The organism is Stenotrophomonas sp. VV52 (assembly GCF_002893095.1).
GTDB classification, from domain to species: Bacteria; Pseudomonadota; Gammaproteobacteria; order Xanthomonadales; family Xanthomonadaceae; genus Stenotrophomonas; species Stenotrophomonas aracearum.
In genome coordinates, this window is the sequence record NZ_PKQQ01000001.1 from 511417 (window position 1) to 626759 (window position 115343).

Consider the following 115343-nt stretch of genomic DNA (forward strand, 5'->3'; position numbering starts at 1 on the left):
CGGTCTGCACCTGCGTCTCCCCCTGGTCCAACCGCGAGGTCAGATACCCCATGCCCACGATCAGCCCCAGCGTCAGCGAGCCCAGCGCGGCGATCGAAATCCGCCGCACCGCTTCGCGCCGCGCCTCGTTCTTGACCCGGCTTTCCACGTCGCCGGGCAGATAAGGCTGCAGCATCGGCCACAGCAGGGTGCCGTCCAGCACCTCCACGCTCTGCTTGTCGGCGGTGGCGCGGCCGTCGCGCTCGATGCGGCCCTCGGTGATCAGGATCCCGCCGCGGGCACCGGCCAGGCGCGCCGCCGCCCCCAGCTCGTTCACCGCCGCCGTGCCGATCCGGTAGGCCCGGCCGTGCTTGCAGGACACCAGGTAACGCTGGTGCTTTTCATCCTGCATCAGGAAATCGCTGCTCGGTTCCAGACTGTGGTCGGGCTCGCCGGTGATGTCCTGCAGCCCGCGCTGCTCGTGCAGGGCGCGCCGGACGATCTCCGAGAAATCGCGCCAGTGCATGCCGGCCAACGCGTTGAGCCCCAGCTTGGTCTCCTTCCGGCGGCGTTTCACCAGCCAGAAATAAGCCGCAGCAAGGGACCAGACGACGACAGCCAGCAGGAGAGCCAGAATCCAGGAGAACATGGGGCCTAGAGATGAACACGGGAGTACAGGCGGACAGTCTATATGCGCCCGTACCTGTCTGTGGGATGTCGTTTTCGCCAAAAAGAGGCAGCGGTCTCAGACCCCGATGACGGAAGTCTCATTTCCGGCCGGACCCAGGCAGGCACGAAAAACCCGCCAGTCCTTATGCCGTGAGGGGAGGGAACAAACGGCGCGGAAGCACTGGCGGGTCGGGTTCGATTGTCAACAAAGGCGTGCTGCTTTGCAACAATCGGGTGTCAGGCGTCCGATCCCGGGGACTGATGCGTGCCCGGCAGCGGGTCCGCATTGGGCGACGCATTTCTCGCTTCGGCCCGGTTGAGGCGGGTGGTCAGGGCGTCGATCCGGGCATTGAGCGCAGCCACGTCCTCGGCGGTGGGGATGTTCAGGCGCTTGAGCACGCCCTGGACCCGGTCGTCGAAGGCCTTCTCGACCTTGTCCCAGGTGCCGGCCGCCTTCTCGCGGGCTTCGCCCAGGTGTTCCTCGACGTTGTCGCGCCAGCGCGGGGCGTCCCCGGCCTGCTCGCGGTTGCGTGCGTCGATGGTCTCGCCTTCGCGGACCAGGTTGTCGAACACCCGGCTGCCCTCGGCCTGTGCGCGTCCAAACGCGCCCAGCCCGGCCAGCCAGATCTGCTGTGCCGAATCGGTCAGCTTGCGCGAAAAGCGCTCGGCCTGGTCCTGCAGCGAGGGCTTCTCGCCGGTGCGGTCATCGTAGTCGTCGTGTGCGTTCATGGGGCGATCCTGTGAGTGGCCACCCCCGGATCCTACCCAGCGCTTCGATTGCGCGGCGTGATGGCGCGGCCGGGCCGCGCCTGCGGTTCAGCCCAGCTTTTCGCGCAGTGCATTCCGGATCTGGTCTTCCACCATGCCTTTCATCATCGACACCGGGAACCCCAGCTCGGCCACGACGTGCACGTTGCCCGGCAGCAGTTCGATCAGGCCCTCGACGCCGGAGCCGTTGAACTTCAGCGCATCGCCGGCCCAGCTGGCGGTCACGCCGTACTTCTCGGTGAGCTTGGCCACCATGCCCTCCACGGCCGTGCGGACTGCCTCGGCGGGCAGGGCGTGGGCGTGGGTGATATCGATCTTGGACATGGCGGGCTCCTGGCAGGCGGTTGCGGCAAACGGGCGTGCATTGTGCACACTTCTATCCTCCCTGACATCCAACCTGCTAGGCTGCGCCGCGTGCAGAACCTGCTTGTTCACTTCACCCATCGCCAACACCCCGACCAGCCCTTGAAGCCGGGGGTGCAGCGCATCGTGCGCCACGCCTCGGGTGGGGTACGCCTCGGCGGTGACGCCGCCGGCACCCTGCTGCTCGCCCAGTTCTGCCTGGACGACCGCGGCCTGTGGCTGCAGGTGGCGTCGGGCATGCGCGGCATCCACGTCAACGGCCGGCCGGTGCGGCGGATGGCGCTGCTGCGCCCCGGCGACGCGGTCTACGCCGACGGCGTGGAAATGGTGGTGCAGGGCGAATGCGAAGTGCTCAACCACGCCCCGTCGCGCAGCGATGACGGCGGCGACGACCAGCGCCTGCTGCGTGGGGTCGGCGGCCAGCACCACGGCCGCAGCTTCACCCTGGACCGTCCGCGCGTGATCGGGCGTGGGCTCGAATCGGACATCGTCATCGACGATCCGGCCTTCGCTGAACAGCACGCACGGATCGAACGGCACGGGGACCGCCTGCTGCTGCGCGACCTGGGCGCCGGCGAATCCACCCGGGTCAATGGCGTCAGCGTGCGCCACTGCTGGCTGCAGCCCGGCGACCAGCTGGTCTTCGACGCGCAGCATCGGTTCGTGCTGGAAGTGCCACACGACGGACGCAAGCGCGTGGCCAGCGTGGAGGAAGACGAACTGCTCGACCTGCCCAGCGCGGTTGAAGCCCCGGCCAAGCCGGCGCGGGTCAGCCGCTGGCCCTGGCTGCTCGGCAGCGCATTGCTGCTGGCCGGCCTGCTCAGCCTGCTGCTGTGGTTCGGCGCGCGCTGAGCCGATAGATTCAAAAGCAACCAATTTCGCCTTGTGCAGCAAGGCCTAAAGGCTGGTGCGCTGCGGCATACTAGGGGTCTTGCCCCATAGGTGTGACATGACGCGCGCGTTCAATTTCAGTGCCGGCCCTGCAACCCTGCCGGAATCGGTCCTGCGCCAGGCGCAGGCGGAAATGTTGGAATGGAACGGCGCTGGCGCCTCCATTGTGGAAATGAGCCACCGCGGCCCGGAGTTCATGGCCGTGGCCGCCGAGGCCGACGCCGACCTGCGCCGCCTGATCGGCATTCCCGACGACTACGCCGTGCTGTTCCTGGCCGGTGGCGCCACCACCCAGCAGGCGCTGCTGGCCCTGAACTTCGCCAACCCCGGCCAGACCGTGGACTACGTGCTCACCGGGCACTGGGGCAAGACCGCGATCAAGCAGGTCAGCCCCTACGTGCGGGTCAACGTGGCCGCCAGCAGCGAGGCCAACGGCTTCCACGACATCCCGCCGCGCGACCAATGGCAGTTGTCCCACGATGCCGCCTACGTGCACATCACCGCCAATGAAACCATCCACGGCGTCGAGTTCCGTGACACCCCGGACGTGGGCAACGTGCCCCTGTTCGCCGATTTCAGTTCCTCCATCGCCAGCGAGCCGCTGGACGTCTCGCGCTATGGCCTGATCTACGCCGGCGCGCAGAAGAACCTCGGCCCGGTCGGCGTCTCGGTGGTGATCGTGCGCCGCGACCTGCTCGAACGCAGCGGCCAGCCGCGCGCGGACATCTTCGACTACCGCTCGCACGTCGACCGCGACTCCATGCTCAACACCCCGCCGACCTGGAACTGGTACCTGGCCGGCCTGGTCTTCAAGTGGATGCTGGCCGAAGGCGGCGTGGAAGAGTTCGCCCGCCGCAACGCCGCCAAATCCGCACTGGTGTACGGCGCCATCGATGCCTCCGGCGGTTTCTATCGCAACGAAGTGGTGCCGGCCACGCGGTCGCGCATGAACATCCCGTTCTTCCTGCCCGACGAAACCCTCACCGCGCGTTTCGTCAGTGAATCCAAGGCAGCCGGCCTGCTGGCGCTGAAGGGTCACAAGGCGGTCGGCGGCATCCGTGCCTCGCTGTACAACGCGCTGCCGGTGGAAGGCGCGCAGGCGCTGGCCGCCTTCATGCGCGATTTCCAACAGCGCAACGGCTGACGCTTTCGACTTACCGGGGCGCCTGCCGCCCCACTGCAACTGGAACCCCTGATGGCCACCAAACCCGCCAAGCCCAAGGCACCCGCCGCCAAGCCGAAGAGCAAACAGGCCGACGCCGTTCCCGCCGTCGCCGCCCCGGTGCTCTCCGACGTGCGCGCCAAGATCGACCACATCGACCGCAGCATCCAGGCGCTGATCGCCGAGCGCGCGCAGTTCGCCCACCAGGTCGGCAAGGCCAAGGGCAAGCTGGCTGCCGCCGTCGACTACTACCGCCCCGAGCGCGAGGCGCAGGTGCTGCGCATGGTGGTCGACCGCAACGAAGGCCCGCTCAGCGACGAAGTGCTGGTGCATGTGTTCCGCGAAATCATGTCGGCCTGCCTGGCCCAGCAGGAGCCGCTGAAGATCGGCTACCTCGGCCCGGAAGGCACCTTCAGCCAGCAGGCCGTGCTCAAGCACTTCGGCCGCTCGGCGCTGGGCCTGCCGCTGGCCAGCATCGAAGAGGTGTTCCAGGAAGTGGAAGCCGGCAACGCCGATTTCGGCGTGGTGCCGGTGGAAAACTCGGGGCAGGGCACCATCCAGATCACCCTGGACATGTTCCTCACCTCCAACCTGAAGATCTGCGGCGAAGTCGAACTGCGCGTGCAGCAGTACCTGATGTCGCGCAGCGGCCGGCTTGAAGATGTCGAGCGCGTGTACGGCCACCCGCAGTCGTTCATGCAGACCTCCTCGTGGCTGCGCGCCAACCTGCCCAAGGCGGAGAAGGTCCCGGTCTCCAGCAACGCCGAAGGCGCGCGCCGTGCGCGCAATGCCGACGACGCGGCCGCCATTGGCGGCGAGAGTGCAGGGCACGTGTACGGCCTGAAGAAGGTGGTCACCAAGCCGATCCAGAACGACGCCGACAACACCACCCGCTTCCTGGTGATCGGCCGCCAGTTCTTCCCGACCTCCGGACACGACCGTACCTCGGTGCTCGTCTTCATCCACGACAAGCCCGGCGCCCTGTTCGACGTGCTCAGCCCGTTCGCGCGCCACGGCATCAGCATGAACCGCATCGAATCGCGGCCCTCGCATAACGCCAAGTGGGAATACGGCTTCTTCATCGACCTGGCCGGCCACATCGACGACGAAGCGATGCAGGCCGCGCTGGCCGAGCTCAAGGCGCACTCGGCACAGATCAAGGTGCTGGGTTCCTACCCGGTCGCCGTGCCCTGATCCCACTGTTCTTCCGCTTTTACAGGATTCACCGATGACCGCTTCCGCTTCCTGGATCGCCCGCAAGGGGCAGCCCCTGCAGGGCACCCTGACCATTCCCGGCGACAAGTCCGTTTCGCACCGCGCGGTGATGTTTGCCGCCCTGGCCGACGGCGTTTCGCACATCGACGGCTTTCTCGAAGGCGAAGACACCCGTGCCACCGCCGCGATCTTCTCGCAGCTGGGCGTGCGCATTGAAACCCCGTCGCCCTCGCAGCGCATCGTGCACGGCGTCGGCGTGGACGGCCTGCAGGCGCCCAGCGCGCCGCTCGACTGCGGCAATGCCGGCACCGGCATGCGCCTGCTCGCCGGCCTGCTGGCCGCGCAGCCGTTCGACTCGGTGTTGGTCGGCGACGAGTCGCTCTCCGGCCGCCCGATGCGCCGCGTCACCGGCCCGCTCGCGCAGATGGGCGCGAAGATCGACACCGAAGCCGATGGCACCCCGCCGCTGCGCGTGCATGGCGGCCAGCCGCTGCACGGCATCGACTTCGTGTCGCCGGTCGCCAGCGCCCAGGTCAAATCGGCCGTACTGCTCGCCGGGCTGTACGCCGAGGGCGAAACCGCCGTGACCGAACCGCACCCGACCCGCGACTACAGCGAACGCATGCTGCGCGCGTTCGGCGTGGAGATCGAATTCTCGCCCGGCAAGGCCCGCCTGCGCGGCGGCCAGCGCCTGCGCGCCACCGACATCGCCGTGCCCGCCGACTTCTCCTCGGCCGCCTTCTTCCTGGTCGCCGCCAGCATCATTCCGGGCTCGGAACTGCGCCTGCGTCAGGTGGGCCTCAACCCGCGCCGCACCGGCCTGCTGGCCGCGCTGCGCCTGATGGGTGCCGACATCCGCGAAGAGAACCACGCCGAGCAGGGCGGGGAGGCGGTCGCCGACCTGGTGGTGCGCCATGCCCCGCTGCACGGCGCGGAGATTCCCGAAGCGCTGGTGCCGGACATGATCGACGAGTTCCCCGCATTGTTCGTCGCTGCCGCAGCGGCGCAAGGCAACACCGTGGTGCGTGGCGCCGCCGAACTGCGGGTCAAGGAATCCGACCGCCTCGCCGCCATGGCCACCGGCCTGCGCAGCCTGGGCGTGCAGGTGGACGAGACCGACGACGGCGCCACCATCCACGGCGGCCAGACCTTGGGCAGCGGCACCATCGAAAGCCACGGCGACCACCGGATTGCGATGGCGTTTTCGATTGCCGGGCAGTTGAGCAGTGGCGAAGTGCGGATCAATGACATTGCCAACGTGGCGACCTCGTTCCCGAATTTCGATGGGATCGCGCGCGGGGCAGGTTTCAATCTGGCTTGAAAAAAATGGGAGCCGACCCTTCGGTCGGCTCCCCGGCTCCCCCGCCGTTTTCGAATCGCTTACCGCTCAGCGGTCTTGAAATCCACCGGCACGCGGACCACGCTCGCCACTGCGCGACCGTCCTGCATCGCCGGCTCGAACTTCCAGTCACGCACGGTGGTCAGCACCGCACGGTCCAGATCGCGGTCACGACCGCCACTACGCTGCACGATATTGGCATCGGTCACCTGGCCACGCGTATCCACGTTGAGGCTGGCAATCACGCTGCCTTCCACACCACTACGCAGCGCCGAACGCGGGTACTCCGGCTTCGCATTGCTGCTCAGCGGACGCGCATCGCGATCGCGCACAGCCGGCGCAGCACGTCGCTGGGTGGTGGCCGGAGCCGCCTGGCGCGTAGCGGGTGCCGGGGTAGCAGCAACCGGCGTCTCGGTAGCCGGCAGCATGCGCTCGCCAACCGGCGCCGTTGCCGTGTCATCCGGGCTGGCGTAACGCAGCCAGACCAACGCCGCAGCGAACATCGCAACAATCAGCGCAATCCACAACACCGGCGAAGTACGCCGACGCTCGGACGCATCAATGACGTCGCGCTGGTGCTGCGGCGAAGCGGGCATCTCATGGGTATGGGTAACACTCATGGTGAACTCCTGGTGTCGATGTGACGACGCCAGTGTTGCCCGGGTCCAGTTGAAGATGTGTCACCGACGCGTCAACGCCGCGACTGCATTCCCGTCGGGGTTCATCATCATGAGTCACGCCTATACGCAGGCGTGACGCGGCCGTGATTACTGCGTTTTGAAATCGAACGGCACTTCGATGCTGCCCTGTACCGGCTGGCCATTGGCCTGCGCCGGCAGGAAGCGCCAGCGGCGCACCGCATCGGTGGCGGCGCGATCCAGATCGCGCGAGCCGCTGCGCTGGATGACGGTCACGTCCATCGGCACCCCGCTGGGGTCCACGTCCACGCGTACCACCACGCTGCCTTCCACGCCATTGCGCAGTGCGGACGGCGGGTAGGTCGGCGGCGGCGACTGCTCGGCAATCGGCTGCGGGCGGTCGCCGGCGGCCATCGCCACCGGCGCGGCCTCCGGCGCGGGAGCCGGCGCAGCGGCGGGCGGCGGGGGCGGGGCGGTTTCGACCAGCTGCGGCCGTTCCTCGTCCACCGGCACCGGCTTGGCATCGGGCATGTCGCTGGACCCGGCCGCGGCCGCCAGCGGCTCGGGCAGGGGCTCCACCTCCGCCACCTCCTGCGGGGTCTGGGCGGGCCCGGCCTTGTAGAAGTCGTTGTTGCGGCTGCTCAGCCATACCACCAGGAACAGCAGCACGCCCACGCCAAAGGCGATGGCGGAGATGAAAAGGCTGCGGCGGGGCAGCTGGAAGGTGATGTTCTTGCCAGACGAGGAACGGGAAGCGGACATGAGCCATACCAAGGTGAACCCCCCGATTCTGCCACGGCGGGAATGAACCGCGCGGCAGAAAAGCCGATTACAGGCGATAATCCCCCTCCAGACCCACCAACAGCCCCCAAACGCCATGCTTGATCCAGCCCTGCTTCGCCAACAGCCCGCCGAACTCGCCGAACGCCTGCGCTCCACGCGCGGTTTCGAGCTGGACGTCTCCGGGCTGGAGTCGCTGGAAGCCGACCGCAAGCGCATCCAGATCCGCACCCAGGAACTGCAGAGCCTGCGCAACAGCCGCTCCAAGGCGATCGGCCAGGCCAAGGCCAAGGGCGAGGACGTCGCCGCGATCATGGCCGAGGTGGCCGGCTTCGCCGACGAACTGAAGGCCTCGGAAGTGGCCTTGGACGAACTGCGCGACAAGATCGAAGCCATTTCGATGGGTATCCCCAACGTCCCGGCCGACGATGTTCCGTTCGGCAAGGACGAATCGGAGAACGTCGAGCAGAAGCGCTGGGGCACCCCGCGAAGCTTCGACTTCCCGGTGCTCGACCATGTCGAACTGGGCGCCCGCAACCACGGCCTGGACGGCGAAGCCGGCGCCAAGCTGTCCGGTTCGCGCTTCACCGTGCTGCGCGGCCCGGTCGCCCGCCTGCACCGCGCCCTGGCCCAGTTCATGCTGGACCTGCACACCAACGAGCACGGCTACGACGAAACCAACGTCCCGGTCCTGGTCAATCCCGAATCGCTGCGCGGCACCGGCCAGCTGCCCAAGTTCGAGGACGACCTGTTCAAGACCGCAGTGGGCGAGTCCACCCGCTACCTGATCCCGACTTCGGAAGTCTCGCTGACCAATATCGTCCGCGACGAGATCATCGACGCCGAGCGCCTGCCGCTGAGCATGACCGCCCACTCCCTGTGCTTCCGCGCCGAAGCCGGCAGCGGCGGCCGCGACGTGCGCGGCATGATCCGCCAGCACCAGTTCGAAAAGGTCGAACTGGTCACCGTGTGCGCCCCGGCCGACAGCGAAGCCGAACACCAGCGCATGACCCGCGCCGCCGAAGTCGTGCTCGAAAAGCTCGGCCTGCCGTACCGCAAGGTGCTGCTGTGCACCGGCGACATGGGCTTCTCCGCCATCAAGACCTACGACCTGGAAGTGTGGCTGCCCTCGCAGGACACCTACCGCGAGATTTCCTCCTGCTCCAACTGCGGCGACTTCCAGGCCCGCCGCATGCAGTCGCGCTGGCGCAACCCGGAAACCGGCAAGCCGGAACTGGTGCACACCCTCAACGGCTCCGGCGTAGCCGTAGGCCGCGCCATGATCGCGGTCATGGAGAACTACCAGAACGCGGATGGCAGCATCACTGTGCCGGACGCGCTCAAGCCCTACATGGGCGGCCTTGAAAAGATCGCGTAAGCGCAGTCACGAAGAACCCGCCGAAAGGCGGGTTTTTCGTAGCGCCGGGCTCTGCCCGGCAAGGGCCACCGACCAATCCATCCGCCACCCGGTAGAGCCACGCCCTGCGTGGCTGCGCGGGTCATCGGATGTCGACAAACAACATCCGGATGCGGTCCTGACGGCACTCCAAGGTGCCGCCGTATGACAGCGTACGCCCGCTGAGCCGCTCGACTGCCAATGCACAGGTTTCCTCCGACAGCCGCTGACCATTCTCCACCAGCTCGACCACTACCAAAATGCCGTCGATTCCACTCCGACGCCCGCAACGCGCCTTGATGCGAAGCACGCTTGTCTCATTCTGCAGCAACAGATAAACGGTCTCGGTCACCGTGCGATACGCGGCCAACTGCATCGCCACCGGCAATCGACAAGGATCCCCGGTCAAATGAGGCGCAGCCAGCCGACCCGTGCTCGCCCAAGGCTCGCTGATCCCGCCCGCCTGCAAAGCAAGATACAAGCCCACATGTTCCAGAACCGCGGGATAGACCATGCTCGACTGCTCGCGGAACTTTCGGGAGTAAAGACCCGCTGTGTTGACGAGGCAGCGCGCAGCATCCGGATGCCCCTGCTGCTTCAGCCAGTCCGCAGTTTCGCTAAGGTACCGATCGATGCCATCTCCAATCCGATTGATGTCCAAGGCCCTCATCCGAAGTTGCGACTCACCAGTCGCTTCCGAGGTTCTGGCCAGCGAGATTGCTTGCCTTCGCTCGATGAGCCGCGTTACCGAACGGTCGTGGTAATGGCTGATGGAGGCGCCAAGGGCAACCAGCGAGACTGCAATCACAGCGAACGACTGTTGAGTAGTGAACATGGCGAGGTCGAAAGATGCGGGGAGCCCCGTGCTGGTGATCGACAGACCGATGGACAAGCTCATGAGCGGCAAGCTGACGGCAGCCCCCCACCAGCCGTGGCGACGCGTCAACGTGATCGCGGGAAGCGCCATCGCGAGATGCATGGCAGATGTGGTCGCGGCGTAATGAGAGGGGATCCGTATGGAACAGAATCCGAGTACGAGAAGTGCCGTCAAGGCCGAATAGGTAGTACTGGAGCGGTTGTGCCACCCCTGGTCAGTGTTTCGTCGCGTCCATAGCAATGCCAGAGGGGTCAGGGTCAGGATGCCCATGAAGTCCCCGAGAACGTAGCGAACGGCCCTCGTGGCAAAAGGAATGCTGGGTGGCGCGGGCCAAAGCAGCTGCGCCGTGGTCAGGTTCAGAAACGTAACGACCACGGCCGCGCAGCTTGCCACTGACAGTAGCCAGATTTCCGGCGCGCGAGTGAGCACCCCTCGATGTGCAGCTGCAATTGCCATCACGGCTGGCATCAGTAGCGCGGAGCCAAGGACAACCCATGGCAACCCATGGCTCTCTATCAGTGGGTAGCGCAGAACTGCAAAGTAGGCGTACTCGCCCAGTAGCAGATAAGGCCAAAGACGGCGTGGGCAGAGCAGCAATGCAGAGACGCGAACGCCAGCGCCGAGATAGAGCTGATCGACCGAGATCTGACGAGTGCCCCAGCAAGCAAGGGCATACAGCGCAGCAACCAATAGTCCATCCGGATGCAGGCGCATGTGCAGCTTCAGCTGCATTCCATGCTTCCACCACTTGAGTAGCAAGTTCCACCTCACATTCAGTGCGCGCCATACCGATGGCTGACCAACCGCTTCGCCGGGAAAGTAGGCGTCGCGCGGGACGCATGCAATTGGCTGGAGGCACTTTAAGAATCGATTGATTTCGAGCTCTTGGCTGCAAACTGGGATGCAGATCACCAGGAATGATGGATGGGTTGCCCTCAAGTGTGGTCTAGGCGACTCACAGTGTTGCTTTCTGCCGCATTGGCGCATGTGGCCATCTGACGGATACGAACCGGCTTGGGAGTGAAGTCATGCGGCCCGCTCGCGTTGCATGAGGGCAAGCGCGTCAACGCAGGGGCGCAGTTCTACTTGAGCCAGAATCCTTGGCAGCGCTGGGGTTGCGCCACGTTGCGGAGCCTTGCTGCATTCAGTATGTGACCTCGGTCCGATACCGGTGGTTCGCATATGGACAATCGCACCCGCTTCACCCACTGACCTAAGGAAAGATGCATTGAACGCAACACACTCGTCGGGCGCCCAGCCCAACACTGCAGGGAAAGCGGCCTGGATTCTCCTGGCCATCGCATGGCTCTGCTTCCTGCTGCCGATTCCCGGTAGCGGCGTCTTCATTGGCTGGCCGGTCAATCTGGTCGCCTTCATCCTCGCCATCGTCGCCATGTCCAAGGGCGGCACCCGCAAGGGCGTGATCCAGCTCCTGCTCTCGCTCGTTGCTTCGCCGGTGGTCTACTTCATTGGCACCATGTTGTTCGTGGGTGCGGTCGCAGCAAGCGCCGAACAGACCGCAGCAAACTCGGAAAGGGCTGCAGCGGGCGCGAATGCTGCGGCCACGGAAGCCGCGATGCAGCAGGCCAAGGCGGAAGCCGCGCCAGTCGAGCGCATCGAAATCACCGCCACCGAGCTGTACAACGACTACAAGGCCAATGAAATCACCGCCAATGCCCGTTACAGGGGCAAGCCGCTGCTGATCACTGGCACCGTCAGCGCCATCCAGTCGGACTTCAGGGACAAACCCCTCATCCAGTTGGCGGCAGGCGACTTCGTCACCGTGAGCATTTCCGGTCTGTCGCTGGAAGAGGCGAGCGAGCTCAGCAAGGGCTCCCGCATCAAGGCCGCCTGTACGGGCAACGGCGAAGTGCTCTCGTTCCCGGCCACCCGCGACTGCAAACTGCAGGACTGACACCGTAGAAAAGAAAGCGGCCCCGCAAAAGCGGGGCCGCTGGATGGGCCGGATGGGGGAGGGGATCTCCGGCCCGGGCAGGGCGTCCGACGAGGACTCAACGCCTGCCCTGGAACACTCAGGCTTCGGCCAGCTCTTCGAACTCGGCCGCCGGCAGGCTGGCCAGCGCGGCCGCAATGGCCTCTTCGCGATAGGTCGGCGAGTAGGCAATACCTTCAGCGCGCACGAACTCCACGTTGTCGATGCCCATGAAGGCGAACACCTGGCGCAGGAACGGCTCCTGGAAGTCGGCCGGCGAATCGGTGTAGATGCCGCCACGCGAGCTGGCGATGATCACGCGCTTGCCACCGGCCAGGCCCACCGGGCCATTCTCGGTGTACTTGAAGGTGCGCCCGGCCACCGCCACGCGGTCGATCCACGCCTTCAGCGTTGAGGGGATGCTGAAGTTGTACATCGGCGCGCCGATCACGATCACGTCCGCCGCCAGGAACTGCTGCATCACGTCTTCGGCTTCGGTCGCCTCGGCCGCATCGGCCTGGGCCAGCGAACCACTACTCAAATGGGGAATGGGATTACGATCAAGATCGCGGTAGGTTACGTCGAGGTGCTCAACGGTCTCATTGAACCGTGCGACGACGGCCGCGGACAGCTGGCGGGAAACCGAGTTGTCGCCCAGCACGCTGGCATCAATGTGAAGAAGCTTCATGGCAATCACCTGTATCCGGGGAAGGGCGGTCAAGGCGCCGCCGACGGAGAGCAGGTTAGGTTGTTGCGTCGCTGGGATAAAGGTGGTTGAATACCACGTATTGTTCTATATCTGGAACTTCGGTATGCACGACCTCAACGACCTTTACTACTTTGCCATGGTGGTGGATCACGGCGGCTTCGCTGCGGCCGAACGCGCCCTGGGCATCCCCAAATCCCGCCTGAGCCGGCGCATCAGCCAGCTTGAAACCGACCTCGGCGTGCGCCTGCTGCAGCGCTCCACGCGCCGCTTCGCGGTCACCGACGTCGGCACCAGCGTGCACCGCCACGCGCAGACCATGCTCGCCGAAGCGCAGGCCGCCCGCGAAGTGGTGGACCGGCTCAGCGCCGAACCGCGTGGCCTGGTCCGCGCCAGCGTGCCGGTCTCCCTGGCCCAGATGCAGCTGCCCAAGCTGCTGCCCAAGTTCCTGGCCCAGTACCCCAAGGTGCGCCTGCAGCTGAACATCAGCAACCGCCGCGTCGACATCATCAATGAAGGCTATGACGTCGCCCTGCGCGTGCGCTCGCGGCTGGACGACGACGGCAGCCTGGTCATGCGCAGCTTCGGCCAGGTGCAGGAACTGCTGGTCGCCAGCCCGAAATACCTGGACCGCGCCGGCCGCCCGAAAGACCCGGACGAACTGGCCAACCACGTCACCCTGAGCATCAGCGAAGACGAAGCCCGCCAGCGCTGGGAACTGCACGGCCCGGAAGGCGCGGTGCGCCGTGTCGACCTGCAGCCGCGCGTGGCCGGATTCGACTTCCCGCTGCTGCAGAGCATGGTCAAGGATGGCTTCGGCATCACCATGCTGCCCGAGACCGTCTGCGCCGACGCCGTGCGCAGCGGCGAGCTGGAAGTAGTGCTGCCGGAATGGTCGCTGCCGCAGGGCATCTGCCACGCCGTGTTCGCCTCCCGCCGCGGCCTGCTGCCGGCGGTGCGGGTGTTCATCGACTTCCTGGCCGAACACCTGCCGCCGCAGCTTGAGGCCTCGCGCCTGGACTGCGGTGGGGCGTGCGAACGGGCCAAGGAGAAGATCCGGGCGAGTGCGCTGGGGGCGTTGGCGGTGGATGCGGGCTGAGGCCCAGTCGTACCCGGCCTTGGGGAAACCCCGTTGGCCATGCGAGAATACGCGCCCGGCTTCGGCCGGCGCACGACACCCGGAGAGATGGCCGAGCGGTTTAAGGCACCGGTCTTGAAAACCGGCGAAGGGTCATTCCTTCCGTGGGTTCGAATCCCACTCTCTCCGCCAGATACGCAAAGCGCCCCGAAAGGGGCGTTTTGCGTTTGAGAAAGGGCAATGTGCGTCGCGCCCTGGTAGAGCCACGACCTGCGTGGCTATCTCCAGCACCTGGCCAAAGCTCAAGCCATCCGCTGTAAGCGACGACGGAGTGCCCCTGCCGCTGCGGCGATAACCATCGCTGGGATGGCCAGCACCAGTGCGTAAACAATTCCGGCCAGCAACAGCGGGCCAATCCCCGACATCACTGCAACTACCGGAACCTGCAGCGCCAAAAGCAGCAGACCCCACAGCCATGCTTTCCTGGGAAAGCAGGCGCCAAGAACTGCGGCGATGCCAAGTGCAATGGGATAGACCACGCTCCAGAACGCAGGCGTGTCCCAAGGCTCGCCTCCCGGCGTCCGCCAAGCCACCAGCACCCAGAACACCACGCCTACCTTCATCGTGACGGCAGTTGCCGCAAGAAAGCTACCCGTTATCCGCATGGCTGGTCTCCCGGACGGACATGGAGCATGTCACTGTTGCATCGTTGGTGTATGACCAGCGGCGGAATCAGCTCACGCAGCAGCGGTCTTTGGCGTGACGCGATTGATCGTGTCGATCGAAAATTGATTTTTAATCAGAACGTTCCTGCGGAGCGATCACGAATTGAGACGTCGGGGTCAGTTTGCCCGGTGCTATCAGGGCAGTCTATCGGGCTGGCTAAGCCGTTAGCCCCTTACATCAGGAGGACGACATGCGCGAAGGCTTTTACGGTATCTAACCGACCAAGTGCTACCCGACTCCTCATCCAAGGATGGGCAGTCTCGTTTCTGGAGGCTGTCAGGCAGGGTCTTTTGTCTGAGTCCTGGCGGGTTCAATCTGCTTCAGCAATTGATTTGCCATCCCCCGATAGATCGGCACCCTGCACACCAGCCCCGACACCCCGCGCGCCAGCAGCACCGTCGCCAGGATCGGCAGCAGCATGTCGCTGCTGTCGGTCAGCTCCAGCGAAATCACTGCCGAGGTGAGTGGCGCCTGCGTCACCCCAGTGAGGTAGGCGCACATGCCCAGAAGCACGAACACCCGTGCATCCACGCCCGGCATCAACGCAGCGAGGTTATGGCCGATACCAGCCCCCACCGCCAATGCAGGCGAGAACAGGCCGCCGGGAATGCCGGCGATGTACGAGACCAGGTTGGCAAGGATCTTCATCACCCCGAACTCATGGCCCACCGTCGGGTTGCCTTGAACCAGACCGCGCGCCTGCTCGTAGCCGGTGCCGAAGGCGCCGTTACCGAAGGCGGCGGCCAGCAGCACCAGTGCCACGCCGCAGCCGGCGGCCAGCAGCACCGGATGGCGCCGCCGCAGGGCGCCCAGCCACGCTGGCTTGCCTTCCATGGTCAGCAGCACGGACTTGGCGAACAACCCGCCCAGCAGTCCGGCAACCGAGCCACACAGGAGGATGGCAAGCCATGCCTGGCCTAGCGGCAGGAACGCGGTGACTTTGCCGAAATAGGTGTAGCTGCCCAGCAGGCCGAGCGAAACAACACCGCCAACAATGACAGCCGTGAGCAACGTTCCGGAAAAGCGATGCTCGAAGCGGCCGCTCAGCTCTTCGATTGCGAACACGATGCCCGCCAGAGGCGTATTGAATGCGGCTGCGATGCCGGCAGCACCACCCGCGAGCAGGAAGTGGGAAAGCTCCTTCGGGTCGCGGAATCCCGCCAGGCGCCCAAACACATACATCAGGCTGGCACCCACATGCACTGTGGGACCTTCGCGCCCGACCGAAGCACCGCCGAGCAGCGACAGCGTGGTCAGCGCAAGCTTGCCAGCAGAGACTTTCAGCGACAGGTTGTCGTTGCGGAACTCCTCAGTGGGCGTATCCAGTGCGGCGATCACCTGCGGAATTCCGCTGCCACGGGTGGGCTTCAGCGCGCCACTGGTCAGCCATGCGAGCAGGCCGAACACGGTAGGCGTAAGCAGCAGGGCCCACCACACCGAGTGGGCGATGACCGACTGGAACACCCGGAAGGCCGCATCGCTGGCCTTGGCAAACAGGATCGCCACCAAGGCGACGGCAACCGCGCCGCCCCAGAGTGCAGCGCGGCGGCGCCACGCGGTCCGCGACAGCAACGGGGCGTCGCCGTGTGAATGGGAGGGGTCGGGGCTCATGCCGCTATTTTCGCAGCGGGGCTGTGAGGATAATTTGCCGTGGGTGCCCGCAGCCTGTGCGCGTCAGGGTCGGCGGGGAGGTGTGATCGGCGCTTCACGGGCGCTTCGTATGCTCTGTAGCTTCCCCTATCTGCCCAGTCTGGCCCCCATGAGCTCCGACTCTCCCCAGCATTTCGACGTCGTCATCGTCGGCGGCAGCTACGCCGGCATGTCCGCCGCGCTGCAGCTCGTGCGCGCCCGGCGCAAGGTGCTGGTGATTGATTCGGGGTTGCCGCGAAACCGCAACTCGCTCGCGGCGCACGGCTTCATCGCCCGTGAGGGCCTGCCTCCGGCCGAGATCGCCGCCAAGGCGCGCGCGGAACTGATGGCCTACCCAACCCTGACTTGGCGCGAGGGCAGGGCAACCCGGGCCAAGGTGCTGGAAGAGGGCGTGTCCTTCGAAGTAGGTTGCGACGACGGCAGTACCTTCATCGGCGACCGGCTGGTCCTCGCCCATGGCGTCACCGACACGCTTCCCGACATCGACGGCCTGGCCGAGCGCTGGGGTCGCAGCGTGTTCCACTGCCCGTACTGCCACGGCTATGAGATCTACGAAGGGAACATTGGCATCATCGGGTGTTCCGAAGACGGTGGCGTCGGCCAGGCGCTGCTTCTGTGCGACTGGGGAACTATCACGTTGTTCTGCTGCAATCCCGATGGCATCGACCCGGATAAGCGCGGGCGGCTGGACGAATGTGGCGCCACCATCGAATCAACAACCCTCCAGCACGTGGAAGACGAAGCCACCGTGGTGCTCAGCGATGGCCGCAAGGTCGTCCTGGACGCCCTGTTCCTGCTCCCCCAGTCACGCCTTTCCTGCGACCTTGCCGAACAGCTCGGCTGCGAGCTGCTGGATCCAGGCTGCATCGTCGCTGATTCCGCCAAGCAGACCACCGTGCCAGGCGTGTTCACCTGCGGCGATGCCGGGCGCATGGCAGGCAGCATCGCGTTGGCGGTGGGCGAGGGCGCGCTGGTCGGCGTGGCCGTGCACCGCTCGCTGCTGGGCCTGCTCGACTAGCGCAACGCAGTGGGGGGCGCAGCCTGCCTTGGCTTGTACTGGCAGCGCGGGAAGCCGGAGCACGACGCGAACTCACCGTACGGCCCACTACGCTGCACGATCACCCCGCCGTCGCAGACCGGGCAGGCCTGCTCGCGGATCGGCTCGCCGGTGGTGGCGGTGATCTCCACCGCGCCGTCGTGCACCAATTCGTTGAGGAACGGCGAACGCTTGCCCTGGACGGTGAACATCGCCACCGAGCGCCGCGCGCGGGTAAGCGCCACGTAGAACAGGCGCCGTTCTTCGCTAAGCGGGAAAGTGTCGGCATGCGGCATCGCCAGGCCCAGCACCGGGTCATCGGCGCGGGCGCTGGGGAAGCTGCGCTCCAGCATGGAAGGCAGGATCACGATGTCGGCCTCTGCACCCTTGGCGCGGTGAGCGGTGAGGAAGCTGAGGGCCAGCTGCGCGCCGAAGCGTTGCGTCCAATGCGCGGGCAGGTAAGCGCGGTCGGCGTTGTAGCGGCCGAGAATGAACACCGAGAGGCGACCGTCGTGGCCGGGCGCAATGGCACCACTTTGCAGCTGCTGTTGCAGGCGCTGCAGGTACTGGTAGATCGCGTCCTGCAGGCGGTCGCGCGAGGCTACCTGGAACGCCTGCAGCACCGGTCCCTGCGCCGGGGTGGCCGAACGGACCTGCTTCGCGATCTGAGCCGGGTTCTTCGAGATGAAGCGGCTGGAGGCATCGCACAGTGCCTGCGGGCAGCGGAAGGTCTGCGAGAGCTGCAGCACCTGCGAGGGACCGAAGGTCTCGGTAAACCCGGTCATCACGCTCACGTCCGCACCGGCGAACCGGTTGATCGACTGCCAGTCGTCGCCCACTGCGAATAGATGCCGCCCGGGTGCCTGCACGAGCGCCTTGCACAGTCGTGCGCGTGCGCGTGAGGCGTCCTGGAATTCATCGGCCATCACCAGCAGGTAGGGCGCCTGATAGCGGCCCTGTTCCAGGTACTCGGCGGCCTGGTTGAGCATGTCTTCGAAATCGATGGCGTTCTCGGCGGCGAGCGCCTCGTCCCAGGCATGCAGGATCGGCGTGGCCAGTTCCAGGAACAGCCGATAGCGGTGCTTGAACCGGTTGTCCGGCAGCTCGCGCAGGCGCTCGGCCAGGTCGGCAGGGGTCAGTCCGTTGCTCTTGGCATGGCTGATGAAGGTGCGCAGCAGGCCGATCAGGTCGCTGTCCGGCATGGGCTTGGCGCCTTCGGCGGGCAGCTCGCGGTCCGGGTTCGGGTCCAGCTCCAGACCGTGCGCGGTGAGCGCTTCGGCCAGTGCGTCGAACAGGTCCCCATTGCGAAGCTGCGCGGAGGTCGTGCGCAGCTGAACCGCATCGCGTGAGCGCGCGTGCAGGGGTGTGCTGTCGCCACTGCCATCGGCATGGTGCACGTGATACAGCGTGGTGCCCGGGTAGAAGAAGTCCGCGCAGCCGGGCTGCCAGGTATCGGTGCCGGTATCCAGCACCGGGTGCGGTTCGTAGGTGTAGTCCACGCCGTTGTAGAACAGCCAGTCGGCGATCACGCACTCTTCGATGTTGCCCACGCGCTCGCCGCGCAGGGTGCGCACGTAGCGGTTGCCGTCGCTGTCCCAGCCGTCGGCCGGCGCGATTTCGCCCTGCGGCGGCAGGTCGCGTGCGAACACCAGCCGGAACATGTCCCACTGGGTGCGGAAATGCAGGGAGCGGTCCTTGAGGCGGTCGATGATGTCGGCCAGCTGGTCGAAGCCCTGCGCCGCATCCACCGCCCACGAGGGCACCTCGGGCATGCGGCCGGTCACCTTGCCGATGATCTGCCGGCCCAGCGCGTGGAAGGTGCAGGCGTTGACCTCGCCTGTTGGAAGCCCCAGCCGCTGGAATGCGGCGGCGGTGCGCTGCTGCAGCTCGGTGGCGGCCTCTTTGTTGAAGGCCAGCATCACGATCTGGTCCGGAGCCATCAGGCCGCGTTGTACGGCGTAGGCGGCCTTGGCCACCATGGTCGAGGTCTTGCCGGAGCCGGCGGCGGCCACCAGCAGCATGCGGCTTTCGAAGCTGAGTACGGCGCGGGTCTGTTCTTCACTCAGCGGCCGACGTTCGACCTGGGCAAGCAGCGGGGCTACGGCGCTGCGTTCCTGTTGAAGGTACGCTTCATTGCGTGACGCCCACTGTGCCTCCCAGTCCTCCGTCCAGCGCTGCAGATCGTCTTCTATCGCTGCGGGTACGCCGTGCAACTGCGGGCGCAGGGTCGGGTCGTCGAATATGGCCCATAGCGCATCGCCGTCCACTGTCAGATGCGGACGAGCATCCAGCAGGGCCTGCTGCTGTTCGAGGGTGAACCAGCGCTGCTGGGCATCCGCGAGTTCCTGCGCGTGGTCGACGTGGTCCAGCCAATCGCGGATCCGCGCGAGCGCATCGTTGGCGTCGCCCAGTTGCTGGTCCTGCTGGTGGGCATGCGCGCTTGCCGCCCACAGTGCCTCCAGTTCGCGCGCCGGGGCAGCGGCAAGGCCGCCCAGCCGCAGGTCGCCGTCCTCGGTGGCGATGCTGAGCGAGGACCACACCGGACCGCGCTGGACGCGCCACGCGTTGGAGGCGCTCACCGCCAGCGAGTAGACCTGCCCATCCACGGTCAGCTCGAACCGGTCATCGACCCGGCGCAGTCGCCAGTCCGGCGAGCGCGAGAGGCGGCGGCCCCAGGGGGAAGGGGACCAGTCGTGCGTCATCTGTACATCCAGGAAAGCGGGGCGGTCGCTGGCGCGGGGCCGGGCGAGCGTTGGAAGGGATTGCCATGATAGGAAAATCCAATCGGAATTGCCGCGTGGTGTGCGAGTAGCCGGGCAGAGCCCGGCTCTACCTGGTTGAAAGGTGCTTTTGTTGCAGTTCCCACCAGAACCATTGCGAGGTGCTGGCGAAGGGGGCCAGGCGCTCGGCCAGGTCCATGTCTACGTCGTGGTCGCCGGCCAGGAAGCATTCGGCCAGGTCCTGGGAGACGCCGATGGCGTGGGCGAAGTCCAGGGTTGAGGCGCCCATGGGGCCGAGGATGTGCTCGCGGACCAGCAGGCCCGGGTGTTCGTAGGGAATGACATATCCCGGCTTGGGTTCGTAGCGGTCGGCGATGTACTTTTCGAACGCGTTGCACTTGCGGATACGCGGTTCCTTGGGTGGATCCATTACATCGAAGATCAGCCTGCCCTTGGTGGCGTTTACGGTTACCCGTGCGCCTGGCTTGAAGCCTGCGTTGTACAACCAGCTGCCATGTGCAGAGATGCAGGGCACGATGCCCCCGTCGAAGGTGCCCATCCAGGCGTAGGTATGCGCGCGTACGGTGTAGTGGCGCGGTTGCTCTGCGGTGGGCAGGCCGAGTTCGGGGAACAGGGGGGTGTGGCGTGATGAGCGCATGGCGATCCTCCAAGGGAAAATCTCCCTTGCCGGTAGGGCAAGGGAGCCGGGAGGGTCGAATCCGTGGTCAATCGAACGGCGGGCGTATTTCCCCGGATGAGGGGTCTTGTATTAGCCTCCCTCCCGACATAGGACGTCCATAATTTTGATTGACCTTGGAGATTCGACTCTCCGTCGCCCACCTTGCTCGCCAGTGCATTGCATGGCTAGTTGATTGTTTCTGTTGAAATTGCGTCTTCGATAGACGTTGCCTAATACGTGTCGCAACGTGCACAGGTTTTCGCGAAAGTGCGACGAAGTTGCAGGAAGAACGGGTTGCACACGTCATGCGTTTCGGCGCGTTGGGGCACGCCATGCGTGTCCGGCGGGGTGTCAGGGGGTGCGATGGCGGTGGGTTTGCGCAGAAATCGGGCGGTGCGTGGGACACGCATGGCGTGTCGCTACGCGGTTCATCGGGCGTAGTGACACGCCACGCGTGTCATCGCGGTGTCGGGGTGCTCAGGAACTCTCGCGAACCAGCCCTATGCACCTGAGCAGGAGGCTCAAATCATTTTCCACCGCTGCCGCGCGTAGGACCGAGTCGAGGTCCAGTCGGCTTGCCAATTCGACTCTGCTCATGGGTTTGCGATAGTCAGGCCAGTCCTGCAACAGCGCGATCTGGGTCGCCCGATTGTCGGGAGGCCGTCGTGCCGTCTGCCCAGGCAGATGACGAAGCAGCAGTGCTTCGAAGCAGGGTTCCTGCCAGACGATCTTGATACCGTTATCGACCGCAAACGCCACTGCTTGCTGGGCACGCGCCGGAGAGAGTGCCAGTTGATCCGTATCCAGCAGCACGAATCTGTCTGGGAACGTACCTCGGGTTCTCCTCAGGTGAGCCAGCTTCCTGACGGCAAGTTCGAGTCGCGCGAGAGGGTCGCCGGCTCGCAGCAGCTCAATATGCAGATGAACGTGTAGTTCCTGCTGGGCGACCAGGTCCTGCAATCGGCCCGCGTACGCCTGCTCGGATTCCCCCTCGCACCCGATGAATATGGGTTTGCGCTGGGGAATGAGCGGGCGTCGCGTCCTCATCCCAGTTGAGGCACGCCGCCGTAGGCGCCGCTCAGGTATTTGCGGTATAGGTTTTCATCGCGACGGACTTTGACGTCCATCAGGCTGTGCGCCGTCGTACGTCCGCTTCGGTCCTTTTCGCAGATCACCACTTCCTCCTTGGTGAGATCGTCCAGCAGCGATGCGGAGTGGCAGGTAAACCACAATTGGGCGTCGTGGGGATTTCGTTCGTTGGTGTCATGGAACCACCCCACCAGCTGCGGAAGGATCAGAGGGTGGATGGCCGCGTCCAACTCGTCAATCAGGCAAATCCCACCCTGCGCGAGCGCGAGCGAGATCAGTGGGAACATCTTGATGAAGGACTGGGTGCCGTGGCTTTCCTGGTGCCAGGGTAGCTCCTGATTCAAGCCGGAATGCTTGAACATGGGCACCAGTCCGTTTGAAGTCTCCTGGAACCGCATGCCTTCAACACCGACATCTATACGGCTGAGCTCCCGGTTGAGCTGCTCAACCATCGTCGGCGTCTGCCCCAGGTAGCTGATGACGGGTACGTCCTGGCTCGCCGGGCTCGGTCCGAGCTGGAACATGAAGCGCTGTGCTTTCTCGACGAAGAGCATCGAGGTCGGATGCTGGAACAGTGCGAACGACGAAAGCACCGACACGTTGGGCCGCAGGGTGTTCAGAAGGTGCTGGAATCCGGACATCGAGAACGAGCGGGAGTCCTTTACCTTCCCTTCCGCGTCCCGCTCAAAAACGCGCTGCCATTTGCCTTGGCCATTGGGCTTCTGCCGCAGGGCTTCCGTGAGGACCCGCTCAGGCCTTCCATCGACAACTTCGATTTCGAGTTCATATCGACAGACGCCGTACTCGACGTTGCTCCCGGCTTCGATTGATTCTACGACCTCCTTGCTGAGGTTCATCGCATCACCGAACTCGACGGCCAGCTTGATCGGACGCGACCTGGACTCGAGGTCGCTGAATCCCTCGCACATAAATCCCGGCGTGGTGCGGTGGTGGCTGTCGCGGGCGAAGGTGATCAGGAATCCGAGGGCGCGCAGCAGTGTCGTCTTGCCGGACGCGTTGGCGCCGTAGATCGACACTACCTTGGGGGCGCGTAGCTCTGAGCCCGGGAAGATCGGCGCATACCGGTCTTCCGGGTCGGACACATTGGGCGCTACCACCAGGTCGATGACCTGATGGTCGCGGATCGAGGAGAAGTTTTCGACTTCGAATCGATAGAGCATGGCGGGCCTCCAGATGGCCCACCTTAGCAGTTTGACGAAATATCGTCAAAAAGGCGATTTAAGGTGTCCGCAACGAACAAGCCCCGCGGAGGCGGGGCTTGTTCAATGGAGCGACCGGCCGTTACGTCAGCGTTCGCAGGCAACCGCTTCGTGGCCGCGCGACTGGCGCTGCACCAGTACCGCCGCGCCCCACAGCAGCAGGCCGCCCACGGCGGTGGCCGCGCCCACATACCCGGTGACCGCCGGGCTGAAGCCGGCGCCGATGGCCATGCCGCCGAACCACGGGCCCAGTGCGTTGGCGGTGTTGAAGGCGGCGTGGTTGGAGGCGGCGGCCAGCGTCTGCGCTTCGCCGGCGACGTCCATCAGGCGGGTCTGCAGCACAGCCGCCAAGGCACCCATGGTGCCGACGGCGATGATCATCGGGAAGATGGTCCATACCGAGTTGGCGGCCAGCGGGTAGGCCAGCAGCACCACGATCGACCACACCAGCACGATGGCGGCGGCGCGGAACTGGAAGCGGTCCACGAGCCAGCCGCCGGCGACGTTGCCGATGATCGCGCCGATGCCGAAGATGCCCACGGCCACCGGCATCCACGACTCGGCCAGGCCGGTCACCTGCACCAGGGTCGGCGCGAGGTAGGTGAACACACAGAACATGCCGGCGAAACCGACCGAGCCGATCGCCAGCGCCAGCCACACCTGCGGCTTGTTGAAGGCGCGCAGTTCGCGCATCGGCGAGGTGCGCACTTCGTCCGGGTCCGGCAGCAGGAAGCGCGCGATCATCACCACGGTGGCGATGGCGAGCACGCTGACCAGTGCAAACGCGGTGCGCCAGCTGAGCTGCTGGCCGAGCCAGGTGGTGAGCGGGTTGCCGACCAGGATTGCCACTGAAAGACCCAGCAGCACCTTGGACACCGCCGCGCCGCGCTGTGCCGGCGGGCTGATCGCTGCCGCCACCAGCATCGCCACGCCGAAGTAGGCGCCGTGCGGCAGGCCGGCCACGAAGCGGGCGATCAGCATGGTGGCGTAGTCCGGTGCCAGCGCGCTGGCCAGGTTGCCCACCGCGTAGAAGCCCATCAGGCCCAGCAGCAGGGTCCGCCGCGCGTAACCCGCACCTGCGAAGGCCAGCACCGGGGCGCCCACGACCACGCCGATGGCGTAGGCACTGATGAGATGGCCGACCTGGGTCTCGCTGATGGAGAGCCCGCGGCTGATTTCCAGCATCAGGCCCATGCTGGCGAATTCGCTGGTGCCGATGGCAAAGCCGCCGAGCGACAGGGCCAGGATGATCAGCGTGCGCTCACGGGCAGACAGCCGCGCGGCCAGGGGTAGGGAGGTGGGGCTCATGGGGCAGGAGAACGAAGAACGTGGCTGTCCATTGTACTGCTGCGGCGCAACATGCGCCCGTCTGACGCAGGGCTGCGGCTGGAATGCTGTGGATCAGAGGATCTTCTGAGACAGGGTGTGAAGGTTGTTCGTCATATTTTCTTCACATTATCTCGACGACGAAAAGAACGTCGCTCGCACGATTTCACATTGAGGCATCAGCGAGTGAAGCATCCAAATTTTCATGCGAGCACATCAAAGGCTCTACACAATCATTAACCACCGTGACGAGTCGCACAGTTTTGATGATTGCATCGCCTTGCTTCGCGCGCGCTTACAGCACCGCAATTCAGTGCTGCGTGAAGAATGCACACGCGCGTTGCGTGCATTGCGTGATGCGTTGTTTACGATCGTGTTCCATTGTCCCGCTGCACGCATCATTGATGCGAATACACCTGTATTTACAGACGTATCCTCAGGAATTTCTGATTGGCAGCGCTGCAAACGTGCATTAGGATGCGCGTCAATGACATTGGTCCGAATGTCGGAAGTTGGATTACGAGCCGCGTGCACCGCGCATCACATTGATGCCAACGCACGTCGTAGCGCCTGGAATGGCGCGTCATGGAGGATCACGTTTGTCCACGCAGAAACCTGTCGTCATCGCTGTTGCAGTCCTGTTGACCGCACTTGTTGGCTACTGTCTTTCCGGATACCTCACGCTGCTGCTGCTGGGTCTGGACACCGGGCTGTTCAAGTGGAACACCTATCTTCAGTACGTGCAGGCGATGGATCAGCCTGCCGTTGCGCCGTACCTGACGAAAATCAAAGCTGCCGGCGTGATCGGTTTCGGTCTGCCGGTGCTGGCGCTGCTGGGCGCGCTGTTCTTCCTGGTCAAGCCGAAGAAGAAGTCGCTGCATGGTGATGCGCGCTTCGCAGAGGCGGGCGACCTGGCGAAGCATGGCCTGTTCAAGAAGACCGACAACGGCATCGTGGTGGGCAGCTTCGGCGGCAAGCTGGTGCGCCTCAGCGGCCAGCAGTTCGTGATCCTCGCCGCACCCACTCGTTCGGGCAAAGGCGTGGGCGTGGTGATTCCGAACCTGCTCGAGTACGGCGAGTCCGTAGTCGTGCTGGACATCAAGCAGGAGAACTTCGACCTCACCAGTGGCTGGCGCGCCAGCCAGGGCCACGAGGTGTTCCTGTTCAATCCGTTCGCCGAAGACCGCCGCACCCATCGCTGGAACCCGCTCAGCTACGTCTCCGATGACCCCGCGTTCCGCGTCTCGGAGCTGATGAGCATTGCCGCGATGCTGTACCCGGACGGCTCGGACGACCAGAAGTTCTGGATCAGCCAGGCACGCAATGCGTTCATGGCCTTCACGCTGTACCTGTTCGAAAACCGCGACGACGAACGCCAGCAGGGGTTCCCGGGTGGGCAGGGCGCGCCGACCCTGGGCGCGGTGTTCCGCCTCGCCACCGGCGATGGCAGCGACCTGCGCAAGTACCTCAAGGCGTTGTCCGAGCAGAAGTTCCTCAGCGGTAATGCCCGTGCGGCCTTCGCCAACCTGCTCTCGCAGGCCGATGAAACCTTCGCGTCGATCATGGGCACCTTCAAGGAACCCTTGAACGCCTGGATCAACCCGGTGCTGGACAAGGCCACCAGCGACAACGACTTCCTGCTTACCGACCTGCGCCGGAAGAAGATGACCATCTACATCGGCATCCAGCCCAACAAGCTGGCCGAGAGCCGCCTGATCATCAACCTGTTCTTCAGCCAGATCATCAACCTCAACACCAAGGAACTGCCCAAGTCCAACCCGGACCTGAAGTACCAGGTGCTGTTGTTGATGGACGAGTTCACCGCGATCGGCAAGGTCGACATCATTGCTTCGGCAGTGTCCTACATGGCCGGTTACAACGTGCGCCTGCTGCCGATCATCCAGAGCATGGCGCAGCTGGATGCCACCTATGGCAGGGACGTCTCGCGGACCATCATCACCAACCACGCGCTGCAGATCCTGTACGCGCCGCGCGAGCAGCAGGACGCCAACGACTATTCGGAGATGCTCGGCTACACCACCGTGCGGAAGAAGAACGTCACCCACGCCCGTGAAAAGACCCACAACTTCACAGAAGAGCGCCGCGCACTGATGTTGCCGCAGGAGCTCAAGGCCATGGGCAACGACCACGAGGTGTTCCTGTACGAAGGCATTCCGCATCCCGTGAAGTGCGACAAGATCAAGTACTACAAGGATCGCTACTTCACGTCGCGTCTGCTGCCGAAGACCGATGTCCCGATGCTGGCGCTGTGAGCGCTGTACGTGAACGCATGTGATGCACGTCAAAGAATGTGCGTGTGAAGGTTAAAAAATTGTCGCAATTGACGTTGATTTGACGCGGAGGTGTGGCATCGTAATTTTGATGGACGTTCCATGCGTCATGAAATCGTCGTTACGCATGCAGTAAGAGGTACATGGATGGCTTTTCACGGATTGGGTATGCAGGCGCAGGGGCCGGACAGGCGTTCGGGGCGAATGCACACCAGGCGGGCTGGGGCCCGGTGTCACCGTTGAAAAGTGTTTCAACTCACATCCGCACGTTGACTGGTTGAGCCCGCCGTGGGCGTCGACACGCTTTAGTTTTGCCGATTTTCAGGCTGAAAACCGCTATTCCGTACGCCATAGGGAAGTTCGTATGAAGCAAGCGTCATTGTTCAAGGGATCCATCGGCGTCGCCATTGCCTCTACCGTACTGCTGCTTGCAGGGTGCGCTACCGCACCGGCGCCGGACTTCGGCGGCCGCTGGAAGCCGGTGAACCGCTTCGCCAGCACCACGATGGAAATCCCGCTGTACACCAGTTACGTGTACCAGGCTTCGCCGATGGACGGCACCTTGAAGACCATGCTTGAACGCTGGGCCAAGGACTCGGGCATGACGCTCGATTACCGCATCAGCTCCGATTACACGCTGTACGGCGCGGTCTCCACGATCGGTACCACCAATCCGCAGCAGGCCATGATCGACCTGAGCGCCGCGTATGCGGGGCAGGGCGTGCTGGTGTCGATCGTCGGCAACCAGATCGTCGTGCAGACCGCGTCGGCGGCTGCGCCGACTGCGGCCACCGGCAGTGCCAGCAGCACCAGCGGCAGCTGATCCCCTTGATGTTCCAGCAGTACGGATGACCCCATGTTCCGAAAGAAGGACGCAGGCAACACTCCCAAGGTCGACCAGGCGGTCGCCAAGGCCGTGAGTTACGAGTTGACCGTCGCCGACATGGCGCGTCGCAGCGAGCGTCGCGCGTGGTGGGTGGCGACCGGCTCGATGGTGATGTCGCTGGCATTGGCCGGCGGCTACTACTACATGCTGCCGCTCAAGGAGAAGGTGCCGTTCCTGGTGATGGCCGATGCGTACACCGGCAACGCCACGGTCGCGCGCCTCAGCGGTACCTTCGGTGCCGGGTCGATCACCGCCAACGAGGCGATCAACCGCAGCAACGTCGCGCAGTACGTGATGGCGCGCGAGTCGTTCGATTCGGCGGTGATGGGCCTGCGCGACTGGGACCTTGTGTTCACGATGTCGTCCGAGCCGGTGGCCGCGACCCAGCGTCAGCGCTATGCGAATAACAACCCGCAGAACCCGGTGTACGTGTACGGCACGAACAAGGCGATCCGGGTCAAGATCCTCAGCATCACGCCGCTGGCGGCGGAGGGCAATGGCAGCTTCCGGGGCGCGTCGGTGCGCATCCAGCGCAGCCTGCTCGACAAGACCACCGGGGTGATGCAGTTCCTGGACAACAAGCTGGTGACGATGCGGTTCGAGTACCGCACCGACCTGGCCCTCTCCGAACAGGACCGCGTGCTCAACCCGCTGGCGTTCCAGGTCACCGAGTACCGCGTCGACAGCGACTACGCGCGCGGCGTGCCGGTGCCGGACGATGCGTCGATGACCAACCAGGCGAACCAGGCTGCGGCAGCACAGGCTGCTGCGCAGGCGGCAGCCGCGGCTGCGGTGCCGGTCTACGACCCGAACAACCCGGCGGCCGCGACCATGATCGATCCGAACACCGGACAGACGGTAGCCGCGCCGGTGGCGGGGCAGGCCATGGCGCCGGGCCAACAGATTCCAGCCCAGCCGGTACCGGGCCAGATGACCGTGCCGGGCCAGCCAATGCCCGCACAGCCGATGCCAGCCCAGCCGATGCAGCAACAGAACCCCGGGCAGGTGATGCCCGGCCAGGCAATACCAGGACAGGTCGCGCCGCGGCAACCGGCCACTGCGCCGGCACGAAACGTTTCCACCGGAACTGCTGAGGGAGCAAGCAACCGATGAGTAGTCGCAACATGGGATGGGCCGCATTGGCCCTGGTGCCGATCATGGCCATGGCCAGCGCCCCGGCGCAGGCCCAGGTGGTGGACCAGTACGAGTACGAGCAGGACCGCATCTACCCGGTGCGCACCGGCCTGGGCCTGACCACCCAGATCGAACTGAGCCCGAACGAGAAGATCCTGGACTACAGCACCGGCTTCAGCAGCGGCTGGGAGCTGACCCGTCGCGAGAACGTGTTCTATCTCAAGCCGAAGAACGTCGACGTGGACACCAACATGATGGTGCGCACCGAGACCCATTCGTACATCTTCGAACTGAAGGTGGTCGCCACCGACTGGCGCCAGCTGGAACAGGCGCGGCGTGCCGGCGTGCAGTACAAGATCGCCTTCCGTTACCCGAGCGATACCGAGTTCGGTACCGCACAGCAGGCGGTGGACGAAGAGGTCAAGCCGCTGCTCAGCTCGGAGCTGGCCAAGGACCGCCAGTACAACTTCGACTACTCGTACTCGACGCGCCGCGCGAAGAAGATGGGTTGGCTGATCCCGGTCAACGCCTATGACGATGGCCGCTTCACCTACCTCAAGCTGCCGGCGTCGCCGGAGTACAAGACCGGGATCTTCCCGGCGGTGTTCGGTCGCGAAAGCGAAGACGGTGAGGACTTCGTGGTCAACACCACGGTGGAAGGCAACGCGCTCATCGTGCATGGCACCTATCCCTACCTGGTGATCCGCCACGGTGACAGCGTCGTCGGCCTGCGAAGGAACGTAAAGAAATGAGCCAGCACACTCCCGGCAACGAGCCGCATGAGCCCACCGGAAACCCGTACTACGGGCAGAACGTGGCCGACAACAATCCCAACCTGGACGCTGCCGCGCCGCAGCTGCGCTCGGCCGAAGAGCAGCGCCTGAACCGCAAGGCCCTGGCCTTCCTCGGTGGCATCCTGGTGCTGGTGATCGCCATGGGCTTCCTGCTGCTGCGCAAGAGCAGCGACGACCAGGACCGCCCGGCCAGGGTCAACGAACAGGCCCGCGTGTCCACGCCGGAGCTGCCAACCGCGCCGCCGGTAGTGGCACCACCGCCGGTGGCCGACGCGCAGCCCATTGAAATGCTGCCGCCGTTGCCGCCGCCGGCACAGGACAACCCGTACCGCACGCCGCCGGCGATTCCGTCGGAGATGGGCATGTCCAATGAACCGCGCCAGCCGTCGCTGCTCGACCGCCGCATGGCGTCCGGCAGTGGCGTAGGCGGCGGTATGGGCGGCGGCGGCGCCGAAGGGCAGGCCGGCGGTCTCGGCGGTCGTCCGGACGACGAGTACACCCGCGCCATGCTGGCGCAGCTGCCCGGCGCGCAGCAGCCGGCACCGGCCAAGGTCCGTCGCGGTCCGGACGTGGAAGACGTGTCCAACGCCAGCTTCATCCGCAGCCCGGATGCACTGCTGGTGCGCGGCACCTACCTGCGCTGCGTGCTGGAGACCCGCATCATCACCGATGTGGCTGGCTTCACCTCGTGCCTGCTCACCGAGCCGGTGTACTCGATCAACGGCCGCAGCCTGCTGCTGCCGAAGGGCTCGAAGATCTACGGTGCCTACGGTGGCGGCCCGCAGGGCAAGCGCGTGGAAGTGGTGTGGGACCGCATCACCACGCCCAATGGCATCGACGTGGCCATGTCCAGTCCGGGCATCGACCAGCTCGGTGGCGCCGGCCATCCGGGCGACTACAGCGCGCACTGGGGCAGCCGCATTGCCTCGGCGCTGATGATCAGCCTGATCGCCGACGCCTTCAAATACGCGGCCGCCGAACACGGTCCGGAGACCACTGAAATCGCCAGCAACGGCTTTGCCGTGCAGTCGCCCTATGAGAGCGCGACCGCACGCAGCATGGAGCGCCTGGCCAACGAAGCGCTGAGCGAGCGTCGCCCGCCCACCGTGACCATCAACCAGGGCACCGTGGTCAGTGTCTACGTGGCCAAGGACGTCGACTTCAGTGACGTGCTGCCGCGCCGCCGCTGACCGACTGGACAGACCATGGACGCCGAAGTGGCCCCTGTAGCCGACGTTTCCAGTGAGTTCCTCAGGTACCAGTACGAGGTCCTGGGCATCCACTCGTACATGACCTCGCCCGACGTGACGGAAATCTGCATCAACCGTCCGGGCGAGGTGTACCTGGAAACGCGCGACGGATGGCAGCGTGTGGAAGTGCCCACGCTGACCTACGAGCGTGCGCGCCAGTTCTGTACCGCCGTGGTCAATGAAAGCAACACCGGCCAGCGCATCACCGACGTGGACCCGGTGGTGTCGCTGACCTTCCCGACCGGCCAGCGCGCCCAGTTCGTGATTCCGCCGGCGTGCGACGCGGGCAAGGTGTCGATCACCATCCGCCTGCCGTCCAAGCACACCAAGACCCTGGAGCAGTACCAGAGCGACGGGTTCTTCAACCAGATCCTGGAGCAGGGCGCTTCGCTGAGCGAGCAGGACCAGGAACTACTGGCCCTGCGCCAGAACCGCGACTACGCCGAGTTCTTCCGCAAGGCGGTGCAGTACCGCAAGAACATCGTGGTCTCCGGCGCCACCGGCAGCGGCAAGACCACTTTCATGAAGTCGCTGGTCAACCATATTCCGGCCAACGAGCGCCTGGTCACCATCGAGGACGCGCGGGAGCTGTTCATCAGCCAGCCGAACGTGGTGCACCTGCTGTATTCCAAGGGCGGCCAGAGCGCGAGCAATGTCACTGCCAAGAGCTGCATGGAAGCCTGCCTGCGCATGAAGCCGGACCGCATCATCCTGGCCGAGCTGCGTGGCGATGAGGCGTTCTACTTCATCCGCAACTGCGCCTCCGGCCACCCCGGGTCGATCACCAGCTGCCATGCCGGCAGCCCGGAGCAGACCTGGGACCAGCTGGGCCTGATGGTGAAGGCCTCGGCGGAAGGGTCGGGTCTGGAGTTCTCGGTGATCAAGCGCCTGCTGATGATGACGATAGATGTAGTGGTGCATATCAAGGCGCACGCCGGCAGCCGCTACATCACCGGTATTGATTTCAGCCCCGAACGGGCGCTGGCCGCCACGGGGAGGGACGCCTGATGCTGCCTGGACTGGAAATGATGGCCTGCCCGGAAATGGCGGTGTCGATGGACGTGATGCAGCACGTGATCAACGTCGAATCCTCGCGCAATCCGTACGCCATTGGCGTGGTCGGTGGCGCGCTGGTGCGCCAGCCCAGGCAGCTGGACGAGGCGCTGGCCACCGTGCGCATGCTGGAAGAGAAGGGCTACAACTTCTCGGTCGGGCTGGCCCAGGTCAACCGCTACAACCTGGTCAAGTACGGGCTCGACTCGTATGAAAAGGCCTTCCAGCAGTGCCCGAACCTGCAGGCTGCCTCGCGCATCCTGGCCGAGTGCTACGGGCGCTCGGGCAAGGACTGGGGCAAGTCGTTCAGTTGCTACTACTCGGGCAACTTCACCACCGGCTTCCGCCACGGCTACGTGCAGAAGGTGTTCGCCTCCATCGCCCGGCAGCGCGGCAGCATGGTGGCCGCCAACGGCGCGGTGCCCATCGACGTGGTCAGCCGCACCGAGCGTCGCGTGGTCGACGTGGCCCGCCACCCGCAGTTCAGCGGGCCGGCGCAGGGCGTGGTCGGCGCGCGCGTGCAGGGCATGCAGGCCGCCGCGCCTGCATACGCGCAGGCCGCCGTGCCGGTCGACCCGGCGCGTGCCTATGAGGCGTATCCCTCCACCGGCGCCATGGTGCGCCGGGACGTGCTCCGCACCGCCGACGCGGCCTTGTCACGGGTGGTGATGGGCGCGGTGGAACGGGCGATGCCGCAACAGTCAGCGCCCCCTGCCGCGCCGGAACCCATCGCGCTCCCTCCCGGGCATGCCCAGCCGCTGCCGCAGAACACCGCCGGCCCGGTGGTGGTGCGCCCGTGGAGCGAGCGAAACGCACCGGTGGCATTGCCGACGCAGGCCCTGCCTGCACAGGCGATGCCGGTACAGAACGTCCCCGCCGGGGATGCCGCCTTCGTGTTCTGAAGGAACGATCCAGTCGTGTCTGACCCTCAACAAGGAAAATCCACAATGAAGCGTACCCACCTCGACATCGTCCAAGCCCAGCGCTCGCTCAAGACCGCCCTGATGGCCGTCGCCTTCGCCACCGCCGTCTTCGTGCCGGACGTGTTCGCCCAGGCCACCAACTTCGGCGGCACCGACACCAAGGTCTGCGGCTTCTTCTCCAACATCAATGGCCTGCTCAACATCGCCTCGATCGCGGTGGTCACCATCGCGGTGATCTTCGCCGGTTACCAGATCGCCTTCGCCCACAAGCGCATCGGCGACGTGGCCCCGATCCTGATCGGCGGCCTGCTGATCGGTGCGGCTGGCCAGATCGCCAAGATGCTGCTGGGCGACGGCAATGCCAGCTCCTGCCAGACCACCGTCACCTCGATCATGAACGTCGTCCAGTACTACCGTGCATAAGAACGTCTTGTTCCGCGGCTGCACCCGACCGGCGATGTTCCTGGGCGTCCCGTACGTCCCGTTCTTCCTGGTCGCGGGCGGCTTGTTGCTGCTGAGCATGTACATCGACATGCGGCTGCTGGTCACCATTCCGATCGCCATCTTCATCCTCCGGCAGATGGCCAAGCGCGATGAAATGATTTTCCGCCTGATCGGTCTGCGCCTGCAGTTCAAGTTCCGCGCACGCAACCTGGAACAGCACGACGGCATGTGGGTGTTCACGCCCAACCATTACCGCGACAAGCCACCGCCGTCGGCCTGACGGCGGTAAGCAGTACCCCGGGCAGGCGGCCCCCGTCGCCTGCCCGGTGCAGGACACGCGTCATCCCCGCAGCATCCATTGGAACCGGTCATGTTCAGTCCCGACACCTCGATCAGCGAATTCATCCCCCTGTCGTCCCATGTGGCGCCGACGGTCGTGAAGACCACGGGCGGAGACTTCCTGCTGACCTGGCACCTGGAGGGCCTGCCGTTCGTCGGGCGCGAGGACTGGGAGCTGGAACACCGGCACAACACCTTCAACCGCCTGCTGCAGACCCTGCGGGCGCCGGACTTCGTCAACGTGGCGTTCTGGGTGCATGACATCCGCCGTCGCCGCCAGCTCAAGGGCAGCAGCACGTTCGGCCAGCGCTTCAACCAGGACGTCTCCGACCAGTACATGGGCATGCTCGGCTCGCAGCGGATCATGCAGAACGAGCTGTACCTGACCATGATCTACCGGCCGGTGGTGGCCGGTAAGCGCTTCATGGACAAGTCCTCCAGCATCACCCAGCTGCAGGCCGAGCAGGACCAGGCGGTGGCCAAGCTTCTGGAGATGGCAGGCAACGTGGAAGCGGTGATCCGCGACTATTCGCCATATCGCATGGGCATGTACGAAGCCAGGAACGGCAGGGTGTTCTCCGAGACCCTCGAGTTCTTCGGCTATCTGCTCAACCGGGTGGACGAGCCGGTGCCGGTGTTGTCGGCCCCGGTCAAGGATTACCTGCCGATCAGCCGGCACATGTTCTCGGCCAAGACAGGCGACTTCGTGATCAACACGCCCAACGGCGTGAACCACTTCGGCGCCATCCTCAACATCAAGGAGTACGCCGAAGGCACCTATCCCGGCGTGTTGAACGGGCTGAAATACCTGGACTTCGAGTACGTCATCACCCATTCCTTCAGCCCCATGGGCCGCCAGGACGCGCTGAAGGTCCTGGACCGCACCAAGGGCATGATGATCTCTTCCGGCGACAAGGCCGTCAGCCAGATCGTCGAACTCGACCAGGCCATGGACCAGCTCTCCTCGGGCAATTTCGTGCTGGGCGAGTATCACTTCATCATGGCCGTCTACGCCGACAGCCAGGAAAAGCTGTCGCAGAACATCGCCACCACCCGCGCCGAGCTCTCCAACGCCGGGTTCGTGTCGACCAAGGAGGACCTGGCGGTCACCGCCTCGTTCTACTCGCAGTTCCCGGCCAACTGGCGCTACCGCACCCGCCTGGCCAATATCAGTTCGCTGAACTTCCTCGGCCTGTCGCCGCTGCACAACTTCGCCACCGGCAAGCAGCACAACAATCCGTGGGGCGACTGCGTGACCACGCTGCAGACCACCAACGGGCAGCCGTACTACTTCAATTTCCACGCCACCCACCCATCGGAGAACTCGCTGGGTGAGAAGGCCATCGCCAACACCATGGTGATCGGCAAGTCCGGTACCGGCAAGACGGCGCTGATCAACTTCCTGCTCAGCCAGGTGCAGAAGTACGACCCGTCGCCGACCATCTTCTTCTTCGACAAGGACCGCGGCGCGGAGATTTTCGTGCGCGCCTGCGGCGGCAACTACCTGGCGCTGGAGAACGGCCAGGCCACCGGCTTCAACCCGTTCCAGTGCGAGAACAACGAAGCCAACGTGCAGTTCCTGGCCGACCTGGTCAAGGTACTGGCCAACAAGCACGAATACAGCGCCCGCGAGGAAGAGGACATCTTCCGCGCCGTCGAGAACATGCTCGATACCCCCATGCACCTGCGCAGCATGACCAACTTCCAGAAGAGCCTGCCCAACATGGGCGACGACGGCCTGTATGCGCGCCTGCGCAAGTGGACCTCGGGCAACTCGCTGGGCTGGGTGTTCGACAATCCGGTGGACACGGTGGACCTGAGCCGGGCCAACATCATCGGCTTCGACTACACCGACATCATCGACAACCCCGAAGTGCGCGTGCCGGTCATCAATTACCTGCTGCACCGCTTGGAATCGCTGATCGACGGCCGCCCGCTGATCTACGTGATGGACGAGTTCTGGAAGATCCTGGACGGCGAGGGCGGGCTGAAGGAATTCGCCAAGAACAAGCAGAAGACCATCCGTAAGCAGAACGGCATGGGCATCTTCGCGACCCAGAGCCCGGAAGATGCGCTGAAGAGCGACATTGCCGCCGCCTTGATCGAGCAGACCGCCACCCTGATCCTGCTGCCCAACCCCAATGCCAGCCGCTCGGACTATATCGACGGCCTGAAGCTGACCGAGAGCGAGTTCAAGGTGGTCACCGCCCTGGACGAGCGGTCGCGCTGCTTCCTGGTCAAGCAGGGCCACGCGGCCAGCGTATGCCAGCTCAACCTGCGCGGCATGGACGACATCCTGTCGGTGATTTCGGCCTCCACCGACAATATCGACGTGATGCATCGCGTCCTGCTCGACGCCGCCCGGCGCGAGAAGGTCGCGCAGGCCGACCTCACCCCGGACCAGTGGCTCACTGAGTTCTACAGCAAGCGCAAGGGCTCCGGAAAGCCCGCCGGAACCCGCCAGGACGCTGTTGCCTGATTCGATGGAGACCCTTATGGACAACGCCGTGAACGAGAACAAGACCCGTCGCCGCAGTTTCAGCTTCCGGCTGGCAGCCCTTCCGCTGGTGGCCGCGCTGATGTGCAACGTATCTGCGCCTGCCTACGGCATTACGGTGGTGGAAGTTGGTCCGAGCGCGCTCCAGCAGCTGCTGAACCAGATCAACACCTACAAGGCCGAGATCACCGCAGCCGAATCCAAGATGCAGGACGCCGCCGAGTATATCGAGCAGCGCATGCGGTGGATCCGAACGCTCGAGCAGTATGCGCAGGCGCTGGTGGAGGTGCAGGCCGTGCTGAACGATTTCGGCATGCCGAAGGGCCTGAACCTGACCCCGGTCGGCGAGGACTACCTGGTTCGGCAGACCTGTGGCGGCCAGTCGGACTTCAGCCCCATGGGCCTGTTCAAGACCTTTGTGTTCAACCCCCAGGCGGATTTCAAGGAACAGCAGACCCAGATCTGCGTGAACATCCGCATGATGCAGAACCGCAAGTACAACGAAGCGGTGATGTTCATGACCTACTCCGTACCGAAGATGGAGTCGTCACTGAACCGGATCTTCAAGCTGCGCATCCTGAACAACAAGCAGGGCAACGTGCAGGGCACGGACAGCGAGTCGCTGCGCATGGCCAATGACCTGGCCGTGCAATCGCAGATCTGGCAGTCGCGGATGCGCTCCTACGATGCCTACATCGAGGTGATGGAGGCGAACCAGAAGGTCGTGGCGCAGAACGCGCTCAAGGGCGACACGACCAAGAACATCATCGGCGATCTGGTCAAGACAGCGGCCCTGAAGGGCGCGCTCAGCGTCAAGTAATCACGGCCGAATGCAGTAGCAGCATCATCAAGGGATTGTGGAAATGTCGATCAGGTCGATTTTCAATTTTGATTTCTCAGGAAGCTTGCAGGATCTGCTGGGTTACGCGGTGCGTGTCCAGTCGATCGGCGACTTCGTCTTCTTCAAGCTGATCCTGGATTACCTGCGCGTACGCATCAACGACTTCGGTATCGACATGATGGGCCGGATGATGGCCTGGGTGGGCGGGATCGCGCTGGTCCTGATGACGCTGTGGGTGCTGGTCCAGGGCTACCGGATCGTGACCGGACAGAGTCGCGATTCGATGATGGTACTGGTGACCAACATGGCCCGCGCCGCGCTCATCATCAGCGTGGCCACCTCGATGGCCATGTTCGGAAGCAGCGTCAGCAATTTCCTGACCAAGGACGTAGGCGGGCTGATTACCCGCGTGGTCACCGGCGAGAGTGGTACGGCGGAGGACCAGATCGACAAAAGCCTGGCCTGGATGCAGGTGGCGCTGTCCAGCGTCGATGCGATCAAGGTCCTGGACGACGGCGGCCTGCGCGAGGAGAAGACCCGCGCCATGTGGTTCATCGGCCTCGGCACCGGCGGCCCTGCTGTAACGGCCGGTTCGATGCTGCTGCTTTATCAGGTCGCCATTTCGTTGTTCATCGGCTTCGGGCCGTTGTTCATCCTGTGTCTGTTGTTCGACCAGACCAAGCAGTTCTTCCAGAAGTGGCTGTTCTACGGCATAGGCACCATGTTCTCGATGGCGGTGCTGTCGGCGATGGTGTCCATTGCGCTCGACATGGTCATACGTGTATCGGCCGCGTTCTGGACGTCGTCGCTGATCAACAAGTTCCTGCTGACCGACGCCATGTCCGACGGCCTGACCAGCCAGGCCATGCAGCAAGGCGGCATGGGCTTGATCCTCACCACGCTGATCCTGACCGCTCCCCCAATGGCCGCCATGTTCTTCCAGGGAACTCTGGGAAGCTTCATGGCATATTCCCAGATAGGCGGCTCGCCGCTGGCGCAACCTGGTCCGCAGGGCCAACCGCCGGGGTCGTATACGCCGCCCGCGCCGCAGCAGGTCAACACCAGCAATGAAGCTGTCAATACCAGCGTCAACCGGTTCGGCTCTGATGCAACTCCTCCTCCTGCGCAGACTGGCCAGCGCGGACTTGCTGGTTGATCAACTGATTGTCGAGGGCTTCATGAAAAGCACCAAACTGCGCTGGTCCAATCAAATCCGTGGTGAGTGGATACTGGCGCTGATCGCGTCGGTACTACTGTTGTCCATGTCATTTCAAGGAGCGGCAGAAGGACGATGCCCGCCTGGCCAGTATCCGATTGGTGGACAGGGTGTGGGAGGGTGCGCGCCAATTGGTGGTGGCAGTGGTGGCAGTGGTGGCAGTGGTGGAAGCAGTGACCCGGTGCCTACCGGGCGCTGGCATAAGACGTGGGGAGCTGTTGCTTTCTCCAGGTCCGGCGATGCAGGTGCTGTCGTAGGGAAGATGTCGAAGGACGAAGCAGTGGCCGGTGCCATTGAAAAGTGCGCGCAGTGGGGCGCTACCGATTGCAAGGCAGGTCTCACTTTCAAGAATCAGTGCGCGGCGGTGATCCAGGCGGACAAATCGCTTGGTACGAAGCTGGATACTGGCGCGACGAAGGAAATCGCTCTCCAACGCGCCACCGAGTCGTGCAAGAAGGCTGGAAGCTCGAGTTGCACGCAGGTCTACTCTGATTGCAGCATGCCGGCGTTCGAGAAGTTCTAGCGTAGTGACACACCATGCGTGTCAGTGCGATGCCGGACAGGCGATGGGTAGCGCCGGGCTCTGCCCGGCGCGTATCGCACTACTTCATGCATTCATTCATGACGACAGGGCACACCTTCGCGCCTGACGTGATGCATGCGGTCACGGCCAGCTCTTCCGCCTCTTCCTTGGTCTTGCCGCGCCCGCCAAAGCTGGCGACCGGTCCGCCGGTCTTGCCGACTCGGACGGCAGCAGCACATTCGCCGTATGGAACAGCTACAAGCACCTTGCAGTCGCCGCCGCCGCATTTGCTCACCGCCGTGTCGCTGGCGTCCTGCTCGTTGAGTCCCCAGTGGACCGCATAGGCATTGCTGCCCGTACCCGCGGCGATGGCAGTCCACGGCTTCGCCATTCGAGTCATGCCTTCGGCGGCTTCATCCTTTATCCAGGCGCGGGTGGAATCCTGGGACGCGGCAGGTGCGACTGCCTTCATGGCGGTGGATTTCCCACGCCGCTCCGGCGGCTTCGCGATGTATTCGCGGGCGCCGGGGAAGTCGATCAGCTTGGCCGCCGCGACGTCGCCGCGTGCGGTCATGTCGGCCCGGTGCAGGAAGCGGTCTACCGCCCGGTATGCATACTTCCACCCGGAACAGAAAGACTCTTTTGGCGGGCTCTGGCAACTCGAACCGCCCGCCGCAGTGCATGCGTTGACGGCGGTGGTCGCCGCGAGCTCCCGGGTCTCGCCGGGGCCCCAGTACAGGCCCCCCTGCTGGCTGTAGGCGGGTGCCATGCACGAGTTGGCGAACGACAGAACCGGTGAGCAGGTGCCCTTGCATGCCTTCATGGCGGTGAGCATGGTGTCGGACTGGTCCTGGCCATTGAGCTGCACATTCCACGAGCCGTCGTCAGTGCTGACGACAATCACCCCCCACCAGTCGCGGATGGCGTCCTTGCGGATCTTGTCCTTCTCCGCAGCGCGGAAATTGGCCCTGATCTGGGCGGCCGCCGCAGCCTCGGCCTGGTCCACGTACGTCCCTGCCGCCTGATTGCGCATCCAGCCTTCGTAGTTGTTCACGGCCTGGGCATGTCGCCGCTGCTCGGCCTGCGCGCTGTCCTGCGCCATGGCTGGCGAAACAGACAGCAGCAACAGGGCGGAAGCAAGCAAAGTGCGCTTAGAAACAGTAATCAACTTGAGCCTCGCACTGGGTTCCACCGCCGGCTTTGCACTCGGCCAGAGACGCACTTGCCAGTGCGCCAGGCTTGGACGTTCCGGCTTCGGCAACGTTGACGAACAGGGCTCGGACATTGGGCTTCGGCTTCTTGTTCACTGCGATGCCCATGCAATGATTGCGGATCGGAAACGTGACCAGTTCCACACAATCTTTCTGCTTCTGGCTGCATTCCTGCAACGAGCGAATGCGTGCCTCGGCTGCACTCACGCCCAGGTTCTGGCTCACGTCCTGGGCGGCATCGCTGATCGCCATGCTGAAGTACATTTCAACGCCTTTCGGCAGCTGGGCGCTCATCGTGCCCGGCGGAGGAAGGCCGCCCTGTGCTTCCTGCGCCCCTGCCGTTCCGGTAGAAAGGAGAGCTGCTGCGAGTACCAGGCAGAGTCTGCTTCGGTGGATCGAAGTCATCGTCAACAGTAATCCATTTGTGATTGCGAGAACGATAACTGCTGGCGCTGTGAAATGCGTATAGGGGATTACCTACAGCGGTCATCAGACGATAGGGGCGAACCTCGGCTGGGTCACGCCATCCACTTCCACCGTCGCGCAGAACATCTCGTACGGCCTCACCCACAAGCCGTGCTCGCCGTACAACGCGCGGTACAGGACCATCGGTTCCAGCGTCTCGCTGCTGCGGACCACGCCGATCACCTCGTACTCGCCGCCCTTGAAATGGCGGTAGTGGCCGGGGGCGATCTGGGGCAGGGGGGAGAGGTCGGACATCGGGTGCACCACGCTGGGGAAAACCGGATTATCGCAGGATGCCGCTCACGACCGGTCCGCTAGTCGGCATCCGGCTCAAGCGGCGGCCCTGCACGATGCGCCAACACCAGCTGCGTGACTGCCTCGGCGCTCATCGGCCGCGCCAGATAGTACCCCTGCGCCTCGTTGCAGCCCCACAGCCGCAGCAACGACAGCTCGCCCTCATGCTCCACGCCTTCCGCCACCGTTCGGTAGCCGAGCTGATGGGCCAGCTTGATGATCGCCTCCACTTTCAACCGCGCGGTGCGCGAGCGCGCCAGGCCGGTGACCAGGCTCTGGTCTACCTTGATATGACTGATCGGCACTTCGCTCAGGTAGCCGAAATTGCTGTAGCCACTTCCGAAGTCATCGATTGCGATGCGCACGCCGGCCGCCGCCATCGCGCGCAGCTGGGGCAGGGCGGCCGGGTGGCTGTGCAGCCACTGGCCTTCGGTAATCTCCACTTCAATCTGCGTCGGCGCCAGTCCATGCATGCGCAGCCGCTCGGCCATCCCGGTCCACAGCTGCTCGTTGTCGAAATCGCGCGGCGACAGGTTGATCGACATGGCGAAACCCGGCAGCTGCTGCTGCCAGCGCGCTGCCTGCGCGAAGGCGTGTTCGATCACCCACTGGCTCAGCTGCGGCATCAATGCGGTGCATTCAAGTACCGGGATGAACTCGCCCGGGCTGATCGGCCCCAGCATCGGATGGGTCCAGCGCAGCAGCGCCTCTGCCGAAACCGGCTGGTCGTCGTAAAGGTCGTAGCGGGGTTGGTACACCAGGCTGAACTGCTCCTGGGCCAGGCCGCGCGCCGCGTCCGACGCCAGCCGGTAGCGGCGTCGCAGGTGCGCGTCGCGGTCGGCCGAATACCAGCACAGGCATGCGTCGGTGTGCAGCGCATGGTTCAACGCCACCATGCATTTGCGCAGCAGGTCGTTGGCCTCGTCCGGATCGGCATGGAAATCGCACAGGCCGGCATGGAACTGCGGCGACATCGGGATGCTGCCCACCATCAAGGGGCGGCGCATGCGTTCGCGCAGCCGACCCATCAGCGACTCGGTCTGGTCGTGGGTATGGTCGCGCAGCACGAGGGCAAATCGGGTCGAGGCCACGTGGTAGACCTGCACGTCGCCGGCGACGACTTCCTGCACGCGCAGCGCCGCCTGGCGCAACAACGATTCCACCGGTTTCAGGCCCAGCGCCTGGCCGGCGTCGTTGGCGCTCTGCAGGTCGAACGCGTCCAGCAGCACGCCGGTGAAGCGGCTGGCGCCGTCGCGTCGGCTCAGCACGCTCAGATCGGCCTGGAACTGCTGGCGGTTGGGCAGGCCGCTGATCGGCTCGCGTCGCCCGACCGACATGGTCAGCTCCATCTGGTTGACCACGATCCGCGCCAGGGTCTGCAGTTGCCGTTGCTCGTTGACCGACAGTTCGCGCGGCTCGCGGTCCATCAGGCACAACGTGCCCAGTGCGATGCCATTGCGGGTCACCAGCGGGGCGCCGGCATAGAAGCGCATGCGCTCGGGACCGGTCACGATGGGGTTGTCGCGGAACCGCGGATCTTCGCGCAGGTCGCTGATCTGCAGGATGCAGCTGGATTCGATGGCACACGAACAGATCGAGTGGTGGCGGTCGGTGCGCTCCAGTGCGAGCCCGACCCGTGAGATGAACTGCTGCGAGTCGGCGTCCACGATCGAGATCAGCGCGATCGGCGTACCAAACGTAAACGCCGCCAGTTCGGTGATCGGGTCCAACGAACGGCCCAAGGCTGGATCCATCACATTGAGCGCTTCGATCAACGCAATGCGTTCGAGATCCTGGCTGCGGTCGAGCATCCGGTGCGTCCTGTCATACGGAGTACACCGGTACTATCACGCTGCGCTTGCAGAGCCTGTGTGAACGAAACCGTTCAGGTATGAAGCGTTCACTCGGGTGAGCGGATCAATTTGATCAGATGCGGCAACCGATACGGCTTGGCCAGGAACTCGACATTATCCGGGAGGGCAGGCAGCTGGGACCGGGCATATCCCGACGAAAGAATCATCCGCGCGTTGGGCAGGACCGCAGCTACGTGCTCACTGAGCTCAAGACCGGTCATGTTGTTGGGCATGTTGACGTCGCTGAACACGATGTCGAAGTCCGCGAATTCCGCAATCTTCTTTACTGCGTCGTGGCCGTCCTCGGCCGTCTGCACGTCGATGCCGAAATCGCGCAGCGCCGTACCGATCAACTCGCGCAGGTCCGCCTGGTCTTCAACCATCAGTACACGAAGCGGCTCAGACATGGGCGGTTTCCTCCAGGGCGGGTAACAACAAACGGACAGTGGTACCGCGTCCGGGGGCGGTCTGCACATCGACGAATCCATCGCACTGGGACACGAAGCCAAACACCTGGCTGAGCCCAAGCCCGCTGCCCTTGCCAACTTCCTTGGTGGTGAAGAACGGCTCGCTGGCGCGCTCTGCCACGTCCGGCGGCATGCCGCTGCCCAGGTCGGTGACCGAGATGGCCACGTAGCGACGCTGGGTGGGAGTAGCAAGGTCCGGCGCGAGGCGTTGCTCGACCCGGGCGCTGAGGGTGATGGTTCCGCCTTGTGGCATGGCCTCGCAGCTGTTCAGCAGCAGGTTCAGCAGGGCAGTGTGCAACTGTACGCCATCGGTGACGATTCGAGGTAGGTCGAAAGGCACTTCCGTACGCAGTTGAATGTCGGGTGGGCAGGCGCGCTGCAGCGACGAAAGCTGGTCCTGCAGCAGCTGCGCCACCTGCAGCGGCTCGCGGATGAGCGTCTGATCGGCAGAAAACGCAAGCAGCTGGCGGGTCAGCAGTGAACCGCGGTCGGCGGCGGCCTGGGCCAGGTCGGCCAGTTCGCGGGTCCGCGTGTTGGCGGCCGGCTGCGCCGCGATCAGGTCGAGCGCGGTCCCGATGGTGGTCAGCAGGTTGTTGAATTCGTGCGCCAGGCCGCGGGTGAGCCGGCCCACGCCCTCGAACTGCTGGAGCTGTTCACGTGCGCGCTGGGCATCCTGCAGCAGGCGCTGGGCCTGGTAGCGCTCGGTAATGTCCTGGGTGACCTTGACGAAGCCCAGCAGCACGCCGTCCTGGCGCACGGCTTCGATCACCTCGCTGGCGCGGAAGCGTTCGCCGCTGCGGCGCACGCGCCAGCCTTCGCCGACGAAGCGGCCCTGTGCTTCGGCCTGGGCCAGGGTCTGCTGCGGAACCCCCTGGGCGCGGTCATCGGCGCCGTAGAACAATCCGACATGCTGGCCGAGCGCTTCTTCGCCGGTGTAGCCCTTGACCCGTTCGCAGCCACGGTTCCAGCTGCGGATGCGGCCCTGCGCGTCCAGCATGTAGATCGCATGGTCGGACACATGGTCGATCAACAACTGCAGCTGCAGGCGATCATCAGCAGATGGCGCGATGTCGGTGACGGCCTGGACCACGGCGACGGTTCTACTCCCCCGGTAAGGGTCCGAACCGTAGAAGCGATCATGTGAAGATAGTGTCAAGAATGGATCTGAACACGACGCCATCTGTCGCATAACGCACGCATTCACTGTTCGGTTAACATCGAACCCCTTTTCACGCTGGAAGTGTCTGGATGAATGCTGCGCCGACTGCTCGCGACCGCTGGATCTGGCTGGCATCCGCCGGCCTGATGGGCCTGACCATCGGCCTGGAACTGGTGGTGCCGCTGGGCTACGCGGTGTGGCTGACCTACTTCATGGCGGTGGGGATCACGCTGTTCCAGCGCCGCCTGGAGGTACCCGTGCTGGTGGCGGTGGGATCCTGCGTGCTGCTCGTGGTGGGCTACAACCTGGCGCCGGCCAGCACCAATTCGGCGTTCTCCTTCGTCAATCGCACCATTGGGGGCATTTCGTTCCTGTTGATGGCACTGACCGTGGTCAAGGCGATCCAGGCGCGCCGCACCGCCGCCGATGCGCTGTGGCTGCAGGAAGGCGAGAACGATGTGACCGTGAGCCTGCGCGGCGATCCCGAACCGCGCACGCTGGCTGACGCGGCGATGCGTTCGCTGTGCGCTCGCCTCAACGCCGACGTGGGCGCGCTGTACCGGCTGCAGGGTGAGCGCCTGGTGCTGGTGGGCGGGGCCGCACTGCCTGCGCACCTTCCCGAGTCGCTGCCGACCTCGGCCGGGCAGTGGGGCGAGGTGCTGCGCGCCGGCACGCCACGCCGGTTGGAAGAGGGCGAAAGCCCGCTGGAAATCGAAACCGCGCTGGGCCGCACCGTCGTGCACCAGCGCCTGCTCGGTCCTATCACCGCCGACGGCGTGGTGATCGGCCTGATCGAGCTGGGCCGTGCCGGGGCATCCCCGGCACGTTCGCTGGAACTGGACCTGCTGCTGCAGTGCGCCGAACCGGTGGGCATGGCCATGCGCACCGCCCTGCTGCGTGCGCAGCTGGTGGAACTGCTGGAAGAAACCCAGCGCCAGAGCGAAGAACTGCAGACCCAGCAGGAAGAACTGCGGGTGGCCAACGAAGAGCTGGAGGAACAGAGCCGCAGCCTGCTGCATTCGCAGGCCAGCCTGGAACAGCAGCAGGCCGAGCTGGAACAGACCAACGTGCAGCTGGAAGAGCGCACCCACGAACTGGAAGCGCGCCAGCAGGCGCTGCTGATCGCGCAGGGCCAGCTGGTGCAGAACAGCCGCGAACTGGAAGCCAGCTCGCGCTACAAGTCCGAGTTCCTGGCCAACATGTCGCACGAGCTGCGCACGCCGCTCAACAGCGCGCTGATCCTGGCCAAGCTGCTGGCCGACAACAAGGACGGCACGCTGACCGCCGAGCAGGTGAAGTACGCCCAGGCCATCCATTCGTCCAACAACGACCTGCTGGCGCTGATCAACGACATCCTCGACCTGTCGCGGATCGAAGCCGGCCATGTGGAACTGGCCGAAGAGAACCTGGCCGTGCCCAGCGTGCTGCAGCGCCTGAAGGACACCTTCGAGCCGCTGGCCGCGCAGAAGGGCTTGACGCTGGATATCCGCGCCGACGCTGACGCGCCGACCCAGCTGGTGGCCGACGGCCAGCGCCTGCAGCAGATCCTGAAGAACCTGCTGGCCAATGCGATCAAGTTCACCGAGCACGGCAGCGTCTCGCTGGTGGTGCGTGGCAACGGGGCAGGGCGGATCCAGTTCGCAGTGAGCGATACCGGCATCGGCATCGCCCAGGCCCAGACCGAGGTGATCTTCGAAGCGTTCCGCCAGGCCGATGGCAGTACCCGCCGTCGCTACGGCGGCACCGGCCTGGGCCTGTCGATCTCGCGCGACCTGGCCACGCGGATGGGCGGCGATATTTCCGTGTCGAGCGAGCCGGGGCGCGGCAGCTGCTTCACCCTGGAACTGCCGCTGGCCGCTGGCGCCAGCCCCGCACCGCTGGCCGCCGCGCCGGACGTGCGCATGGCGCCGACGCCCAAGCCCGCCGCTGCCGCGCCGCTGTTTGGCACGGGTCACGACGCACCGGTGGCGCCGCCGGGCCCGCGCGTGGTCGACGACCGTGGCCGTCGCAGCCGCGCCGGGCGCATGATCCTGGTGGTGGAGGACGATGTGGCCTTCGCCGAGGCGCTGGTCGGCATGGCGCATGAGCTGGACTTCGATTGCGTGGTCGCGCAGACCGCCGAAGAGGCCCTTTCGCTGGCCGCCGAGCTGCGCCCGAACGGCATCCTGCTGGATATCGGCCTGCCGGACGTGTCCGGCCTGAGCGTGCTGGAGCGCCTCAAGCGCGACCCGGCCACGCGCCACATCCCGGTGCACGTGGTGTCCGGGCTGGAGCGTTCGCAGGTCGCGCTGGAGCTCGGCGCCATCGGCTACGTCATCAAGCCGGCCACGCGCGAGCGCCTGGTCGAGGCGATCCAGCAGCTGGAAGCCACCAACGAGCGCGACGTGCGCCGCCTGCTGATCGTCGAGGACGACAGCGCGCTGCGCTCCAACCTGCAGCTGCTGCTGGGCCGCGACCAGTTGGAGATCACCGCGGTGGGCACGCTCGCCGAGGCGATTGCCGAGCTGTCCGGTTCCACCTTCGACTGCATGGTGACCGACCTGGCGCTGCCCGACGGCACTGGTTACGACCTGCTTGAACACATGGCCGGCAACGAGGCGCTGGGCTTCCCGCCGGTGATCGTCTACACCGGGCGTGCGCTGACCCGCGACGAAGAGCAGCGCCTGCGCCGCTATTCCAAGAGCATCATCATCAAGGGTGCGCGCTCGCCCGAGCGCCTGCTCGACGAGGTGACCCTGTTCCTGCATAGCGTGGAAGCCTCGCTGCCCAGCGACCAGCAGCGCCTGCTGCGCGAAGCGCGCCGCCGCGACGCGGTGCTGGACGGCCGCACCGTGCTGCTGGCCGAGGACGACGTGCGCAACATCTTTGCGTTGTCCAGCGTGCTCGAGCCGCTGGGGGTGAAGCTGGAGATCGCCCGCAACGGCCGCGAAGCGCTGGAGCGGCTCGGCCCGGACATCGACCTGGTGCTGATGGACATCATGATGCCGGAGATGGACGGCCTGACCGCGATGCGCGAGATCCGCCGCGACAACCGCTGGCGCGACCTGCCGATCATCGCGCTGACCGCCAAGGCCATGCCGGATGACCGCGAGCACTGCCTGCAGGCCGGTGCCAACGATTACATCGCCAAGCCCATCGATGTGGACAAGCTGGTCTCGCTGTGCCGCGTGTGGTGCTCGCGTCGATGAACGAGGCCGAGTTGTACGACCTGGAGCTGAAGCTGCTGCTGGAGGCGGTGTACCAGCGCTACCACTACGACTTCCGCGACTACGCGCTGGCGTCGCTGCGGCGGCGCATGCGGCACGCCATGGCACGCTTCGACTGCGACAGCATGGGCGCGTTGCAACACCGGCTGCTGCACGAACCAGACACCTTCGCGCTGGCGATGCAGTACTTCACCGTGCAGGTCTCGGAGATGTTCCGCGACCCCGCGTACTTCCGCATGCTGCGCGAGCACGCCATCCCGGTGCTGCGCACGTATCCCTCGATCAAGCTGTGGATCGCCGGTTGCAGCACCGGCGAAGAAGTGTGGTCGCTGGCGATCCTGCTGCAGGAAGAGGGGCTGCTCGACCGCGCCATCATCTACGCCACCGACATCAACCCCGAGGCGCTGCAGGCGGCCGAAGCCGGTGCGTTCCCGCTGGACCGCCTGGCCCAGTTCAGCCGCAACTACCTGGAGGCCGGTGGCAGCGGCTCGCTGTCGGACTACTACAGCACCGGCTACGGTGGGGTGGTGTTCGACCGCCGGCTCAAGCGCAACATCGTGTTCGCCGACCACAGCCTGGCCACCGATACGGTGTTCTCCGAGGTCCACCTGGTCTCGTGCCGCAACGTGCTGATCTACTTCCAGCGCGCCCTGCAGGACCGCGCCATCGGCCTGTTCCACGAGGCGCTGGTGCACCGTGGCTTCCTCGGCCTGGGCAGCAAGGAGTCGCTGCAGTTCGGCGAGCACGCCAACGAATTCGAAGCCTGCGCGCGCGAGCAGCGCCTGTACCGGAAGCTGGCCTGATGGACGCCGACGCCGTGCAGCCCAACATCGAACTGATCGTGGTCGGCGCCTCCGCCGGCGGCGTGCGTGCACTGCAGGCGCTGCTGGCCGCGCTGCCGGCCGGGCTGCCGATGGCCGTGCTGGTGGTGCTGCACCTGCCGCGCGACCGCCCCAGCCGGATTGCTGACCTGCTCGACCACGGCTGCGCCTTGCCGGTACGGGAAGCCGAGGACAAGCAGGCGCTGGTGCCGGGCACGGTGACCTTCGCGCCGCCGGATTACCACCTGCTGGTGGAGGACCGCGACAGCCTGGCGCTGTCGGTGGACCCGCCGGTGCTGTTCTCGCGCCCCGCCATCGACCCGCTGTTCGAGAGTGCGGCCGATGTGTTCGGCAGTGGCGTGCTGGCGATCCTGCTGACCGGGGCCAGCAACGACGGCAGTGCCGGTGTTGCAGCCGTCCGCGAGGCGGGCGGCCAGGCCTGGATCCAGAGCCCGGACGACGCCTTTTCCCCGATCATGCCGGCAGCGGCGCTGGCCCATGCCGGCGCCGATGCGGTGTTGACCCTAGACTCCCTTTGTTCGCGTATGAAAGGCCTTGCACGATGAACCTGATTGCGCCCACCCCTGCGGCCACCACCGACCGGGTCAACCTGCTGATCGTCGACGACGTGCCGCAGAACCTGGTGGCCATGGAAGCGCTGCTGCGCCGCGACGGACTCGACATCCTGTGCGCGGCCTCCGGTGCGGAAGCGCTGGAACTGCTGCTGGAGCACGAAGTGGCGCTGGCGCTGCTGGACGTGCACATGCCCGAGATCGACGGCTTTTCGCTGGCTGAACTGATGCGCGGTTCGCAGCGCAGCCGCGATGTGCCGATCATCTTCCTGACCGCCTCGCCGAACGACCCGGTGCGCGCGTTCAAGGGCTATGAGAGCGGCGCGGTGGATTTCCTGCACAAGCCGATCGAGCCGCAGGTGATCATGAGCAAGGTCAACGTGTTCATCGAGCTCTACCAGCAGAAGCAGTTGCTGAAGGCGCGCAACCAGGCGCTGGAGCACGCGCTGACGCTCAATGAAACGATGATGGCCGTGCTCACCCACGACCTGCGCACGCCGCTCTCGGCGATCCTGCTGTGCGCGGACAAGCTGGCGCTGGACCTGCCCGATGACCCGTCGGCGCAGCAGACCCTGGTGCACCTGGAGAACAGCGCGGTGCGCATGGCGCGGATGGTGGAGCAGCTGCTCGACTTCTCGCGCATCCGCAGCGGTGGCCTGCGCCTGCAGCAGGTGGCCTGCGACCTGGCCGAGGTGGCGGCGGCGGTGGTCAGCGAGATGAGCCGTGCCCACCCGCAGGCGCACATCGAGCTGCAGGTGGAAGGCGATACCTGCCTGCATGGCGACCCGGACCGGCTGGCGCAGCTGCTCTCCAACCTGGTCGGCAACGCCGTCCTGCACGGGGGCAACGCACCGGTGCAGGTGGTGGTGCGCGGGCTGGCGGGCGACTCGCTGCGACTGCAGGTGCGCAACGCCGGGCAGATTCCCGAGGCGCTGCTGCCGCGCCTGTTCGAGCCGTTCAAGGCCAGTTTCCACGACAGCCGCGGGCTGGGACTGGGGCTGTTCATTGCCCATGAGTTCGCCCGCGCGCATGGCGGGGACCTGGCGGCACGCAACCTGGATGGGGAAGTGGTGTTCGAGACGGGGTTGATGCGGCAAGGCGCCTGACTGACGGGCATGGCCCGTCACTACGGTAAACTGTCCGTATGTCGCCCGCTGCCCGCAAATCGTCCTCGCCGCTGATCGATGCCCAGGTCCATGTGGAAGGGTTCGTGCAGGTGCGCGAGGCGCGGCGCTCGGAGCTGGTGGAAGACTACGTGGAGCTGATCGCCGACCTGATCGCCGACGGCCGCGAGGCCCGCCAGGTCGATATCGCGACCCGGCTCGGGGTGGCACAGCCGACCGTGGCCAAGGCGCTCAAGCGGCTGGTCAAGGAGGGCTGGGCGATCCAGCGCCCGTACCGCGGCGTGTTCCTGACCCCGGCCGGCGAGCAGCTGGCCGTGGAGATGCGTGCCCGCCACCAGACCGTGGAGCGCTTCCTGCTGGCGCTGGGCGTGGACCCGGATTCGGCGCGCCGTGATGCCGAAGGCATCGAGCACCATGTGAGTGAGGCCACCCTGGCCGCCTTCGAGGCCTTCGTGCGCAAGGCCGACGGCCATGGTTGAACGCCTGCCCGCGCCGCCGCCGCTGGGCGTGCCGGTGCACGACCAGGACGAGCACTGGATGCAGCACGCGCTGGCCCTGGCCGAACGTGCCGAGCGTGAGTTCAACGAAATTCCGGTGGGCGCGGTGCTGGTCGGGGCCGACGGCAGCGTGCTGGGCGAGGGCTGGAACCTCAACATCGCCGACCACGACCCCAGCGCCCACGCCGAGATCGTGGCGATGCGCCAGGCGGGCAGGGCGCTGGCCAACCACCGCCTGCTGGGCAGCACCCTGTACGTGACCCTGGAGCCGTGCGCGATGTGCGCGATGGCGGTAGTGCATGCGCGCGTGGCGCGGCTGGTATACGCGGCCACCGACCCCAAGACCGGCGCCTGCGGCAGCGTGTTCGACCTGCTCGGCGATCCGCGCCACAACCACCGCGTTGAACTGCATGGTGGGGTGTTGGCCAAGGAAGCCAGCACGCGCCTGACCAACTATTTCCGCGCCAAGCGCGGCAAACCGCCGCTGCTGCTTCCCTGACCTCGCGCGCGGTATCATCACCCTTTCGTAAAAACGGCTGGAAAACATGGCAGACAACGGCGCAGAAGGCGAACGACTGATCTGGATCGACCTGGAAATGACCGGTCTGGACACCGACAACGACGCGATCATCGAGATCGCCACCGTGGTCACCGACGCGCAGTTGAACGTGCTGGCCGAAGGTCCGGAGTTCGCCATCCACCATCCGGTGGAGCGGCTGGAAGCGATGGACGAATGGAACCGCAACCAGCACCGCCGTTCCGGGCTGTGGCAGCGCGTGGTGGAGAGCCAGGTCACCCTGGCCCAGGCCGAAGCCCAGACCGTGAACTTCCTGGCCCAGTGGATCAAGGCCGGCGCCTCGCCGATGTGCGGCAACTCGATCTGCCAGGACCGCCGTTTCCTGCACCGTGAAATGCCGCGCCTGGAAAAGTACTTCCATTACCGCAACCTGGACGTGTCCACGGTCAAGGAACTGGCACGGCGCTGGGCGCCGACCGTGGCTGCCGGGGTAGGCAAGACCTCCAGCCACACCGCGCTGAGCGACGTGCACGATTCGATCGCCGAACTGCGCCATTACCGCCAGTTCATGGGCGCGCTCTCAGGCCTTCCGGTGGCATAACGGTAGCGCCGGCCGTTGGCCGGCCCCCGGATACTGCCAACGTTCATGAGGGCCGGCCAACGGCCGGCGCTACCGGACATCACGTTCAATCGCGCAGGGTTATAGTCGACGGATGAGCCATATCGTCCGCATCCTGCCGCCGCCCATCGAGGCGAAGATCGTGCCCACCTCCAAGGACTGGGCCGACCTCGAACGGGCGGTGGCGCTGCTCGAATCGCCCACGCTCACCGCCAAGATGGCCAACCTGATCGGCTCACCGCTCGAGTTTGCGGTGAAGAAGCTGCCGCAGTCGGTGTCCAAGCGGATCCACGGCGCGGTCGAGGCGGCACTGTTCAAGTCGGCGCAGGCCGCGCTCTGGAGCATGGACAACACCCCCGGCAAGGAGGCGTCCACGCGCTGGCACAAGGCCGCGGCCGCCGCCACTGGTGCGCTGGGCGGTGCCTTCGGCTTCACCGCGCTGTTCCTGGAACTGCCGGTCTCGACCACGATCATGATGCGTTCGGTCGCCGACGTCGCCCGCAGCGAGGGCTTCGATCTTTCCGAGATGGGCACCCGCCACGCCTGCCTGGAAGTGTTCGCCCTGGGCGGCAACTCGGGCCAGGACGATGCCAGCGAAACCGGCTACTACATCACCCGCGGCTTCACCGCCGAAGTGATGCGCCACCTCTCGGCCGAACTCGCTGGCGCGGCAGTCGGCGGCGGTGGGGTGATGATCGGGCTGACCCCCAAGGAAGCCGGCAAGTGGCTGGCCAAGATCGTCGAAAAGGTCGCCGCCCGCTTCGGCGTGGTGGTCACCGAGAAATTCGCCGCCCAGGCGGTCCCGATCATCGGCGCGGTGGCTGGCGCCACGCTCAACACCATGTTCACCGACTACTACCAGGACATGGCACGCGGCCACTTCATCGTGCGCCGCCTCGAACGCCAGTACGGCTACGAAACAGTGCGCAGCGCCTACAACCTTCTCGCCGGACAGAAGTCGTAGCGACACGCCATGCGTGTCCCTCGTGGTTCATCCGGCGCCCATGCGTCGGCTGCGGATGCTGCACCTGGGACACGCATGGCGTGTCGCTACGTCGCGACCGCCTGCCGACCATTCCCGCGTAGGGACACGCCACGCGTGTCCAGAACTACCCGCGATCATTGCACCCACGGCACAACTGTTTTGCCCTGATGTGGCTGGTCCCTGACCGCCACCATCCCCATCTTTGCCACAGTCTCCCCGCAAGGATCCCCCATGCTCTTCACCCCCTACCGCCTCGGCCCGCTCACGCTGCCCAACCGTATCGTGATGCCGCCGATGACCCGCTCGCGTGCCGCCGCCGGCAACGTCGCCACCCCGCTGATGGCCGAGTACTACGCCCAGCGCGCCTCGGCCGGCCTGATCGTCAGCGAGGGCACCCAGATCAGCCCGCAGGGGCAGGGCTATGCCTGGACCCCGGGCATCCACGACGACGCCCAGGTCGCCGGCTGGCGCGGCGTCACCGACGCTGTGCATGCCGCCGGCGGGCGCATCTTCGCCCAGCTCTGGCATGTCGGCCGCGTCTCGCATGTGGACCTGCAGCCGGGCGGCGCCGCGCCGGTCTCGTCTTCGGCGCTGCAGGCCGAGGGCGTGAAGGTGTTCGTCGATGTCGCCGGCACCGGCCCGCAGGGTGGGGTGGGCGAGATGGTCCAGCACTCCATGCCGCGTGCGCTGGAGATCGCCGAAATCCCGCAGATCGTGCGCGAGTACGCACTGGCCGCCCGCCGTGCGATCGAAGCCGGGTTTGATGGCGTGGAACTGCACGGCGCCAATGGCTACCTGATCAACCAGTTCATCGACTCGCAGGCCAACCAGCGCACCGACGCCTATGGTGGTTCGCTGCAGAACCGCCTGCGGTTCCTGCGTGAGGTCACCGAAGCGGTTGCTGCCGAAGTAGGTGCTGAGCGCGTCGGCGTGCGTCTGGCGCCGTTGACCACCCTGCAGGGCGCAGTGGACGACACCCCGCAGGCGACCTACCTGGCTGCCGCGCACATCCTGGACAGCATTGGCGTGGGCTACCTGCACATTGCCGAAGCCGATTGGGAGGATGCCCCGGTGATGCCGGTGGCGTTCAAGGAAGCACTGCGCATGGTGTATCGCGGCACGTTGATCTATGCGGGCAAGTACACCGTGGAGCGTGCGGAGGAAGCGTTGGCCAAGGGCTGGGCCGACCTGATCGGGTTCGGCCGGCCGTTCATTGCCAACCCGGACCTGCCGGAGCGGTTGCAGCAGGGTCTCGAATTGAACGTTCCAGACAAGGCGACGTTCTTCGGAGGCGCGGAAGGTGGGTTCACCGATTATCCGGTGGCGGATTCCGTGGTGGCGTAACTCCAACAAAAAACCCCGCCTAGGCGGGGTTTTTCGCTATCAGCTGTTGGCCTTCAACTTGGCCAACCGCAGCCAGGTATCGACCACGGTGTCCGGGTTCAACGACACCGACTCGATGCCTTCCTGCATCAGCCACTCGGCCAGGTCCGGGTGATCCGACGGCCCCTGGCCGCAGATGCCCACGTACTTGCCCTTGGCGCGCGCAGCCTTGATCGCCAGCGACAGCAGCTTCTTCACCGCCGGGTTCCGCTCGTCGAACAGATGCGCCACGATCGACGAGTCGCGGTCCAGGCCCAGGGTCAGCTGGGTCAGGTCGTTGGAGCCGATCGAGAAGCCGTCGAAGATCTCCAGGAACTCATCGGCGAGCAGTGCGTTGGACGGCACTTCGCACATCATGATGATCTTCAGGCCATTCTCGCCCTGCTTCAGGCCATTGGCCGCCAGCACTTCGACCACCTTGCGGCCTTCTTCCAGCGTGCGCACGAACGGAATCATGACCCACAGGTTGTCCAGGCCCATCTCGTTGCGCACGCGCAGCACGGCCTTGCACTCCAGCGCGAAGGCAGCCGAGAAGCTCGGGTCGACGTAACGGCTGGCGCCGCGGAAGCCGATCATCGGGTTCTCTTCGTGCGGCTCGTAGTTGCTGCCGCCGATCAGGTTCGCGTACTCGTTGGACTTGAAGTCCGACAGGCGCACGATCACCGGGTTCGGTGCCACCGACGCGGTCAGCGTGGCGATGCCTTCGGCCAGGCGGTTCACGTAGAAGCTCACCGGGTCGGCATAACCGGCGATCTTCTCGTCGATCTTCTTCTTCGTGGCCGCATCCTGGCGGTCGTATTCCAGCAGCGCGTTCGGATGGATGCCGATGTGGCTGGCAATGATCATCTCCAGGCGGGCCAGGCCGATACCGGCGTTGGGCAGCTGGCCGAAGTCGAATGCACGTTCCGGGTTGGCCACGTTCATCATGATCTTCAGCGGCGCCGGCGGCATGTTGCCCAGGTCCGTGGTGGTGCGTTCGAAGTCCAGCTTGCCTTCGTAGATGAAGCCGGTGTCGCCCTCGGCGCAGCTGACCGTCACTTCCTGGCCGTCCTGCAGCACCTGGGTCGCGTTGCCCGAACCAACCACGGCCGGCACGCCCAGCTCACGCGCGATGATCGCTGCGTGGCAGGTACGGCCACCCCGGTTGGTCACGATCGCCGAGGCGCGCTTCATCACCGGTTCCCAATCGGGATCGGTCATGTCGGCGATCAGCACGTCGCCCGGCTGCACGCGGGCCATGTCGTCCAGCGACTTGACCACGCGGGCCACGCCGGCGCCGATCTTGGCACCCACGGCGCGGCCTTCGGCCAGCACTTTGCCGTCCTTCTGGTTCAGCGCGAAACGCTCGATCTGGGTGGCGTGGCCACGCGACTTCACCGTTTCCGGGCGCGCCTGCACGATGAACAGCTTGCCGCTCACGCCGTCCTTGGCCCACTCGATGTCCATCGGGCGGCCGTAATGCTTTTCGATGATCAGCGCCTGCTTGGACAGTTCCTGCACGTCCTCGTCGCTGATCGAGAAGGTGTTGCGCTGGTCAACCGGGGTGTCTTCGATGCGCACGCGCTCACCGGGCACGTCCGAATAGACCATGCGGATCGCCTTGCTGCCCAGCGAGCGGCGCAGGATGGCCGGCTTGCCGGCGTTCAGGGTGGGCTTGTAGACGTAGAACTCGTCCGGATTGACCGCACCCTGCACGACCATTTCGCCCAGGCCGAAGCTGGAGGTCACGAACACGACGTCGCGGAAGCCCGACTCGGTGTCCAGGGTGAACAGCACGCCGGACGAACCCACGCCCGAGCGCACCATCAGCTGCACGCCCGAGGACAGGAACACGTCTTCGTGCTTGAACCCGTGGTGCACGCGGTAGGCGATGGCACGGTCGTTGTAGAGCGAGGCGAACACTTCCTTGACCTTGTGCACGACGTCGTCGGCACCGGTGACGTTGAGGAAGGTTTCCTGCTGGCCGGCGAACGAGGCGTCGGGCAGGTCTTCGGCGGTGGCCGAGGAGCGCACGGCCACGGCCACGTCGCCGCCGCCGTTCTCGTCGCACAGCTGCTTGTATGCGCTGCGGATGTCCTGGTCCAGCTGCGGCTGCAGCGGGGCGTCGATCACCCAGCCGCGGATTTCCTTGCCGGCTGCGGTGAGCGCGGCGACATCTTCCACGTCCAGCGTGGCCAGCTTGTCGAAAATGCGCTTGGAAAGATCGTTGTGTGCGATGAAGTCCTTGAAGGCTTCAGCGGTGGTTGCGTAACCGCCGGGGACAGAAACCCCCAGACCGGCAAGATTGCCGATCATTTCGCCAAGCGACGAATTCTTGCCGCCTACGCGGGCCAGGTCGGCCAGGCGCAGTTCGTGCAACCACAGGATATTCTCGTTCAAGCGCGATGCTCCGTTTGGCCATCGCCCGAGGCGGGCTTAATGGCCACGTCCGTAGGAAGAAGCCGATATGATGCCGGGCAGACCGCCGTCGGCACAAGCTTGTATCGTCGGCCTTTTTCAGCTTCAGAGGGGTTAAGCGCCATATGTCGACGATCCGTCCGGTCTTCTACGTATCCGATGGAACCGGTATCACCGCTGAAACCATTGGGCATAGCCTGCTCACCCAGTTCTCCGGATTCAGCTTCATCACCGATCGGATGTCGTTCATAGACGACCCCGAAAAAGCGCGGGAAGCCTGTGAACGGATCAAGGCGGCGGGGGAGCGCTACCAGGTCCGGCCGATCGTGGTCAGTTCCTGCGTGGACAGCGGCCTGAGCATGATCCTGGCCGAAAGCGGCGGGCTGATGCTCGACGTGTTCGCCCCCTTCATCGAGCCGCTGGAGCGCGAACTGGCGGTCAACCGCCATTCCCGGGTCGGCCAGGCGCACGGCATGGTCGACTTCGAGACCTACCACCGCCGCATCAACGCGATGAACTTCGCGCTGACCCACGACGACGGGATCGCCATCAACTACGACGACGCCGACGTGATCCTGGTAGCGGTATCGCGGGCCGGCAAGACCCCGACCTGCATCTACCTGGCCCTGCATTACGGGGTGCGCGCGGCCAATTACCCGCTGACCGACGAGGACCTGGAGCAGGACCGCCTGCCAGCCCGGCTGCGGCCTTACCGCAAAAAGCTGTTCGGGCTGACCATCGACCCCGACCGGCTGCAGCAGATCCGCCAGGAGCGCCGGCCCAATTCGCGCTACGCCAACCTGGAAACCTGCCGGCGGGAGGTCGCCGCGGCCGAGACCATGTTCCGGATGGAGCGCATCCCGACCCTGAGCACCACCCATACCTCGATCGAGGAGATTTCCAGCAAGGTATTGACCACGTTGGGGTTGCAGCGCGAGCTGTATTGACGGTTGACCGGTGGCAATCCGCCCCCACGTTGAAGGATCAACGTGTAGGATCGAGACATGGCCCAGGCATCGCCCCGCATCGAACGTATTCCCCGGCTCAGCCGCCTGAGCTGGCTGATGGGGCTGTACGCCGAAAACTACCGCCACCTGGTCCGGCTGTTCGAGCCGGCCGACCTGATGCCGGGCAGCTATGTGTCCTCGGTCGGCGACGGGCTGGACGTGCGCCTGGACGTGATCGAGTGCCACCCGTACACCGTGGAACTGCGCCTGACCTACGATTTCGCCGACCCGGTCACCGGGCAGCCGGACCCCTCGGCCTTTGTCCGGCTGTACCGTGACGCCCGCCAGGCCGAGACCACCCACTGCTACGTGGGACGTCGCTGGCAGGACGTGGTCGGCATGTACCCGCCGCCGGCCGAGCTGATCAGCCACCGCATGCGCATGAACACCTTCCTGGGCAAGTGGCTGGAATACCTCGCCGAGCGCGGCCACGGCGTGGCCACCCTGCAACGGGATGGCGACGCCGCCCCCGCACCTTCCGACGCCCGTCGCGCCCAGATAGCCGGTTGACCTGATGCCCTATACCCCGATCGTGGCCACCCTGGGCTACGTGCTGTCCCCTGATGGCCGCCAGGCCTTGATGATCCACCGCAACGCCCGCCCCGGCGACCAGCACCTGGGCAAGTACAACGGCTTGGGCGGCAAGGTCGAGCGCGATGAGGACGTGGCCGCCGGCATGCGCCGCGAGATCCTGGAAGAGGCCGGCATCGAATGCGGCACCATGCGCCTGCGTGGCACCCTCAGCTGGCCGGGGTTCGGCAAGGCCGGCGAGGACTGGTTCGGCTTCGTGTTCGTCATCGACGACTTCACCGGCACGCCGCTGACCTCCAACCCGGAAGGCACCCTGGAATGGGTGGACGTGGACAAACTGGAGACCCTGCCGCTGTGGGAGGGCGACCGCCAGTTCCTGCCGATGGTGTTCGACGCAGACCCGCGCCCGTTCCATGGCGTCATGCCCTATCGTGATGGCGTCATGCAGGGCTGGTCCTATACCCGTCTGTAGGAAAGCCCCGCGTTATCCACAGGGGGTGTGGATGACCGGTGCGTAAGTTTGTGGATAAGACCCGGCAGCGACCATCGCCCATGGCTGTCAAGATGGGTGGAGAAAAATTCACCGCCGGTCAGCGCCGTGTGAGTGCCATGCGAAGGCGCGCCTGTCCGTGAAGGCTGTCGCGGTTTGGCCCGCTCGCGGTACTCTTTCCGTATTGCCGCCACCCGAGCTTCCATGAAACGTCACTTCACGATGCTGCGCGAGTTCCAGCTGGCCGACTGGTTCACCCTGGCCAATGCGTTCTGCGGCACCGGCGCCGTGTTTGCGGCGATGCGCTTCCTGCAGGACGGCGAGCGCAGCTACCTGCTGTTCGGCATGGCGCTGATCCCGCTGGCCTTCATCTTCGACGCGCTGGACGGGCGCATCGCGCGCTGGCGCAAGTCCAGCTCGACCCTGGGCCGCGAACTGGACTCGCTTTCGGACGTGATCTCCTTCGGCGTGGCCCCGGCCGCGCTGGCCTATGCCTGCGGCATGCAGGGCGGCTGGGACTGGCTGGTGCTGAGCTACTTCGTGTGCTGCGGCGTGAGCCGCCTGGCCCGCTACAACGTCACCGCCGAGGCGCTGGCCGGCGAGGGCGACAAGGTGCCGTACTTCGAAGGCACGCCGATTCCGACCAGCCTGGCGCTGGTGGTGGTGCTGGCCGTTGCCGCCAGCATGGGGGCGATCGGTCACGACCTGTGGCTGGGGCGCTGGCAGCTGGGTCCGTGGCAGCTGCACCCGCTGGTGCTGCTGTTCGCCCTGTCCGGGTCGCTGATGATCAGCAAGACCCTGCGCATTCCCAAGCCATGAGCACGGCCGGCAGCGGGCACGACGCGGGCGACTTCGAGGCACTGGCGCGCCAGTACTTCAGCGCCTGGGGCGACGCGCTGCGCCACGCGGCCGCCCCCGGTGCCGGCGGGCCTGGCGCTCCGGGTGGCTGGCAGCAGGCCATCGACGGCTGGGCGCAGCTGATGTCCAGCCCGGGCAACCGGCAGTCGGAAGACGCCGTGCATCGGTTCCGCGAGCAGGCCGGTGGCTGGTACGGCACCATGCAGCAGGTGGCCGCGCAGTTCGCCGGCCAGGACGCCAGCAGTGCCGATATCGCCCAGGCCTGGCGCAACGCGGTGGAAGGGCAGGGCGACGGCCTGTTGAAGTGGATGCTGCAGGGCGCACGCGGGCATACCCAGCCCGGCGGCCCGGACCTGCTGGCGCTGCTGGAACGCCTGCAGCAGGACCTCGGTCCGTGGCTGCAGAGCCCGGCGTTCGGCCCCGGCCGCGAGCATCAGGCGCGCTGGCAGGCGCTGCTGCGCGCCCAGCAGGAATTCCAGGGCCACGCCAGCGACTACGTGGACCAGATCAAAAAGGCGCTGGACGACGCGTTCGCCCTGTTCGAGCAGCGACTGGCCGAGCACGAGCAGCCGGGCAACCAGCTGACCAGTGCGCGCGCGATGTTCGACCTATGGATCGAGGCGGCCGAAGACGCCTACGCCAAGGTCGCCATGTCCGAGCCGTTCCAGAAGGTGTACGCATCGCTGGGCAATGCCCAGATGCGCCTTCGCAGCGCCGCGCAGCAGGAAGTGGAACGGCTGTGCGAAGCGTTCGGCCTGCCGACCCGCACCGAAATGGATGCCGCGCATCGGCGCATCACCGAGCTGGAGCGGCTGGTAAGGCGCATGGCGGCCAAGGCCGCGCCGGAACCGGCCGTAGCGGCGAAGCCGAAGAAGGCGACGCCGAAGAAAGCGACGAGCGCCCGCAAGGCCGCGCCATGAAGGGACCGCTGGGGTTCAACGCCGAAGACCTCCTGCAGGAAACCCTGTCCATGCAGCGCAAGCTGATGGACGGGCTGAAGCTTCTGCCCTCGGTCGAAGACGTGGACTACGGCGCCACCGCGCGCGAGGAAGTCTGGCGCGACGGCAAGGTGACCCTGTACCGCTTCGTCGGCGAAGAAACGCCGGTACAGCGCACGCCGGTGCTGATCGTCTACGCGCTGGTCAACCGCCCGTACATGGTCGACCTGCAGGCCGACCGTTCGCTGGTGCAGCGCCTGCTGGCACTCGGCCACGACGTGTACGTGCTCGATTGGGGCTACCCGGACCGTTCCGAGCGCTACCAGACCCTGGAAGACTACCTGCTGCGCTTCGTCGACGGCGCGGTGGACCATCTGGTCGCGGCCAACGACGGCGCGCCGATCAACATGCTGGGTGTCTGCCAGGGCGGCGTGTTCGCGCTGTGCTACGCCGCGCTGCGCCAGCCCAAGCTGGCCAACCTGATCACCATGGTCACGCCGGTCGACTTCCAGACCCCGGACAACATGCTTTCGCACTGGGCGCGGCAGGTGGACGTGGACCTGCTGGTGGACACGCTGGGCAACATCCCGGCCGACCTGATGAACGCCAGTTACCTGATGCTCAAGCCGTTCCGGCTCAACATCCAGAAGTACGTGGGCCTGCTCGACATCCTCGACGACAAGGCCGCGCTGCAGGATTTCCTGCGCATGGAGAAGTGGATCTTCGACTCGCCCGACCTGGCCGGCGAAGCGTTCCGTGACTTCATCAAGCAGTTCTACCAGGGCAATGGCCTGATGCACGACGGCGTGCGGATCGGCGAAGAACACGTGGACCTGCGCCAGGTCACGCTGCCGGTGCTGAACATCTACGCCGAGCAGGACCACCTGGTGCCGCCGGATGCGTCACGCGCGATGAAGGACCGGATCGGCAGCGACGACTACACCGAGAGCAGTTTCCGCGGCGGCCACATCGGCATCTATGTCTCCGGCCGCGCGCAGCGCGAAGTGCCGGGTACCATTTCGGCATGGCTGGCCGAACGCACCTGAATCCAACCGCGCTGCGCGCGCTGCAGGCACTGGGCGCGGTCTGGACCGTGCCCAATACCCTGATCGGCGTGATCGGCGGTCTGTTCGGCATGCTGGCCGGCGCCCGCCCGTACTGGAGCCGCCGCGACTGCGCGCTGGTGTTCCGCGAGTATCCCTGGGGCCCGGGCGGGGCGATCACCCTGGGCAACGTGATCCTGCACACCGGCCCGCGCCTGGAGGTGCCGTGCCGCACCTACGCGCACCAGGCCGGGCACTGCACCGAGCCGGTGATCTCCCTGCACGACCATGAACGCGCCCACGTCTTCCAGTACCTGGTGCTGGGCCCGTTCTACCTGCCGGTGTACCTGCTGTGCGGCGGGGTCAGCGCACGCAATCCGTTCGAGCGCGCGGCCGACCTGTACGCGCTGAACGGCCACGGCTGGTGGCCCACGCGGCGTCATCTGCATGAAAGCAAAGGTCATTAGCCTCCTGACACACCAGTCAGGTTGGCCACGCTAAGCTGTGACCTGTTGGACATGCATGACGTTTCTGGAGGAACACATCACATGGCAATCGTTCTTTATGTCGGTGGTAGCAAGGATGGCGACAAGGGCCTGGTGCCCCACGGATTCAGCAAGTCGCAGGCCGAAACAGACATCGGCCCCGAGATCTACACCGAGCGCTTCATGGAGCTGCAGGGCCTGGGCAGGGTCCGGGTGATGGCGCTGGAGTCGCTCAACGACGACGCCGCGAAGCTGCGCGCGGCCCGCCACTACCGCTGAGGCGTAACGACCCACGGTCGGTACCTACCGGGTCTGGCAATGTCAACGGGTTTCCCCCGCCGCCCAGCGTTGCCACAATCGGTGTTTTCCGCATAGTGGCTTCGGCCGGACGCAATGCCAGACCTCAAGCTCGCCCAGCAGATCGCCCATACCATCGCCGTTGAAATCGGCGCCCAGACGGCGCAGGCGCAGGCCGCCATCGCGCTGCTCGACGAGGGCGCCAGCGTTCCGTTCATCGCGCGCTACCGCAAGGAAGTCACCGGCGGGCTGGACGACACCCAGCTGCGCAACCTGGAAACCCGCCTGACCTACCTGCGCGAGCTGGAAGACCGCCGCGCGGCCGTGCTGGCCAGCATCGACGAGCAGGGCAAGCTCAGCGACGAACTGCGCAACGACATCCTGGGCGCCGACACCAAGTCGCGCCTGGAAGACCTGTACCTGCCGTACAAGCCCAAGCGCCGCACCCGCGCCCAGATCGCCCGCGAGGCCGGGCTGGAGCCGCTGGCCGACGGCCTGCTGGCCGATCCGACCCTGGACCCGCAGGTGTTCGGGGCCGGGTTCGTCGACGCCGAGAAGGGCGTGGCCGATGCCAAGGCCGCGCTGGAAGGCGCCCGCGCGATCCTGATGGAGCGCTGGGGCGAAGACGCCGCGCTGGTCGGCGAACTGCGTGCCTGGCTGGGCGACAACGGCGTGATCCGCGCGCGCGTGGCCGAAGGCAAGGAAGAGCAGGGCGCCAAGTACCGCGACTACTTCGAACATGCCGAGTCGCTGGCGAAGATTCCCTCGCACCGCCTGCTGGCGCTGTTCCGCGCGCGCCGCGAAGACATCCTGTTCCTGGAACTGGACCCGGGCAGCGATGCCGAGGCCGGCCACGTGTACGCCGAAGGCCGCGTGGCGTTCAAGGCCGGCATCCGTGACGCCGGCCGCCCCGGCGACCGCTGGCTGCTCGACGCCTGCCGCCTGACCTGGCGCGCCAAGCTGCACATGCACCTGCTGCTGGACCTGTTCAACCAGGCGCGCGAAAAGGCCGAAGCAGAAGCCATCAGCGTGTTCGGCGACAACCTCAAGGACCTGCTGCTGGCCGCGCCGGCCGGGCCGAAGACCGTGCTCGGGTTGGACCCCGGCATCCGCACCGGCTGCAAGATCGCCGTGGTCGACGCCACCGGCAAGCTGGTCGCCACCGATACCATCTACCCGCACGAACCGCGCCGCCAGTGGGACCAGTCGCTGGCTACCATCCGCCAGCTGTGCATGAAGCACAACGTGGAACTGATCGCGATCGGCAACGGTACCGCCAGCCGCGAGACCGACAAGCTGGCCGGTGAAGTGATCCAGGCGCTGGGCGAGGCCAAGCTGCAGAAGATCGTGGTCAGTGAAGCCGGCGCGTCGGTGTACTCAGCCTCCGAATTCGCGGCAAAGGAGTTCCCGGACCTGGACGTCTCGATCCGTGGCGCGGTGTCGATCGCGCGGCGCCTGCAGGACCCGCTGGCCGAGCTGGTCAAGATCGAACCCAAGGCCATCGGCGTGGGCCAGTACCAGCATGACGTCGACCAGTACCGCCTGGCGCGCGCGCTGGACGCGCGGGTGGAAGACTGCGTCAACGCGGTCGGCGTGCACGTCAACACCGCCTCGGCCGCGCTGCTCTCGCGCGTGTCGGGCCTGTCTTCGACCGTGGCCGAGAACATCGTCCGCCACCGTGACGAAAACGGTCCGTTCAAGCGCCGCAAGGACCTGCTCAAGGTGCCGCGCCTGGGCGACAAGACCTTCGAGCAGTGTGCCGGGTTCCTGCGCATCGCCGACGGCGACCAGCCGCTGGATGCGTCCTCGGTGCACCCGGAAGCCTACCCGGTGGTGGAGCGGATCGTGGCCGCCACCGAACGCCCGATCAAGGCGCTGATCGGCGACGGCAGCTTCCTGCGCGGGCTGAAGGCCGAGCAGTTCACCGACGCCACCTTCGGCGTGCCGACCGTGCGCGACATCCTCAAGGAGCTGGAGAAGCCGGGCCGCGACCCGCGTCCGGAGTTCAAGGCCGCGCGCTTCGCCGAAGGCGTCGAGGAGATCAAGGACCTCAAGCCGGGCATGATCCTGGAAGGCGTGGTCAGCAACGTGGCCGCGTTCGGCGCGTTCGTCGACATCGGCGTGCACCAGGATGGGCTGATCCACATCTCGGCGTTGTCCGACACCTACGTCAAGGACCCGCGCGACGTGGTCAAGGCCGGCGACATCGTCAAGGTCAAGGTGCTGGAGGTGGACGTGGCGCGCAAGCGGATCGCCCTGACCCGGCGCCTGGACGACACCCCGGCCCCGGCCAAGGCCCCCGGCGAGCGCGACGCACGCCCGGCCGGTGCAGGCCGGCGCGACGGTGGTGGCGGTCGTCCGGGTGGCGGCCGCGGCGCCCCGTCCGGCCCGCGCCCGGGCAGCAGCGCGCCGCCGGCCAACAATGCGCTGGCCGAGGCCTTCGCCAAGGCCAAGCGCGGCGGCTGAGCGCCTCCCCCCGTTTCCCGCTGAATACCGGTACGCTGTACCGGCGGCGGGAGACGAGATGACAGATCACCAGGCGGAACAGGGCGGTCCGGTCCAGGGCGATGCAGCCAGCGATGGCAGCGCCGCGCTGGCGCGTGCGTTGCGCGAGATGACCGAGCAGCACCGGCGCCTGGAAATGATCATCGACGGCACCGCGATGGGCACCTGGGAGTGGAACTGCCAGACCGGCCAGATGTGGGTCAACGAGCGCTGGGCGCAGATCGTGGGGTACATCCGCGACGAACTGGCACCGATTACCCCCGAGACCTTCTATCACCTGGTCCACCCCGACGACCTGGCCTGCTCCAATGCACTGCTGCGCGAGCACCTGGAAGGGCGCTCGCCGCACTACGACAGCTTGTGCCGCATGCGCCACAAGCAGGGCCACTGGATCTGGGTGCAGGATCGCGGCCGCGTCTACGAATGGGACGCGCACGGCCAACCGCTGCGGATGGCGGGCGCACACGCCGACGTAAGCGACCTGCAGAACGCGCTGGAAGACGCCGCCGACATGCGCCAGCGCCTGCAGGCGGTGGTCGATGCGTCCGACGAGGTGGCGGTCATCGCGACCGATACGGCAGGGGTCATCAACCTGTTCAACAGCGGCGCGGAAAAGCTGTTGGGGTTCCGCGCGGACGAGGTGATCGGCCGGGTCAATCCGGGCCTGTTCCATGACGTGCATGAAGTCCAGGATTTCCTGCGGCCGCTTGCGGATGCGGACGGCCGCCTGCCGACGGTGTTCGAGGCACTGACTGCCCATGCCGCGCACGGCACCTGGTCGCACCAGTGGACCTTCGTGCGCAAGGACGGCGAGCATCGCCAGGTGCGGCTCTCGATCAGCCCGCTCGATTCGGGCAATGGCCAACGCATGGGTTATGTCGGCATGGCGGTGGACATCACGCCGCTGCTGGAAGTGCGCGAGCAGGCCTTCGTGGCCGCCGAAAAATTCGCCGGTGCGTTCAATTCCGCGGCGCTCGGCATGGCGCTGGTGTCGCTGGAAGGGCGCTGGCTGGATGTGAACGACGCACTGTGCGGCATCCTCGGATACACCCGAGCCGAACTGCTCGAGATCGACTTCCAGACCCTGACCCACCCGGACGACCTGAACACCGATCTTGCGCTGGTGGGCGACCTGCTGGCCAGCCGGCGCGACCACTACCACATGGACAAGCGCTACCTGGGCAAGGGCGGCAACGTGGTCTGGGGCCGCCTGTCCGTGTCGCTGGTGCGCGCCCCGCACGGCGAGCCGCTGCATTTCGTATCGCAGATCCAGGACGTGACCGCGCAGCGGGTCAGTGGCCAGCAGCTGCGTGACTCCGAACAGCGTACCCGGGTCACTCTCGATGCGGTCGCCGACATGGTGCTCACCCTGGACCTGCAGGGCCAGATCCAGTACGCCAACGCAGCCGCCACCCGCGCGCTGGCCGGGGAGGGTGCTACACCGCTGACCGGCAGCCAGGTCCAGGAAGTGATGGAACTCACTACCGAGTACGCGCCGCGTTCGCCGCTGGACCTGGCGGTGCTGATGGACCCGGACAGCAACGCGGTGGACCTGCATTCGGACCTGCTGCTGTCGGTAGGCGCGCGCCTGCTGCCGGTGGACGTGACCCGCGCCTGGCTGCAGGACAGCAGTGGACAGGTCAGCGGCGCGGTCTGGGTGATCCGCGACGTGACCCAGCAGCGCGCCCGTCAGCGCGAAGCGCGACACCTGGCCGAAGTGGACCCGCTGACAGAACTGAGCAACCGGCGCGGCTTCGAGGCGCACCTGCAGGAGGCCATTACCCGGGTCGCCCGTACCGGGCAGTCGGCCTCGCTGATGTTCCTCGACCTGGACAACTTCAAGCCGATCAACGACACCCACGGCCATCTGGCCGGCGACGCGATGTTGTGGGCCGTGGCCACCGTGCTGCGCAACGGCGTGCGCGACTCGGACGTGGTGGCGCGGCTGGGTGGCGACGAATTCGCGGTGATCCTGGCCGGGTGCTCGCTGCGGCGGGCACGGCGGATTGCCAGCGACCTGCTCGAAGCGGTTCGCAACCTGAGCGTGCCGTGGAGCGTGGATCGGCTGGTGGTGGGCACCAGCATCGGCATCGCCGCGATCAGCGGCGGCATGAGCGTGGACGCAGCGGTAGCTGCCGCCGACGCGCAGTGCTACCGGGCCAAGGCCCTGGGCAGGAACAACGTGCAGGTCGAAGCGCCGGTGCACGGCGGCCCGGATCCGCTGGACCCGGGCGACGGCGACCTGGACATCGAGAGCAGCGAAGGCGGTCCAGGCTGATCGGGCTTAACCAGTCAGGATCCACGCCGCGCCGTACGTTCGACGGTACTCAAGCACGCGGTGCAGCGGTCGATACCTTCCCGCAGCATATTCGGCTGCGGTAATTGATTGGTGTCGGATTCATGTTAAAGCGTGCACGGGTTATCACTCTGGCAGTATCCACGCCAGATTCGGTGCGGTATGGTCCGCCCTCCGATCTCGGCTGCAGAAGATACTTCGAGATAACCGCCCTGCAACGAGGCGTCGAACAGTCCCCACCGTCCAACGCCCCGTCGCGAGGCAGGTGAATTCTTACTGCCCGCTATTCGCCGCCGCTACGTAAAGTTTGCCAAATACGCGCAAATTCGGCATGACCTTTAGGTGTGCACGCACCTCTTCACGTGTCGTAAAGTGGGTCCCGCCCGCGCCGCGGTGCTCAGGACGAAAGCCCCCGCCATCGCCTCCTGATTATTTAAAAGTACATATGGAAGACATGCCTGCCCTGAATTTCCCGGACTTCGAGGCATATTCAAATTCTGTCGACGGAATCGACGGCGAGATGCGGGTGACCGGTCACGGCGATGGTCCGTGGCTGTTGAATGTGCTGGAGCTTGGTGAACTCACCCTGCTGCATGGCATGGACGGCGCCCCGGTGCTGTACCGTGGCGCGCCGCATGAAGGGCGCTTTGGTGCCTACCTTTCGTTGCCGGGCAGCCAGACCGAACTGGATGGCCAGCGCGTGGGCGACGACGGCTTTACCTGGCTGGCACCGCGGGTGGAGCTTCAGGGCTTCACCCGGGTACCGGCCACCTTCCTGGCGATCGACTTCACCGAACGGGTGCTGCTCGAGCAGGCCGCGGAGATCGAAGGGCTGGACGTGAACACGCTGTACCGCACGCGGAATATCGTCACCACCACCGCCATGGTCGGGCACATCAGTGCGTTGGTGCAGCGCGCATTCGAGGTGCGCGAAGCGCGGCCGGACGCGTTCGCCGAGAACGGTCCGCGCCAGGCCTTCGTGGCCCAGCTCACCTCTGCCGTGTTGCAGTGTCACCAGCGTGCGGCCGCCGAACCGTGCGTGGCCAGGCGGGGACGCCCGCCGCTGCCGCGCCGGGAGATCGTCCGGCGCGGGGTGGAGCATATCCAGCGCAGCCTGCGCGGCGAGGCGGCGTTCTCGGACATCCCCTTCGCTGTCGGGGCGTCGCAGCGCTCGCTGAACCGGGCCTTCGACGACCTGTTCGGCATGGCGCCGCACCACTTCTACCTGATCGAACGCCTGCACGCGATCCGCAGCGCATTGCGTTCGGCCAAGCCCGGCGACACGGTTACCGGGATCTGTTCGCGCTTCGGGGTGTGGGACCTGGGCCGGATGGCGGCGCAGTACGCGCGCATGTTCCACCTGCAGCCGGCACAGGAGCTGGCGCGGGCGGTGGGCGCGAAACCGGCGGCAGGCGTTGCTGGCACGGGGCGGCGGCGCTGAGCATGCCGGCCTAAAGATTCGGCGGCGGCAGCCGCTGACATGGGGCAGAGAGTTGTAACGCGTCATCCCACGGAAGGTACGTCAGTAACACGACGCTCTTCGTGAGTCCCCAAGCGTTCTTGCGTTCTACACCGGACATGGGGTCCGGCGTAGCCCATCGAGCTTGTTGGAACCGAGGAAACAATGATGTCCACCGCAGCCATTCAGCCACCGGCGGCCGCACGCACCCGCGATCCAGAATTCACCTCAGTCCTGCGTTCCCTTGGAGCGCTGGCGTTCGCCCCCCGTGCAAGCCGCCAGGCCAGCGCCGCGCTCGCGCAGCGCAACGCCGAGCTGGAAGCCCAGGTCGCCGCGCTGCACCGCGTGCAGGCCGTGATCGAGTTCGACCTGGAGGGCACCATCCTGCAGGCCAACGCCAACTTCCTGCAGACCCTGGGTTACACGCTCGAGGAGATTCGCGGCAAGCACCATTCGATGTTCGTCGACCCCGAACACGTGCGCAGCAGCACCTATCGCGAGTTCTGGGCGCGGCTGGGGCGCGGCGAGTTCGACGCCGGCCAGTATCGTCGGCTGGGCAAGGGCGGGCGAGAGATCTGGATCCAGGCCTCGTACAACCCGGTGTTCGACAGCAGTGGGCGTCCGGTGAAGGTGGTCAAGTTCGCCACTGACATCACCGCGCAGCAGATGCAGGCGGCCGACTTCGCCGGCCAGCTGGCCGCGATCAACACCTCGCAGGCGGTGATCGAGTTCAGCCTGGATGGACGCATCCTGTCGGCCAACGACAACTTCCTGGCCGCACTGGGCTACACGCTCGACGACGTGCGTGGCAAGCATCATTCGATGTTCGCCGAGCCCGACTACGCGCGGAGCGATGCCTACCGCGAGTTCTGGCAGAAGCTCGGGCGCGGCGAATTCGACGCCGGTCAATACCGTCGCCTGGGCAAGGGCGGGCGCGAGGTGTGGATCCAGGCGTCGTACAACCCGATCTTCGACATGAACGGCAAGCCGTTCAAGGTGGTCAAGTACGCCACCGACATCACCGCGCAGGTCCGCGACGCGCAGGCGCTGGCCGCTGCCGTGGCGCAGACGCGCGATGTGGTGGGTGCCGCCCAGGCCGGCGACCTTAGCAAGCGCATCGACACCGCAGACAAGACCGGGCAGATCGCGGCGCTGTGCGAAGGCGTCAACGCCATGGTCGAAACCATGGGCAGCATGATCGGCCAGATCCGCGTGGCCGCCGACGCCGTAGCGCTGGGTGCCAGCGAAATCGCGGTCGGGAACAGCGACCTGTCGCAGCGAACCGAACAGCAGGCCGCGTCGCTGGAGGAGACCGCAGTGTCGCTGCAGGGCCTGACCGGTACCGTGCGCCAGAGCGCGGACAACGCGCGCCAGGCCAGCGCGCTGGCCGGCGGCGCAGTGGACGTGGCCGCGCAGGGCGGTCGTGTGGTCAACGAGGTGGTCGCCACCATGGCGCTGATCAATGCTTCGTCCAAGCGCATCGTGGACATCATCGGCGTGATCGACGGCATCGCCTTCCAGACCAACATCCTGGCGTTGAACGCGGCGGTTGAAGCGGCGCGCGCCGGCGAGCACGGGCGCGGGTTTGCCGTGGTCGCCGCCGAGATCCGTTCGCTGTCGCAGCGCTCGGCCGGTGCGGCCAAGGAGATCAAGCAGCTGATCGACGACTCGGTCGACCGCGTCGGTACCGGCACCGCGCAGGTGGAAAGTGCAGGGCGCACCATGGAAGAGATCGTGGCCAGCGTGAAGCGCGTGGACGAACTGATCGCGCAGATCAGTGTCGGTGCGCAGCAGCAGAGCGATGGCATCGTGCAGATCAACCAGGCAGTGGAGCACATCGACCAGAGCACGCAGCAGAATGCGGCGCTGGTGGAAGAGGCCTCGGCTGCTGCGCGAAGCATGGAAGAGCAGGCGACCCAGCTGCTGCAGACGGTGGCCGCATTCCGCGTGGACGGTGCGGTGGCCCAGGCCCTGCGCCATGCGGCGCAGTCGGGCAGCCCGGGTGGGGTACCGACGTTGCGGCTGGTTTAGGCTTCGCCGCACAGGGCCAAGTCGACAGATCTGGCCTGCCCCGTTTCTGCAGGTCCCCCGCAACGGCGGGACCCATGCAATCCAGTAGATTTACCGAGACTGCGCCCGGGGAAAATTCCGATTCGCAGTCAGTCCGCCGGCAGTAGCGTTGCGACATTCCCTTCGGAGTGTCGCCATGGCCAAAACGCAACCCAACATCCTTGTCATCTGGGGCGACGACATCGGCTGGATGAATCCGAGCTGCTATCACCGGGGCATGATGGGATACTGGACCCCGAACATCGACCGCATCGCCGCTGAGGGAGCCCTGTTCACCGACTGGTACGGGCAGCAGAGCTGTACGGCCGGGCGTGCTGCGTTCATCACCGGCCAGTGCCCCATCCGGCCAGGACTGACCAAGGTAGGGCTTCCGGGCGCCGACATCGGCATACAAGCGGAAGATCCCACGATTGCCGAGATCCTCCAGCCGCTGGGCTACGTCTCCGGCCAGTTCGGGAAGAACCATCTGGGGGACAAGAACGCCTTCCTTCCCACCGTGCACGGCTTCTCGGAGTTCTTTGGCAACCTGTATCACCTGAATGCCGAAGAGGAACCCGAGGATCCGAAGTATCCTCGTGACCCCAGGTTCAAGGAGATGTTCGGGCCTCGAGGTGTGCTGAAGGCATGGGCACAGGACGACGACGACGCCACTGATGTGCCACGCTGGGGCGTCGTCGGGAAGCAGAGGGTGGAAGATACCGGTCCCCTCACGCGCAAGCGGATGGAGACCGTAGACGAAGAATTCACTGCGGCGGCACTTGATTTCATTGAGCGCCAGAGCAAAGCGGACCAGCCGTTCTTCTGCTGGATGAACACCACGCGGATGCACATCTGGACACATCTGAAGCCAAAGTCGCAGGGGGTCACCGGCAAGGGCCTGTACCCGGACGGCATGGTGGAACTGGACGGCTTCGTGGGCCAGTTCCTGGACAAGCTTGACGAACTCGGTATCGCCGACAACACCATCGTCGTCTTTTCTACGGACAACGGTGCAGAGGTGCTGAGCTATCCGGACGGAGGGCAGACACCCTTCCGTGGCGAGAAGGCGACAAACTGGGAGGGAGCCTTCCGGGTGCCGTGCGTGATCCGCTGGCCGGGCGTCATTGCGCCTGGCTCGGTCATCAACGACGTGTGTGCCCATGAGGATTTGATGGTCACCTTTGCGGCTGCAGCGGGCGACCCGAACGTCAAGGAAAAGTGCCTCAAAGGCACGTACCAGGCAAACGGCAAGACCTTCAAGGTCCATCTCGATGGTTACAACCTTCTGGATGCTCTACAGAGTCACCAGAACGGTCCTCGGCCTCCGCAAGGCGCTGCGGATCCGGGCAAGAGCGAGTTCGACGCTTGGCCTCGCCAGGAATTCGTCTACTGGAACGACGACGGTCAGCTCTGCGGGATCCGGCTCAAGGACATCAAGCTCAACTTCCTGCAACAGATGGGGAAGGGCCTGGATGTCTGGACGCAGGAGTTCACCAACTATCGGATCCCTCGCGCCTACAACCTACGGAGCGACCCGTTCGAGCGTGCGGATGAGAGTGGCATGCCCTTCGAGACATCCAACCAGCTGTACTACATCGTGCCGGCCCAGGCAGTCGTCGCCAGATGGCTGGGGACGTTCAAGGAGTTCCCGCCTCGCCAGAAGTCGGCGAGCTTCAACGTGGACGAAATCGTGGAGAAGATCACGGACGCTGCAGCCAAGGGGCCTGGCCGATAGCGTGATCAGCCGGGCAGGGCCCGGCTCTACGTGGCGGATAAAGCAAAAGGCCAGATCTTTCGATCTGGCCTTTTGGATTCCATGGTGCCGAAGGTGGGACTCGAACCCACACGCTTTTAAGGGCGGCGGATTTTGAGTCCGCTGCGTCTACCGATTCCGCCACTTCGGCTGGCTGGCCGCGCAGTGTATACAAAGTCAGCCCTGTTGGCGAGGCCTGAACCGTTTAGGTTGGCTCCGGCCGTCATCTGGCCGCGACGCTATACTCATTGCGCTGAACCATACAGGGAACCGGAATGAGCGCGTTGCAGGGCCTGCGGATACTGGTGGTCGAGAACGACGAGATGAGTGCCTCGCTGCTGGACATGCAGCTGGTGCAGCTCGGTGCCGTCGTGGTCGGCATGGCGGGCGGGGTGGCCGAGGCCGTGCAGCGGGTCAAGGACTACGCGCCGCAGGTGGTGCTGCTCGATTACCGCCTGACCAACAATGAAACCAGTGACCCGGTGGCCGAACTGCTCACCGCGCGCGGTATTCCGTTCGTGGTGGCCACCGGCATGGCGGCGCATCAGCTGCCCGAGGCGTTCCGTGCCGGCGTGGTGCTGGTCAAGCCGTACCTGGGCAAGGAACTGGAAGCGGCGCTGCTGAAGGCGCTGCTCGGGAACCCGGTCGCCAGCTGAGCGCGCGTCAGGCCGCTTCTTCGTACCCCAGCTCCACCGGCTCGCGATCGTCGAGGATCCGGTACAGCGCGCCCAGGTCATCCGGATCCGGATTCAACCAGGCGTCCAGGTTCTCGCGCCGGATCGGCACGATGCAGCGGTCGTGTCCGGCTTCGGCCACGTCACGCGGCGGTTCGTCGGTGATGGCGGCGAAGGAGAGCAGCCGGCCTTCCGGGCCTTCCCATTCCGACCACAGGCAGGCGATCAACAGGTCGCGCTGCGGCCGGGGGCGGAATTCCAGCACCACGTTCTGCGCGTTCTCGCCCGGTGCCAGCGTGCGCTGTTCCATGGCATGCCGCGGCACGTGTTCGTAGAACGACTGCACCACCACTACGCCATGGTGGTGGCCGAAGGCGTTCTTCCAGTACGCCTCCAGGCTGTCGCGGCGGGCGTTGTAGGTGCCGGGGTAGAGCGCGTCGTTGCGCGCGGGCTTGTCCGGCAGCCGGCACTGGTAGCGCATCGGCTTGATGACGCGCTGGCCATGTTCGGAAACGATCACCGGCGCGTACACGCCCGGGAAGATGCGGCTGTCGCGTGGCAGCAGGCCGCTGCGGTGCAGGTCGGCCAAGCGCGCCTGCGCGCGGTCGATGCGGTTGCCGGCAATGCGGATCTCGTTGCGTGCCTTCTGGGTAGGGCGGTGCGCCAGGCTTTCTTCGGCCTGCTTCAGACGCGCGCCCTGTACCCGCAGCTCCTGGTCCAGCGTCTGCATTTCTTCGGCGTGCCACTGCTGGATTTTCGCCACGATGTCCTGGCCCAGCGGCGTGCGTGCGCCGACGAAGCCGTCGTCCATGGCCTTCGGGGTCTTCGGACGCTGCTTGCCGGCGTCGTGCGCGTAGAGCTGGGCGAATTCGTCCAGCGACAGGGTGGCGCCGAACTCACGGACCAGCTTGGTGTAGTCGGCGCGGATATGGGCGGAATAGCACATGTGCGTAGGCTACCAAAACAAAAAGCCCCGACCGGAGTCAGGGCTTTTTGTGTTTTAAAATTGGCGTCCCCACGGGGATTCGAACCCCGGTCGCCACCGTGAAAGGGTGATGTCCTAGGCCTCTAGACGATGGGGACGCACGAAAACTGAATTTTAATGCCGCATCCATCCGATCGGCCTAATGACCGGATGTTGGTGGAGCCAGGCGGGATCGAACCGCCGACCTCCTGCATGCCATGCAGGCGCTCTCCCAGCTGAGCTATGGCCCCACGTTGATGCTGCGAGCCGCCTATCATAGCGGGTTTATTTGGGAATGCAAACAGATTTTTAGCGGCAACAAAAAACCCCGGCACCGCCGGGGTTCTCTGCGTTATTGGCGTCCCCACGGGGATTCGAACCCCGGTCGCCACCGTGAAAGGGTGATGTCCTAGGCCTCTAGACGATGGGGACGCACGAAACTTGAATTTTAATGCCGCATCCATCCGATCGGCCTAATGACCGGATGTTGGTGGAGCCAGGCGGGATCGAACCGCCGACCTCCTGCATGCCATGCAGGCGCTCTCCCAGCTGAGCTATGGCCCCACGTTGATGCTGCGAGCCGCCTATCATAGCGGGTTTATTTGGGAATGCAAACAGATTTTTAGCGGCAACAAAAAACCCCGGCACCGCCGGGGTTCTCTGCGTTATTGGCGTCCCCACGGGGATTCGAACCCCGGTCGCCACCGTGAAAGGGTGATGTCCTAGGCCTCTAGACGATGGGGACGCACGAAACTCTTGATTTTGCTTCTGTCGGACGGCCTATGTCCGGAGAAGTGGTGGAGCCAGGCGGGATCGAACCGCCGACCTCCTGCATGCCATGCAGGCGCTCTCCCAGCTGAGCTATGGCCCCACGTTGCTGGAGGCCGAATTCTACGCGGATGTGAAGGGTTCGCCAAGTGTTTTCTGCATGCGCGACACACGCGCGACGCAAACAAAAAGCCCCGACCGAAGTCAGGGCTTTGTGCTTTATAACTGGCGTCCCCACGGGGATTCGAACCCCGGTCGCCACCGTGAAAGGGTGATGTCCTAGGCCTCTAGACGATGGGGACGCACGAAACTCATCAAGTTTTTCCAGCTGCTCCGGACGGCCTAAGGTCTGGAGTGGTGGAGCCAGGCGGGATCGAACCGCCGACCTCCTGCATGCCATGCAGGCGCTCTCCCAGCTGAGCTATGGCCCCACGATGTTACCGCGAGCCGACCATCATAGCGTTGATTTGCCTGAATGGGAAGCCGGGGTCTTGCAGTCTGATGAGTGGCGTCCCCACGGGGATTCGAACCCCGGTCGCCACCGTGAAAGGGTGATGTCCTAGGCCTCTAGACGATGGGGACGCACGAAACTCTTGATTTTGCTTCTGTCGGACGGCCTATGTCCGGAGAAGTGGTGGAGCCAGGCGGGATCGAACCGCCGACCTCCTGCATGCCATGCAGGCGCTCTCCCAGCTGAGCTATGGCCCCACGTTGTTACCGCGAGCCGACCATCATAGCGTTGATTTGCCTGAATGGGAAGCCGGGGTCTTGCAGTCTGATGAGTGGCGTCCCCACGGGGATTCGAACCCCGGTCGCCACCGTGAAAGGGTGATGTCCTAGGCCTCTAGACGATGGGGACGCACGAAACTCTTGAATTGTGTTCACTACCTTCCAATCGGCCTAAGGATTGGAGTGGTGGAGCCAGGCGGGATCGAACCGCCGACCTCCTGCATGCCATGCAGGCGCTCTCCCAGCTGAGCTATGGCCCCACGTCGTGAGGAGCGGAATCATAGCGACGCTGTTTTCGAATGGCAAGAAAAAACTGTCATGCATTCGACACGCGTTGATGGCGCAGCCGCAGCGCATTGCTGATCACCGACACCGAACTGAGGCTCATCGCCACCGCAGCGAGCATCGGCGACAGCGTGATGCCCAGCGGATACAGCACGCCGGCGGCGACCGGAATGCCCAGCCCGTTGTAAAGGAACGCGAAACCAAGGTTCTGGCGCATGTTGCGCACGCTGGCGGCGGACAGCTGGCGCGCACGCAGGATGCCGCGCAGATCGCCCTTGACCAGCGTGACCTGCGCGCTCGACATCGCCACGTCGGTACCGTTGCCCATCGCGATGCCGACGTTGGCGCTGGCCAGCGCGGGGGCGTCGTTGATGCCGTCGCCGGCCATCGCCACCACGCGCCCCTGCGCCTGCAGGCTGCGGATCAGTTCTGCCTTGTCGGCCGGGCGCATGTCGCCGTGCACCTCGTCCAGGCCGAGCTCGCGCGCGACTGCTTCGGCAGTGGCGGTGCCGTCGCCGGTCGCCATCACGATGCGGATGCCGTCGGCATGCAGCTGCGAAATCGCTTCGGCGGTGGAGGCCTTGATCGGATCGGCCACGGCGATGATGCCGGCGAGGGTGCCGTCGATGCTGAGGTACATCACGCTGGCCGCCGCGCGGCGCAAGCGGTCTGCATCGGTCTGCACCGACTCCAGCGCGATCCCGTGTTCGCGCATCAGCGTTGCGTTGCCGAGCAGCAGCGCCTTGCCCTCAACGGTGCCACGCACCCCCAGGCCGGTGAGCGAATCGAAATCGTCCACGGTGGCGAGCGCCTGGCCGCGCGTACGCACCTCGGCAACCATCGCTGCCGCCAGCGGGTGCTCGCTGCCCTGGTCCAGGCTGGCGGCCCAGTGAAGGACCTGGTCTGCGTTGAAGCCCGCGACGGCAATCGCCTCGCGGAACGCCGGGCGGCCTTCGGTCAGCGTGCCGGTCTTGTCCACCACCAGCGTATCGACCGTGCGCAGCGCCTCGATCGCTTCGGCATCGCGGAACAGTACGCCGTGCTGTGCGGCGCGACCGGTCGCGACCATGATCGTCATCGGCGTGGCCAGGCCGAGTGCGCAGGGGCAGGCGATGATCAGCACCGCCACCGCGCTGAGCACGGCATGCGTCCAGGACGGTTCGGGACCGAACAGGCCCCAGCCGAAGAACGTCAGCACCGCCACGCCGAGCACGGCCAGCACGAACCAGTACGCCACCTTGTCGGCCATGCGCTGCATCGGCGCGCGCGAACGCTGTGCCTGCGCGACCAGCTGCACGATCTGCGCCAGCATGCTGTCGTCACCCAGTCGTTCGGCGCGGATCACCAGGCTGCCGGTGCCGTTGAGGGTGGCGCCGATGACCGTATCGCCCACGGTCTTGGTGACCGGCACCGGTTCGCCGGTCAACATCGATTCGTCCACGCTGGAGCGGCCTTCCAGCACGCTGCCATCCACCGGCACCTTCTCGCCGGGCCGCACGCGCAGGCGGTCGCCGGGTTGCAGGGTGGCGATCTCCACGTCTTCCTCGCGGCCGTCGTCGCGCAGCACGCGCGCGGTCTTCGGTGCCAGCCCGAGCAGTGCCTTGATCGCTGCGGAGGTCTGCGCGCGGGCGCGCAGTTCCATCAGCTGGCCGAGCAGGGTGAGCGAGATGATCACCGCCGCCGCTTCGAAGTACACGCCCACATGGCCATGCTGCTGGAAGGAGGGCGGGAACAGGCCCGGCGCGACGGTGGCCACTACGCTGTAGCCGTAGGCCGCCAGCACGCCGGTGCCGATCAGCGTCCACATGTTGGGGCTGCGGTTGCGGATCGACTGCGCCCAGCGCTGCAGGAAGGGCCAGCCGGCCCACAGCACCACCGGGGTGGCGAGGGCGAACTCGATCCAGACCCGGACGTCGGGCGACAGCGCGTGCAGCAGCGGTGTCATCGCCAGCATCGCCAGCAGGAACGTGGCCACGCTCAGCGGCAGGCTCCACCAGAAGCGCCGACGGAAATCGGTGAGCTCCGGGTTCTCGCCTTCGTCCAGGCTGGGCATCATCGGCTCGAGCGCCATGCCGCAGATCGGGCAGGTGCCGGGGCCGTCCTGCACGATCTCCGGGTCCATCGGGCAGGTGTAGCGGGTGCCGGGTGGTACCGACGAGGCGGGGACGGCCGGTTTGGCTGGATGCGCCGAGCAGCAGCTGTGCGGAGCATTCATGCGCGCGGCTCCGTCAGTGCGGCCAGGATCGGGCACTGCTTCAGGTCGCCGTGGCCGGGGCAGGCGTCGACCAGCTGGCCGAGCGCGGCCTGCATGCGCTGCAGTTCGGCGATGCGCTGCTCGATGTCCTGCAGCTTGTGCACGGCGGTGTCGCGGACCTGGGCCATGTCCTGGCCACGGTGGTCGCTGAGCCGGAGCAGCTCGCCGATTTCCTCGAGGGTGAAGCCCAGCGCCTTGGCGCGGCGGATGAAGCGCAGACGGGTCAGGTCGGTGTCGGAAAACACGCGGTAACCGCCGGCACTGCGCTGGGCAGTGGCCAGCAGGTGCTGGCGCTCGTAGTAACGCACGGTGTCGATGGGCACGCCGGCCTGGCGTGCGAGCTGTCCTATGTTCACGGCGGTCTCGCAGGGGAGCAGGCGCACAGTGTGGACCCTGGAGTCTGGTCAAGAGTCAAGGGTTTGCTGCAATCGGCCGGATGTCGTTACCGGGCCGGATTTACAACTTGTTTCATAGCTGCATGGGAAGGCCCTCCGTACGCTCCCTCTGAATCGCCGGTAAGCCTTGATCCAGCAGGGATTGCCGGTCTCAGCAGCCGTTCCAGGAGCGCCGTCATGGATGCATCTTTCCCTACCTCATCGTCGAATCCCAAGCCAACCTCGCCGACCCTCATGGAAGTCGCGGTGCTCGAATACCCCGGCAGCCTGCGCGCGGCCGCGCCCGTGCTGTCCGAACTGGCCCAGCGCTGCAACCGGACGGCGGCCGCCGGCAAACGCTCGGGCGCGCGGATGCTGGTGACCCGCTGGACGTTGTCCACGCGCGGGCACGGCATGCAGCGCGTGGCCGGGGCCGAACTGTTCGGCGACGCCCCGCCGTCGGTCATCGTGGTGCCGGGCAACGAGCCCAGCTGGCCGCTGATGCAGGGCGACGAACGCATGCTGACCTGGCTGCGCGACTGCCATGACGCCGGCAGCCTGCTGGCCGGCTGCGAGGAGGGCGGGCTGCTGCTGGCCTCGGCCGGCATCCTCACGGGCCGCTCGGTCAGCCTGCCGGACCTGTCGCGCTGCCCGACGCTTGCGGCGGTGGTGCCGAGCTGGCAGCCCAGCGAGCGGTCACTGGTCGACGACGGCGACCTGCTGACCTCCTCCGGCCCGGACGCCTGGAAGTACATCAGCCTGCGCCTGCTGGCCCGCATCTACGGGCAGAGCGTGATGAGCGCGGCGATCCAGCAGCTGCAGCTGGTCATTCCGCGCGGCGTGCAGGAAGACCTGGAGCGTTTCAGCCCGAACTTCGCGCATGGCGACCGCGGCATCCTCAAGGCGCAGCGCTGGTTGCACAGCATTGCCGCACGCGGGGTGACCCTGCAGGACATCTGCGACGCGGCCGGATTGGAGCCGCGCACCCTGCAGCGGCGCTTCCTCAAGGCCACCGGCCTGCGCCCGATCGCGTACTGCCAGCGCCTGCGCATCGCCAAGGCGCAGCTGCTGCTTCAGGGCGGCGGCGCGGTGGACGAGGTGTCGTGGGCAGTGGGCTACTCGGACCAGAGCGCGTTCCGCCGCCTGTTCCTGCGCATCGTCGGGGTGACTCCGGCGCGCTACCGCCGCCAGATATTCGCGCAGCGCCGCGAGCGCCTGCGCACTGCACTGCCGCATATGCAGGGCGAACCGCTGCGGCCCGCTGCCTGAACCTCAACACTGCGTTGCCTGCATCCGGCTGCGCCGCCAGCCGGATGCGACTACCCTGTGGGCTGATCGTTACGGGCGTGCCCCGGGAGTGTCCATGTCGTTGAAATCTTCGCCCCTGCTGGGCTCCGTGCTGGCCGTGTCGGTACTGCTGGCCGTGGCCGGGTGCAGCCAGGCGCAGCAACCTGCCAAGACCGCTGCCCAGCCGGCGGCCGCGTCCACCGCAAAGGCAGGTGCGAACCGTCCTGCGGTGTTGCAGGGCATAGAGAAGCACGGCTTCGAGGTGATGGGCGAGTTCGATGCGCCGGGTGGTCTGCGTGGCTTTGCGGGCCTGGTGGGGGGGCAGCAGCCGGCCGCTGCGTATGTCACCGCCGACGGCAAGAATGTGATGGTGGGCACACTCTTCAATGAGAAGGGTGAGGACATCGGCGCTGCACCGCTGGAAAAGCTGGTCGAAAAGCCGATGTCCGACAAGATCTGGAACAAGCTGGATGCCAGCGCATGGGTGCGCGACGGCCGCGCCGATGCGCCGCGCGTGGTCTATACCTTCAGCGATGCCAACTGTCCGTACTGCCATCGGTTCTGGGAAGCGGCACGCCCGTGGGTGGACAGTGGCAAGGTGCAGCTGCGACACGTGATGGTGGGCGTGATCCGTGAGGACAGCCCGGCCAAGGCGGCGGCGATTCTCGGTGCGCCCAATCCGAGCGCGGTGTTCCTGCAGAACGAGCACGAATTCAGCAAGGGCGGGATCAAGCCGGCGGCGAAGATCACGCCGGAACTGGCCAACAAGCTCGATGCGAACCACGTGCTGATGGTGGAGCTGGGCTTCCAGGGTACGCCGGGCATTCTGTTCCGTGATGCGGAAGGCATCGTGCAGCGCGTGTCGGGGATGCCGCAGGGCGAGGACATGGAAAAGGTGATGGGCGCGGTGCGTTGATTTCGATCAACGACTGAATAGGCCCGCAGCGCGATGCTGCGGGCATGGTCTGTTGTTTTGCTTTTGCGTTGACACGCATGGCGTGTCAGTACGTTTCACGACACGCTAACTCCTTGGTTGATAATCAAGGCGCAGGCACGCGCAGTTGCTGCGCGAAACCCGGGATTGGGAGGGAGTCCCGCAGTACCGGGTCGCTGGCAGGGGGCGTGCACGGCAACGTTGCGTCTCCGGTCGGCCGTATTGTCTGCGGTCCATGGAGGACGTGATGCGTTGCTCTGTCGTGCTGTTCTGTGTGGCTGCCCTGTTGGCCACGCCCGTACATGCGCAGGATTCAGCGGAGGCGCTGCGCCAGGATATCCGCACGCTGCGCCAGACCCTGGAAGCGATGGAGCAACGCCTTGATGCGTTGGAGCACGCGGAGGGACGAACGCCGCCGGCACGTCCTGAAGTGGTTGCCGTTGCGCCCTCGGCGATCGCCTCTCCTGCGTCGATCAGCCTGGTAACGGGTGCCAGGGTGCCCGGTACGGGTCAGGCGATCCTTCCGCCGCGCGACTCGGTGTCCGATCCTTCCACGGCAGCCTCGCGCCCGGACAGCGCCGCCGGGCCGACCGACCCAGAGCTCAAAGGCTTCTTCGCCATACCCAACACCGACACGATGATCCGCATCGGCGGCTACGCCAAACTGGATGCGATTGCCGACACCCGCGCGGCGGGCGATGAGGATCAGTTCGTCACCTCCACCATTCCGGTCGGCAGCGCCCACCGCGACACCACCAACTTCAACCTGCATGCCAAGCAGACCCGCTTCAGTTTCGAAGCGCGGCGGCCGACCTCGCGCGGCAACCTGCGCTTCTATCTGGAAAACGACTTCTTCGGCAGCAGCGACGGCTACCAGTTCCGGCTGCGCCATGCCTACGGGCAGTTGGGCAACACCTACGCCGGCTATGGCTACGCCACCTTCATGGACGCCGACAGCCTGCCCGACACGCTGGACTTCGCCGGGCCGGGTGGGGCGGGTTACCTGCTGGTGGCGGGTGTGCACCACAGCTTCGAGATGGGCAAGGGCAACACCCTGACCCTTGCCGCCGAAGATCCCGACAGTCAGCTGGCCGGCACCACCGATGACACCGTGGCGGTGAACCGCCTGCCCGATGTGACCGTGACCGCCCGCATGGAGCGCGACTGGGGGCATCTGCAGCTGGGTGGGGTTGCCCGCAGCCTGGGCTATGACGGCGACCAGCGCGACGAGCGCCGGTTCGGCGGCGGCGTGCAGCTCAGTGGGTCGGCCTCGGTCGGCGAGCAGGACCTGGTGCTGTTCGGCCTGCTAGGTGGCAAGGGCATGAGCCGCTATACCGCCGACCTGACCGGCTCCGGCCTGGACGCGGTGATCGGGCTGGATGGGCGGCTGCATGCGCTGTCGCTGCAGGGCGGTTTCGTCGGCTACACCCACTACTGGTCGCCGATGTGGCGGTCGAACCTGGTCTACGGCCAGTTGAACATGGACCGCAACGATGCGCTGGCGACCGATGCGTTCAAGCAGAGCCAGTACGGCGTCTTCAACCTGATCTGGAGCCCGGCACCGTCGTGGACGATGGGCATGGAAGTGCTGTACGGGCAGCTGGAGCAGCAGGACGGGCAACGTGCCGACACGGTGCGGGTGCAGGGCAGCCTGCAATACAACTTCATCAAGTAACGGAGCGATACCGTCATGGCGCAGAAGAAGATCGGGGTAGTGGGTGCCACCTTCCTGGTGGCGGGCAACATGATGGGCTCGGGCGTGTTCCTGCTGCCCTCAAGCCTGGCCAAGATCGGTACCGCCTCGATCTGGGGCTGGCTGGTGACCACGGCAGGCGCGCTGCTGCTGGCGTTCGTGTTCGCCAAGCTGGGCAAGCTGGCACCCAAGGCAGGTGGGCCGTACGCCTATGCCCGCGACTGGTTCGGGCCCTACATGGGGTTCCAGACCAACACCATCTACTGGTTCGCCAACTGGATTGGCAACGTCGCCATTCCGATCGCGGCGGTGGGCTACTTCAGTTACTTCTTCCCGATCCTGTCGCAGCCGGTCCCGCGCTGCATCGCGGTGCTGGCGCTGGTCTGGGCATTGAGTTTCGCCAACGTGATCGGCCCGGCATTCGTGAGCCGGGTACAGACGGTGACCACCAGCTTCGCACTGGTGCCGATCCTGGGCATCGCCATCTTCGGCTGGTTCTTCTTCGACCCGACCATCTTCAAAGGCGCCTACAACGTCTCGGGCGAGAGCAACTTCGGCGCGATCTCCAGCGCGGCGGCGCTGACCCTGTGGGCGTTCATCGGCGTGGAGTCAGCCTCGGTGACCGCCGGGGTGGTGGAGAACCCCGAGAAGAACGTTGCAAGGGCGACCCTTGCCGGCGTGTTCCTGGCAGCGGTGGCATATATCGCCAGCTCGTCGGTGATCATGGGCATGGTGCCGAACGGTGACCTGCAGGTGTCCGATGCGCCGTTCGCGCTGGCCGCCGCCAATGCAGTGGGTGGCTGGGGCGGTGCCCTGGTGAGCCTGTGCGCCTTCATCGGCGCCGCCGGTTCGCTGGGCGGCTGGATCCTGCTGACCGCACAGAGCGCAAAGGCCGCCTCCGATGACGGCCTGTTCCCGAGCATTTTCAGCAAGACCAACAAGGACGACGTTCCGGTCAAGGGCGTGCTGATCGTGGCGGTGCTGATGACGGTGGCGGTGCTGGTGACCTCGACCTCGGAAACCGCCTCCGCCCAGTTCGATGTGATCACTTCGGCCGCAGTGGTGCTGACCCTGCTGCCGTACATCTATTCCTGCGTGGCCTGCTACTTCGTGGTGGAGCGCTCGCACACGCTGGTCCACATCGGTGCGTTCTGGTTCCTGACCAGCATCACGGTGGTGTACTGCCTGTGGGCGATCTTCGGCTCGTCCGGCAGCATCGTGCAGTACGCATTCCTGTTCGTGCTGTTCATCACCGTGTTCTACCCGTTCTTCAGCGAGGAACGGCGCCGCCAGCGCGGCCAGCTGCCGCCGCTGGAGGCAAACGCCGGCACGAAGCTTTCTTGATCTTCCCCCAGGAGAAATGCTGTGTACTTCAAGTCACTGGATTACCCGATCATCGTCATCGACGATGACTACGAGTCCCCGCGCATCGGCGGCATCCTGATCCGCGCGCTGGTCGACGAGCTGCGTGGCAGCGACCAGCGCGTGCTGTGCGGCCTGACCCTGGCCGATGCGCAGGCTGGCGCGCGGACCTACGTGGCCGCCTCGGCGGTGCTGATCTCCATCGACGGCACCGAGGACAAACCGGGCGAGTTCCAGCGCCTGCTGGGCTTCCTGCGCGAGCAGAGTGCACGGCGCGCGGGCCTGCCGGTGTTCCTGTACGGTGAGCGCCGCACCATCGAGAAGGTGCCGAGCAAGCTGCTCAAGTACATCCACGGCTATATCTTCCTGTTCGAGGACACCAAGAGCTTCATCGCCCGGCAGGTGATGCGCGCGGCCGACGACTACATGCAGCAGCTGCTGCCGCCGTTCTTCAAGGCCCTGATCCACCATACGGCCGACTCCAACTACTCCTGGCACACGCCGGGGCATGCGGGCGGGGTGGCGTTCACCAAGTCGCCGGTGGGACGCGCCTTCCACCAGTTCTACGGTGAGAACACGCTGCGCAGCGACCTCTCGATATCGGTGCCCGAGCTGGGTTCGCTGCTCGACCACAGTGGGCCGATCAAGGCGGCGGAAAACGAAGCGGCGGCGAACTTCGGTGCCGACCACACCTTCTTCGTCACCAACGGCACCTCCACCGCCAACAAGATCGTCTGGCATGGCACGGTGGGGCGGGGCGACGTGGTGTTCGTCGACCGCAACTGCCACAAATCCCTGCTGCACGCACTGATCATGACCGGCGGCGTGCCGGTGTTCTTCACCCCCAGCCGCAACGCGCACGGCATCATCGGCCCGATCAGCCTGGACCAGTTCACGCCCGAGGCGCTGCAGCAGGCCATCGCGGCCAACCCGCTGGCCAGCAAGGCGTACAAGGCCGGGTCCAAGCCGCGCATCGCGGTGGTCACCAATTCGACCTATGACGGGCTGTGCTACAACGCGGAGAAGATTGCCGAGGAAATCGGCAGTGCGGTCGACTTCCTGCATTTCGACGAAGCGTGGTACGCCTATGCGGCGTTCCATCCGTTCTACGAGAACCATTACGGCATGGCCAAGGGCAAGCCGCGCGAGCAGGACGCCATCATCTTCACCACTCATTCCACCCACAAGCTGCTGGCCGCGTTCTCGCAGGCCTCGATGATCCACGTGCGCAATGCGGCCACGCGCGACCTGGATGCCGAGCGCTTCAACGAAGCGTTCATGATGCACACCACCACCAGCCCGCATTACGGGGTGATTGCCGCCTGCGACGTGGCCTCGAAGATGATGGAGGGTGCGGCCGGCGAGTCGCTGGTGCAGGAAATGCACGACGAGGCCATTGCCTTCCGCCGGGCCATGCTGCACGTACGCGAAGACCTGGGCCGCGACGACTGGTGGTTCAGCGTGTGGCAGCCGGACAAGCTGGAGCGCTCGCTGGCCAAGGGCGATGCGCCGGCGCCGCTGGTGGCCAAGCGCGAGGAGTGGTACCTGCAGCCGGACGCGCACTGGCATGGATTCGACGGGCTGGTCGAAGACTACGTGCTGATCGACCCGATCAAGGTGACCCTGCTTACGCCCGGCCTGTCCATCGATGGCGATCTCGGTGACCTGGGCATTCCGGCGGCGGTGCTCAGCAAGTTCCTGTGGACGCGCGGCATCACCGTGGAGAAGACCAACCTGTACTCGGTGCTGTTCCTGTTCTCGATGGGCATCACCAAGGGCAAGTGGAGCACGCTGGTGACCGAGCTGATGGCGTTCAAGGAACTGTTCGACGCCAACGCGCCGTTGACCCGGGCGCTGCCGGACCTGGCTGCGGACTACCCCCAGGCCTACGCGGGCTGGGGCCTGCGCGACCTGTGCCTGGCGCTGCACGCGTTCAACCGTGAGTTCGCCGTTGCGCAGGTGATGCGGGAAATGTACGTGGACCTGCCCGAGCCGGTAATGACGCCGGCCGAGGCCTACGACCACCTGGTGCGCGGACAGATCGAGCGGGTCGACATCGAAGCGATCAGTGGGCGGATCGCCGGCACCATGCTGGTGCCGTATCCGCCGGGTATCCCCACCATCATGCCGGGCGAACGGTTTGGTGCGTCCGATGAGCCGATCATCCAGTCGCTGCGTATCGCCCGCGAGCAGAACGCGCGATTCCCGGGCTTCGAGTCGGACGTGCACGGGCTTATCATCGACCGTGACGGCGACGTGCCGAGTTACAAGGTGGAGGTGCTGAAGACCTGAGCGCAGTGCAGGGCTTCGGCAGGCGATGGATACAGCACGCGAGCAGCGGGTCCTCAAATTCTCGATCGGGGTCACGGTGGCGGTCAGCGCCACCGGCTTCATTGGCGGGCTGCTGGTGGGCTCGCAGGCGATCCTGTTCGACGGCGTGTACAGCCTCGTCGATGTCGCCCTGACCCTGGTGGCGCTGGCAGTGCTGCGCCTACTCGGGCGCGAGGGCAGCCCGCGCTTCCAGTATGGCTATTGGCACCTGGAGCCGATGGTGGAGGCGCTGGGCGGCGCGATCCTGGCGTTGGCCTGCATCTACGCGGTGGCCAACTCCATCATCGGCCTGACCACCGGCGGCCACGTGGTCCGCGCCGGCCCCGCGCTGATGTGGGCCAGCCTGCTGTGCGTGAGCAACCTGGGCATGGCGGCGATCATTCGCGTGTATGCCAGGCGCCTGCGTTCGGCGCTGCTGTGGCTGGACGTGCGGGCGTGGCTGCTCAGCGGGATGATGAGCCTGGCGGTGGTGCTGGCGTTCGCGCTGGCACTGCTGTTGAAGGACGGCGACCACGCGCACTGGATTCCCTATCTGGACCCGCTGGTGCTGGCGATCATCAGCGTGGCGGTGTTGCCGGTGCCGTTGCGCGGTGCATGGAAGGCCATGCGCGAGGTGCTGCAGGTGGCGCCGGATACGCTGGACGCACGGGTGCAGACGGTGATGCAGCAGTTCATTGCCGAGCATGGGTATCTGGATTTCACCAGTCACGTCGCCAAGATGGGGCGGATGCGCTTCGTGGAGATCCATATCCTGACCCATCCGGACACCGTGATCGGCACGATCGGCAGCGTGGATGCGTTGCGCGACGAGATTGCGGAGCGGTTGGACGCGCGTGGCAGTGAGTTCTGGTTGACGATCGACTTCACGGCGGACCCGGCCTGGACCTGAGGCAGCCGGGCAGAGCCCGGCTCTACCCGCGGTGCCGTATGGCCGGTGGCGTGGGGTATATGAAGCGTATATGATGTGTATATACCCCTCATCGAGACCTCTCATGGGCATCGTCAACATAGACGACGAGCTGCACGACAACCTGCGCCGCGCCAGCGGCGTTTCCGGCCGTTCGATCAACGCGCAGGCCGGCTTCTGGATCAAGGTCGGCATGCTGTGCGAAATGAACCCCGGCATGAGCTACCAGGAGATCGTCAACCGTGAGCTGCGGGCGGCCGGAGTGGACCCCGGAGCCTTGCGGGTGGCTGTCGCGTGATCAAGACGCTGGAAGAACAGGCGCTGATGCGGGCCTCGGGGCGGCTGCTGGCGTCGGTGTTCGAGGCGCTGGACCGCTTGCCGCTGGAAGGCATGAGCACGCTGCAGGTCAACGACTGGGTCGAGCGCTTCATCGTCGATGAGCTGAAGGCGCGACCGGCCAGCAAGGGCCAGTATGGCTTCGCTTACGTGCTCAACAGCTCGGTGGACAACGTGGTCTGCCACGGCGTGCCGTCGGCGACCGAGATTCTGCGCAGCGGCAGCATCGTCAATCTCGACATCACCTTGGAGAAGGACGGCTTCATTGCTGACTCCAGCAAGACCTACCTGATCGGTGACGTCGACTTCCAGGCGAAGCGACTGGTGCGGGTCACCCGTGAAGCGATGTGGAAGGGCATTGCAGTGGTGCGTCCGGGTGCAACCTTGGGCGATGTGGGGTTTGCGATCCAGCAGCATGCAAAGGCAAACGGCTACAGCGTGGTCCGCGAGTTCTGCGGGCACGGTATCGGCCGGGAAATGCACGAAGAGCCGCAGGTACTGCACTACGGCAAGCGCGGCACCGGCGAGGAACTCGAAGCCGGCATGACCTTCACCATCGAGCCCATGATCAACCAAGGCCGCGCCGCCATCGACATGAGCGAAGACGGTTGGACCGTGACCACGCGCGACGGCAAGTTGTCAGCGCAGGCCGAACATACGGTGTTGGTAACCGACAACGGCGTAGAGGTCCTCACCCTACGCGCAGGCGAGAAACCCGCGTAGAGCGGGGCTCTGCCCGGCTGCCGTGCGCACGGGGCAAACGCCGATAATCCGCAATGCTGCGGTTGCACCCGCCCAACACGCAGCCCTAACAACCCCGGGATTATGTTGGCGACTCACGGGGGTGAATCGCGAGCAGTGAGCTGCGCTCAACGGGCTTGTGTTTACCGTGCCCATTGCGTGGATATCTGTTCGGTGCAGCCCTTGGGCGGTGTGCCGATGTCTGGTGTGCTTCCCATGCTTGCGATCCATGGTGGTAATAGAGGCCAAATGGATTACAAAATGGGAGATTGTTAATCATGGGTACCGAGTCCAACAAGAGTTCGGATGATCTTGAGACCGACGTCGTGGAAGGTGGCGGTTTTGGGGATGAGCGAGAGGTAGCTTGGGAAACCTTGAGCGAATTCAGGGTTCAGATTCACAAGCAGTCAAACGTGACTGCGGAGATCTTCGCCAACGGGTTGCAGCAAGCGCCGATCGAGGTTGTTGTTGAGGCGCGGAATAAGGCTGGAGCAGTAGTTCAGCTGAGTCGAGAGCAGTTGTTTGGAGTAAACGGAGTAAGGCTGATCCACTATGAGAACAATGGCGCCGTCCGCGGTGCCAGACACACGAAAGATACGCGCTTTGTGTACGAGTGGCCTTTAGTGCGAGAAGATGGAACTGAAGTGCCGAATAACACGGATCAGGACGTAGAGCCGGAGTCCAATGGGCAGGTTGTCCCAATATTTGTCACAAAATCCGATTTGGATACGACCTGGATTGCCGCGGAGTTTAAATCACCGTCAGGGGCGGTATTCAGGACGAATACCCCGGAAACCGCTCCAGGGAAGTTCGATAGCTGGGTCAAGCTTAGGGGGAGGCAGCCAGAAGTGGTCAAGTGGGACAAGTTCATCATGTTCGGGGAGAATGCACACAATGCCCCGTACTGGGATGTGGATCTGTATTACATCCGGTTCGAAGATCCCAACCTCAAGATCGTTGCGAGCAGGCACTATGGATTGAATGGCCATGACAGCGCTCATTACGCTTGGATGAAAGATGGAAATCACATTCGGCACGTATGCTACGAGGCAGGTGGGGAAAGGGTGCTGCGCCATTATTCGATGGCAGGTAGTAATTATATCGATGTACGAATAAACAAACATTCCGGACAGGCGACTGCATCCCGCATCTCGGATGCACGGGACTACGACAACATCAGCTATCAAGGATGCGTGATGGGCTATATCAGCCAGCACGGCAATGAGAGCAAGGTGTTTGTCAGGGGGCATTCGAACGGTAATACACTGTATCTGGATGATCCTGGCAGTAAAGGCGAAGAGCAGCCCCCCGTGGATAGCGGCCTGCCAGCAGGCGACGCAGTTGCGGATTGACGGGTGCCTGAAGAGATGCTGATAAGCAAGGGGGAAGACAAGGTCAGCTGACCTAGCGGCTTTTGAGATACGTGCGAAGAGCGGCCGGGCAGAGCCCGGCGCTATAGGTGGGTCAGGTCGTATCTGCTCGGGTAGACACGAGCTTCAAGAACGCGTCGTTCTGGTATCGGCTCATGCGCAGTTGCTGGCCGCTGTCCAGTGTGACCACATGGTGCCCGTTGAACCACGGATGGATGGTTTTGACGCGGGCGATGTTGACGATGGCCGAGCGGTGTACCCGGGCGAAGTGCTTCGGGTCCAGCCGCTCGGCCAATGCGGTCATGGTGCCCCGATGCTCATGCATTTTCGTGGCCAGGTGGATTTCCACGGTGTTGCGTGCGGCCTTGATCCAGACGATGTCTGCGACGTCGATCAACACGACGTGTTCGTCGACCCGCACGGGAATGCGCTGCAGGTAGCTTTCGCGTTGGCGCAGGGCGTCCAGCGCCTGCAGGATCTGCGTGGTGGCCTGCGCGCTGGTGCCGGTTGCGGCTGATACGCGCTGGCGGGCGCGCAGCAATGTGCTGGCGAAGCGCTCGCGGCTGAAGGGTTTGACCAGGTAGTCCACCGCATTGGCCTCGAACGCCCTGACTGCATGCTGCTCGTAGGCGGTGACGAAAACGGTGGCGGGCATGCGCTCGGCACCGATGGTGGCGACCACGTCCAGGCCGGTGATGGCTGGCATCTGGATGTCCAGGAACACCAGGTCGGGCGACTGTTCGCGGATCGCCTTGACTGCGGAGACGCCGTCCCCGCATTCGCCAAGCAGCTCGATCTCCGGGTCGTCGGCCAGCAGACGCACGATGGCACGGCGGGCCAACGGCTCATCGTCCACCACCAGTACGCGGATGCTCATGCCGGGGCTGTCCCTGTGTTGAGTTCCGGCGCGTCGTCGAGGGGTGCCATTTCCCGGAAGGGCAGGCGGACACGGCAGGCGACGCCCTCCGGCCAGATCATGTCGAGCCGCACGTCGGCGGTGTCGCCGTACAGCTCCTTCAAGCGCAAGCGAGTATTGGACATGCCGATCCCGTGTCCAACGGGCGCGCTCGGGTTGGGCTCCAGCGTACTGTTGCGATTGCGCACTTCAATGCACAACCCGTCACCATCGCGGCGAGTTTCGATCTCCACCACATCCCCGCCCACGCGCTGGCCGATACCGTGGCGCAATGCGTTCTCCACCAGCGGCTGCAGCAGCAGGCTGGGCACCGCGCAGTCGAGGGTGTCCGGTGCGATGTAGGTGCGCGTGGTCAGGCGGTCCTTGAAGCGCACGCGCTGGATGCCGAGGTACAGCTCGATCAGGTCCAGCTCCTGGCGCAGCGGAATCTCCTGGCCGTCGTAGTCTTCCAGGAAGGCGCGCAGCAGCTCGCTCAGTCGCAGCAGCATGTCTTCGGCTGAGAGGGTGTCCTCGTCGAGCAGGGTAATGATGGCGTGCAGGGTGTTGAACAGGAAATGCGGCTGCAGCTGCGACTTGAGCGACAGGAGGCGCGACTGGGCCAGTTCGGTGGCGAGCCGGCTGGCTTCCACCTCGCGCCGCGCCTTCTCGGCCTGGAAGTGCAAGGCCTGCTGCAGGGCGAACAGCCCCCAGTAGGTGAGCAGGCCGATGGCGAAGTGCTGGGCCAGGAAGTAACCCAGCTGTTCGAAGAAGCCGCTGGGTTCGAACAGGGTGGAGACCAGCGCGCCTATCACCATGGCGGCGGAGGTGACCACCACGCTGGCCAGCACGTGCCGGCCGAGGCCGCGCAGGCGACGGGTCGGGTCGATGGGATGGCGCTCGGCCAGGCGGAACACCAGCGGGGCGAGTGCGGCCCACGTGTACCACTGGATCATCGACCAGCGTAGATGCGCCACCAGCGGCACGCTGTTGCCGTGCATGCCGTCGCTGAGGACGTGCTGCACGGTAAACACCAGCACGACGGCGGTCCACAGCAGCAGGTAGCGGCTCAGCGTGATGGAGGTGCTGCCAAGGCGAACGATCACGGCGGGTATCCAGGGCGCCCGACAAGGCGGGGCAGGGCCATCTTAGGCGCCTCAGCGGGGCCCGAGAAGCGCCATGACGGCCCATTACGATTGGTCCCGGCGTGACGACGATTGGTCCCGGATCGGTTGTCGGCGTGGGCATTCCCGGCGCGTCATGCAGGCTCGCCCACTCTGGAGCCCGCTGCCATGCATACCCGCACCTTCGCACTGCTTTGCCTGATGTCTGCCACCTCGGCCGCCCAAGCTGCCGATCAGCCGCGCTACCTGACGGTGCTCAACCGCGCCCACGACAGCATTCTCCGGCTGGAGGTCGCCGAAGCCGGCAGCGGCACCTTCGAAGCCCGTCCGATCGACCGCATCGAGGGTGGCGGCGGCAGCACCACGGTGCGACTGGGCAACAACGGCTGCCGCTTCGACCTGCGCCTGGCGTTCCGTAATGGGCGCGACGCGATTTATCGCGAAGTGGATGTGTGCCGAGGTGACGTGCTGGTGGTTCAGCCCTTACCTTCGTGACCCCCACCATCCGCCAGCTGTCCGGTCTATCATCCCAGGCACGCCATCGGGGAGGTGCCGTGAAAGAACTGATCGACATGATGCTGCTGCTGCCGTTCGGGCTGATCCTGATGTGCCTGCCGTTCAACGTGATGATGCTCCGGCGGATCCGTCGGGATCATCCGGCGCTGTTCGATGCCTTCGGCGAGCCACGCACCTTCGGCCCGGGTGGCAGCCACTGGGGCAATGGCACCTACACCCGCTTCCTGCTGCTTCGTACGCACCGGGACGAGCTGGATGCGGCGACGCTACGGCTTCGCGATATCCAATGGGTACTCACCCTGGCCAGCGTGGCCTCGTTACTGATCTTCCTGCTGCTGGTGCTGTCCACCCGGTAGAGCCACGCCCTGCGTGGCTTTCGGCACGTGCTCAGCCATCAGGGCCGCGACCCAGTCGACGAACACGCGCAGTTTGGCGCTGACGTGCCGGTTTGGCCGGAAGGCGATGTGCAGGGGCATGGGGTCGACCTGCCAATCGGTCAGCACGCGCACCAGTTCACCGTGTCGTTCGTGCTCGGCCGCCACATAGTCCGGCAGCCACAGCACGCCCAGTCCGGCTACGCCGGCGGCGAGGTAGGCATTTCCATCGTCCACCGCGAGCAGGTGGCGGCCGTGGATGGTCAGTGTTTCATCGCCTCGCCGCAGCACATACGGCATGGCACCGCTGGGACGTGAGCCCCGGTAGCCGACGATGCGGTGCGGGTCGGCTTCCAGCTCAGCCGGGTGCGTCGGGACGCCGATGGTGTCGAGGTACTTGGGCGCGGCGTACAGCCCCGCTTTCAGTTCGCCGATCTGGCGGGCGACCAGCGACGAATCGGTCAGCACGCCGCCACGGATGACGCAGTCCACGTTCTCGTCGATCAGATCCACGTTGCGGTCACTGACCCCCAGGTCCAGCTGGATGTCGGGATAACGCGCATGGAAGTCGGGCAGGGCGGGGACGAGCAGGAAGCGCGCCAAGGGGGCGGGCACGTCCACGCGCAACCGGCCGCGCGGGCTGGCGGCGAAACTGGACAGGCTGGTCTCGGCGTCGTCCAGGTTCGCCAGCAGGCGGACCACGTGCTCGTAGTAGGCCGCACCGTCTTCAGTGACGTTGACCTGCCGGGTGGTGCGGTTGAGCAGGCGCACGCGCAGGCGCGCCTCCAACTGCTGCACCAGCTGGGTCACGGTGGTGCGGCTCATGTGCAGGGTCTGCGCGGCCTTGGTGAAGCTGCCGGTCTCCACGACCCGGGCAAAGGCCTGCATGGCATCGAAACGGTCCATCGGCACTCTCGTGGGCAATTGTTTGGATTCTACAAACAGTGATGGCCAAGGTTGGTCGTTTATCGCTCTGGGCGGCGCCCGTACCGTGGAGGCCTTCCCTCACCGGGCCCTGCGCCCCTCTGGAGACTTCCATGGCAACCCGAGACGTTGTGTTCCCCGCTGGCCGGCAGGACCTGTATGCCCGCTACCGGTATTCCCCCGCCGTGCGTTCGAATGGTTTCCTGTTCGTGTCCGGCCAGGTCGGCAGCCTCGAAGACGGTTCGCCGGAGCCGGGGCTGGAGGCGCAGGTGCACCGCCTGTTCGAGAACCTCAACGCGGTGCTGGCGGCGGCGGGTTGCACGTTCGATGATGTGGTCGACGTGACCGTCTTCATGATCGATCCCGACAAGATCCTGGACCGGGTCTGGGCGATCGTCCCCGAATATTGGGGCAAGGCCCCGCATCCGAGCCTGACCGCCGTGGGGGTGACCTGGTTGAGCGGCTTCGATGTGGAGTTCAAGGTGGTGGCGAAGCTTCCGGAACCGGATGCCTGAGGCCTCTGCCTTGCCATTGGCGCCGGGCGGTGTACGCTCGGCGCACCACAGGCAGCGAGGGTGCGGCAGATGGCGAAGGTGACCGGTATTGGCGGGGTGTTCTTCAAGAGCCGTGGCGACCGTGCCGCGCTGGCCGAGTGGTATCGGCAGCACCTGGGCATGCAGCTGGAGGATTTCGGCGGCGCGGTGCTGCGGTGGCCGGATGACAAGGCCAATGATGGTGGCCTTACTGTCTGGGCGTTGGCGGAGCCGGAGAGTAAATGGTTCAGTCCGAGCGAGTCGCCTTTCATGATCAATTATCGGGTGGATGATCTGGAAGGGTTGCTGGCCAACCTGCGTGAGGCGGATGTGACCATTGTCAGTGGGCCGGAGACGCATGAGAACGGGTCGTTTGCGTGGATCCTGGATCCGGATGGGAACAAGTTGGAGTTGTGGCAGCCGATGGCCTGGGATCCGGAGCGGCGGGTGGGTTGAACCCGCGCCTTCACGCGGTGCCGTAGCGCGGTTGTTGATAGTGGCGGTGTCATTCCGTTACGTCGCAGACTTCCATGGCTTTGATTCCCGAGCGCGTCCGGCGCTGGCCCCGGCCGTGGCGCGTGACGCTGTATGCGCTGCTGGTGCTGTATGCGCTGTACCTGGTGGCGGGGAATGTGTTCCTCAACACGCCGTTGTTCGATGCGGTCACCAACCGCAAACCTGAAAAGTTCACGTTGAAGACCGGGCCGGCACTCACCCTGATGCCGGGGCATGCGATTGTCTGGAACATCCATATCCGGGGACAGGCCAACCACACGGTCTATGTCTTCCGTGCCGACCGCGCGAGCGCATGGATTTCACTGGTGCACCTGTTCAAGCGGGAAGTGCGCATTCCCAGCATCAATGCCACCGGGGTGGAATCGGACATCTCACGGGTGGAGAAGGCGATACCACCACCACCGCGCGGGGATCGCGGCTGGAACATCCGGTTGGACGCGATCCACAGCGACAGCATCCGCAGTGGTCGCTTCGGCAAGCTGCTGATCGTCGGCCAAGGGCACGGCACGGTCGGCTTCCAGAAGCAGACCAAGGGTGGACCTTCGGAGCTGTTCGATTCCACCGCCGGTTTCGAGCAGGCCACGGTGAACTATGACGGGGTCAAGCTGCTCGATGAAGCGCACCTCGCCGCACGCTTCCATTACCCGCGCCACTACCGAGATCAAGCGCCGGGCCTGCGCAAGTTTGGCATCACCTGGGCGCAGTTGCAGGTGGACGGGCGCAGCCAGGCGATCACGATCGATACGGCCGGCGCGCACGCGAAGGTTGGCAGCATGCCGGCCGAGGCGCGGCTCAACGCGGACCTGGCGATGGACCGCGGCATGTTGCAGCCCGGCAGCCGGATGGTGTGGCGGGTGCCGGTACATGCCGGTGTGCATGCGCCGGACCGTGGGTTGCTGTCGCTGCAGCTGGACGTGGCCCAGGACATGCGCGTGCAGGCGCGCCTGCCGCGCGACGAGGAGACCGGCAGCGAGCTGCACGCCGACCTGCGCGTGCGCGGGCGGAAGATTCCGTTCGAGGCGCCGGCGGAGCTGCTGCCGCGCCTGTCCGGCGAAGTGCGCGGCGCGTGGAAGTTCGATTCGTTGAACTGGATTGCCGACCTGTTCGTGCGCAAGCCGTGGTTCCGGTTGGATGGCGGTGGCCTGCTCGAGGGCGACCTGAAGATCGTGGATGGTGCGCTGGCGCCGGGCAGCCGACTGGACGTGCCGAAGGTGGTGGCGGTGTCGGAAGTGGCTGGGGTGCGCATGCAGGGCGAGGCCAGCGCGGTGGGAAGGATTGTCGAGGGTGAACCGCCGCAGGCGGAACTGAAGGTGGCGATTCCCGAGTTCCGTGCCGCGCCGTCGGATTCGCCGAAGACGGTACTGTTTGACGGCAAGGCGATGGCGCTGACGATGCGTGGCGACGCCCGCCTGCAGCAGCTGCGCGAGGGCATGCGCGCGCACCTGCAATTCCGCGATGCGCGGGTGCCCGACCTGACCGCCTACAACCGCTACGTGGGCAGCGGCAACGCGCGCCTGCTCGGCGGCACCGGGCTGCTCAGCGGTGACGTGACGCTGGATGGCGCCGGACGGGTCGGGCAGGGGCGTGCCGACCTGCGCGGCACGGGTGCGCGCATGCAGGTGATGGGCATGAACATCCGTGGCGATGCGCAGGTCAAGGCGCAGGTGAAGCGCGCAGATTTTGATGCTGGCCAGTTCGACCTCGGCGGAACCACCCTGAGCCTGCGCAATGTGCAGGTCGACGGCGATACGGCGGGCAAGGGCGGCTGGTGGGGCGAGGTCGACCTGGACAGTGGGCATATTCAGGCCGCCGAACCGTTCCGGGTGGATGCGCGCGCCAAACTGCGGCTGCGCGACGCTGGGCCGGTGCTGGGCGTGTTCGCCGCGCGCAAGGACTACCCACGCTGGGTGCTGGGCCTGCTCGATTCGGGCGAGGTGCAGGCCAGCGGGCAGCTGCGCTGGCAGCGCGAGCACCTCGCGGTGGATGACCTGCAGGCCGAGAACGAGCGCCTGTCGCTGCGCGCGCGGCTGGACATGCCGCAGGGCAGTCGACGCGGCGACCTCTACCTGCGCTGGGGGCTGCTCGGTGCCGGCATCGAGCTGGACGGCGACAAGCGCAGCTGGCACCTGGCCGGGGCGCGGGACTGGTACGACGGCAGGCCCCGCGTGCTGCCGGAGGCCAAGCCGGCGCCCTGAGCCTGGGCGTCTGCGGCGGGCTCGGAAAGCTGGCGGGCCAGCTCGGGGTCGGTGATGTGGCCGTGCAGGAACAACAGGCTGGCGTAGATGTTCATGGGCGTCCTCCACTTGAGTGGAATTGACGATACGGGCAGGATGGGCGGCGCAGAAGCGATCGTTTCACAACCCTTTCTTGAACTGGATTCAAGTTGCCATGTCCCGGGTTCCGCTCCAGCCACTGCAGAACTTCGTCACCGCCGCCCGCCTGGGCAACCTGACCCGGGCGGCGGATTCGTTGAACCTCACGGTCAGCGCGCTCAGCCACCAGATGCGCCAGTTGGAGGAGCGGCTGGGCTATGCGCTGCTGCAGCGGCAGCCGCGCGGGGTGAAGGCAACGCCCGAGGGCCAGCGCCTGCTGGAGCAGGTGGGGCCGCACCTGGATGCGATCGCGCAGGCGCTGCAGCCGTTCGGCGCGCGGCATGACCGGGTGCTCACGGTGAGCGCGCTGCCGTCGATGGCGTCCAACTGGCTGGTGCCGCGCCTGGGCTCATTCGTGACCGCGCATCCGCAGATCGAATTCAATCTGGAATCCAGCGAACGGCTGACCGATTTCGAACGCCAGCTGCACTGCGACGCCGCACTGCGGGTGGGCGCCGGGCAGTGGAGCGGGGTGCATGCCGAGCCGCTGTTCGACGAATGGATGGTGCCGATGGCCAGTCCGTCGCTGGTCGAGCGCATGGGTGGAGTGGATGCACGGCCGTTGTCGCAGTGGCCGCTGCTGGGCGACCCGGATGGCGAATGGCATCGCTGGTTCTCGCTGGTGGGTGACGCGGCGCCTGCGCGGTTCGTGGCGATGCTCAACGATTCCGAAGCGCACCACCGCGCCGCGTTGGACGGGTTCGGCGTGGCGCTGGGGCGGATGACCCGCGCGCGCCTGCTGCTGGATTCCGGCCAGCTGATCGCCTTGTCGCCGCACCGGCTGAAAACACGCTGGTCGCACTGGCTGGTCTACCCACCACGCTCCTCCACGCACCCCGGCTTCCTGGCCTTCCGAGACTGGCTGCACGCCCAGGCCCGCGAACACGCGAACCACATGGCCACCCTCGCGTAACGACGGATGCTGTAATCCCGCGTAGCGACACGCCATGCGTGTCCCACGCGGTGCCGGCTACCCCACACTCCCGGGCCAATACTGACTATCCGGCGTTGCCCGCGCCCCAAAAATCGCCTGCCCCACCCGCACCACGGTCGCCCCCTCCTCGATGGCGATCTCGAAATCCCCCGACATCCCCATCGACAACTCATCCAGGCTGACCCCGGCCGGCAACCCCGGGCGCAGGCGGTCGCGCAGCTCACGCAGGCGCACGAAGCACGGACGCACCAGCTCCGTATCGTCGGAAAACACCGCCAGCGTCATCAACCCGCGCACGCGCAGCTGGCTGAAGGCCGGCAACTGCTGCACGAAGTCGGCCACCTCGATGGGATCCAGCCCGTACTTGCTCGCCTCGCCGGAGGTATTGACCTGCACGAACACGTCCAGCGTGCGGTTTTCCTGCGCCAGCCTTTGGTCCAGCGCCTGCGCCACGCGCAGGCTGTCCAGCGCCTGGAACTCGCTGGCAAAGCGCGCCACGTCGCGCGCCTTGTTGGTCTGCAGGTGGCCGATCACCGACCAGCGGATGCCGAGGTCGGCCATCGCTTCGGCCTTGCCCTTGGCTTCCTGCACCTTGTTCTCGCCGAGCGTATCGCAGCCAGCTTCAACCGCCAGGCGCAGGCGCGCTTCATCCACGGTCTTGCTGACCGGCAGCAGGCGTACGCTGCGCGGGTCGCGCCCGGCGCGGGCGCAGGCAGCGGCGATACGCGCGTGCACCACGTCCAGGTTGTGGCGAAAGTCGGCAACGGTGGTGGCCTGCGGCCAGGACGGAGCGGCGATGGGCACGGGCGGCAACCTTCAACGAACGTCGTGCCATTTTCGCATGTCGGACGGGTCAGGGGGCTGCCGCCGTGCCCGGGCGGATGTAATGCGACTGCCCGTTGTCGTTGAGGAAGATCAGCTCCGGCTTGCCCTGCCACGAGGTGAGCATGGCGCCCGTGCTGTTCTGGTGCTTGATCACCAGGGTGGCCCCACGATCAGGATTGGCGGTGATCTTGAACACCTCGGTAGTGCCCTTGGCGTCGTCCAGGGTGAGCGAGGCTTCGTCGCCCACGTCCGCCGTGCCATAGCTGCCGCGTTCTGAGCCGTCGGCCCCGAGCAGCGCGACGCCGGACAGTGGCGAGGCGCGCGGGCCCTGCGGCACGCCCTTGCTGAGCGGATCGGGCAGTGGCGCGCCGAGAACCACCCGGGCCTGGCCGCTGGCGTCCTGGATGACCAGCCCGCGTGCGGTGATGACCCGCTGTTCGGACTGGCTCTGGTGCAGCCGCACGGCGGTGTAGCCGGAGACCAGCAGGGCGAGGCTGGACACGGCCAGGGTGGTAAGGGTGAGTGCGCGCGACATGGCCGGTTCCGGATCCTTGGATGGCTGCGACGATAGCCGAAGGGGTGATTGCGACACTAGTCAGGGAATTCTGTATCTGTGCTGGGCGTGAATCCGGTCACAGACGGGCACAGCAAGGCTGCTGACCAGTTGACAAGACGCCGCGCTGGTCCACATGATCCGCAGAGCGCCCATATGGGCGGTATGCATTGCAGGGACGTCATGCATCACTCACTATCGATCGCCGGTCATAGGCGACTTCTGATCCGCGTAATGGGCTGGCTGGCGGTGCTGGCCACTTCGGCTTGTGGTGGCTTTCCAGGCGTTTCGTTGGACCTTGAGGCGCTGGGCAGTGAGCCGCTTGGTCAGAAGCTGCGCCCGATCTGGATGAACTCCCCGCAGTTCGTGGAATCCGACCTCAGGGGATGGCTCGAGGCCCAACCAAATCATTCGGCCTGCCTGACGTCGGTGGATTGTCTTCAGAAGCTGGGGTTCCATCGCTGTGCGCCCGCGAATGATGGCGTGCATTGCAGCTACCACACCGTCATGACTGGAACCCTGTTCAAGCCCAACGACGTGCGCGTACCCATGCGCTACGAGTTGTGGATAGCGCTCGATACCCACAACGGTGCCATTGCCGCCTTGAGCTTCAAGCGCGATCTGCACTAGTTCTCTGCCGCACGCATTTTTTCCTCTGTCGTAGCAACACCTGCAGTGCGCTTTCCGTGCCGTGCAGCACCGCTGCGCGCACGTCCGCCTTGAACGTCAACGGTACAGTCCCCAGGAGCGAATGGAATCATGTCCGGCTACTCAATCGAGATCGTTACCCTTCCCATCGTAAACGTGCCTGGAATAGGCGAGATTGCGGGCCACAATTTCATCCGCATGCGCGACCCGAATGGAAACATTCTAGGAGAAATGCACGGCCTCGCGACCGGGACGGACGGGAAGATCAAGCCCATGGGTTACCTTCCCAGTGACCGTCTGGTGACATACGACTACTACAGCTACGACCAGTTCTATTCACAGCCGGGACAGCCCAGCCAGACCCTGTTTGAAGGCTCGCTCTCCGACGTCACGACAAAGTGGCAGTCCGCCATGAACGCCATGGACCAGATGAACTCCATGGACCTTGGTTACCCACCGGGTGGCGTACTGGGGCCCAACAGCAATTCTGTCGCAAACACGCTGGTCAATGCGATGGGGCTGCAGGCTGGCGACTTCGAGAATCTGATCACACCCTTCGACGATGTCGATCTGCTGAACATGCCGAGCTGGGAGGACTACTACAACGCCCTGCCGCAGTCGACGCGTGACTGGATTGAGCAGCAGATCGACAATCTGAAGCGCGAGTTCCTCGATTCGCCGCTGGGCGACGCCTTCCGAAACATCAAGGATACCTTCGAGCGCCTGCGTGATCTTCTCAAAGATCCCACCTATCGGATCGTGCGATATGACCCGCTCGCCTTGGACCTCGACGGTGACGGAGTGGTCCGTACCCGCGCAGAGAATGGCGCGGCCGGCGCGCTTTTCGACCACAACGGCGATGGGATTCGTACCGCAACCGGCTGGGTCGATGCGTCCGACGGCCTGCTGGTTTGGGACCGGAATGGTAATGGAAAGGTCGAAGACGGCACGGAGCTGTTCGGCGACAGCACCACTGCCGCCGGTGCCGGATTCACCACCGGGTTCCAGGCATTGGCCAGTCTGGACTCCAACGGCGACGGAGTAATCGATGCGCAGGATCAGCGATTCAACGAAATCAAGGTGTGGCAGGATCTGGATGGCGACGGGATCAGCGATACCGGCGAGCTGAAGACACTCATGGAACTTGGCATTCTCAGCTTCTCGCTGGCCTCCACCAATGTGGGTAATGGCGCTGTAGAGGGCGGAAGGCTGTTCGGAACGGGTAGCTTTACCCGCCGTGCGAGCGACGGCAGCACCGTCACCGGCGTGATGCAGGATTTCCTGTTCGATCAGGATGGCGTGCACAGTGAGTACGTCGACGCCATCGAGGTCGACGCGTCGCTGCGTGACCTGCCCAACCTGCATGGGATCGGGCGCTTGCGCGAGCTGCACCAGGCGGCGACGCTCTCCCCGGCGCTGGCGACCGCCCTGCAGGCCTTGGCTGCCGCGAGCGGCCGCGATGGCCTGGAGGGTCGTGTCGCCGATGTGCTGATCGCCTGGGCACGGACCAATCCCAGCTTCAGCGACAGCGGCATCCAGCTGTTTGCAGGCGGCGGGGTCGAAGATCCTAACTCGTCGAACATCGTCAATCTGACACCGGGGCAGGTGGTGGTGTGGCCCGACCCGACGTGGTTGTCTGAAGAGCACTGGGAGATGGTGCGCGTCGTCGAGGCGCTGCTTGGCAACGAGACGCCAATCACCGGCCTGTACTGGGGTTCGGAGACAATCCAGCAGTACCAGGCAATCTATGACAGCTACTTCGAACTCGCCTATCAGAGCCTCGCATCGCAGACGCGCTTGCGCCCGTACCTGGATGCCATCGACATCCGCTGGGCCGGCTTCAACAGCGTTGCGTATGACTTCACGGCGATGTTCGGACTGCTCGACGCACAGTATGCGCTGAACCCCGTGGACGCGGTGGTAGACCTGGCCGAGCTGCTGCACGCACAGCTCGGATCCCTGGCGCAGGAGGGCCTATTGGAAGGTACGACACGCCTGCGCGGCTGGGTACAGACGCTCGGGGCAGACGCCACAGTAGCCAGCGCGTTGCAGCGCCTGGACATGCAGTTCCTGCTAGGGGACAGCACAGTGTTGGGTGGCAGTGCCGACGCCGATATCCTGATCGGCAGTGCCCAGGCGACAGGGTGGCAAACCCTACGTGGCGGTGCCGGTGACGATATCCTGATTGGAGACGACGGTAGCGACAACCTGCAGGGGGATGCCGGCGACGACCACTTGTTCGGAGGCGCGCACGGCGACCAGCTCAGTGGCGGGGATGGCGATGACCTGCTGGCCGGTGACGACGGCGATGACGTGCTGTACGGGGATGCCGGCGACGACGTGCTCCAGGGGGGGGCAGGCAACGACCAGCTGCACGGTGGGGCGGGGAATGATCGGCTCGAAGGCGGTGCGGGGGACGACTACCTCTCGGGTGGCAGCGGCAACGACACGTATGTATTCGGTCGCGGCAGTGGCTACGACCGGATCAACAACTGGGATAACGGTGCCGCCCGCTCGGATGTGCTGCAGTTCGGACTTGGCATCCGTGCTGCGGATGTCCGTATGTGGCGTAGCGGCGACTATCTGTGCATCACCCTCAACGGTACCGATGATCGGGTCGATATACAGGAGTTCTTCGAAGCCGACGGCACCAGCGCCTACCGGATCGATGCCTTCCGCTTCACAGACGGCACCGTCTGGACAGTGGCCGACGTCAAGGCTCGGGTGCTTGCCGCTACTGATGGCGATGACGATCTGTATGGCTACGAAAGCGACGATGTGATCACCGGTGGCAGCAGTAATGACTGGCTGTCCGGCCGCGGGGGCAATGACACCCTGTTCGGCGGTGCCGGCGCGGACACCCTGCATGGCGACGAGGGTAATGACAGCCTGGACGGGGGAGAGGGAGCCGACAGCCTGAGTGGCGGCGCGGGTGACGACGTGCTGCGGGGCGGCGCAGACGACGACCGTCTGGATGGCGGCGAGGGCAACGATCGTCTTCACGGAGGCACCGGCAGTGACACGCTGGATGGCGGACGGGGTAATGACACGTATCTGTTCGCACAGGGGGACGGCGCCGATGTCATCCGTAGCTACGACGACGCGGCGGGGCGCATCGATGTCCTGGAATTCCAGGCCGGAATCAGCGCCGCCGACGTGACCGCGTCACGGCAGGGCGACGATCTGGTGCTGGACCTGGCTGGTGACGACCAGGTACGCGTCCAGTACTACTTCCAGGACGACGGCCTTGGGGCCTGGCGTATCGACGAAGTTCGTTTCTCGGACGGCACTACCTGGACCCTGGCCGACATTCGCGCCCTCGTGCAGGCGTCGACCAGCGGCGATGACCTGCTGCAGGGATATGCCGGCGCCGACGACATTGATGGTGGTTTGGGCAACGACACCGTCCGCGGCGGCGCTGGTAATGACCTGCTCGCCGGCGGCGAAGGCGACGACATGCTGCATGGCGAGGATGGCGATGACACGCTGGCGGGCGGCGCTGGCAGCGACACGCTATTCGGCGACGACGGCAATGATTCCCTCAGCGGTGGCGAGGGGGTCGATGCGCTGCATGGTGGATTCGGTGACGATGTGCTCGACGGCGGAGATGCGGGCGACTGGCTGGCCGGCGCGCAGGGCAATGACACGCTGTTCGGCGGGGCCGGGGACGATCGGCTTCTTGGTGGCGACGACAATGACCACCTGTACGGCGGCACCGGCACTGACGTGCTGGAAGGCAATGCCGGCGATGATGTGTTCCATTTCGCACGTGGCGATGGGCGCGACACGATCATCGACAGTGAAGGCGAGAGCGAGCTTCGCGTGACCGGCTACAGCACGGACGAGCTGGTCCTGCGGCGCGACGGTAGCGCGATGGTTATCCAGTTCGGACCTGCTTCCAATGATGAGGTGCGGTGGGAGAACATCTTCGATGCCAACACCGGCATGGCGCTACGCGGCTTGACGTTGCATGTGGGGGACGCGGCAGCCCGGCTGTTGACGCCTGCGGTTCTGGATGCTGAAGTTCTGGTTGGCACGGCGGCGGACGACCTTGTTTTCGGCAATGCATCGGGCAACGTGATCGATGCAGGTGCAGGCAATGACGTGGTTCATGCCGGTGCGGGCGACGATGCCGTAAGCGGAGGCGACGGCATCGACGTACTCTGGGGTGAGCAGGGCAATGATCAGTTGCTGGGCGGCAGCGGCGACGATCTACTGTACGGTGGCGAAGGCCAGGACATACTGGCTGGTGGCCTTGGAGCGGATCTCCTCGACGGTGGCAGTGGTGCGGACCAGCTCGCGGGTGGAGAGGGCGATGATCTCTACCATGTCGACGACGCGATGGACCAGGTGATCGAGCTCGCCGGCGCAGGCCAGGATCGCATCGTCTCGACTGTCTCATACACGCTCCAGGATAGCGTGGAGGTGCTGGAGCTTGCCGGCTACGCTGACATCGACGCGCGTGGTAACGCGGAGGCCAATCAGCTGGTAGGCAATGCTGGCGTGAACCTGCTTCAGGGTCTTGCCGGTGATGACATCCTGCACGGCCAAGCCGGCAACGATAGGCTGGAAGGCGGCGCGGGCAACGACGTGCTCGACGGTGGCACGGGTGACGATGTGCTGGTTGGGGGTAGCGGCAATGACGTCTATCACGTGGACAGTGGCTACGACGCGATCCATGAGAGTGCTGGAGAGGGCGCCGACACGGTGTATGCGAGCAGCGATTACGCGCTTTCGCTGAACCTGGAGCGCCTGATTCAGGTGGAAGGAAGCACCGCCCGTGAGGCGACCGGCAACGCGGGTGACAACGAGTTGATTGGCAACAGCGCCGACAACGTCCTGGATGGCGGCGGTGGCGCCGACATCCTGGTAGGCGGCTTGGGCAACGACACCTTCCGTGTCGACCATGTGGGCGATAGCGTGGTGGAGCTGGACGGCGAAGGCCAGGATACCGTCGAGACGACCATCGACTACGCGCTCGGCGACACGGTGGAGAACCTGACCCTGATGGGTGATTCCGATCTGCAGGGTACCGGCAATCACGGAAGCAATGTCCTGATTGGCAATGCAGGCAACAACAGGCTGGATGGCGGGCTGGGCGGCGACACGATGTATGGCGGCCTGGGCAATGACACGTTCATCCACGAGAGCAGCGCTGACTGGGTGGTGGAGTACGCAGGCGAGGGTGTCGATACCGTCGAGCGGCGCTACGAAACCAATCTTGTGCTGTTCGATGAGGTGGAGAACCTGATCCTCGCGGCCGGTGTGAAGACTGGCAATGGCAATGCGTTGGACAACACGCTGACGGGCAACTCGGGAGCCAATACGCTCGGCGGATGGGACGGAGACGACCTGCTGTATGGTCTGGATGGAGACGATTCCCTGTTTGGCGGAACCGGCGGCGATCGGCTGGAGGGTGGTGCTGGCAACGACTACCACGATGGTGGTGAAGGCATCGATACGATGATCGGTGGAATCGGTGATGACATCTACATCACCGACGACAGTCTGGACGTGGTGGTCGAGGCGGCCTCCGCCGGACGCGATCAGGTGCAGTCCAGCGCAAGCTATGCGCTGTCGGCCAATGTTGAAAACCTGTTCCTGACTGGTGATTCTGCAATTGATGGCACTGGCAACGATCTCGACAACTATCTGGCCGGTAACAGCGCCTCCAATGTGCTCCTCGGTGGCGGGGGGCACGACACCTTGGTGGGTGGGGGTGGCGACGATCTGCTGTCGGGAGGCGCCGGCGATGACAAGTATGTGTTCGACGCAGGTGCCGGCAGCGACCGCATCGAGAACACCGGCGGCGGCTTCGACGGGGTGTTCTTTACCGGCGGAATCAGTCGCGATCGGATTGGATTCCGGCGCGAGGGAGACGACCTGCTGATCGTGCTGGACGGAGCGGCCACGCCGTCGGTGCGTGTCACCAACCATTTCCTGGGCGGAGACGCTGCCATCGACTACGTGCAGCCCGACGGCGGCGCATATCTCACTACCGCGCAGATCAATCAGATTGTTGCCGGAGGAAGCACCGGCGGCCAATTCGACCAGGTGATCCAGGGCACGGCTGCTGCCGAGCAGTTGGTCGGAAGCGCTGGCAAGGACCTGATCGAGGGGCTGGGTGGCGCAGACACGCTGTTTGGGATGGCAGGTAACGATACCCTGCGGGGCGGCGACGGAAATGACTACCTCGCTGGCGGCAGCGGCAGCGGTACCGGATCCGGCGATGACCGGCTGGAAGGTGGGCTGGGCAACGACACGCTACGCGGCGAGGATGGCAGCAACGTGCTGTTCGGCGGGGCGGGTGATGACCAGTACGTCTACGGCGGCGGGTTTGACACGATCGACAACACCGGAGGTGGTACCGACTGGTTGATCTTCCAGAACGGGATCACGCAATCGGCACTGGGGTTTGCCCGGGAGGGAGATGACCTGGTGATTACCGTGAATGGATCTGCCACCCAGAAGGTTACGGTTACGGGCCATTTCCTCGGCGGGGATCTCGCACTGGATTACCTGCAGGCGGCCACTGGCAATGCGCTCAATACTGCGGCGATCAACGCCCTGGTGACTCCGCCAGGTCCGGGCACTCCCGGGGGTGGGAACAATTCGGACTACCCCTCTCAGATCACGGGTACTGCCGCAGGAGAGCAGCTGGTTGGAACCAGTGGGCGTGACCGCATCCAGGGATTGGCCGGCAATGACACGCTGTTCGGCATGGGCGGCGGCGACAAGCTGGAGGGGGGCGATGGCAACGACTATTTGTCCGGGGGCAACGGCAACTTCAGCGGATCCGGCGTCGACATTCTCATGGGTGGCGCCGGGGATGATCAGCTGGTGGGTGAGGATGGCGACGACCTCCTGTTCGGTGGCACCGGTAACGACACCTACTTCTACCGCGCGGGTAGCGGTGCCGATACGGTGGACAACACGGGGGGGGGCACCGATTGGCTGTACTTCGACGGTATCGCCCGTAATCGGCTGACGTATCACCGACAAGGCGATGATCTGCTGGTCCGGGTGGATGGCAGTGCGACCCAGCAGATGCGTGTGCTCAAACACTTCCTGGGCGGCGAGTTTGCCATTGCATTCGTACAGCCGGGAGATGGCGGGAATGCGGTGTCTGCGTCGACCATCGCGGGTCAGTTGAGTCCGCTTGCTGCCGCGCGATCGGCCGAAGGCCGCAGCGCGGTGGCGGAAACGCAACGGCTGGTTGATGCGTTGGGGGCGTTCGGGGCATCGTCAGTCTCCGACTGGAGCAACGCGGTACCGCTCGATCGGTCCTCGCCGCTATTGGGTGCTTACGCCCACGAGCGCCTGCGTGCTGATGTGGCAGCGCACGTGATGGGATAAGTCGGGTCGTACGCGCAGGGCCGGTGGGTAGCCGGCCCTGCGTTCAATGAAAATCACGGCTGTGGGTACGCACGCCGTCAATCAGCTCGTCCAGGTTGTGCATGCGCTGCACGATCAGGTGCTGTACGCCGTCGACGCGTTCCAGGCGGCCGTCGATCTGCATCAGCCGGGCTTCCACCAGCACCCGGTGCTGGCGGTCGGCGGTCTTGCGCCAGACCACGGCGTTGACCATGCCGCATTCGTCTTCCAGGGTCAGGAAGGTCACCCCGCTGGCGGTCTGCGGGCGCTGGCGCATGCGCACCAGCCCGGCGAAGCGCACGCTGCGCCCGTGCGGCAGCGCGGCCAACTGGTCCGAGCGCTGGCAGCGGCGCGCCTCCAGGTCGGCACGGATGAACGAGACCATGTGCTGGCCCAGGGTGGTGCCGGTGCTGTTGTAGTCGGCCTGCATGTCCTCGAACGCACTCGGTGCGGGTAGCGGTACCTCGGCTTCGGCGGTGGCGCGCACGGCTTCGAACAGCGGTAGCGGTTTCTCCACGCCGGAGACATCCCAGCGGGCGCGATGGCGGTGGCCGCTCAGCCCCTTGAGCGCGCCGGCGTCGGCCAGCAGGCCCTGGTGGCGGCGGTCCAGCCGGGCGCGCTGGCTGAGGTCGGCCACGCTGTCGAACGGGTAGCGGCTGCGCGCCTGCATCACTGCCAGGGCCACCTCTTCGCTGAAACCATCGACCATGCGCAGGCCGAGCCGGATGCCGGGCAGGGCATCGCCCTGCGCAGCCGGCACCAGCGTGCAGTCCCAGTCGCTGTGGCGTACGTCCACCGGCAGTACCGGCACCCCATGTCGGCGCGCGTCCTGCAGGATCTGGTCGGGGGTGTAGAAACCCAGCGGCTGGCTGTTGATCAGGCTTGCGGCGAACGCGGTTGGGTGGTGGCACTTGAGCCAGCAGCTCACGTAGGTGATCAGTGCGAAGCTGGCCGCGTGGCTTTCCGGGAAGCCATAGCTGCCGAAGCCCTTGATCTGCTCGAACAGGCGCTCGCCGTACTCGCGGCTGTAGCCACGCGTTGCCATGCCGGCCAGCAGTTTGTCGCGGTGTGGCTCCAGCCCGCCGTGGCGCTTCCAGGCCGCCATCGAACGCCGCAACGCGTCGGCTTCGCCGGGGCTGAAGCCGGCCGCAGCCACCGCCAGTTGCATCACCTGTTCCTGGAACAAGGGCACGCCCAGGGTACGCTTGAACACCTTTTCCAGTTCCGGCGGGTAGTCGATTTCTTCGATGCCTTCTTCCTTGAGGCGTTTGCGGCGGTTGAGGTAGGGGTGGACCATGTCGCCCTGGATCGGGCCGGGGCGCACGATCGCCACTTCGATCACCAGGTCGTAGAAGCAGCGCGGCTGCATGCGCGGCAGCATCGCCATCTGCGCGCGCGATTCGATCTGGAACACGCCCAGCGTGTCGGCGCGGCAGATCATGTCGTAGGTGGCGGTGTCGTCGGCCGGAATGTCGGCCATGCCCATCGCCGGGGCGCCATGCGCGTGCAGCATGGCCAGGCATTTGCGCACGGCGGTGAGCATGCCCAGCGCCAGGCAGTCGACCTTCATCAGGCCGGTGGCGTCGAGGTCGTCCTTGTCCCACTGGATCACGGTGCGGTCGGCCATGGCCGCGTTTTCCACCGGCACCAGGCTGGACAGCGGGTATTCGGAAATCACGAAACCGCCCGGGTGCTGGGAAAGATGGCGCGGAAAGTCGACCAGTTCGGCGGTGAGTGCCACCAGCCGCTGCATCAGCGGCGTGTCCGGGTCGAAGCCGCGCTCGCGCAGCGCGTCGGGCAGCGGTTCGTGGCTGCTCCAGCGGTCCAGGCAGGCGGCCAGCTCGTTGACCTGGTCCGGCGGCAGGCCGAGCACGCGGGCGACGTCGCGCACCGCGCTGCGGCCGCGGTAGCTGATCGCCACGGCGGTGAGCGCGGCCCGTTCGCGGCCGTAGCGGTTGAACACGTACTGCAGCACTTCCTCGCGGCGTTCGTGTTCGAAATCGATGTCGATGTCCGGCGGTTCGTCGCGTTCTTCGGAGATGAAGCGTTCGAACAGCAGTTCCATGTGGCTGGGGTCGATCTCGGTCACGCCCAGCACGAAGCACACCGAGGAATTGGCGGCCGATCCGCGGCCTTGGCACAGGATCTGCTGGCTGCGCGCGAAGCGCACGATGTCGTGCACGGTCAGGAAGTAGGACTCGTACTGCTTGAGGTGGATCAGGCGCAGCTCGTGTTCGATCTGGCGGCGCTGGTCTTCGGTGGCACCGCCGGGCCAGCGCCACTGCATGCCCTGTTCGACCAGCACGCGCAGCCAGCTGGCCGGGTCGTGGCCCTCGGGTACCAGCTCGCGCGGGTAGGTGTACTGCAGCTGGGCCAGGTCGAAGCGGCAGCGCTCGGCGATGCGCAGGGTTTCTTCCAGCAGTTCGGCCGGGTACACCGCCGCCAGCGCCTGGCGGCTGCGCAGGTGGCGTTCGCCATTGGGGAACAGGTGCCAGCCGGCGTCGGCGATGGTGCAGTGCTGGCGGATCGCGGTGAGCGTGTCCTGCAGCGCACGGCGGCGGCGCACGTGCATGTGCACGTCGCCACTGGCCACCAGCGGCAGGTCGTGGGCGTAGCCGAATTCCAGCAGCGCTTCCAGCCGCGCCACGTCGTCGGCGTCACGGTGCAGCTCCACCGCCAGCCAGGTGCGGTGCGGGAAACGCGCGTGCAGCCAGGCGGCATCGTCGGCGGTGGGCGCATGGGAGGGCCACAGGCACAGCAGGCCCTCGGGCAGGGCCTCGAAGTCTTCGCGCAGGCAGCGGTACTGGCCCTTGGCAGCGCGCCGGCGGCAGCGGGTGATCAGTTCGCACAACCCGGCATAGCCGGCCAGGTCGGTGCACAGCAGCACCACCTTGGGGCCGTCTTCGATCTGGAATTCGGCGCCGGTGATCAGCGCCAGCTGGTGCTTCTTCGCCGCCTGCCAGGCGCGCACGATGCCGGCCAGCGAACATTCGTCGGTGATGGCCAGCGCGCGGTAGCCCTGTTCCTTCGCGCGCGCGAACAGCTCCTCGGCGATGGAGGCGCCGCGCTGGAAACTGAAGGCCGAGAGGCAATGCAGTTCGGCATAGTCGGGCAGGGCCGTGCTCATGCGAACCAGCCGTGCAGCATGAAGGGGCCATGCCGCGCGCCGGCGGCGGTGAAGGCCCAGCCGCGCTGGCCGAGCGCGGTTTCCACCACGTAGTAGTCGCGGCGCACATCGTCTTCGTCCCACCAGCCCGATTCGATGCGTTCGGGTCCGGACAGGATGCGCAGGTCCGGGTCGTACAGCGGCTGCGGGGTGGCCAGCAGCCAGCCCGGGCGCAGCGGCAGCACCGGCGGTGGACCCTTGGCCGCCTGGGCCGGGGTGCCGGTAGCGCGTTCGGGCCGGTGTTCGGCGCGCAGCGCCACGCCCTGCACGGCGTCGTCGCCGAGTCGCGCGCGCAGGCGTTCGCGCAGCTGTTCCCACGGCATGGCCTGCTGCGGGCGCGGGTCGAACAGGTCGCGCGCGGCCGGCACGAACGGCGGCAGGTGCTCGGCCTGCAGGCGCAGCCCGCGGCTGCCGGCGGGCAGGCGCAGGTGGTCGACGCGATTGCGGGCCAGCTCGAACAGCATCGCCGCGTCGCGTTCGGGGGCGAGCAGGCCGACGGTCAGCCGCGTGTCCGGGTGCTGTTCGTGTTCGAACCACAGGTCGAACTGCTGCGCGCCGCCATCGCGCGAACACAGGAACGCGGCAAGGTCGGCGGTGAGCCGGCGCAGCGGGAACAGCAGGGCCTGGGTGGAGTCGATCTCGTAATCGAACTCGATGCGCGCATCGAACCGGTCCGGGGGGCGGAAGTACTGCAGCGGCGGGCTGCCGATGCCGCGCAGCGCATCCAGGTGGGCCAGCACCTGGGCCGGGAAGCGCCGGGCCAGGCTGTCGCGGGGCAGGGCGAAGGCCGCGCCCAGGCTGCGCAGCCCGGAGCGGGCCAATACCGTGACCGCCTCGGTGGGCAGGCCGCTGCGTTCGATCGGAATCTGCGCCAGTGCCGGTTCCAGCGCGTCGGCATCCACGCCCAGCCGCGCGTGCACGCCGCTCAGCACCCAGGCTGCGTGCGGGTTCGGTGCGGCCACCAGCCGGTGGCGGAAGCCGAGTTCTTTCAGGCCGTCGCGCAGGCGCTGTTCAATCGCCGCCCAGTCGCCGAACAGGGCGCGGCTGGCGCCAATCTCCAAAGCCAGCGCATGCGGGAAGGCCAGGCTGACCTGCGAGCTGATGCCGTACAGCCAGCTGGCCAGCAGCTGGCGGGTGTCCTGTTCGGCGCGTGGGTCGTAGTCCACGGTGAGCATGTCGCGGGTGAGCACCTGCGCGGCCGAGAGCAGCATGCCGCGACGCAGGCCGAGCTGGCGCGCGGCCGGGCTGACCGCATGCAGCACCCGGCGCTGCGCCGGGCCGGTGACCAGCACCAGCGGCGCGCGCGGATCCGGCTGCTGGCGCAGGGCGGCGTCCAGCGCCAGTTGAGGCAGCAACAGGCAGGCCCACTGCATGGCGGCGCCTCAATGGGCCAGGGCCAGCGGCAACGGCTGCGCCGGTGCCATGCCGCCGCGGCATTTGAGGACCCGCACCTGGCCGGCGTCGAGCTGCAGGCGCAACGGGGCGGGGGAGGGGTTGCGCGCCTGGCGGCTGTCGCGGAAGGCGAAGCCCAGGCACTGCCCGGTTTCGGCGGCGACCTGCAGGCGGCGCAGGGCGCGGTCGTCGGCCTGCTGCGGCCAGCACAGCACGGCGGCGCAGGCGGCCGAGCGCAGGCACTGTTCGGCCGCCCACAAGGCCTCGCGCGGGTTGGCATGGACGACCTGCAGCTGGCTCAGGGCGAGCCCGGCCCCGGCCCAGCCGGGTGCGTGCGGCAGGTGTGGCGGGGCGACCAGCACCACGGTCTGCTGGAGCTGGCTGAGCCGGGCCAGGGTGGGCCAGACCAATGCCAGCTCGCCTTGGCCGGGCGCGCCCAGCAGCACCTCGGACAGGGCCGAAGGCGGCCAGCCGCCGCCAGGCAGCCGGCTGTCCAGCGCGGGGTGCCCGGTCGGGTGGGCCGCCACCTCGGGCACCGCCGCACGCGGCTGCCCGCGCCAGACCTGGCGGCTTTCCAGCAGCTGGTCCAGGGCTCTTACAGCGGCCATGGACGTGCCTCCCGGAAGGGCAGGGGCGAGCGGAGACGGGCAGGAAACCTGAACATGAAGCGAGCGTAGGCAGGGTCGGTGTCAAGGGGTGAGACCGACATGCTAGCGTGTTTTAGCAGAATTACTAATGAATTCTCCGGGTACTCGGGACCCTCAGGTGCTCATGATTCTGGACCGAAGAGCAGCCACGCAGGGCGTGGCTCTACCGGTGTCGGGGTGCCTGAGACTACGACCGGACAGACGTTCATGACCCCGGAACGAAGAGCAGACACGCATGGCGTGTCCCTACGCGTCGGACCATCGTCGTGTTGACAGACATGAACGCGGTCGCCCACTCTTCACGGCTGGGTACCCACCACGGCACCCGACGGATGCGATGGCTGTAGCGACAGGCGGAGGGGCCTGATCGTGGTCGGCGTACCCGTGTAGTTCCGATACCGGCCGCCTGCGTGCCGGTGTCCCGCCACTACGGCGCTGCACCCTTCTGCGGCAAGACTCCCTGGATTTACTGCGTCAGCAAAGGTGTTTCGCCCGCTTATGAAAACGATTACAAAGCCGCTGGCCCTGACGGCCGCCATCGCCTTGTCGCTCTCCGCTGCCGCTTCGGCCGCCCCCGCTGCCCCCGCCGATGCCTTCACCGTGCTGCGCCTGGCGCAGGCGCCCACGCATCTGGACGCCACGGCCGTGGCCGCGCAGCTGCAGGCGCTGGACGTGGATGCGCTGACCATCGACAACGTCACCCGCGCCGCCGACACCCCCGACAGCGCGCTGGCGCCGGACCCGCTGGCCGCGCTGGCCGACCAGCTCGGCTACACCTACCGTTTCGTCAGCGCCGATCCGGCTGCGGCCGAACAGCAGGGCAGCGTGGTGCTGTCGCGCCTGCCTGTGGAAGCCGAATCGGGTGTGGAAGCGCCGGGCCTGAACTACCTGCGCCTCAATGACGGCCGCCATGTGGTGGCGATGTACACGCGTGCCTTCCACCCCATCGACGATGCCATCGGTTCGCCGGACCCGACCATCAAAACGATGGTGGAAGGCTCGCGCTTGGGCGCCCCGGCGGTGCTGCTGGGCAGCCTGCCGCTCGACGGGATGCCGCTGGATGCCGGCGGCCTCCAGGCCGACCCGAAGCAGCAGTACTACAGCGCCGGCTTCGCGTCGGCGACGAGTGCGCCGATCAAGCTGCGGATCGATGCCGATTCCGCCCCGCTGTCCGGCCAGCTGCTGACCCTCGCCTACACCGCACCGGTCGGCGGCGACACGCCGTGGATGGACACCACGTTGAACGCCGATGCCCGCGCGAAGGCGCTGGTGGCGAAGATGACCGTGGACGAGAAGTTCCAGATGCTGCACAGCTACTTCGGGCTGGGCAAGGACGGCGGCCCGCTGCCGGAAGGCGCAGTAGGTTCGGCAGGTTTCGTGCCGGGCGTGCCGCGGCTGGGCATTCCCGCGCAGCAGTCGGCCGATGCGGGCGTGGGCGTGACCAACCCGGGGGGCATCCGCAAGGGCGACATTGCCACGGCGATGCCGTCGGGCCCGTCCACGGCCTCTACCTGGAACCCGCAGATCGCGTTCGCCGGCGGTGCCACCATGGGCCGCGAAGCCTGGCAGCAGCGCTTCAACATCCTGCTGGCCGGCAGCGTCAACCTGCAGCGCGACCCGCGCAACGGCCGCAACTTCGAATACGCCGGCGAAGACCCGGTGCTGGCCGGGCGCCTCGTCGGCGAGTCGATCCGGGGCGTGCAGAGCCAGCACGTGATTTCAACGATGAAGCACTTCGCGCTCAACGACATGGAAACCTCGCGCAACTTCCACAGCGCCGAGATCGGCGAGCAGGCGATGCGCGAGTCGGACCTGCTGGCGTTCGAGATCGCACTGGATTCCGGCAAGCCCGGCTCGGTGATGTGCTCGTACAACCGCATCAACGGCACCTACGGCTGCGAGCACGATTACCTGATGAACCAGGTGCTCAAGCAGGAATGGAAGTTCCCCGGTTTCGTGATGTCCGACTGGGGCGGCGTGCACAGCGGTTCCAAGGCGGCCCTGGCCGGGCTGGACCAGCAGTCGGCCGGTGAGGTGTTCGACAAGGCGGTGTACTTCGACCAGCCGCTGCGCTTGGCCGTGGCCGGTGGCACGGTGCCGCAGGCGCGCCTGGATGACATGGTGGCGCGGATCCTGCGCACGATGTTCGCGCACGGCAACTTCGACCTGCCGCCGCAGCACGTGCCGATCGACGTCGCGGCGGGTTTCGCCGCCGCGCAGCGCACGGTGGAAGAGGGCAGCGTGCTGCTGCGCAACGAAGGCGGCCTGCTGCCGCTGGCCAAGGACGTGCAGCGCATCGTGATCATCGGCGGACACGCGGACAAGGGCGTGATCGGTGGCGGCGGTTCGTCGCACGTGGGGTTCACTGCCCGCGGCACCAATGCGGTGCCCGGCGTGCTGCCGACCACCTGGCCGGGCCCGGTGATCTTCCACCCGTCCTCGCCGCTGCAAGCCCTGCGCGCCGAGCGCCCGGATGCAACCATTCAATACGTGGACGGCCGTGACGTGGCGGCGGCGGCGCGCGCTGCTGCGGCGGCGGACGTGGCGATCGTGTTCGCCACGCAGTGGTCGGCCGAGTCGGTCGACCTGCCGCACATGCAACTGCCGGACGACCAGGACGCGCTGATCGCGGGCGTGGCCAAGGCCAACCCGAAGACGGTGGTGGTGCTGGAAACCAACGGCCCGGTCGAGCTGCCGTGGCTGCAGCAGGTGCCGGCCGTGATGCAGGCGTGGTACCCGGGGATCCGCGGTGGCGAGGCGATTGCTACGCTGCTGACCGGCAAGGTCAATCCGTCCGGCCGCCTCCCGGTGACCTGGCCGGTCGACGCCTCGCAGCTGCCGCGCCCGCACGTGAACGGGCTGGGCTTCAATCCGAAGAACAAGCCGGACGACACCATCGATTACGACATCGAAGGCGCCAACGTGGGCTACAAGTGGTTCGCAGCCAAGGGCCTGGTACCGCAGTTCCCGTTCGGCCACGGCCTGTCGTACACGCAGTTCCAGTACGACAACCTGACCTACACGGCGATGGGGCAGCGGCTGGTGGCGACGGTCGACATCCGCAATACCGGCAAGGTCGCCGGCGCGGACGTGGCGCAGCTGTACCTGAAGCTGCCGGAAGGCAGCACCACGCCGATCCGCCTGATCGGCTTCCAGAAGGTCATGCTGCAGCCGGGCGAGTCGCGCCGGATCCGGATCGAGGCCGAGCCGAAGGCGATGGCCAGCTTCGATACCGCCGACAAGCAGTGGAAGATCGCCGAAGGGCGGTATGAGCTGCAGCTGTCGCGCTCGGCCAGCGAGCCGCTGCAGACGGTGCCGGTGGTGTTGAGTGGGGGTGTGGTGCGTTGATGGTTTGCGTGGAGCCGGGCAGAGCCGCGCCCCGGCCGCAATGACGCGTTCGTCCGATGAACGCGTCGCCACGCGCCCGGGCGGTGAATGGCCGACGTGGAGCCGGGCAGAGCCCGGCTCTACCCCGGCACGGTTTGCCGGAGAAGGCCGTTCGCGGCCAACCATCGACACATATCCGGCAGGGACGAACAGCGCTAGGCTTCAACGGTTCGTCGCCATCACCTTCCCGGAGAGAGCCATGCGTGTTCGTGTCGTGCCTGTGCTGTTGAGCCTGATGATTGCCGCCAGCGTGTCGGCGCAGACCGCGCCGATGACGCCGGACATTCCAGCCAAGGGGTTCGTGACCCCGACCGCGGGCTTCGACTACGACAAGCGCGAGGTCATGGTGCCGATGCGCGATGGCACCAAGCTGTATACGGTGATCGTGGTGCCCAAGGGTGCCCACAATGCGCCGATGCTGCTTACCCGCACCCCGTACGACGCC

At 65.7% G+C, this 115343-nt stretch carries 95 protein-coding genes and 14 tRNA genes (2 of these 109 only partly in view); 64 read left to right on the top strand and 45 right to left on the bottom strand.

Features of this window, described 5'->3' with window-relative positions; all coding sequences use genetic code 11:
• The 3 genes from C2U58_RS04735 to C2U58_RS04745 form a co-directional block, all read right to left on the bottom strand.
• Nucleotides 1–628: the 5' portion of a restriction endonuclease gene (locus C2U58_RS04735; protein WP_102944763.1), read on the bottom strand. Its footprint begins 431 nt before the window's first position; only the first 628 of its 1059 coding nucleotides appear in the window; the start codon lies at nt 626–628; the stop codon falls past the left edge of the window.
• Nucleotides 629–885: 257 nt separating this feature from the next.
• A complete protein-coding gene (locus C2U58_RS04740; RefSeq protein ID WP_102944764.1) occupies nt 886–1377 on the bottom strand; it encodes a phasin family protein in 492 nt (163 codons plus the stop codon).
• 87 nt (nt 1378–1464) lie between these two features.
• Nucleotides 1465–1740: a polyhydroxyalkanoic acid system family protein gene (locus C2U58_RS04745; RefSeq protein ID WP_102944765.1), complete on the bottom strand. Its 276-nt coding sequence runs from the start codon at nt 1738–1740 to the stop codon at nt 1465–1467.
• Nucleotides 1741–1830: 90 nt separating this feature from the next.
• Between C2U58_RS04745 and C2U58_RS04750 the strand changes: the two genes are divergently transcribed.
• The 4 genes from C2U58_RS04750 (at nt 1831) to aroA (ending at nt 6368) form a co-directional block, all read left to right on the top strand.
• Nucleotides 1831–2631 (top strand): FHA domain-containing protein, encoded by an 801-nt coding sequence (locus C2U58_RS04750; RefSeq protein WP_102944766.1) that lies wholly within the window; start codon nt 1831–1833, stop codon nt 2629–2631.
• Between the two features lie 97 nt (nt 2632–2728).
• Nucleotides 2729–3814: a 3-phosphoserine/phosphohydroxythreonine transaminase gene (serC, locus tag C2U58_RS04755; RefSeq protein ID WP_102944767.1), complete on the top strand. Its 1086-nt coding sequence runs from the start codon at nt 2729–2731 to the stop codon at nt 3812–3814.
• Between the two features lie 51 nt (nt 3815–3865).
• Nucleotides 3866–5026 carry a prephenate dehydratase gene (gene pheA / locus C2U58_RS04760; protein ID WP_102944768.1) on the top strand — a complete coding sequence of 387 codons (1161 nt, stop codon included), beginning with the start codon at nt 3866–3868 and terminating at the stop codon, nt 5024–5026.
• A 34-nt stretch (nt 5027–5060) separates the two neighbouring features.
• The gene (aroA, locus tag C2U58_RS04765) at nt 5061–6368 is read left to right on the top strand and encodes a 3-phosphoshikimate 1-carboxyvinyltransferase (protein WP_102944769.1); all 1308 of its coding nucleotides are present in this window, start codon (nt 5061–5063) and stop codon (nt 6366–6368) included.
• A 59-nt stretch (nt 6369–6427) separates the two neighbouring features.
• Here the strand turns inward: aroA and C2U58_RS04770 are convergent, their stop codons facing one another.
• Together C2U58_RS04770 and C2U58_RS04775 are read right to left on the bottom strand one after the other, a co-directional pair.
• The gene (locus tag C2U58_RS04770; protein WP_102944770.1) at nt 6428–7006 is read right to left on the bottom strand and encodes an energy transducer TonB; all 579 of its coding nucleotides are present in this window, start codon (nt 7004–7006) and stop codon (nt 6428–6430) included.
• A 147-nt stretch (nt 7007–7153) separates the two neighbouring features.
• Nucleotides 7154–7786 (bottom strand): energy transducer TonB, encoded by a 633-nt coding sequence (locus C2U58_RS04775; RefSeq protein WP_102944771.1) that lies wholly within the window; start codon nt 7784–7786, stop codon nt 7154–7156.
• A gap of 115 nt (nt 7787–7901) precedes the next feature.
• Between C2U58_RS04775 and serS the strand changes: the two genes are divergently transcribed.
• Nucleotides 7902–9182 (top strand): serine--tRNA ligase, encoded by a 1281-nt coding sequence (gene serS / locus C2U58_RS04780; protein ID WP_102944772.1) that lies wholly within the window; start codon nt 7902–7904, stop codon nt 9180–9182.
• 121 nt (nt 9183–9303) lie between these two features.
• On the opposite strand, the gene C2U58_RS04785 is transcribed toward serS, so the two are convergent.
• A complete protein-coding gene (locus tag C2U58_RS04785; RefSeq protein ID WP_172448072.1) occupies nt 9304–10809 on the bottom strand; it encodes an MASE1 domain-containing protein in 1506 nt (501 codons plus the stop codon).
• 496 nt (nt 10810–11305) lie between these two features.
• On the opposite strand from C2U58_RS04785, the gene C2U58_RS04790 reads away from it, so the two are divergent.
• Entirely contained in the window at nt 11306–11992 is a 687-nt protein-coding gene (locus C2U58_RS04790) for a hypothetical protein (protein WP_102944774.1), read from the top strand.
• Nucleotides 11993–12110: 118 nt separating this feature from the next.
• On the opposite strand, the gene C2U58_RS04795 is transcribed toward C2U58_RS04790, so the two are convergent.
• Nucleotides 12111–12698, bottom strand: a complete 588-nt coding sequence (locus C2U58_RS04795; RefSeq protein WP_102944775.1) for an NAD(P)H-dependent oxidoreductase — start codon at nt 12696–12698, stop codon at nt 12111–12113.
• A 124-nt stretch (nt 12699–12822) separates the two neighbouring features.
• Between C2U58_RS04795 and C2U58_RS04800 the strand changes: the two genes are divergently transcribed.
• Nucleotides 12823–13815 carry a LysR family transcriptional regulator gene (locus tag C2U58_RS04800; protein WP_068854691.1) on the top strand — a complete coding sequence of 331 codons (993 nt, stop codon included), beginning with the start codon at nt 12823–12825 and terminating at the stop codon, nt 13813–13815.
• A gap of 81 nt (nt 13816–13896) precedes the next feature.
• A tRNA-Ser gene (locus tag C2U58_RS04805) sits at nt 13897–13986 on the top strand.
• Nucleotides 13987–14096: 110 nt separating this feature from the next.
• Here C2U58_RS04805 and C2U58_RS04810 read toward each other — a convergent pair.
• Both C2U58_RS04810 and C2U58_RS04815 read right to left on the bottom strand, forming a co-directional pair.
• Entirely contained in the window at nt 14097–14459 is a 363-nt protein-coding gene (locus tag C2U58_RS04810; protein WP_146033406.1) for a hypothetical protein, read from the bottom strand.
• A gap of 337 nt (nt 14460–14796) precedes the next feature.
• Nucleotides 14797–16131, bottom strand: coding sequence for a chloride channel protein (locus tag C2U58_RS04815; RefSeq protein WP_102944777.1), 1335 nt, complete (start codon nt 16129–16131; stop codon nt 14797–14799).
• A 148-nt stretch (nt 16132–16279) separates the two neighbouring features.
• Between C2U58_RS04815 and C2U58_RS04820 the strand changes: the two genes are divergently transcribed.
• On the top strand, nt 16280–17188 hold the full coding sequence (locus tag C2U58_RS04820) for an NAD(P)/FAD-dependent oxidoreductase (protein WP_102944778.1): 909 nt from the start codon (nt 16280–16282) through the stop codon (nt 17186–17188).
• Here C2U58_RS04820 and C2U58_RS04825 read toward each other — a convergent pair.
• The 5 genes from C2U58_RS04825 to C2U58_RS04845 all read right to left on the bottom strand — a co-directional run bounded on the left by C2U58_RS04825 (nt 17185) and on the right by C2U58_RS04845 (nt 24222).
• A complete protein-coding gene (locus C2U58_RS04825) occupies nt 17185–19908 on the bottom strand; it encodes a UvrD-helicase domain-containing protein (protein ID WP_102944779.1) in 2724 nt (907 codons plus the stop codon). The genes C2U58_RS04820 and C2U58_RS04825 overlap by 4 nt on opposite strands.
• A gap of 127 nt (nt 19909–20035) precedes the next feature.
• Nucleotides 20036–20584 carry a hypothetical protein gene (locus tag C2U58_RS04830; RefSeq protein WP_102944780.1) on the bottom strand — a complete coding sequence of 183 codons (549 nt, stop codon included), beginning with the start codon at nt 20582–20584 and terminating at the stop codon, nt 20036–20038.
• A gap of 498 nt (nt 20585–21082) precedes the next feature.
• A complete protein-coding gene (locus C2U58_RS04835; protein WP_102944781.1) occupies nt 21083–21652 on the bottom strand; it encodes an RloB domain-containing protein in 570 nt (189 codons plus the stop codon).
• Complete coding sequence (locus tag C2U58_RS04840; protein WP_102944782.1) at nt 21649–22875, bottom strand: AAA family ATPase; 1227 nt, start codon at nt 22873–22875, stop codon at nt 21649–21651. The genes C2U58_RS04835 and C2U58_RS04840 overlap by 4 nt, the downstream gene beginning before the upstream one ends.
• 126 nt (nt 22876–23001) lie before the next feature.
• A complete protein-coding gene (locus tag C2U58_RS04845) occupies nt 23002–24222 on the bottom strand; it encodes an MFS transporter (RefSeq protein ID WP_102944783.1) in 1221 nt (406 codons plus the stop codon).
• Nucleotides 24223–24815: 593 nt separating this feature from the next.
• Between C2U58_RS04845 and C2U58_RS04850 the strand changes: the two genes are divergently transcribed.
• The 13 genes from C2U58_RS04850 to C2U58_RS04910 all read left to right on the top strand — a co-directional run bounded on the left by C2U58_RS04850 (nt 24816) and on the right by C2U58_RS04910 (nt 38431).
• Entirely contained in the window at nt 24816–26513 is a 1698-nt protein-coding gene (locus C2U58_RS04850; RefSeq protein ID WP_102944784.1) for a type IV secretory system conjugative DNA transfer family protein, read from the top strand.
• 397 nt (nt 26514–26910) lie between these two features.
• Nucleotides 26911–27354 carry a toxin co-regulated pilus biosynthesis Q family protein gene (locus C2U58_RS04855; protein ID WP_253256670.1) on the top strand — a complete coding sequence of 148 codons (444 nt, stop codon included), beginning with the start codon at nt 26911–26913 and terminating at the stop codon, nt 27352–27354.
• 33 nt (nt 27355–27387) lie between these two features.
• The gene (locus C2U58_RS04860; RefSeq protein WP_102944786.1) at nt 27388–28530 is read left to right on the top strand and encodes a VirB8/TrbF family protein; all 1143 of its coding nucleotides are present in this window, start codon (nt 27388–27390) and stop codon (nt 28528–28530) included.
• Nucleotides 28527–29303: a TrbG/VirB9 family P-type conjugative transfer protein gene (locus tag C2U58_RS04865; RefSeq protein ID WP_102944787.1), complete on the top strand. Its 777-nt coding sequence runs from the start codon at nt 28527–28529 to the stop codon at nt 29301–29303. The genes C2U58_RS04860 and C2U58_RS04865 overlap by 4 nt, the downstream gene beginning before the upstream one ends.
• Nucleotides 29300–30535, top strand: a complete 1236-nt coding sequence (locus C2U58_RS04870) for a TrbI/VirB10 family protein (RefSeq protein WP_102944788.1) — start codon at nt 29300–29302, stop codon at nt 30533–30535. Before C2U58_RS04865 ends, C2U58_RS04870 begins: the two co-directional genes overlap by 4 nt.
• Nucleotides 30536–30550: 15 nt before the next feature.
• A complete protein-coding gene (gene virB11 / locus C2U58_RS04875; protein WP_102944789.1) occupies nt 30551–31603 on the top strand; it encodes a P-type DNA transfer ATPase VirB11 in 1053 nt (350 codons plus the stop codon).
• Nucleotides 31603–32550: a lytic transglycosylase domain-containing protein gene (locus C2U58_RS04880; RefSeq protein ID WP_102944790.1), complete on the top strand. Its 948-nt coding sequence runs from the start codon at nt 31603–31605 to the stop codon at nt 32548–32550. The genes virB11 and C2U58_RS04880 overlap by 1 nt, the downstream gene beginning before the upstream one ends.
• Before the next feature lie 45 nt (nt 32551–32595).
• Nucleotides 32596–32994 (top strand): TrbC/VirB2 family protein, encoded by a 399-nt coding sequence (locus tag C2U58_RS04885; RefSeq protein ID WP_102944791.1) that lies wholly within the window; start codon nt 32596–32598, stop codon nt 32992–32994.
• Nucleotides 32987–33295, top strand: coding sequence for a VirB3 family type IV secretion system protein (locus C2U58_RS04890; protein ID WP_102944792.1), 309 nt, complete (start codon nt 32987–32989; stop codon nt 33293–33295). Before C2U58_RS04885 ends, C2U58_RS04890 begins: the two co-directional genes overlap by 8 nt.
• Before the next feature lie 90 nt (nt 33296–33385).
• Nucleotides 33386–35833: a VirB4 family type IV secretion/conjugal transfer ATPase gene (locus tag C2U58_RS04895; protein ID WP_102945017.1), complete on the top strand. Its 2448-nt coding sequence runs from the start codon at nt 33386–33388 to the stop codon at nt 35831–35833.
• 16 nt (nt 35834–35849) lie between these two features.
• On the top strand, nt 35850–36671 hold the full coding sequence (locus C2U58_RS04900) for a hypothetical protein (protein WP_102944793.1): 822 nt from the start codon (nt 35850–35852) through the stop codon (nt 36669–36671).
• Between the two features lie 43 nt (nt 36672–36714).
• Nucleotides 36715–37848, top strand: a complete 1134-nt coding sequence (locus C2U58_RS04905; protein WP_102944794.1) for a type IV secretion system protein — start codon at nt 36715–36717, stop codon at nt 37846–37848.
• Nucleotides 37799–38431, top strand: a complete 633-nt coding sequence (locus C2U58_RS04910) for a DUF4189 domain-containing protein (protein ID WP_253256642.1) — start codon at nt 37799–37801, stop codon at nt 38429–38431. The genes C2U58_RS04905 and C2U58_RS04910 overlap by 50 nt, the downstream gene beginning before the upstream one ends.
• A gap of 79 nt (nt 38432–38510) precedes the next feature.
• Here the strand turns inward: C2U58_RS04910 and C2U58_RS04915 are convergent, their stop codons facing one another.
• The 6 genes from C2U58_RS04915 to C2U58_RS04940 all read right to left on the bottom strand — a co-directional run bounded on the left by C2U58_RS04915 (nt 38511) and on the right by C2U58_RS04940 (nt 43811).
• On the bottom strand, nt 38511–39599 hold the full coding sequence (locus tag C2U58_RS04915) for a DUF4189 domain-containing protein (RefSeq protein WP_146033407.1): 1089 nt from the start codon (nt 39597–39599) through the stop codon (nt 38511–38513).
• Nucleotides 39583–40047, bottom strand: coding sequence for a DUF4189 domain-containing protein (locus C2U58_RS04920; RefSeq protein ID WP_102944796.1), 465 nt, complete (start codon nt 40045–40047; stop codon nt 39583–39585). The genes C2U58_RS04915 and C2U58_RS04920 overlap by 17 nt, the downstream gene beginning before the upstream one ends.
• Before the next feature lie 84 nt (nt 40048–40131).
• Nucleotides 40132–40362: a DUF1653 domain-containing protein gene (locus C2U58_RS04925; RefSeq protein WP_102944797.1), complete on the bottom strand. Its 231-nt coding sequence runs from the start codon at nt 40360–40362 to the stop codon at nt 40132–40134.
• A gap of 59 nt (nt 40363–40421) precedes the next feature.
• On the bottom strand, nt 40422–42212 hold the full coding sequence (locus C2U58_RS04930; protein ID WP_102944798.1) for a sensor domain-containing phosphodiesterase: 1791 nt from the start codon (nt 42210–42212) through the stop codon (nt 40422–40424).
• An 89-nt stretch (nt 42213–42301) separates the two neighbouring features.
• On the bottom strand, nt 42302–42661 hold the full coding sequence (locus C2U58_RS04935) for a response regulator (protein ID WP_102944799.1): 360 nt from the start codon (nt 42659–42661) through the stop codon (nt 42302–42304).
• Entirely contained in the window at nt 42654–43811 is a 1158-nt protein-coding gene (locus C2U58_RS04940) for an ATP-binding protein (protein WP_301182348.1), read from the bottom strand. Before C2U58_RS04940 ends, C2U58_RS04935 begins: the two co-directional genes overlap by 8 nt.
• Nucleotides 43812–43969: 158 nt before the next feature.
• On the opposite strand from C2U58_RS04940, the gene C2U58_RS04945 reads away from it, so the two are divergent.
• From C2U58_RS04945 to C2U58_RS04985, 9 genes are all read left to right on the top strand, one after another.
• Nucleotides 43970–47068 carry a response regulator gene (locus C2U58_RS04945; RefSeq protein WP_102944801.1) on the top strand — a complete coding sequence of 1033 codons (3099 nt, stop codon included), beginning with the start codon at nt 43970–43972 and terminating at the stop codon, nt 47066–47068.
• Nucleotides 47041–47889: a CheR family methyltransferase gene (locus C2U58_RS04950; protein ID WP_171966721.1), complete on the top strand. Its 849-nt coding sequence runs from the start codon at nt 47041–47043 to the stop codon at nt 47887–47889. The genes C2U58_RS04945 and C2U58_RS04950 overlap by 28 nt, the downstream gene beginning before the upstream one ends.
• On the top strand, nt 47889–48473 hold the full coding sequence (locus C2U58_RS04955) for a chemotaxis protein CheB (RefSeq protein WP_102944802.1): 585 nt from the start codon (nt 47889–47891) through the stop codon (nt 48471–48473). Before C2U58_RS04950 ends, C2U58_RS04955 begins: the two co-directional genes overlap by 1 nt.
• Nucleotides 48470–49585, top strand: coding sequence for a hybrid sensor histidine kinase/response regulator (locus C2U58_RS04960; protein ID WP_102944803.1), 1116 nt, complete (start codon nt 48470–48472; stop codon nt 49583–49585). The genes C2U58_RS04955 and C2U58_RS04960 overlap by 4 nt, the downstream gene beginning before the upstream one ends.
• Nucleotides 49586–49623: 38 nt before the next feature.
• Nucleotides 49624–50082, top strand: coding sequence for a manganese-binding transcriptional regulator MntR (mntR, locus tag C2U58_RS04965; RefSeq protein WP_102944804.1), 459 nt, complete (start codon nt 49624–49626; stop codon nt 50080–50082).
• On the top strand, nt 50075–50599 hold the full coding sequence (tadA, locus tag C2U58_RS04970) for a tRNA adenosine(34) deaminase TadA (RefSeq protein ID WP_102944805.1): 525 nt from the start codon (nt 50075–50077) through the stop codon (nt 50597–50599). Before mntR ends, tadA begins: the two co-directional genes overlap by 8 nt.
• 46 nt (nt 50600–50645) lie before the next feature.
• Nucleotides 50646–51218, top strand: a complete 573-nt coding sequence (gene orn / locus C2U58_RS04975; protein WP_102944806.1) for an oligoribonuclease — start codon at nt 50646–50648, stop codon at nt 51216–51218.
• 112 nt (nt 51219–51330) lie between these two features.
• The gene (locus tag C2U58_RS04980; RefSeq protein ID WP_102944807.1) at nt 51331–52200 is read left to right on the top strand and encodes an EcsC family protein; all 870 of its coding nucleotides are present in this window, start codon (nt 51331–51333) and stop codon (nt 52198–52200) included.
• A gap of 252 nt (nt 52201–52452) precedes the next feature.
• Nucleotides 52453–53565: an alkene reductase gene (locus C2U58_RS04985; RefSeq protein ID WP_102944808.1), complete on the top strand. Its 1113-nt coding sequence runs from the start codon at nt 52453–52455 to the stop codon at nt 53563–53565.
• Between the two features lie 39 nt (nt 53566–53604).
• Here C2U58_RS04985 and ppsA read toward each other — a convergent pair whose 3' ends face one another.
• Nucleotides 53605–55983: a phosphoenolpyruvate synthase gene (ppsA, locus tag C2U58_RS04990; protein ID WP_102944809.1), complete on the bottom strand. Its 2379-nt coding sequence runs from the start codon at nt 55981–55983 to the stop codon at nt 53605–53607.
• A 143-nt stretch (nt 55984–56126) separates the two neighbouring features.
• Between ppsA and C2U58_RS04995 the strand changes: the two genes are divergently transcribed.
• From C2U58_RS04995 to C2U58_RS05055, 13 genes are all read left to right on the top strand, one after another.
• Complete coding sequence (locus C2U58_RS04995; RefSeq protein WP_070206265.1) at nt 56127–56948, top strand: pyruvate, water dikinase regulatory protein; 822 nt, start codon at nt 56127–56129, stop codon at nt 56946–56948.
• Nucleotides 56949–57005: 57 nt separating this feature from the next.
• A complete protein-coding gene (locus C2U58_RS05000; protein WP_102944810.1) occupies nt 57006–57518 on the top strand; it encodes a DUF1249 domain-containing protein in 513 nt (170 codons plus the stop codon).
• A gap of 4 nt (nt 57519–57522) precedes the next feature.
• A complete protein-coding gene (locus C2U58_RS05005) occupies nt 57523–58011 on the top strand; it encodes an 8-oxo-dGTP diphosphatase (RefSeq protein WP_070206263.1) in 489 nt (162 codons plus the stop codon).
• Nucleotides 58012–58233: 222 nt separating this feature from the next.
• Nucleotides 58234–58848: a CDP-alcohol phosphatidyltransferase family protein gene (locus tag C2U58_RS05010; protein ID WP_102944811.1), complete on the top strand. Its 615-nt coding sequence runs from the start codon at nt 58234–58236 to the stop codon at nt 58846–58848.
• The gene (gene phaE / locus C2U58_RS05015; protein ID WP_102944812.1) at nt 58845–59807 is read left to right on the top strand and encodes a class III poly(R)-hydroxyalkanoic acid synthase subunit PhaE; all 963 of its coding nucleotides are present in this window, start codon (nt 58845–58847) and stop codon (nt 59805–59807) included. Before C2U58_RS05010 ends, phaE begins: the two co-directional genes overlap by 4 nt.
• The gene (gene phaC / locus C2U58_RS05020) at nt 59804–60871 is read left to right on the top strand and encodes a class III poly(R)-hydroxyalkanoic acid synthase subunit PhaC (protein WP_102944813.1); all 1068 of its coding nucleotides are present in this window, start codon (nt 59804–59806) and stop codon (nt 60869–60871) included. The genes phaE and phaC overlap by 4 nt, the downstream gene beginning before the upstream one ends.
• Nucleotides 60850–61335, top strand: a complete 486-nt coding sequence (locus C2U58_RS05025; RefSeq protein WP_102944814.1) for a hypothetical protein — start codon at nt 60850–60852, stop codon at nt 61333–61335. The genes phaC and C2U58_RS05025 overlap by 22 nt, the downstream gene beginning before the upstream one ends.
• Nucleotides 61336–61416: 81 nt before the next feature.
• Entirely contained in the window at nt 61417–61632 is a 216-nt protein-coding gene (locus C2U58_RS05030) for a hypothetical protein (protein ID WP_102944815.1), read from the top strand.
• Nucleotides 61633–61746: 114 nt separating this feature from the next.
• Complete coding sequence (locus C2U58_RS05035) at nt 61747–64116, top strand: Tex family protein (protein WP_102944816.1); 2370 nt, start codon at nt 61747–61749, stop codon at nt 64114–64116.
• A 58-nt stretch (nt 64117–64174) separates the two neighbouring features.
• The gene (locus tag C2U58_RS05040; protein ID WP_102944817.1) at nt 64175–66433 is read left to right on the top strand and encodes a PAS domain-containing protein; all 2259 of its coding nucleotides are present in this window, start codon (nt 64175–64177) and stop codon (nt 66431–66433) included.
• A 472-nt stretch (nt 66434–66905) separates the two neighbouring features.
• The gene (locus C2U58_RS05045; protein ID WP_172448073.1) at nt 66906–67892 is read left to right on the top strand and encodes an AraC family transcriptional regulator; all 987 of its coding nucleotides are present in this window, start codon (nt 66906–66908) and stop codon (nt 67890–67892) included.
• A gap of 186 nt (nt 67893–68078) precedes the next feature.
• Complete coding sequence (locus C2U58_RS05050) at nt 68079–69941, top strand: methyl-accepting chemotaxis protein (protein WP_102945019.1); 1863 nt, start codon at nt 68079–68081, stop codon at nt 69939–69941.
• Nucleotides 69942–70116: 175 nt separating this feature from the next.
• Complete coding sequence (locus tag C2U58_RS05055; protein WP_102944819.1) at nt 70117–71694, top strand: arylsulfatase; 1578 nt, start codon at nt 70117–70119, stop codon at nt 71692–71694.
• Nucleotides 71695–71776: 82 nt separating this feature from the next.
• Here C2U58_RS05055 and C2U58_RS05060 read toward each other — a convergent pair.
• Nucleotides 71777–71863, bottom strand: a tRNA-Leu gene (locus C2U58_RS05060).
• A 124-nt stretch (nt 71864–71987) separates the two neighbouring features.
• On the opposite strand from C2U58_RS05060, the gene C2U58_RS05065 reads away from it, so the two are divergent.
• Nucleotides 71988–72368 (top strand): response regulator, encoded by a 381-nt coding sequence (locus C2U58_RS05065; protein WP_102944820.1) that lies wholly within the window; start codon nt 71988–71990, stop codon nt 72366–72368.
• 7 nt (nt 72369–72375) lie between these two features.
• Here C2U58_RS05065 and C2U58_RS05070 read toward each other — a convergent pair whose 3' ends face one another.
• The 15 genes from C2U58_RS05070 to C2U58_RS05140 form a co-directional block, all read right to left on the bottom strand.
• Nucleotides 72376–73332: an SOS response-associated peptidase family protein gene (locus tag C2U58_RS05070; protein WP_102944821.1), complete on the bottom strand. Its 957-nt coding sequence runs from the start codon at nt 73330–73332 to the stop codon at nt 72376–72378.
• A gap of 61 nt (nt 73333–73393) precedes the next feature.
• A tRNA-Glu gene (locus C2U58_RS05075) sits at nt 73394–73469 on the bottom strand.
• 56 nt (nt 73470–73525) lie between these two features.
• Nucleotides 73526–73601, bottom strand: a tRNA-Ala gene (locus C2U58_RS05080).
• A 105-nt stretch (nt 73602–73706) separates the two neighbouring features.
• Nucleotides 73707–73782: transfer RNA gene (locus C2U58_RS05085), tRNA-Glu, on the bottom strand.
• A gap of 56 nt (nt 73783–73838) precedes the next feature.
• Nucleotides 73839–73914, bottom strand: a tRNA-Ala gene (locus C2U58_RS05090).
• A 105-nt stretch (nt 73915–74019) separates the two neighbouring features.
• A tRNA-Glu gene (locus C2U58_RS05095) sits at nt 74020–74095 on the bottom strand.
• A gap of 50 nt (nt 74096–74145) precedes the next feature.
• A tRNA-Ala gene (locus tag C2U58_RS05100) sits at nt 74146–74221 on the bottom strand.
• Nucleotides 74222–74344: 123 nt separating this feature from the next.
• A tRNA-Glu gene (locus tag C2U58_RS05105) sits at nt 74345–74420 on the bottom strand.
• Between the two features lie 53 nt (nt 74421–74473).
• Nucleotides 74474–74549, bottom strand: a tRNA-Ala gene (locus C2U58_RS05110).
• A gap of 75 nt (nt 74550–74624) precedes the next feature.
• Nucleotides 74625–74700, bottom strand: a tRNA-Glu gene (locus tag C2U58_RS05115).
• Between the two features lie 50 nt (nt 74701–74750).
• Nucleotides 74751–74826: transfer RNA gene (locus tag C2U58_RS05120), tRNA-Ala, on the bottom strand.
• 75 nt (nt 74827–74901) lie between these two features.
• A tRNA-Glu gene (locus C2U58_RS05125) sits at nt 74902–74977 on the bottom strand.
• A gap of 54 nt (nt 74978–75031) precedes the next feature.
• A tRNA-Ala gene (locus C2U58_RS05130) sits at nt 75032–75107 on the bottom strand.
• Nucleotides 75108–75163: 56 nt separating this feature from the next.
• Nucleotides 75164–77254 carry a copper-translocating P-type ATPase gene (locus C2U58_RS05135; RefSeq protein WP_102944822.1) on the bottom strand — a complete coding sequence of 697 codons (2091 nt, stop codon included), beginning with the start codon at nt 77252–77254 and terminating at the stop codon, nt 75164–75166.
• Between the two features lie 89 nt (nt 77255–77343).
• The gene (locus tag C2U58_RS05140; RefSeq protein ID WP_102945020.1) at nt 77344–77742 is read right to left on the bottom strand and encodes a heavy metal-responsive transcriptional regulator; all 399 of its coding nucleotides are present in this window, start codon (nt 77740–77742) and stop codon (nt 77344–77346) included.
• Between the two features lie 216 nt (nt 77743–77958).
• Here C2U58_RS05140 and C2U58_RS05145 point away from each other — a divergent pair, with 216 nt between their 5' ends.
• The 9 genes from C2U58_RS05145 to C2U58_RS05185 all read left to right on the top strand — a co-directional run bounded on the left by C2U58_RS05145 (nt 77959) and on the right by C2U58_RS05185 (nt 88703).
• The gene (locus C2U58_RS05145) at nt 77959–79029 is read left to right on the top strand and encodes a helix-turn-helix domain-containing protein (RefSeq protein ID WP_253256643.1); all 1071 of its coding nucleotides are present in this window, start codon (nt 77959–77961) and stop codon (nt 79027–79029) included.
• Between the two features lie 94 nt (nt 79030–79123).
• The gene (gene dsbG, locus C2U58_RS05150) at nt 79124–79963 is read left to right on the top strand and encodes a thiol:disulfide interchange protein DsbG (RefSeq protein ID WP_102944824.1); all 840 of its coding nucleotides are present in this window, start codon (nt 79124–79126) and stop codon (nt 79961–79963) included.
• A 265-nt stretch (nt 79964–80228) separates the two neighbouring features.
• Nucleotides 80229–81656 carry a DcaP family trimeric outer membrane transporter gene (locus tag C2U58_RS05155; protein ID WP_102945021.1) on the top strand — a complete coding sequence of 476 codons (1428 nt, stop codon included), beginning with the start codon at nt 80229–80231 and terminating at the stop codon, nt 81654–81656.
• Nucleotides 81657–81671: 15 nt separating this feature from the next.
• The gene (adiC, locus tag C2U58_RS05160; protein ID WP_102944825.1) at nt 81672–83018 is read left to right on the top strand and encodes an arginine/agmatine antiporter; all 1347 of its coding nucleotides are present in this window, start codon (nt 81672–81674) and stop codon (nt 83016–83018) included.
• 21 nt (nt 83019–83039) lie between these two features.
• Nucleotides 83040–85328: an Orn/Lys/Arg decarboxylase N-terminal domain-containing protein gene (locus C2U58_RS05165; RefSeq protein ID WP_102944826.1), complete on the top strand. Its 2289-nt coding sequence runs from the start codon at nt 83040–83042 to the stop codon at nt 85326–85328.
• Nucleotides 85329–85353: 25 nt separating this feature from the next.
• Nucleotides 85354–86256, top strand: coding sequence for a cation transporter (locus tag C2U58_RS05170; protein ID WP_102944827.1), 903 nt, complete (start codon nt 85354–85356; stop codon nt 86254–86256).
• 103 nt (nt 86257–86359) lie between these two features.
• Nucleotides 86360–86572 carry a ParD-like family protein gene (locus C2U58_RS05175; protein ID WP_068852612.1) on the top strand — a complete coding sequence of 71 codons (213 nt, stop codon included), beginning with the start codon at nt 86360–86362 and terminating at the stop codon, nt 86570–86572.
• Nucleotides 86569–87333 carry a type I methionyl aminopeptidase gene (gene map, locus C2U58_RS05180; protein WP_102944828.1) on the top strand — a complete coding sequence of 255 codons (765 nt, stop codon included), beginning with the start codon at nt 86569–86571 and terminating at the stop codon, nt 87331–87333. Before C2U58_RS05175 ends, map begins: the two co-directional genes overlap by 4 nt.
• A gap of 296 nt (nt 87334–87629) precedes the next feature.
• Nucleotides 87630–88703 (top strand): hypothetical protein, encoded by a 1074-nt coding sequence (locus C2U58_RS05185; protein ID WP_102944829.1) that lies wholly within the window; start codon nt 87630–87632, stop codon nt 88701–88703.
• 112 nt (nt 88704–88815) lie between these two features.
• On the opposite strand, the gene C2U58_RS05190 is transcribed toward C2U58_RS05185, so the two are convergent.
• Together C2U58_RS05190 and C2U58_RS05195 are read right to left on the bottom strand one after the other, a co-directional pair.
• A complete protein-coding gene (locus tag C2U58_RS05190) occupies nt 88816–89598 on the bottom strand; it encodes a response regulator (protein ID WP_102944830.1) in 783 nt (260 codons plus the stop codon).
• On the bottom strand, nt 89595–90719 hold the full coding sequence (locus tag C2U58_RS05195; protein ID WP_102944831.1) for a histidine kinase: 1125 nt from the start codon (nt 90717–90719) through the stop codon (nt 89595–89597). Before C2U58_RS05195 ends, C2U58_RS05190 begins: the two co-directional genes overlap by 4 nt.
• A gap of 186 nt (nt 90720–90905) precedes the next feature.
• Here C2U58_RS05195 and C2U58_RS05200 point away from each other — a divergent pair, with 186 nt between their 5' ends.
• Nucleotides 90906–91232 carry a hypothetical protein gene (locus C2U58_RS05200; protein WP_102944832.1) on the top strand — a complete coding sequence of 109 codons (327 nt, stop codon included), beginning with the start codon at nt 90906–90908 and terminating at the stop codon, nt 91230–91232.
• Between the two features lie 59 nt (nt 91233–91291).
• A complete protein-coding gene (locus C2U58_RS05205) occupies nt 91292–91609 on the top strand; it encodes a hypothetical protein (protein ID WP_102944833.1) in 318 nt (105 codons plus the stop codon).
• Here C2U58_RS05205 and C2U58_RS05210 read toward each other — a convergent pair.
• Nucleotides 91571–92533: a LysR family transcriptional regulator gene (locus C2U58_RS05210; RefSeq protein ID WP_102944834.1), complete on the bottom strand. Its 963-nt coding sequence runs from the start codon at nt 92531–92533 to the stop codon at nt 91571–91573. The genes C2U58_RS05205 and C2U58_RS05210 overlap by 39 nt on opposite strands.
• Nucleotides 92534–92664: 131 nt before the next feature.
• Between C2U58_RS05210 and C2U58_RS05215 the strand changes: the two genes are divergently transcribed.
• The 4 genes from C2U58_RS05215 (at nt 92665) to C2U58_RS05230 (ending at nt 96885) form a co-directional block, all read left to right on the top strand.
• Nucleotides 92665–93066 (top strand): RidA family protein, encoded by a 402-nt coding sequence (locus C2U58_RS05215; protein WP_102944835.1) that lies wholly within the window; start codon nt 92665–92667, stop codon nt 93064–93066.
• A 69-nt stretch (nt 93067–93135) separates the two neighbouring features.
• Nucleotides 93136–93540 carry a VOC family protein gene (locus C2U58_RS05220; protein WP_070209139.1) on the top strand — a complete coding sequence of 135 codons (405 nt, stop codon included), beginning with the start codon at nt 93136–93138 and terminating at the stop codon, nt 93538–93540.
• A gap of 74 nt (nt 93541–93614) precedes the next feature.
• A complete protein-coding gene (locus C2U58_RS05225; RefSeq protein ID WP_102944836.1) occupies nt 93615–95795 on the top strand; it encodes a hypothetical protein in 2181 nt (726 codons plus the stop codon).
• A gap of 193 nt (nt 95796–95988) precedes the next feature.
• Nucleotides 95989–96885, top strand: coding sequence for a LysR substrate-binding domain-containing protein (locus tag C2U58_RS05230; protein WP_102944837.1), 897 nt, complete (start codon nt 95989–95991; stop codon nt 96883–96885).
• A gap of 57 nt (nt 96886–96942) precedes the next feature.
• On the opposite strand, the gene C2U58_RS05235 is transcribed toward C2U58_RS05230, so the two are convergent.
• Nucleotides 96943–97710: a YggS family pyridoxal phosphate-dependent enzyme gene (locus tag C2U58_RS05235; protein ID WP_102945022.1), complete on the bottom strand. Its 768-nt coding sequence runs from the start codon at nt 97708–97710 to the stop codon at nt 96943–96945.
• Between the two features lie 49 nt (nt 97711–97759).
• Nucleotides 97760–98266: a hypothetical protein gene (locus C2U58_RS05240; RefSeq protein WP_102944838.1), complete on the bottom strand. Its 507-nt coding sequence runs from the start codon at nt 98264–98266 to the stop codon at nt 97760–97762.
• 252 nt (nt 98267–98518) lie between these two features.
• On the opposite strand from C2U58_RS05240, the gene C2U58_RS05245 reads away from it, so the two are divergent.
• Both C2U58_RS05245 and C2U58_RS20360 read left to right on the top strand, forming a co-directional pair.
• Entirely contained in the window at nt 98519–98914 is a 396-nt protein-coding gene (locus tag C2U58_RS05245) for a hypothetical protein (RefSeq protein ID WP_146033408.1), read from the top strand.
• 129 nt (nt 98915–99043) lie between these two features.
• Nucleotides 99044–106288, top strand: coding sequence for a calcium-binding protein (locus C2U58_RS20360; RefSeq protein ID WP_301182350.1), 7245 nt, complete (start codon nt 99044–99046; stop codon nt 106286–106288).
• A 43-nt stretch (nt 106289–106331) separates the two neighbouring features.
• Here C2U58_RS20360 and C2U58_RS05255 read toward each other — a convergent pair whose 3' ends face one another.
• The 3 genes from C2U58_RS05255 to imuA are packed head-to-tail and all read right to left on the bottom strand — an operon-like array spanning nt 106332 to nt 111472.
• Nucleotides 106332–109433 (bottom strand): error-prone DNA polymerase, encoded by a 3102-nt coding sequence (locus C2U58_RS05255; RefSeq protein ID WP_102944840.1) that lies wholly within the window; start codon nt 109431–109433, stop codon nt 106332–106334.
• On the bottom strand, nt 109430–110845 hold the full coding sequence (locus tag C2U58_RS05260; protein ID WP_102944841.1) for a DNA polymerase Y family protein: 1416 nt from the start codon (nt 110843–110845) through the stop codon (nt 109430–109432). Before C2U58_RS05260 ends, C2U58_RS05255 begins: the two co-directional genes overlap by 4 nt.
• 9 nt (nt 110846–110854) lie before the next feature.
• Nucleotides 110855–111472, bottom strand: a complete 618-nt coding sequence (imuA, locus tag C2U58_RS05265) for a translesion DNA synthesis-associated protein ImuA (RefSeq protein ID WP_102944842.1) — start codon at nt 111470–111472, stop codon at nt 110855–110857.
• 537 nt (nt 111473–112009) lie between these two features.
• Between imuA and C2U58_RS05270 the strand changes: the two genes are divergently transcribed.
• Nucleotides 112010–114859 (top strand): glycoside hydrolase family 3 C-terminal domain-containing protein, encoded by a 2850-nt coding sequence (locus tag C2U58_RS05270; protein ID WP_102944843.1) that lies wholly within the window; start codon nt 112010–112012, stop codon nt 114857–114859.
• Between the two features lie 238 nt (nt 114860–115097).
• Nucleotides 115098–115343: the start of a CocE/NonD family hydrolase gene (locus tag C2U58_RS05275; RefSeq protein ID WP_102944844.1), read on the top strand. Its footprint extends 1647 nt past the window's final position; the window shows 246 of its 1893 coding nt (coding positions 1–246); it begins with the start codon at nt 115098–115100; its stop codon lies off the right edge, out of view.

Bases quoted from the DNA above. Each gene is read 5' to 3' on its own strand.
- C2U58_RS04900 (WP_102944793.1), top strand. From the start codon at position 35,850: ATGGACAACGCCGTGAACGAGAACAAGACCCGTCGCCGCAGTTTCAGC.
- C2U58_RS05240 (WP_102944838.1), bottom strand. From the start codon at position 98,266: ATGTCGCGCGCACTCACCCTTACCACCCTGGCCGTGTCCAGCCTCGCC.
- C2U58_RS04980 (WP_102944807.1), top strand. From the start codon at position 51,331: ATGAGCCATATCGTCCGCATCCTGCCGCCGCCCATCGAGGCGAAGATC.
- C2U58_RS04745 (WP_102944765.1), bottom strand. From the start codon at position 1,740: ATGTCCAAGATCGATATCACCCACGCCCACGCCCTGCCCGCCGAGGCA.
- C2U58_RS05055 (WP_102944819.1), top strand. From the start codon at position 70,117: ATGGCCAAAACGCAACCCAACATCCTTGTCATCTGGGGCGACGACATC.
- C2U58_RS04995 (WP_070206265.1), top strand. From the start codon at position 56,127: ATGTCGACGATCCGTCCGGTCTTCTACGTATCCGATGGAACCGGTATC.
- C2U58_RS05215 (WP_102944835.1), top strand. From the start codon at position 92,665: ATGGCAACCCGAGACGTTGTGTTCCCCGCTGGCCGGCAGGACCTGTAT.
- C2U58_RS04905 (WP_102944794.1), top strand. From the start codon at position 36,715: ATGTCGATCAGGTCGATTTTCAATTTTGATTTCTCAGGAAGCTTGCAG.
- C2U58_RS05145 (WP_253256643.1), top strand. From the start codon at position 77,959: ATGGATGCATCTTTCCCTACCTCATCGTCGAATCCCAAGCCAACCTCG.
- C2U58_RS04910 (WP_253256642.1), top strand. From the start codon at position 37,799: ATGCAACTCCTCCTCCTGCGCAGACTGGCCAGCGCGGACTTGCTGGTT.
- C2U58_RS05065 (WP_102944820.1), top strand. From the start codon at position 71,988: ATGAGCGCGTTGCAGGGCCTGCGGATACTGGTGGTCGAGAACGACGAG.
- C2U58_RS05025 (WP_102944814.1), top strand. From the start codon at position 60,850: ATGGCTGGCCGAACGCACCTGAATCCAACCGCGCTGCGCGCGCTGCAG.
- C2U58_RS04815 (WP_102944777.1), bottom strand. From the start codon at position 16,131: ATGAGCCCCGACCCCTCCCATTCACACGGCGACGCCCCGTTGCTGTCG.
- C2U58_RS04960 (WP_102944803.1), top strand. From the start codon at position 48,470: ATGAACCTGATTGCGCCCACCCCTGCGGCCACCACCGACCGGGTCAAC.
- C2U58_RS05220 (WP_070209139.1), top strand. From the start codon at position 93,136: ATGGCGAAGGTGACCGGTATTGGCGGGGTGTTCTTCAAGAGCCGTGGC.
- C2U58_RS04740 (WP_102944764.1), bottom strand. From the start codon at position 1,377: ATGAACGCACACGACGACTACGATGACCGCACCGGCGAGAAGCCCTCG.
- C2U58_RS04830 (WP_102944780.1), bottom strand. From the start codon at position 20,584: ATGCGCTCATCACGCCACACCCCCCTGTTCCCCGAACTCGGCCTGCCC.
- C2U58_RS05035 (WP_102944816.1), top strand. From the start codon at position 61,747: ATGCCAGACCTCAAGCTCGCCCAGCAGATCGCCCATACCATCGCCGTT.
- C2U58_RS04775 (WP_102944771.1), bottom strand. From the start codon at position 7,786: ATGTCCGCTTCCCGTTCCTCGTCTGGCAAGAACATCACCTTCCAGCTG.
- C2U58_RS05155 (WP_102945021.1), top strand. From the start codon at position 80,229: ATGCGTTGCTCTGTCGTGCTGTTCTGTGTGGCTGCCCTGTTGGCCACG.
- C2U58_RS04850 (WP_102944784.1), top strand. From the start codon at position 24,816: ATGGCGCGTCATGGAGGATCACGTTTGTCCACGCAGAAACCTGTCGTC.
- C2U58_RS05050 (WP_102945019.1), top strand. From the start codon at position 68,079: ATGTCCACCGCAGCCATTCAGCCACCGGCGGCCGCACGCACCCGCGAT.
- C2U58_RS05030 (WP_102944815.1), top strand. From the start codon at position 61,417: ATGGCAATCGTTCTTTATGTCGGTGGTAGCAAGGATGGCGACAAGGGC.
- C2U58_RS05005 (WP_070206263.1), top strand. From the start codon at position 57,523: ATGCCCTATACCCCGATCGTGGCCACCCTGGGCTACGTGCTGTCCCCT.
- C2U58_RS05200 (WP_102944832.1), top strand. From the start codon at position 90,906: ATGCATACCCGCACCTTCGCACTGCTTTGCCTGATGTCTGCCACCTCG.
- tadA (WP_102944805.1), top strand. From the start codon at position 50,075: ATGGTTGAACGCCTGCCCGCGCCGCCGCCGCTGGGCGTGCCGGTGCAC.
- C2U58_RS05040 (WP_102944817.1), top strand. From the start codon at position 64,175: ATGACAGATCACCAGGCGGAACAGGGCGGTCCGGTCCAGGGCGATGCA.
- C2U58_RS04935 (WP_102944799.1), bottom strand. From the start codon at position 42,661: ATGTCTGAGCCGCTTCGTGTACTGATGGTTGAAGACCAGGCGGACCTG.
- C2U58_RS04955 (WP_102944802.1), top strand. From the start codon at position 47,889: ATGGACGCCGACGCCGTGCAGCCCAACATCGAACTGATCGTGGTCGGC.
- pheA (WP_102944768.1), top strand. From the start codon at position 3,866: ATGGCCACCAAACCCGCCAAGCCCAAGGCACCCGCCGCCAAGCCGAAG.
- C2U58_RS05260 (WP_102944841.1), bottom strand. From the start codon at position 110,845: ATGCAGTGGGCCTGCCTGTTGCTGCCTCAACTGGCGCTGGACGCCGCC.
- C2U58_RS20360 (WP_301182350.1), top strand. From the start codon at position 99,044: ATGTCCGGCTACTCAATCGAGATCGTTACCCTTCCCATCGTAAACGTG.
- aroA (WP_102944769.1), top strand. From the start codon at position 5,061: ATGACCGCTTCCGCTTCCTGGATCGCCCGCAAGGGGCAGCCCCTGCAG.
- mntR (WP_102944804.1), top strand. From the start codon at position 49,624: ATGTCGCCCGCTGCCCGCAAATCGTCCTCGCCGCTGATCGATGCCCAG.
- C2U58_RS04860 (WP_102944786.1), top strand. From the start codon at position 27,388: ATGTTCCGAAAGAAGGACGCAGGCAACACTCCCAAGGTCGACCAGGCG.
- C2U58_RS05210 (WP_102944834.1), bottom strand. From the start codon at position 92,533: ATGGACCGTTTCGATGCCATGCAGGCCTTTGCCCGGGTCGTGGAGACC.
- C2U58_RS05175 (WP_068852612.1), top strand. From the start codon at position 86,360: ATGGGCATCGTCAACATAGACGACGAGCTGCACGACAACCTGCGCCGC.
- virB11 (WP_102944789.1), top strand. From the start codon at position 30,551: ATGGACGCCGAAGTGGCCCCTGTAGCCGACGTTTCCAGTGAGTTCCTC.
- C2U58_RS05245 (WP_146033408.1), top strand. From the start codon at position 98,519: ATGGGCTGGCTGGCGGTGCTGGCCACTTCGGCTTGTGGTGGCTTTCCA.
- C2U58_RS05070 (WP_102944821.1), bottom strand. From the start codon at position 73,332: ATGTGCTATTCCGCCCATATCCGCGCCGACTACACCAAGCTGGTCCGT.
- serS (WP_102944772.1), top strand. From the start codon at position 7,902: ATGCTTGATCCAGCCCTGCTTCGCCAACAGCCCGCCGAACTCGCCGAA.
- C2U58_RS04885 (WP_102944791.1), top strand. From the start codon at position 32,596: ATGAAGCGTACCCACCTCGACATCGTCCAAGCCCAGCGCTCGCTCAAG.
- C2U58_RS04845 (WP_102944783.1), bottom strand. From the start codon at position 24,222: ATGAGCCCCACCTCCCTACCCCTGGCCGCGCGGCTGTCTGCCCGTGAG.
- C2U58_RS04840 (WP_102944782.1), bottom strand. From the start codon at position 22,875: ATGCTCTATCGATTCGAAGTCGAAAACTTCTCCTCGATCCGCGACCAT.
- C2U58_RS04820 (WP_102944778.1), top strand. From the start codon at position 16,280: ATGAGCTCCGACTCTCCCCAGCATTTCGACGTCGTCATCGTCGGCGGC.
- C2U58_RS05190 (WP_102944830.1), bottom strand. From the start codon at position 89,598: ATGAGCATCCGCGTACTGGTGGTGGACGATGAGCCGTTGGCCCGCCGT.
- C2U58_RS04825 (WP_102944779.1), bottom strand. From the start codon at position 19,908: ATGACGCACGACTGGTCCCCTTCCCCCTGGGGCCGCCGCCTCTCGCGC.
- C2U58_RS04795 (WP_102944775.1), bottom strand. From the start codon at position 12,698: ATGAAGCTTCTTCACATTGATGCCAGCGTGCTGGGCGACAACTCGGTT.
- C2U58_RS04865 (WP_102944787.1), top strand. From the start codon at position 28,527: ATGAGTAGTCGCAACATGGGATGGGCCGCATTGGCCCTGGTGCCGATC.
- C2U58_RS05170 (WP_102944827.1), top strand. From the start codon at position 85,354: ATGGATACAGCACGCGAGCAGCGGGTCCTCAAATTCTCGATCGGGGTC.
- C2U58_RS04785 (WP_172448072.1), bottom strand. From the start codon at position 10,809: ATGCAGCTGAAGCTGCACATGCGCCTGCATCCGGATGGACTATTGGTT.
- phaC (WP_102944813.1), top strand. From the start codon at position 59,804: ATGAAGGGACCGCTGGGGTTCAACGCCGAAGACCTCCTGCAGGAAACC.
- C2U58_RS04895 (WP_102945017.1), top strand. From the start codon at position 33,386: ATGTTCAGTCCCGACACCTCGATCAGCGAATTCATCCCCCTGTCGTCC.
- C2U58_RS04985 (WP_102944808.1), top strand. From the start codon at position 52,453: ATGCTCTTCACCCCCTACCGCCTCGGCCCGCTCACGCTGCCCAACCGT.
- C2U58_RS05225 (WP_102944836.1), top strand. From the start codon at position 93,615: ATGGCTTTGATTCCCGAGCGCGTCCGGCGCTGGCCCCGGCCGTGGCGC.
- adiC (WP_102944825.1), top strand. From the start codon at position 81,672: ATGGCGCAGAAGAAGATCGGGGTAGTGGGTGCCACCTTCCTGGTGGCG.
- C2U58_RS05000 (WP_102944810.1), top strand. From the start codon at position 57,006: ATGGCCCAGGCATCGCCCCGCATCGAACGTATTCCCCGGCTCAGCCGC.
- C2U58_RS04800 (WP_068854691.1), top strand. From the start codon at position 12,823: ATGCACGACCTCAACGACCTTTACTACTTTGCCATGGTGGTGGATCAC.
- imuA (WP_102944842.1), bottom strand. From the start codon at position 111,472: ATGGCCGCTGTAAGAGCCCTGGACCAGCTGCTGGAAAGCCGCCAGGTC.
- dsbG (WP_102944824.1), top strand. From the start codon at position 79,124: ATGTCGTTGAAATCTTCGCCCCTGCTGGGCTCCGTGCTGGCCGTGTCG.
- serC (WP_102944767.1), top strand. From the start codon at position 2,729: ATGACGCGCGCGTTCAATTTCAGTGCCGGCCCTGCAACCCTGCCGGAA.
- C2U58_RS05230 (WP_102944837.1), top strand. From the start codon at position 95,989: ATGTCCCGGGTTCCGCTCCAGCCACTGCAGAACTTCGTCACCGCCGCC.
- orn (WP_102944806.1), top strand. From the start codon at position 50,646: ATGGCAGACAACGGCGCAGAAGGCGAACGACTGATCTGGATCGACCTG.
- C2U58_RS04810 (WP_146033406.1), bottom strand. From the start codon at position 14,459: ATGCGGATAACGGGTAGCTTTCTTGCGGCAACTGCCGTCACGATGAAG.
- C2U58_RS04930 (WP_102944798.1), bottom strand. From the start codon at position 42,212: ATGCTCGACCGCAGCCAGGATCTCGAACGCATTGCGTTGATCGAAGCG.
- C2U58_RS05010 (WP_102944811.1), top strand. From the start codon at position 58,234: ATGAAACGTCACTTCACGATGCTGCGCGAGTTCCAGCTGGCCGACTGG.
- C2U58_RS04925 (WP_102944797.1), bottom strand. From the start codon at position 40,362: ATGTCCGACCTCTCCCCCCTGCCCCAGATCGCCCCCGGCCACTACCGC.
- C2U58_RS05135 (WP_102944822.1), bottom strand. From the start codon at position 77,254: ATGGACCCGGAGATCGTGCAGGACGGCCCCGGCACCTGCCCGATCTGC.
- C2U58_RS04945 (WP_102944801.1), top strand. From the start codon at position 43,970: ATGAATGCTGCGCCGACTGCTCGCGACCGCTGGATCTGGCTGGCATCC.
- phaE (WP_102944812.1), top strand. From the start codon at position 58,845: ATGAGCACGGCCGGCAGCGGGCACGACGCGGGCGACTTCGAGGCACTG.
- C2U58_RS05045 (WP_172448073.1), top strand. From the start codon at position 66,906: ATGCCTGCCCTGAATTTCCCGGACTTCGAGGCATATTCAAATTCTGTC.
- C2U58_RS05255 (WP_102944840.1), bottom strand. From the start codon at position 109,433: ATGAGCACGGCCCTGCCCGACTATGCCGAACTGCATTGCCTCTCGGCC.
- C2U58_RS04835 (WP_102944781.1), bottom strand. From the start codon at position 21,652: ATGAGGACGCGACGCCCGCTCATTCCCCAGCGCAAACCCATATTCATC.
- C2U58_RS04770 (WP_102944770.1), bottom strand. From the start codon at position 7,006: ATGAGTGTTACCCATACCCATGAGATGCCCGCTTCGCCGCAGCACCAG.
- C2U58_RS05185 (WP_102944829.1), top strand. From the start codon at position 87,630: ATGGGTACCGAGTCCAACAAGAGTTCGGATGATCTTGAGACCGACGTC.
- C2U58_RS04870 (WP_102944788.1), top strand. From the start codon at position 29,300: ATGAGCCAGCACACTCCCGGCAACGAGCCGCATGAGCCCACCGGAAAC.
- C2U58_RS05270 (WP_102944843.1), top strand. From the start codon at position 112,010: ATGAAAACGATTACAAAGCCGCTGGCCCTGACGGCCGCCATCGCCTTG.
- C2U58_RS04920 (WP_102944796.1), bottom strand. From the start codon at position 40,047: ATGACTTCGATCCACCGAAGCAGACTCTGCCTGGTACTCGCAGCAGCT.
- C2U58_RS04880 (WP_102944790.1), top strand. From the start codon at position 31,603: ATGCTGCCTGGACTGGAAATGATGGCCTGCCCGGAAATGGCGGTGTCG.